We start from the raw sequence: 112,264 nt of genomic DNA, 5'->3' as shown, positions 1-112,264 counted from the left end.
ACAGGCCCATCGAGATGATCACCGGGCCCAGGGCCTCGCCGGCCTCCGTCAGGCGATAGTCCGCGTGTTCTCGGACTACGACGCCGCTCGCAATCAGGTCCCGCAGACGGCGGGCCAGCAGCGCACGCGACATCAGCGGCACGCCGCGATGGATCTCGTTGAAACCTGAGGACCCACTGATCAACTCACGCAGAACCAGCGGGGTCCAGCGCGTTGTCAGGATCTCCGCCGCCTTTGCCACAGGGCAGAACTGACTGTATCCCGTTCGGTCGGTCATGGCGCTTCTCCGCAGCCATTTTCCCAATTATGGCTCCGCCACCGGGTGTTTTCCGGTTCATTTTCTGAACTAGCGGGGTGGGCCTCTGCTTCGCAATGCTGATGTCACGGCCTGCCTTGTCTTGCCGTAACCCATCGCAGCCCAAACCAAGGGGAGCCGATGATGACACTCACATGCGAATCGATCGCCAGTCGAGTCCTTCCACATCAAGCCGCACGGAGTGCGTGTGCGACATACGGCGCCGAGGGTGCCGCTGTCGGGGAGTGCTCGCCCCAAACAGACCCAAAGGAGAATGTCATGAACAATCCCGGATTCCTTGCCAGGACCAGAGCCGCCATATCCCTCACGGCGTTTACGCTGCTGGTGCTCCTGGCCACGCCACTGGCACACGCGGACCCCGATCCGATCACGGCCAAGCCATTGACCGAACGTCACGCCTTTAGCGGCGAAGTCTCGATGCAGATCACGCAGGAGCTCGACGGTTTGCCCAGGAAGACCTTCGACATTGAAGACGCATCGAATGTCAGCGTATTCGAGTTCACCATCCAGCCGGGGGCCGTGTTTCCCTGGCATACCCATCCGGGGACGGTACTCATCATGGTCACGGAAGGTGAATTCGTATTCATGTTCGCGGAGGACTGTGTAAGGCGCGAGCTTGAACCCGGCATGGCCCTGGTCGATCCCGGGGACAGTGTGCACACGGCCTATAATCCCAGCCGGGATGAACCCACGGTGGTCATTGCCACGCTGCTTGGGGTCCCGGGAGAGGGTCCGCTGACGATGCCCGTCGACGCGGACGACAACTCTGCACTGGACGAGAAGTGCGGCATTGAGCGCACGGGCGAAAACCGGCTCCATGGGCACTGAGGAGGTGATGTTCGGCTACCACGGTCGTGAGGGGGCGTCCGTGGTGGTCGCCGACCCGTGTGCTCAAGGCAAGGCGCTCGATCTCAGCCCTTGAACTTCACCAGGCGGCTGACCTGGATGTCGGAGATGAAGACGACACCACTGTGCTGGTTGAAGAAGGGCGTGAACCCTTCGAGGATCGGCTCGACCAGTTCTTCGGGGATCGCCGCGATGATCATGATCAGGACTTCGTCCTCGTTGAACATCAGGTGCCCCGAGTGGAAGCCCTGGCTACCCTTGCCGGAGAGATTGCCGATGATGGTGTAGCCCTTGACGCCCGCCCGATCCAGCAGATCGGTGGCAAACGCCTGGTGTTCGCCTTCGAGAATGATCTCGATCTTCTTCAGTGATTTGAGATTCAGGTCGTTCATGCGCGGTTTTCCTCCACGGCAGGTCGGTCGGCCGCATCTTGTGTGGAACGGGGCGGGGGTTCCTCGCGCCAGTCGCCGTCGACGAATCGGTACAGCCGGTCGGTTTCCGGGTCGAGGATGACGCACAGTACCCAGCCATTCGCAATCAGGCTCCGGACCTTGGGCACGTTTTCAATGGCCCGGCGCGCATGGGAGAGCGGGGCCTCGATCAGGGCCAGCAACCGGATCGGGTCGTGGTAGGGCAGCCCGTCGTAGAGTACGGTCTGGGCGGGCAGGCCGGTGCGCAGGTCCGAGAGGTTGCCGGTCATGACCCCGACGCGACAGGCGACGTTATGGTAGGCCTTGCTGCCGGAGCCGTAGCGTTCGTTGTCGACCGCCGAGAAATAGTGCTCCATGTTGATCCACTGGGCGACGATCAGCGGGCCGGTCAGAATGCTTTCCAGCAGTCGGCCTTTGGGGTCGACGCGATAGTCGTAGGAATGCAGGAACGTGCGGCCCTGCAGGTTGCTCGCCGCGGTCAGGTGTCGCCGGCCGATGATGAAGCCCGCATTGCGTGCCAGACCCCATTCGGGGCGCACCTGGGCCCAGTCGACCGTGTTGCGTCGTGCCCGCCGAGCGGCCGTTATGGTATCGGGGGCGTCCTCGAGATCCGGTTCCAGGGTCTGCAGCCGCTCGCGTGCCGTTCGGCGCGTGGCGGCGCGCAGGCCGTTGCGCAGGCGCTCGAGATAGACCAGGTGGCTGGCCGGCAGCAGGTCGAGGTCATGCAGCCGGATCTCGTCGGATGTGGTGTTGTGCATGGCGGGCAGAAACCAGGCGTCATCGGGGATGTCGATGCCCTGGGTTCGCAGCCGCCGTCGAACCTCGGGCTTGTTGCCCATGTGTGCGAGCACTCGCGCGCTGACGATACCGTGGCTGCCGCCGCAGGCGCCGCAGTCCAGGGCCGATTCGTAGGGGTTGTTGTCCGACTGGCTGCCGTGCCCCGTGAGGATGATGAAACGCGAGAACTGTTCGGTCAGGCCGATGGAGCGGAGCGCCTGAGCGACAAAGTAGGCCTGCTCTTCGAGGGAAAAGCCGATTCGTCCCAGTCGCTCGAGCTGCATATGGGCATAGGAACGGTTGATCCGATAGTCGTTCCGCAAGGTCGCGATGAACTCCGACTCCGCACTCTCGCTCAGGCCGAATTCGCGGGCGAAGACGGTCTGTTCGCTGCTGTTTCCCATTGCCGTCTCGCGCAACTCGCGGATCATGGAGTCGGTGATCGCTTCGCGCTCGATGTCGAACTGCTGATGAATCGCCTGGACGATGATGACCCGCTGCTGGGCGCGAACCACCGAATCCGCCTGTTCACGGGTAAGTTTGTCGACCATCAGGCGGGTCGAGGGCTGGTCCGACTCGATCTTGTTGCGCCATCGGTGGTAGGCCGCCGGCGCGACGGTTTTGCCAATCATGTCGAATCCGAAGAGCAGACCAATGGCCTCGACGGTGAAATACGGCGACAGCACGGAGTGCTTCAGGTCGTGCAGCAGGTATTCCGCCGAGGAGTACAGGTCCAGGTCCAGCTGCTCGGCGCCCGTGGTCACCTCCAGCACGAGGTTTTTCGGCGTGACCACGACCGGGCAGAGGTGATCCTCGCTGCCCTTGCCGAGCGCGATGAAGCTCACTGGTACCCCGAAGAAGCCGGCAATGCCGTAGGTCTGGTAGTCGCCGATGGTCTCGAGTTGACGCCGGACACGTTCGGAACGCACGTCGATGCAAAACAGCAGCTGCGCGAACGGGCGTTTTTCGCGCGGTGCGGGCGGGTCGAGTCGCAGGCCGGACAGAACGCTGCGGCGGTAGGTCGCCTCCATGGCCTCCAGCCAGACCATACCCTCGTGCCGCTCGAACTCGCCCAGCTGTTCCAGCACGGCGGCAAGCGGTCCGCGCTCGAGCCCGTCAAACAGCGCGGGATTCCCGGCGAGCGACGCCAGGGCGTGAAGCGCGCGGGCCTGGTCGCGGCTTTCCGCGCGGCGTTTGGCCGGCAGGTAATGGTCCAGTTGCCGGGCGATCTCGGCCGGCCTGCCACGCGCGATGACGTCTTCGACAAGCTCGGCCTGAGTCGGCAGTACGGCTCCGGTGAACAGTTCGTGGCGCAGGTAGGCCTCGCCGGGCCGCTCGGTCAGGAAGGCCTCGAGCGCCTTGCGGTCACCGGGCAACTTGTGCCGACGGCCATGTTCGCGGATCAGCGACAGCGCGAGCACCAGGCGGATGGCCAGGAAATCAATCAGGTCGGCCGGATGTTCGCGTGCCCAGTGATAGTGGCTTGCCGTCGAGCGCCAGCGGATGAAGCCGGCCCAGCCGTGCAGGCGAGTCAGTTCGTGCACGATCAGATCGGGCCAGGCCTCTTCGGGGATCCCGATCGCGTCCAGGACATGGGCGATGATCGCCTCGGGACTGTCACACTCCGCCAGGATTTTGTGAGTGTGCTTACCGCGCAGGAACAGGCGCGGATGGTGATGGACGACACTCTTCCACGCGGCGAACAGGCCTTGTTCGCGGCCGGGCATCTGCCATGCCGACTGACCTTCGTCGAAGTAGTCCAGGCAGATCCTGATCAGTTGTTCGTCCAGCGTGGCCCCGACACGTGTGCCGAACAGCGAATCGAGCGCCTCGTAGAGCGGCCGCATAGCCGGAAACGCGGCGTGCAGCCGTTTGGCGAGTATCCCGGTATCCGTCGCAGAGGGTGTGTGTTCGCGACCGTTCAGGGCGGCCGCCACGTCGTCGGCATCGGCGAGCGTGCGCGGCGTGATGACCGGATCATGGCATTCGGTCAGCAGCGTGCAGAGCAGGTCGAGCCCGCCGATCGCCCTAAGGGCCGGGTGGCTCTCAAGAGCGGCATCGACGCGCGCCTCGAGGGTGTCGCGGTCCACGCGGCCCTCGCGGAACAATCGCTGGTAGTCGGCTCGGGGCAGGAATCCCCGCCCGTGAAACAGCTCTTCACCGCGCCGGATCGCGTCCGGGAACGGCAAGTCCTCCAGCCCGTGAAGCGGGTTGTGATGGATGAAGGTGCGCATGGGCCAGAAGTTTGGAATCGGCTCGGCCGCCATGTGCACCATCGAGCGGATCTTGAGCTTGCGTCCGAGGGTCAGCTTCACGGGACACCTCCAGTCCACAGCAGTCCGGATACCACCAGCAATGCCACCAGTCCGGCGAAGGCCCATACCGATGTGGCCGGCAGGTCCTTGGCGATGTCACCACTGCGCGGGCCGAACACCGTTCCTTGCAGCAGTCGCGCCCCTGCCCAGCTCCACAGCAGCCAGGTCAGCAGGACCCCGAGGGCAACCCCGGGCGTGGCACCACCCAGCAGCGTCAGCAGAGCGAAGAAGCCGGGGAACAGTGGCAGGGCCATTGCGGAGAGCGTGGCTACCACGATCATGCCCGACAGGCGGGGGAGATCCCGCGCCAGTCCGCCATGCAGTCCGGTATAGGCGGTCTCCAGCCGTCGAACAAGCGCATCGCGTACCAGGAGCATCAGCAACGGGGCGGCTGTCATCGCGAGGGCGAAGCCGATTACGTCCGTTTCAGCCGGCAGCTGCAAGGCGAACAGCCACACCAGGGGCCAAGTGGAGCTGGCCAGCAAGGCCGCCCAGCGCCCGACGTCGCGGATGGTCAACAGGCGAAATGCGTACAAAATCGCACTCAGGGTCGCCCAGACGACAAGCACTCCAGCGAATGGTGCGATATCACCCCACAGGATCAGTGCCACGCCGAACTGCGGCCAGGCCACGAAAAGCGCCACCTGCACGTAGGTGTTGGTGATGCGCGCAGCCAGCGCATTGAACGCCAGGCTCATCGGGAACAGTGGCAGGAAGAATGCCGCGACGAGGATCAGCAGAGCGGACATCTCAACCCCACCTCAGCCAGAGATTCAGGCGCCGGGACAGCGCCAGCAGCGAGACCGTCATGCGAGTGTAGAGCTCGGCGACGTAGAACTCGCGGGAGAACAGCGAGTACAGCGTCAGCCAGGTGCGTCCATGTTCCCTGTCGACCCGCTGGCGGCGCACGTGGGTCAGATAGGCGCCCAGCCACCCGGCCACCATGACCAGCGCCAGCAGCGCGATCAGTACACCGAAGGTGATCTGATCGATGCCTGCCGCGGTATAAAGCGCTTCGCGGAACTCGGCATCCGGATACAGGAAGCCCTCGAAGCTGTGCCCGACAAAGCTGTAGCCGACCACGATCACCGCGAATGACAGGACGATCAGGGCCATCATGCGCAAGGGATTGCCGGTATCCAGCCGGTGCGTGGCGAACAGCACCTGGACGCCCGTGATCCAGCCAAAGAACAGGAGCACGATCGCGCCCTGTTTCTGGAAGAAGTCCGGGGCCACCCAGTAGTGTGCGAGCACCAGGATCACCAGCGGCACGATCAGCATCGCAGCCCCGATCAACAGCCATGGCAGTCGGGCCGGGGCCGACTTGCGTTCGACCAGAAAGTCGTAGAGCGGGTCGTTCGGCACGCCGTCGTGCTTGCGCGCGGCGCCAATTACCTTGCCGGCACCCAGGAACAGCGTGCCCTTGAACAGCCCGTGGGCAATCAGGTGGAAGATCGCCAGCGCGAACGCACCCGCACCGGTCTCCATGATCATGAAGCCCATCTGGCCCACGGTGGAATAGCCCAGCGACTTCTTGATGTCGTTCTGCGCGAGCATCAGCATCGAACCGAGTACCGCCGTGAACAGGCCCACGATGAACAGCAGATGCAGGACCTCGCTGCTGTGGACGAATACCGGCGCGAAGCGATTGATGATGATGCCGCCGGCGTTGACGATACCCGCGTGCATCAATGCCGAAACCGGTGTCGGTCCCTCCATGGAATAGGGCAGCCAGGTGTGCAGCGGGAACTGGGCGGATTTGGCAAAGGCCGCCAGCGCCACCAGGAAGGCCACGGTTCCGGCCACCGGCAGGTCCAGGAACGTACGGGCGTCCGGCGCCGCTTCGATCCGGGCGAACAGGGTGGGGAAGTCCAGCGCCCCGTAGGCCTGGAAGAGCACCATCGCGGCCAGTACCAGCGGCAGGTCACCCAGGCGATAGGTAATGAACGTCCAGAACGCGTAGCGCTGCGCGTTAACGGGTTCGGTGTTGTGCGCCAGCAGGAAATAGAGAAAGACGCCGATCAGATGCCAGGCCACCAGCAGGGTGATCAGATCGCCGGCCATGACCATCAGCAGGATCGAGCCGGTCATCAGATCCAGCAACATGAAAAAGCGCGCGTACCCCGGCTCCTCGATCATGTAGCGGATCGAATAGATGTGGACCACCAGGCTGATGCCGGCGACGACCAGCGCCATGATCGCGCTCAGCGGGTCGATCTGCAGACTGCCCCAGCCGCCGGCCATGACCGTCCATTGCGGACCTGTGTCTCTGGCGATGTAGGCGATCAGCTGGAAAGCGGCCACCAGCACGACGAGCAGGTTGATGCCCACGCTCAGCCGTGCGACCCGTTTGCCGAGTCGGGCACCGAACAGATGGACGAGTAATGCCGAGAGGAAGGGGAGGAGAGGGATCAGCCACTGCGTCTCGATCATTGTCTCGACCTTGGTTGGCGCTGTTGGCTGCCCGTCGGGGTGTTGACTTCGATGTACCGGATAATAGGTAAAGAAATATCCAAAAACACGCCGTCCGGATACAAAACAGGTGGGCCGATTGCAAACTCTGGCCCTTCATCACGGGAGGCGTACGCGGGCCCCGGCGGGCTGTCCGGCGTGAGCCAGTCGCGGACGGGGGCGGCCGCGACCGGTTGCCGGCTCGGGGCTCCTTTACTGGTGCGGGTTGAAGCCCCTGCGGCGCAACAGGGCCTTCTCGAGCTCCACCAGGGTAAAGAGGATCAGGCCGAACGCGAGGATGCGCAGCCACTCTTGCGGTCCGATGGCGGTGGTGCCGAACAGGAGTTGCAGTGGCGGGGCATAGGTAAAGAGGCTCTGGAGCACGACCAGGATCCCGATTGCGATCAGGGCCGGTCGGCTGGCGACGAGGCTTGCATGGCTGAGAGCGGGCGCCAGAAGAGAGCGGCTGGTAAGCATGAAGAACAGCTGCCCCATGACCAGGGTGTTGATGGCCACCGTACGGGCGAACTCGTGTTCGGCCCCCTGCTGCTCCAGCCACAGGAAGTGGCCAAAGGCACCGGCGACCAGCAGGGTGGACACGAAACTGACGCGCCAGAGCAGGAAGCCGGACAAGATAGGCGTATTGGGCGGGCGAGGAGGGCGTTGCATCACGCCCGGCTCGGTCGGTTCGAAGGCCAGCGCCAGGCCGAGGGTAACCGCACTGACCATGTTGACCCACAGGACCTGCACCGGGGTTAGCGGCAAGGTCAGACCCAGCAAAATGGCAGCGACGATCGTAAAGGCCAGTCCCCCGTTGCTGGGCAGCAGGAACATGATCGCCTTTTTCAGGTTGTCATAGACCGTGCGGCCTTCCTCGACCGCATTGGCGATAGAGACGAAGTTGTCGTCGGCCAGCACCATTGCGGAGGCCTCGCGTGCGGCCTCGGTACCCTTCAGCCCCATGGCCACGCCAACATCGGCGCGTTTGAGTGCAGGGGTGTCGTTTACGCCGTCACCGGTCATTGCCACCACGTCGCCGTGGCTCTGAATCGCGCGAACGAGCCGCAGCTTGTGCTCCGGTGTGGTGCGGGCAAATACGTCGACCCGCTGGACCATCGCCTGGAGGTCATCGTCCGAGGTGTCGTCCAGTTCGTGGCCGACCACGACACCGCCTTCGGTGCTGATGCCCAGTTCGTCGGCGATCGCCCGTGCGGTGACGCCGTGATCGCCGGTGATCATCTTCACGCGGATCCCGGCTCTCTGACAGTGAGCCACCGCTTCAATTGCCTCTTCTCGCGGAGGGTCGATGATTCCGCAGACAGCAACCAGGGTGAGGCCTCCGTTCTCGATGTCGCCGAACTCGAGTTCTCGGCAGTGCCTTTCCATGCGTTTGGTAGCGAGAGCGAGCAGGCGCTGACCGCGGGAGGCGACATCATCCATCCACTGCTGCCAGTGTTCGGTGTCCAGCGGCTCATCCTCATCGTCGGTGCGCTGGTGGCTGCACAGCGCCAGTACGCGTTCCGGCGCGCCCTTGAGGAAGAGGAAGGCGTGCCCCTCATGATCGTGGTGCAGGGTGGCCATGAACTTGTAGGATGATTCGAACGGGATCACGTCGTCGCGCACAAATTCCTTGTTCACGAGCTTCGGCTCCAGCCCGCCCTTCATCGCCGCGGTGATCAGGGCGCCTTCGGTCGGGTCGCCTTCCATGGTCCACTGGTCGCCCTTGAGATAGACCTCGGCGTCGTTGCACAGCAGGATGCCGCGCAAGGTCTCGGCCAGCAGGGGATCGGTCTCCGGATCGGCCTCCTGGCCGTCGCGGGTGACCCCGCCGTGCGGCTCGTAGCCCACCCCGCCCAGTTCGTACTCTGCCTGGGTGGTGATGATGCTCTTTACCGTCATCTCGTTACGGGTGAGGGTGCCGGTCTTGTCCGAGCAGATGGTGGTAACCGAGCCCAGGGTCTCGACCGCCGGCAGGCGGCGGATGATCGCGTGACGGGCAGCCATCCGCTGAACCCCGATCGCCAGGGTGATGGTCATGATCGCTGGCAGTCCCTCGGGAATCGCCGCAACGGCAAGGCTGGCTGCAGCGAGAAAGGTCTCTACCAGGTCGTAGTCGCGCACCCAGAAGCCGAATGCAAAGGTGAGTGCCGCCAGCACGCCAATCGCGACTGACAACCAGCGGCCAAACTGGGCGATCTGCTGAAGCAGCGGAGTGGTGACGCTCTCCACTTCGCCAAGCAGGGTGGAGATGCGGCCGATCTCGGTATTGGCGCCCGTGGCCACCACTACGCCGCGCCCCTGGCCGAAGGCGACCAGGGTCCCGGAGTAGGCCATGGACTGACGGTCGCCAAGATCGGCGTCGCTGTCCACGGGGTCGGTCTGTTTGTCGCTGGCGATCGACTCGCCGGTCAGCGTGGCCTCGTCGACCCGCATATTGTGCGCCCCGATCAAGCGCAGATCAGCCGGGACTCGGTCTCCGGCCTGCAGATAGACGATATCGCCGGGGACGAGCTTCTCGGCGGGGATGCTGCGGCGTTGCCCCTCCCGCAGGACTTGCGCCTGGGGCGAGAGCATCCCGCGGATGGCTTCGAGGGCCTTTTCGGCCTTGCCCTCCTGGATGTGGCCGATGGTGGCATTGATCAGCACCACCCCGAGGATTACGCCAGTATCCAGCCAGTGACCAAGGAGCGCTGTGCCAACGGCTGCGGCGATCAGTACGTAGATCAGTATGTTGTGAAACTGCCCCAGAAAGCGCATCAGCGGTCCACGGCGTGGCGGCTGGGGCAGCCGGTTGTACCCGTGTTTTTCCAGCCGCTGGTGGGCGGTTTCGCTATCCAGGCCGTCAGCGTTGGTGCCAAGGGCATCCAGGGTCTGGTCGACGCCCCGGCTGTGCCAGTCGCGGTCTGGTTCGCGATCGCTCATGTGTATCCCTGACGGATGGCGGCTGTGCATTGCTTCCGGTTGTCCTAATCATGCGCCGGGAAAGGCGATGTGTCAGGGCTTGTCGATGAACAGGCGCACTAGCGTGTGCCGAAGCATGGCCAAGTTGTATTTGAACAGATCCGCGGAGGGCGCTGAATCGGTGCGCCGAATGCAAATGCTCGACAGGCCGACTGCGGGCACAGACAATGCCGTCATGATCGACTGGTGGGAGGGCCTTGTGCTGGTGGGGGCAGGGGGCGCGCTGGGAGGGCTGGCGCGCTTCTGGCTGTCGCAGTGGATTGATAACCGCACCGGAGGCCGTTTCCCGTGGGGGACGCTGGTCGTGAACGCCTCGGGCGCGCTGCTGATCGGCGTGACGATCGGGCTGGTGGCGGACCCCTTCGGAGCGCGCTGGCTCTGGTTGTTGCTGGTGGTGGGGGTGCTCGGCAGTTTCACCACGGTCTCCTCGTTCAGCCTTCAGACGGTGGGTATCGCGGAACGCGACGGCTGGCGCCCGGCGATCGCCTACGTCCTGCTCACACTGGGTGGTGGGCTGGCGCTGGTGTATATCGGCCATGCGCTGGGCCGCGTCGCGGGTGGTGCGGCATGACGGGCTACTCGCTGCGCCTGTCCGCGTTCGTCGCCCTGGGGGCCGCGCTGGGCAGCATGGCGCGCTATGGCCTGTCGTGGACCGGGCTGCACCTGATGGGAACCGGGTTTCCCTGGGACACGCTGGCGGTGAATGTGGCCGGCTCCTGGCTGATTGGGCTTTACGCCGTGATCAGTGCCCCGGAGGGTTGCCGGCCCGCCGATCCGGTGAGCCGCCAGTTTGTCCTGGCCGGCTTCTGCGGGGGCTTTACGACGTTTTCGGTGTTCAGCCTGGAGAGCCTGTGGTTGCTGGAGACGGGCGATCCCGGACGTGCGGCGCTGTATGTGTCCGTATCCCTGGTGCTGTGGCTGGCGGGCGTATGGCTGGGTAGCGTGCAGGGGCGTCGCTGGAATGCCGCTGCGTCACGCGGCTGAGGCCGGACGGGCCTGACGGCCCGGCCATGGACGGGGCGCGGCCGCGACCGTAGACTTCCCGGTCGTTTGTGAACGGATTACCGACATGCTGGATATTCGCAGTCTGCGCCAGGACCTGGACGCGACCGTGGCGGCCCTGGCCAGCCGCGGCTTCGAGCTCGACCGCGAGCGCTTCGAGACGCTGGAAGCGCGGCGCAAGGACCTTCAGGTTCGTACCCAGGAACTCCAGAACGAGCGTAATACCCGCTCCAAGGGGATCGGGCAGGCCAAGGCGCGGGGCGAGGATATCGAGCCCCTGAAGGCCGAGGTCGGTCGTCTGGGTGATGAACTCAAGCAGTGCGAGGCCGACCTGCATGGCGTGCAGCAGGAGCTGGACGCGCTGCTGATGCGCATCCCGAACCTGCCGCAGAAGGACGTGCCCGTCGGCAAGGACGAGGAGGCGAACGTCGAGGTGCGCCGCGAGGGCACCCCGCGCGAGTTCGATTTCACCCCCCGCGACCACGTGGACCTGGGCCTGCCCGGCGGCTGGCTGGATTTCGAGGCGGCGGTACGCGTGGCCGGCTCCCGCTTCGTGGTGATGCGCGGCGAGATGGCGCGTCTGCACCGCGCGTTGACCCAGTTCATGCTCGACCTGCACACCCAGCAGCATGGCTACCAGGAAACCTATGTCCCGTACCTGGCGAATCCGGAGTCCCTGGAGGGGACGGGCCAGCTGCCCAAGTTCGATGAGGACCTGTTCTCGGTGGACTGCGACCAGCGTTTCCGGCTGATCCCGACCGCCGAGGTCACGCTGACCAACCTGGTGCGCGAGCAGATCCTCGAGGCCGGCGCGCTCCCGCTGAAGATGACCGCCCACACCCCGTGCTTCCGCTCGGAGGCGGGCAGCTACGGGCGTGACGTGCGCGGCCTGATCCGCCAGCACCAGTTCGAGAAGGTGGAGCTGGTGCAGGTGGTGCATCCGGAACAGTCCGGCGCGGCCCTGGAAGAGCTGCTCGGGCACGCGGAGACGGTGCTGCAGGCACTGGAGCTGCCCTATCGCGTAATGCTGCTGAGTACCGGCGACATGGGCTTTGCGGCCGCGCGCACCTATGACCTGGAGGTCTGGTTGCCGGGCCAGCAGGCCTACCGCGAGATCTCCTCGTGCTCCAATTTCGAGGCCTTCCAAGCGCGGCGTATGCAGGCCCGCTTCCGTCCGGAAGCAGGCAGCAAGCCCGAGCTGGTGCATACCATCAACGGGTCCGGTGTCGCGGTGGGTCGTGCCCTGGTCGCCCTGCTCGAGAATCACCAGCAGGCCGACGGCTCGATCACGGTCCCGGAGCGGCTGCGTCCCTATCTCGGTGGAACCTCGGTCCTGAAACCGCCGTCTGAACAGTAAGTTGATTCAGGCGGGGTGGATGTGAGCCAAATCGGAAAGCCAACTGCGTTCGTCAGTCTGCTGGTGCTGCTGCTTTGCTGGCCGCTGTGGGCGCAGGCCGAGATCGAGGAGGGCTTCGATTTCGACGATTCACCGCGGATCATCGGCCTGCACGCACCGGACTGGTTCGAGCTGAGCTTTCTCGATCTGCCGGAGGACCTGGAACGTGCCGTGGAGCGCGGCAAGCAGGGGCTGGCCGTGTACTACGGGATGGACGACTGCCCGTACTGCGAACAGCTGTTCGAGGTGAATTTCGAGAAAGAGGACATTCGCGCGCAGCTGTCGGACAACTTCGATGTGGTGGCGATCGACGTGCTCGGCGACCGCGAGGTGACCGGGCTGGACGGGGAGGTCAAATTCGAACGCGAATATGCCTCGGAACAGCGGCTTAACTTCACCCCTTCAATTGCTTTCTATGATGCTGACGGCGAACGCATCCACCAGATGCGGGGATACTACCCGCCGTATCGATTCCGCGCGCTGCTCGACTTCGTGACGGAGCGTCACGACCGCGAAATGAGTTTTCGTGATTATCTCGACCGCGCCGACCCTCCGCCCAAGTTCGACACGGACGACATCAACGAGCGCGACTTCTTTGTCAACGAGCCCTATGCGCTGGATCGCAGCAAGATCCCCGCGCAACGGCCCCTGGTGGTGTTCTTCGAGCGCGAGGCCTGCCATGCCTGCGATATCCTGCATACCGAGCCGTTGCAGGAAGACGAGGTGCTGGACCGCATCGCCCTGATGGATGCCGTCCAGCTGGACGCCGAGGACAGTGACACGCCGGTACTGACCCCGGACGGTCAACGAACCAACCCGCGCGACTGGGCGGCGGAACTGGACGTGCACTGGGCGCCGACTCTGATCTTCTTCGACGAGACGGGCGAGGAGATCATCCGCATTGATTCGGTCGTGCACCTGAACCGGCTGCGCAACGTGATGGACTATGTGCTCACGCGCGGCTATGAGGACTATCCGACCTTCGAACGCTGGCGCGCCCAGCAACCATAGCCGTTAGGGAAACGCTGATTCATGTACACACTCGCGTTGGCACCCCCGGTTTTCCGAGAGAAGGCGCGGTGCGCAGCCGGTAGCGGTTCTACCGGCAAGGGCCGCAACGCAGGATCGGGGAACCGGGGGTGCCAACCCCAAGGGGCTCGGCCGCCCGTTTTTGATGACAACGGGCGCGCGCCCGGCGTTGCGGTTCCCTTGTGCAGAATGACTGCACGGCGGTCACCGCGCCTTGTTCGCACGCAAAAGCGACTCGAGCGCGAGCGTGTACATGAATCAGCGTTTCCCTAGGCGGCCGAGGACCGAACTGCATGCATTTCGAACGTGACTTCGTCGTGCGCAATCGCGATGTGCTGGAGGCCATTGTGGCCCGCGCTCATCGTGTCGCGCTGGGGATCTTTGTGCTGACCTTCAGCGGCTACGGGATCGCCGTCTGGCTTTGGTTTCAGGAGCAGATGTGGGCGGCGCTGATCACCGCGACCGTCAGCTACCTGGTGTTTCGCCAGTTCCGCATGCTGGCGCTGGGGATCGCGCGCATGCCGCTGCGAGGGGACCCCCAGGCGCTGGAAGCGACCCGGGCACTGGACAACGCGCTGGAAGAGGACCGGCCGCATCCGGTGCTGGCGGAGCTGGAGGCCCACCTGCGGGCGCTGGATGAGGAGGGATCTCCGGAGGCGTCGTCGCAGGAGGGTGAAGACGGCCGGTCGGGCCGAGACTAGGGAGACGCTGGTTTAATCGCACGTCCGCGTTGGTGCCCCCTGTTTTCCGAGACAAGGCGCGTCGTGTAGCGGGTAGTGGTTCTACCCGCCCGTTTTTGATGAATGCGGGGCGCAACGCAGGATCGGGGAACAGGGGGCACCAACCCCACAAGCTATTGAAAGCAGGGGCTCGGCCGCCCGTTGTTGATCAAAAACGGGCGCGGGAACGGCGTTGCGGCTCCTTTGTGCAGAATGACTGCACGGCAGTCACCGCGCCTTGTTCGCACGCAAAAGCGACTCGAGCGCGGACGTGCGATTCAATCAGCGTCTCCCTAGAGCTCGACGCGTACGCCCAGCTTCTGCCCGATCACGCGGGCCACGGTCTCGTGCAGGTCGTCCCCGTTACGGTCATCCAGCCAGGCATCTTCGTCCTCGTTGTAGCCGAAGTGAGCCGGGCCCTCGGGCGAGGACAGCCAGATCTGCTGCGCAGCCTCCTGGCGGTTCAGGATCATCTGCGCCCCGTCCTCGAATTCGAGGGTCAGGACACCGTCGATCAGGTCGATGTCCAGGTCGTCGAGACCGTCCTGGTCGCTCAGGCGGTTGTAGATCTCGTCGAGGGTCTGTTCGGCGAATACGGCGAAGGAGGGCTGGCTCATGGGTCTCTCGGTTCAGTCAATGCTTGTGGCGCAGGCAGTATAAATGTTGGATGCGCTGAGAAAAGCCAAGTCTGGCTTTGTCCGGGTTTGCAAATGTCTTGCTACGCCCGCCAGGCGGCGAGCGCCAGGCTCAGCCAGCCGAGGATGAAGGCGGTGCCGCCCAGAGGTGCGATGGCTCCCAGTACGCGCGGGGCGCCCAGTGCCAGGGCATACAGGCTGCCGGCAAAGAGCAGGATGCCAAGCACGAAGGCGACGGCGCTGGCGGTGGCCCAGCCGCTGGCCAGGTGCGACCACAGCGCTGCCAGTAGCAACAGGGCGAGGGCATGGATGAAGTGATACTGGACGCCGGTGTCCCAGGTGGCCAGCGCGCGCTCGGACAATCGTTCTTGCAGGGCATGTGCGCCGAAGGCACCGAGCACCACCGCGATGGCGGCGAGCAGGGCCCCGATCACGACTAGGGCGCGGATCATCGGCTCGGTCTCCGTACCTGGCATCAGTGTTTCCCTAGGGCTAGGCGTCGTCGCCCATCTCGCTGTCGTAGTCCTTCCCGGGGATCCAGCCGTGCTCGCGGGCACGCTCGATCGCTGCATCGTGGATGCGCGTGTGGCGCTCGCGAAGCTCGGGCGGGAGGTTGGCGATGCGCAGGTCGTACTTGTCCCACTCGGCGTTGACCTGGTCGTGGAGCTGCTGGATGCGCCCGAGGTCCCACCCCTCGCAGGTCTCGGTCTCCGGCAGGAAGCCGAAGACCCAGGCATCGCGGATAATATTGCCGACCGGCGTCATGCCGCCGTACAAGTCATTGTGGATGCCGATGTAGTGGCGGCGTCCGGAGCGTCTGGCTGTAGTCATGCGCGTAGTGTAGAGGCACGCCGGCCAGGCGCAAAGCACATTCTTTACAGACCGGGGTACTCACGATGCAGCCCGCGGGCGAAAGCCTGAATCGAATACGGATCCGCGTCCTGATGAAGCTGATGGTGCTGGGCGGGGTGGTGATGTTCGCCGGTGTCCTTGCGAGCTACGCCCTGTCCATGCTGGGGGGCGGGGAGACCGAGCGCCGCGTCGTGGAGCTGGATACGATCGCTCCCGGCCAGCTCAAGCGGCTGGACTGGGAGGGGCGGCGCATCCTGGTGCTGCACCGTGACCCGGCCCTCCAACAGGCGCTGGGTGAAGATGACGAGCTGGTCGATCCGCGCGCCCGCCGGGGCCAGCAGCCAGACGGGCTGGAACTGCCGCTGCGCAGTCTGCGGCCGGAGTGGCTGGTCGTGATCGGCGAGAGCACCGATCTCGGCTGCGAGCTGGATCTGGTGCACCCGGACGCGGCGGACGACTGGTCCGGCGGGTTCGTCGATCGCTGCCGTGGGGGCCGCTATGACGCCGCCGGACGGGTGTATGACGGGCAGGACGCCCGGCGCAATCTGCCGATCCCCGAGTACCGTTTCTCCGGAGACGACAGGCTGATTCTGGGTGGTTCGTGACCGGTGAGGCGGGCGTGGGTCCCGCGGGTCGGATTCAGGATTGCGCAGCGGGTGCGTAGACGTCGAAGCGTACGCTCTTGCCCCGGACGCTGCCCTGGGGCGTGTCGGGACCCAGGGCAGGGGCATGCAGGGGCCGCTTGACGACGACCCGCCGCGTGGCCGCCTCGCGCAGACGCTGCAGCGTGGTTTCCGGGTCGGGGTCCGGGGCGCCCTCCATCAGGGCCTGGGTCAGCTGCATGTCCTTCTTGACCGCGGCGCGCTTGGCCCGCTCCGGAAACATGGGATCGAACACGGCGGCGACGGGCGGTGTGCCCAGGGTCGCTGGCGTGGCCAGGCCCGCGTGCAGCGTGATGCGCTCGACAATCGGGGCCAGCGCCTCGTCATGGGCGGCGCGCTGCAGGGCATCCGCCAGCAGCAGGTAGACGACCGGGTGGCGTTCCCAGGCATCCACGCGGAAGCCGTGCGCGGCCAGCAGCAGCGTATCGCGCCCCAGGCCGGCGGTGGCGTCCACCACATGGCTGTCTCGCGGGATGTTGCCCAAGGCCCGGATCAGGCCCTCTCGCTGATGCCCGCTATGGGCCAGACGATACCCCTGACGGCCGGTGGCAAAGTCCAGATGCAGACGCAGTTCGCGTCGACCCTCCTCGCGGATCAGCGACAGCCCGTCCGCGCCGACCTCCAGTACCAGGGGCGCCTCGCCCAGGTGACGATAGCCGTGGCCTTGCAGGTAGTGGTCGATCTCCCGGCCTCGGGCCTCCTGCCCGGGTTCTGCGCGGACTTGAAGGGTCACGGTCAGTAGTGCGGAGGAGGCGGCTCGTTGCCGTCTCCGGGGCCGCCACCCTGGTCCTCGAGTTCCCGCAACCGGTCGCGGAGCCACTGGAGCTGGCGGCGCAGTTCCTGGTTGTCCTGCTGGAGCTCGTGCTGGACGCGGGCCTGCTCTTCCTGGGTGTATTCCTGATGCGCCAGGCGAACTTCCAGCGCCTCGATCCGCGCGATCAGTTCGTGGTCGGTGCGGGATGGGTCAGCTGACGGCATGGCGGGGCTGTCCCTGGGCGAAAGAGCGGATGTTGGCTGCTACCTCCTCGATCACGTGCTGACGGGCACTGCGGGCCGCCCAGGCCGTATGTGGCGTCAGCACAAGGTTCGGGATGTCCGCTGCCAGCAGGGGGTGGTCCGCGGGTGGGGGCTCGGGCTCCAGGACGTCGATGCCGGCACCGCCCAGGTGGCCTGCTCGCAAATGCCGCGCGAGGGCCTCGGGATCGACCAGGCCGCCACGGGCGGTGTTGAGCAGGATCGCCCCCGGAGGCATCTGCCGCAGCGCGTTGTCGTCGATCAGGTGGCGGGTTTCGGGGGACAACGGGCAATGCAGGCTGACCACGTCGCTGGTCGCCAGGAGCTCGGGCAGCGGGATTCGATCCGGGTCATCCGCAGGCGAGGGCACCGCCTTGCGCAGGCTTGCGGCCACCTGAACCTGCATGCCGAAGGCCCGTGCGACGCGTGCCGTGGCCTGGCCCAGTACGCCATGGCCAATGATGCCCAGGCGCATGCCCGCCAGGGTCTGGATCGGGTGATCCAGCAGGCAGAACTGATCGGAGGCGCTCCAGTGGCCGGCGCGAATATCGGCGCGGTAGTCGTCCAGCCGCGTGACCAGCGTCAGCAGCAGGGCAAAGACATGCTGTACCACGGAGTCTGTCGCATAGTCGCGGGCATTGCTGACGGTGATGCCCGCCCGGTTCGCGGCGGCGACATCGATATTGTTGGTGCCGGTGGCCGCGGCACAGACCAGCCGCAGGTTTGCGGCCGTGGCCAGCAGCGACTCGTCGAGCACCACCTTGTTGGTGACCACAACCTCGGCACTGGCGACGCGGGCGGCGATCTCGTCGGGGTCCGTGCGCGGGTGCAGGTCCCACTCGGGAAGGGCCTCGCGCAGGGGGGTGAGGTCCAGGTCGTCGCGATCCACCGTGGACAGGTCGAGAAATACCCCGTGTCGCAGTTCAGTCATGGCGTTTACCAGGTGAAACGGTGTTGCGACGCTTGCGGATAGGACCACTACCGACTGCACGATGCGGCTTGCCGCGGAAAACCTGGGGTACCAACGCGAGCGTGTACATTGATCAGTGTTTCCCAACAAAAGGGCCCCGCATCGCGGGGCCCGAATCGCTTGCCTGTCGGCCTGCGACTGTTAGTTGTCGCCCATGAAGGCGTGGAACAGGTTCAGCAGGTGGAGGAACATCACATAGAGGTTCGCGTACAGCGAGACCGTCATCATGATGTAGTTGGCCTCCGGGTCGTGGATCATGCGGCTGGTGTCGAACAGGATCGCCGCCGACAGCAGCAGCACCACGGCCGCCGAGATGGTCAGCGACAGCGCCGGGATCGCCAGGAAGATGTTCGCGACGATCGCCAGCAGGGCGACGATCAGGCCGACCACCAGGAAGCCACCCAGGAAGCTGAAGTCCTTCTTGGTGGCCAGGGCATAGCCGGACAGCGCGACAAAGGCGACCGCCGTGGCAGTAAAGGCATTGCCGACGATCTGCGGCCCGTTGGGCAGGCCCAGGTACATGCTCAGGATCGGGCCGAGGAAGAAGCCCAGCACGCCGGTGAAGGCGAAGGTCAGCACCAGTCCGAGCGCGGAATTGCGAGCGGCATGGATGGCGAACGGGCCGCCAATCAGGACCGCCAGCAGGACCAGCCAGTGCACCGCCGGGGCGCCCACAGCCATCGCCACGAAGGCCATCACGGCGCTGAATGCCAGCGTCACCGACAGCAGCATGTAGGTCTGGCGGATGACCTTGTTGGTCGAGATGGTCTCGCTGATGGAACCGGTGCTGGACGGATTGCGACTCGAGCGAACGATCTGGTCTCGGGACACGGGTCAACTCCTCTTGGGTTCGTAACCTGCTCAGTGTAGCGATTGACGCCGGTGGGTGCAGCCCTTTTCGCCGTCCGTGGCGTGGGCTTTCGCGATCACTTGATTGGCTCACCCACGCGTTCGGAGATCTCCTTAACCGCGTGGTCGGTGGACTTGAAGATGTTGTCCTTGCCGATAATGTCCTCGAGCCCGGTGCGCTGTATCACCTCCAGGACCTGTGCCTTCACGCCGGCGAAGACCAGGGTGATGCCGCGCGCCTTCAGGCGGTGCACCAGCTGGTGGATCACTTCCTCGCCGGAGGCGTCGATCTCGTTGATGCCCTTGCCCACCACGATCAGATACTTGGCCTGTGGGTGGCGCGCGACCAGGTCCAGTACCGCGTCCTCGAAGTAGGGGACGTTGGCGAAGTACAGCGAGCCGTCGAAGCGCATCAGGCCGACCTTCTCGTTGGTCTCCAGCCCGTAGCGCTGGGCCTCGCGAAGCGTCCCGTCGTCGTAGCGGGCCAGTTCGCATACGCGCGGTTGCATGGTGCGGTACAGGTACAGCACGATGGCCAGACCGGCACCCATCAAGATGCCGTAGTCGAGATTCGGGGCCATCGCCAGGGTGGCGATGAAGGTGACCACCGCGGCCGCCCCGTCATGCTTGTTGGCCACCCAGGCGTGCTTGATTGCCTTGAAGTTAATCAGCCCGACCACGGCCATCATGATGATCGCCGCCAGTACCGATTGCGGCAGGTGGTAGATCAGGGGCGTCAGGAAGAGCAATGCGATCCCGATAAGCACGGCTGTAAATACCGAGGCCAGGCCGGTGCGAGCACCCGAATTGAGGTTGACCGCCGAGCGCGAGAACGAACCGCTGACGGGGTAGCCCTGTGTAAAGCCGCCGGCGATGTTGGCCAGGCCCTGTCCCATCAGCTCCTTGTTCGGGTCCAGACGCTGGCCGGTGCGCGCGGCCATGGCTTTGGCGATCGCAATGGCCTCGGTAAAGCCGACCAGCGCGATCACGAAGGCCGTGGTCAGGAGCGTGGTGATCGTTCCGAAGGTGATCTCTGGTGCGGAGATTGACGGCAGACCCTGGGGTACGTTGCCCACGACAGCGCCGCCACCATTGAGCGAGACCTCATCGCCGTCCACTTGCTCGATCCGCCACGAGGTGCGCTCGGCGCGTTCGCGTTCGGCATCCGTCATGTGGTCATCGGCGATGAAGCGCTCGGGTTCGTCGTCCGTCGCCGGGAGTCGGCGCAACGTTGTGTTGCGCAACTCGTCGCGCAGTGGGGCGAGCTCGGCGCGCAGTTCATCGCGCTGCAGTGCGGCCTGCTCCTGCTCGAAGCGCAGGGCCGGTGCATCGCCACGGGCCGCCTCCTGAATCTCGAGTTCCAGTTCGCGCACGCGGTCATCCAGATTGGCCGCCTGTCCCTGCTTCTCCTCGATCTGCTGGGCGAGTTCGACCAGCTCGCCAGGCGCAATTTGTGCGAGCGTCGTGTCGGCCTTGCGCTCGTACCCGATCAGCCAGGAGACCAGGATGGTGACAACCACCGCGACCAGCACGCCCGGAATCTTCGGGGCGACGCGTTTCATGCCGACCATCAGCGCGATCGCGCCCAGGCCGAAGGCGAGGGTGGGCCAATGGGTGTGCCCCAGCTCCAGCACGACACCCCAAAGACCCAGAAGGAAGTGGCCGGAGGTGTCGATCGGTACCCCCAGCAGCTTGTTGATCTGGGACAGCCCGATGATGATCGCGGCGGCGTTGGTAAAGCCGACGATCACCGGGTGCGAGATGAAGCTGACCAGCGCGCCCAGCTTGAACAGGCCCATGACCAGCTGGATTACGCCCACGATCAGGGCGAGCGCAATCGCCAGCATGATGAATTCGGATGAGCCCTCGGCCGCCAGCGGCACCAGGGCCGATGCCGTGAGCAGGGATACCACTGCCACCGGGCCGGTGGCGAGCTGATTCGAGGAACCCCACAGCGCGGCCACCATCACCGGCAGCAGCGAGGCATAGAGCCCGTACACCGGAGGCAGACCGGCCAGTTGCGCATAGGCCATGGATTGCGGGATCAGGACCAGGGCCACCGAGATCCCCGCAATCAGATCCGCGTTGAGCGTTTCCTTGGTGGGACGCCAGCTCAGGAACGGAAAGATGCGCAGCAGGATCGAATTCATGGCGGTACTCGCTTGGCCTGTTCGTGACGAAGACGACGGCTAGTCGAGCGATCCCGCGCGCCTGGCGCACCCGGGCTGTATGGCTGCCAGGGCCGTCGTCACGTGATTGGCAGCCATCTCTGGCCCGGGGTTGGGCCGGGCGCAGTCAGGGGAGGGAAGATTATAGAAGGTCGGCTTATTTTCTTCTATCAAAGGCATTCAATACGATATATAGCCTTTAGGGTATATATCGCACTCGCTGGAGCGCCCAACCCTGCACAAAAAAGCCCCGGTCACCAGCGGCGACCGGGGCCTTCCAGCGTATGCTTCAGCGTGGCTTACTGCGGGGGTGCCATGCCCGGGCTTCCGCCCTGTTGCATTTCCTGCTGCAGGGTTTCCAGACGCGCGATGATGTCATCGATGTCCGGATTCTCTTCGCGCATCGCGGCCATCAGGTCCTCGCGCAGCGATTCCTGAGCGGAGATGACCTCCTCGTCCTGCGCGACGGCCTGCTGGGCCTCCTGCAGGTTCATCTGCGCCTGCTGGACCTCTTCGGACTGGATTACCTGCTGGCGCTCTTCGGCACTCAGGTCCGGGTCGCGCAGGCGTTCTTCGGCGCCTTCGAGGGTTTCAAGATCCTGGCGGGGCTGGTAACCGGCCTCTTCCATCTTGTCGAGCACCAGGTTCTCAAGCTCTTCGCCCTTGCGCTCCAGATCAGGGTTGTTCTCGATCGCCTGCTGCTGGGTCTCGGCCAGGGTCTGCTGCAGCTGCTGCATTTCCATTTGCGGGTTGGCCCCGCCTTCCTGCTGCCCCTGCTGGCCCATGCCTTCCTGACCCATGCCCTGGGCCATCACCAGCGGACTGGCGAGCGCAAGCGCGGCGGCGGCAATCAAACCGGCGAGAGGCCGGGAACGGTTCGTCATAACAACTCTCCTCGTGAAAGTACGGTGGGAAGCTTAGTGCGTGGCGACTTAACAACAGCTTAACAGGCGCGAGCCGAGGTTTCCGGGGCACCCTGGATTTCGTTGCAGGCTTCTCGTTTTTCGTTTCCCTGGGGCTCCGGGATGCGAAAAAGCGCAATGTCCGGTGCCGGCAGGTGGATCGCCCAGCCAAGATGCGCGGCGATCCAGCGCAGGGTGTCGGGCCCGTAGAAGGCCACGTGGGTAGGGTCGCGGCGATAGTGCCAGCGATGAAAGGCCGCCGCGGGGGGCGGCCAGCCGGTCATGATCGCAATCGTGCCGCCGGGGCGCAGAAGGGTGGCCATCTCGCCAAGGATGGCGATCGGGTCATGCAGGTGCTCGAGAACCTCGGTACAGGTGACGAGATCGAAGCATGCACGGGCTTCGGGACGGTCAGGTGCGAATACGGGGTCATGGGTCTGCATGGAGTAGCCGCGCGCACACAGCATGTCCGCCAGTACCGGATGGGGGCCGCAGCCCCAGTCCACGCCCTGCGCCGGTGGCGGGCAGTGCGCCTCCAGCGGTGCAAGCAGGCGGCCCAGAAACCGCCGATACCCGGGGTCGTCCGGCCGGTTTTCGTGTGTCTGGTAGTACTCGCGCTCGAATGCGAGGGTGGGCCAGTAACGGTGCTTCAGGACAATCAGCGAGCAGCCCCTGCAGCGCTGGTAGTCCCCGGGCGAAGGGTCGCGCACCCCGCGGCTGAAGAACGGGCGCAGAGGTGCGGTACACAGCGGGCAGCGGTCCATGCGCTACCGCCGCAGGAAGCGGAACCAGGACGCGATGTTCAACAGGCTCATCAGGGACTGGGCGACGTAGGTGTAGGCCGCGGCCTTCAGGATGCGCTGGGCATGGGGATAGTCCGGCGGGTGCAGGTAATTGCCCCGGCGCAGCATCGGCAGGGCGCGGCGAAAGCTCGCGTCGAACTCGGTGGGCAGGGTGACGAAGTGCACCAGCGCGGCGATCCCCATCGACAGAATCCCGGCCAGGAAGAACAGGATGCCCGGTGCCGGATGCCGGGCGATCAGCGTGATGATGGGGATCGCGACCATTAGCCAGGCCCCGATCTGCTGTCCGTAGCGAGACAGGCAGACCAGGTTGCTGCGCATGCGCAGGGGCGGGTAGTCCTGAGCGTGCTGCACCGCGTGCCCGACCTCGTGCGCAGCCACCGTGATCGCGGTGAGCGAGCGACCGTCGTGGTTGTCCTCCGACAGCCGCACCGCGCGATCGAAGGGATCGTAGTGGTCGCCATCGCGGGTGGATTCGACGCGCACGTGATGCAGGCCATGGCGATCCAGAAGGTCACGCGCAAGCTCGGCGCCGGTCCCGTCGTAGCGGTCCTCCGGCTGGCTGTACTTCCTCATCGTCTGGCGTACCCACCAGCTCGGTGCCCAGGCCAGAAGCAGCACGAGCGGTGCGAGCAGAATCAGCAGTCGCATGCCTTCATCATGGCGCGACTTCCCCTTCGGGGGAAGTCGTCCGCGTGAATCCGTACACCGGCCCTGTCTCGCTCAGTCCTCGGCCTCGTCGTAATCGCCCTTGTGCTTCGGATTGGGGCGGGCCCGCTGGTCTTTCGAGTAGTCGCGACCGTCGTCGGTGTCTTCACCCTGCTCCTGGCTGAGACGCAGGTGCGCGGGCGGAGCGCTGCCGTCCTTTTCCTGACCGAAGTAGATGGTCTGATGCGGGAACGGGATCTCGATACCGGCGGCGTCGAAGTGCTTCTTCACCAGGCGGTTGAACGCGCGGCCCAGGCCAAACTGCGTACCGGGCAGCGCCTTGATGCGGATGCGCACGTTGACCGAGCTGTCGGCCAGCGCAGTCACGCCGTGTACCTCCATCTCGTCGAGGATGTTCGGACCCTGGTCCGGATCTTCCTTGAGTTCCTCGAAGGCCTCGCGCAGGCGCACGATCACTTCGTCGATGTCCTCGCGATAGGCCACGCCGTACTCGCCCACGTGATAGCCATACTCGCGCATGTAGTTGGAGACGGCATCCACCGACGAGAACGGGATCAGGTGATAGGTGCCGGACAGGTCACGCAGGCCCATGGAACGGATCGTGAGCTTCTCGACCACGCCGGTCATGCCGGCCACCGTGACCACGTCCCCGGTGTTGATGGCTTTCTCCAGCTGGATGAACACCCCGGTGATGATGTCCTGCACCAGCTTTTGTGCGCCGAAGCCAACCGCCAGGCCGAGCACGCCGGCGCCGGCCAGCAGCGGGCCGATATTCACGCCAATCTCGGCCAGCACGATCATGGCGGTCATCACGGCCAGCACGACGGCGACCGCATTGCGGAACAGGGTCAGCAGGGTCTTCTCGCGCGCCCCGGGCTCGCCCTCGCCGGTATTCGGGCTCAGGCGGTGTTCGATCCAGCTGGCGAACACGAGCCAGATGGCCAGGGCACCGATCAGGATCAGGGCGACCGAGATCGCAGTGCCGAGCACGTACATGCCCGTATCGGAGGCAATCCAGGCGCCGAGATTGAACGCGCCCCAGGCATCTGCGATCACTGCCAGCACGATGAGCAGGATCACCAGGCGCATCGTCTTCAGCGCCTTGGGGATGTACGAGTTCAGGCGTGCCTCGAGCATCGGGAACTTCATGCGAGTCTCGTCCGGAACCCGGATCTCGCGGCCGATGATCTGGCTGAGCACGTTGGCGACAAAGACCCCGATGAATGCGGCCAGTACCGTCTGTCCGGTGGCCTTGGCCATGAAGGGCAGGGCATCTTCCGGGCGGGTGATGCTGACGATTGCCAGGGTCAGGAAGTAGATCAGCGCGATCCAGTGCCAGGCGTTCGCCAGGAAGGTCAGCGTCATGCGCGTGAAGGCGAATCCGGCACGATTGGCGACCAGGATCAGGCGGTCATGCACGCGCTGGCGGTTCTGCAGGATGATGACCGCCGCGTAGAGGAAAGCGGTCAGCATGACCAGCAGCCCCAGCGAGCGCCCGGCCTCGCTGGAGAGATGATTGTTGGCCAGCGGCACCAGCAGCAGCAGGCCGTAGCCGATGTACGTGACCAGGCGTGCCAGCCAGGCATTCCAGTAGGCGGCCTCGTCGCCGGCCATGGGCAGCAGCCGCAGGCCCCGGTAGCGCGTGGCGAAGATCAGGCGCAGGGCCGCCTTGGTGACCTCGATCAGCAGGAAGGCGTTGAGGAACAGCGAGTGCCGCGTCAGCATCTCTCCGGACTCGCCGAGCACAAAGAGCGCGAGGCCATAACCCCCGACCCAGGCCAGGATCACGATCAGGAAATCGATCAGTGCGGCCAGGAGTACGGCGGGGAGTGCGCGCAGCAGGTGGTACTGCTCCGGCGAGTTGATCACCCAGCGATCCAGCGCCGCAAACATCGGGCTGCCAAGACGCCGCAGGATCAGGAAGGCGGCGATCGTCAGGACAATCAGGATCGCCAGGTCCAGCACCCCCGCGCCGAATACCACCGGGTCGATCGAGCTCAGCTTGTCGCCAATATCCACGGCGATCTCGTTCAGGGCCCGAATCTCCTGCACTGTGCCTTCGGCCAGCGATTGGGTGAACTGGGCGATCTGGCGCGGGATCGACGTGAGTTCGTCGGTGTCGACCGCCGCCTCATCGTCTGCCGTACTCTCGTCGTCCCCGGTACGTTCGGCCCGCAGTGTCTCGAGCAGGCGTTCGCGTGCCTCTTCGTTCTCCAGTGCCTCGATCAGCGCGTCATGCAGATCACCTCCATCGCCACCCCCCTGGGCCTGAACGGTCCCCAGGGGCATGAGCAGCAACAGCGAGAAGAGGGTGAGGAGGAGGAAGAAGGGGCGACGCAAAAAGCGGCTGGGGGACACGGGCGGACCTCGGGTTTGGACGGGGTTCGCGGGTCGCCAGGAGGACGCCAGTGCGAGCATCCGTGCGACAGCGGAGGAACGTAGTCTAGGGAAACACCAGGGCATTTTCACGCCCGTGGAGCGAGCGCAGGGGCTATTCCAGCAGCATGGGGTCCAGCCAGGCGATGCCCAGCTGGTTCATCTGGCGCTCGATCCAGGCGATCCGCTGGCTGAGGCGCGGGCCGGGGTTGACCGGGTTGTAGCTGCCCGGGCTGGGGAGGATCGCGGCCAGGCGTGCGGACTGGTGGCGGTCCAGTTCGCGCGCGGATACGCCAAAGTAGTGCTGGGCGGCGTGCTCGATCCCGTAGATGCCCGGACCCCACTCGGCCAGGTTCAGGTAGACCTCGAAGATGCGGCGCTTGGGCCAGATGGTTTCCATACCGGCCGTGAATCCGGCCTCCAGCGTTTTGCGGACCCAGGAGCGCTTGTGCCACAGGAACAGGTTTTTGGCCGTTTGCTGGCTGATGGTGCTGGCCCCGCGCAGGCGTTGGCCGTGCAGCATGTGGTCGTCTACCGCCTGGCGCATGGAGCCCCAGTCAAAGCCGCGATGTACCGGAAAGTGCTGGTCTTCCGCTGCGATCACGGCCAGCATCAGGTGACGCGGAAGGTCGTCCAGGCGCTGCCATTCCGGCCGTAGGCGGGATGCGGTCTGCCAGTCCGTGGCGACGACCATGGCCATGCCATAGGGCGGGTTGACCTTGGCGAACAGCACGATCAGGCCGAGCGCGAATGTGACCGCGAGTGTGAGCGTCCCGGCCAGCAGCCAGGTCAGTGCGCGTAGCAGACGGGTAATCGGTCCGCGTCGTCGACGGGCCATCAGTGCCACCCTGCGTGTAAGTGCAGTCCCATATTCATCGAGGTCAAGAATACCGCGACTCGCGGTTCGATCGAGTATCCCGTCAGTGTGGTCTGATACGGTAAAGCCCAGTAACGATGCAGACCCCATCTTGACCGACGGGGAAACTCGTTCCTGGTTGAACTGTTTCCGTCATGCGTGGCCCAACCACGTAAGCCTAAGCCGCCGTTCGGCCTGGCGATACCATCCGATCCACACGAACAAGAAGGAGAGACCCATGGACGTGATGCCCTATCGGTATACCACCCCCAGTGGAGAGGCCGTTTCCTTCGAGTTTCGTTTGCATCCCGAGACCGGGTCCGCCGTGCGTGTCCAGCAGTTGCTGGACCGGCTGGTCGAGACCCTGGATCACGAGATTGCACTGCTGGGCGACACCTGCAATGGAGATGTGCTGCAGGCGCTGGCAATGGCGCTCGCCGTGCGCACCGACATGATCCCGGCACATCCGGAGATGACCCGCGATCTGGCGCGCGACGTGGTAGAACGTGCGTTGGGCTCGCTGCCGGAGGCCGAATATCAATACCTGGGCCCGGTCGGCCATGCCTGACCATTCGTTATCCGGGCGGCGCCCCATCGTCTTTTTCGATGGCGGCTGCCCACTTTGTCGGCGCGAGATCGGCCACTACCGGCGGCTGGACAAGGCCGGTCGCGTGGACTGGCAGGATATCCACGCCGACGCGGCACCCTTGAAGGCGTGGCGCATCGACTGGGATGCGGCGATGCGGCGTATGCATGTGGTCGACGCCCAGGGACAGATCCACAGTGGGGCCTGGGCGTTTGTCGTCGTCTGGCGGCATTTGCCGTACTACCGCTTGCTGGGGCGGGTGCTGTCGCGCGTGCCGCACGTGGTGCGCCTGATGGATCGGGTCTATAACGGGTTTGCGCGTCGACGCTGGCGGTCGCGCTGTGGTGACGGGCTCTGCCGCCCCGATTAGTCCGGCGGCGGTGATGGCTCTGCATGGTGGAGTCGCGCGGTGGTGTAGCGGAGGAAATCGGAACTGTGAAACGGCTGCTGCTTGGGTTGGCCCTGGTAGTGGGGTGTCTGTTTGGCACACCGGTTTGGGCGGACGAACTGGCTGCGGAGCACGTCATTGTTGCTCAGTTGCAGGAGCCCCACCGGATCCTGTTAATGCGGCATGCCGCGGCGCCAGGTATCGGGGACCCTCCGGGTTTCGATCTCGAGGACTGCACAACCCAGCGCAACCTCTCCGAGTTGGGCCGTGACCAGGCGCGCGAGCTTGGTGAACGTCTGCGCGCCGCCGGACTGGCCGAGATCCGCGTATTTGCCGGCCCGTGGTGCCGCAATGCGGATACGGCGCGCCTGCTGGGCTTCGGCGAGCCGGAGATCCTCGATGCGCTGGGCTCGATCTTCCGCACCAATGAACCCGACCAGGAGCGCCGCATGCGTGCCTGGCACCAGCATCTTGCGGAGGCATTTGCGCGCGATGCGGGGCCGGCGGTGTATGTCACGCATCGTGCGAACATCATGGAACTGTCCGGTCGCAGCATCGGCGCGGGCGACATGCTGGTAGTGGAGATCGATGCCGAGGGTGGCGCCCGGCCCGTCGCCAACTGAAAAGGCCGGCTCCGGCTCGGGGCCGCTACATGTACGGCCCGATGATGCGCGCGATCCAGCCGTAGATGCGGTATTTCCAGGGCCGGTTTTCCCAGGCCTCGATCGTCATCCGCTCGGCCTCGGCCTTGTCTTCCTCGATCAGTTCCCGGATCGAGCGGGCGAAGTCTTCGTCATAGATGTTCAGATTGGTTTCGTCGTTCAGGCGGAATGAGCGGTTGTGCAGATTGGCCGAGCCGATGCTGGCCCAGCGGTCGTCCACGCTCATCAGCTTGGAGTGATACATCCGCGGGTGGTATTCGTGCAGCTCGACCCCGGCCTCCAGCATGGGCCTCCAGCGATTCACGGAGGCATGTCGTACGAAACCGTGGTTGATGCTGTCGCCCGGCATGAGCACGCGGATTCGAACGCCGCGGTCGGCCGCGTCGGTCAGCGCATCGAGAAAGTCCGGGTCGGGATAGAAGTACGCCGTCGCAATGGTCACCTGGTCCTCGGCTGCTGCCAGGGCATGCAGGGACATCTTGCGAATGCGATGACGGCCCTCGCGCGGGGCGCTGTTGACGACCTGCGCATCCAGCTCACCTTCGTCCTCGAGTTCCGGGTAATACGCATCGCCCAGCTTCAGTTCGCCTTTGGCATCCAGCCAGGTCTCCATGAATGCCGCCTGCAAGTTGCCCACAACGGGCCCGGTGACACGGAAGTGGTTGTCGCGGTAGGGCTCGTGGTCCTCGGCGGGCACCCAGGTGTCCGCGATGTTCGCGCCGCCGATGAATCCGGTTCTGCCGTCCACCACCAGAATTTTTCGATGCGTACGGTGGTTGAAACGTGACATCTGATACCAGGAGGGCTCGCGCCAGCGCACGACTTCCGCGCCGGCTTCGGTCATGCGGTCGAACTTTTCCTGATCCGCGAGCACGGAGCCCACGTAGTCGATCACCACATGAACCTTGACCCCGCGCTCCGCCGCGCGTGCGAAGGCCTCGGCGAAGCGGGCGGCCTGCTCGCCCCAGAACTCGTATACCTCGAAGGTAACCGTCTGTTCAGCGCCTTCGATGGCCTCGATCTTGGCGTCGTAGATGGCCTCGCCGTCGCGCAGCAGCTCCAGCGCGTTGCCGGAGACAATCGGCTGCTGCAGCGTGAGCCCCATTCCGCGGCGAAATGCACTGTCCGAGGTGCCGTAGTCGATGGCCACCGGGGCCTTCACTCGGTCGGGTTTCGGGAGGAGGTTGAACAGGGCAACGTTTGCCAGCACGAAGGCGAGCGCGACGCCCAGGAGGATACCGACAGGGATGCCGATGATGCGGCGGCGCATGGAAAGTCTCTCGTATCGAGCCCGTCAAGGGGAGGGTGGTTGGCGCCGAATTCGCACCTCAGTCCATGAGTCTACACAATCAGTTCTCGAACAAACCCGGACGAATGTCATGAATCCTTTTCTGGAGGCAGCCCTGGACGAGGCACGAACCGGCTGGGATGAAGGGGGTATCCCGATCGGTTCGGTCATCGAGCACGGCGGGCGCATCGTCGGCCGCGGACACAATCGGCGGGTGCAAAACGGCAGCGCCATCCTGCATGCCGAGATGGATGCCCTGGAGAACGCCGGACGCCAGGCGGCGAGCATCTACCGCGAGTGCACGCTCTACACGACGCTCTCGCCCTGTGCGATGTGCAGCGGGGCGATCGTGCTGTACGGCATCCCGCGTGTGGTGGTCGGGGAAAACGCCACCTTCATGGGAGAGGAGGACTGGCTGCGTTCGCACGGCGTGCAGGTCGATGTGTTGCAGGACGCCGCCTGCCAGGAGCTGATGGCCGCGTTTATCGAACGACACCCGGACCTCTGGCACGAGGATATCGGTTGCGAATAGGGCCGGTTTGACCGGAACACCCTTGCTGGCGGGCGGATCGTGCTTGCCGCACCGGACAAGGCAGCGACATGGGGCGGGCGCCCGGGGAGCGCCTCATGGCGCCCTTCACGGAAAACACCAGTGTTCTGGCATGGTCGCTGCTTGGGTGCCGGGTGCAACGAAAACCGGGAGCACCTCATGATCGACGGCATCGGAATGAATCAGGCGGCGCTGGCGCGGCCGGTCCATTCGGCGCAAAGCCCGAACAACGCCGGGCAGGCTGGCCACCGACCGGCGCAGGCCGGGCAGGCTGGGCAGGCGGCGCACGCACAGCCGGCACAGCAGGCCCAGGCCGCCACGCAAGCGCAGGCGAACGGTCAGGTCAATGGACAGGGCGCGGCCGTCTCGACTTCCCCACATGTGGCCCAGCCGGCGTCCACCACACAGGCCCCGTCGGCACACGAGGCGGCATTCGCGCCCCAGGGCCTTAATGCGACGCCGCCGACGCAGGCCACCGCGATGCCGCTGGCCGGCGGCCAGGTCAACGGGGCCCCGCAGGCCGACGATGCCCCCCAGATGGACGCCGATCCGGACGACGAAGCGGACATGGGCCAGACCTTCATGCCCGACGGCTCGGTGCAGTCCAACTCCAACGAGCACCTCGGATCGCACTTTGACCTGCAGGCGTGATGCCTGGGCGCAGATCTGCGGTCTTGTGGGTCGGCTTCAATGACCGGAAGCGACATTTACTGACCGATGCCCTGCGCCCTCAGGCCGGGAAAACCGGAAGGTCACGTGCTCGCGATGGATCAGGAATTGTCCAGTCGCGTGCATCCACAGTTGTTCGCGCACCGTGGCATCCATCCACTCGAATAGCTCCTGTAGTGCCAGGGCGGTCGTGCCGCGGTCCGGATAACGCAGGCCAAGCCCCTCCCAGTAGTGCCGGGCATCTTCCGCTCGTTTCCAGCCTTCGCGGACGAACCCGGCGGTCAGCAGGGCGCGCAGGGCCCCGTCACCCAGCTTGTCGCGAAGCTCGTTCAGGAGGAGGCCGGGGTCCCCGACGCTCTCGGGGGAGACGTTGAGCGAGGCCGGCAGGAGCTCGACCCAGTCATCGTGCTGGCTAAGCCCCGGGATCAGATCTTCGTCGACCATCTGCTGATAGTCCGGGACGGGGTCAGAGTGGGTTCGCAGGGAGAGCTGGATCAGGGCCGCGGCCTCGTCGACGTAACCGGACAGACTGAAACCGCACAGGAGATGGTCGACGATGTCATGGACAAACACCGAGGTCGGAATGCGATCCCCGCAATAGGGAGTTGCGGCAATCACGTCGGCGCCCAGCCCGGCGACGTCCAGCTTCCAGCCGCGGGCGCCGAAGCCGTCCTGCCAGCTGTCCTCGTAGCGAACCGGAATCGTGACCGCCTGCGCGTTGATAACCGGGATGGACATGGTGGCCTCGCTAGATATCCGATGCTTTCCAATTTACCGACCGGTCAACTATTCTTCAATGTATGGCCGATGCATTCACCCCAACCCGGACACGCGACGCCCTGATCGCCGCCGCACGGTCGCTGATCCTTGGCCGCAGCTACGGCGCCGTCGGCGTGGCCGAGATCTGTGCGCACGCTGGCGTGAAGAAGGGCAGCCTTTATCACTTTTTTCCCGGCAAGGACGCCCTGGTACTGGAGATGCTCGAGACGCTTTATCGCGAGCTCGAACGCGAGGTACTGCGGCCGTCGCTGGAATGCGACCTGCCTCTGCGCGACCGCCTCGGGCGGTTTGTTGATCGCCTGTATCAGTTCGAGATCCGCGCCCAGGGGGAGGTCGGGGAGCTCCCCGGCTGCCCGTTCGGGAACCTGGCGCTGGAGCTGGCGAACTGGAATTCGGCGGTTCGAGAGGCCGTGGCCGCGCACCTGGAGGCTCTGCGCGGCCATTTCCAGCGAGCGATCGAGACCGCCGCGCAGCGCGGTGAACTCCCGCAGGCGTCGGATAGTGCCCGTCTGTCGGAACAGTGGCTGGCGCAGGTCGAGGGTGTGCTGCTGCTGGCCAAGGCGCGGCAGGACGCGGATACGGTCCTGCATCTGTTGCCGGCACTGGAAACCCTGCTGCCGGCCAGGCCCGCCGACGACGAAGAGCGAGGGAACCATTGATCCGTGGTTCCCTGGAGGTATATGACGATGGAATTTCCACTGAGAACACCCGGCAGCGCGCCGGAGGCCTTCGAGCGATCCGGGAAGGTGCTGGGGCTGGTGCCGAATTTGATTCGCGTGATGGCCAGCAGCCCGGCGGCGGCCTCGGCCTACCTGGACCTGACCGAGCGGTTGAGCCAGAGCAGCCTGTCCCCCGAGGAACAGAGCGTTGCGCTACTCACGATCAGTCGGTTCCACGAATGTCATTACTGCATGGCCGCGCACTCCATGACGGGACGGATGGCGGGTCTGCCCGATGCAGTCGTCGACGCGCTGCGGGAGGACCAACCTGTGCCCGACCAGCGGCTCGAGGCCCTGCGCCGGTTCGTGGTGGCGGTACTCGAGCATCGCGGCGCGGTCCCCGATGCCGAACTCGAGGCGTTTCGCCGGGCGGGGTTCGACGAGGCGGCGATCCTGGATGTGATCCTCGCGGTCGCGCTGAAGACCCTCTCGAACTACACCAACCACCTGGCCGCCACGCCACTGGATGACGTGATGCAGGACGAGCACTGGGAGGCGCCTGCGGGTCGCTGAAAGCCCGGTACCGCGGTGTTTCAGTGCGCGCGAGTCAGGCGCGAGAACAGGCGCCGGATACGCCCGGGGCCGTACCCGTGGACGCGCTTGAAGGCCTTGCGAAAGGCCGGCTCCGAGCCATAGCCGACCTGTTCCATCACGCTGGCCACCGATGCCCTCGGATCGCGCAGCAGCCGTTCGGCCAGGACCATGCGCCACTGGGTCAGGTAGTCGATGGGGGCCTGCCCGACCAGCTCGCTGAAACGCGCGGCGAAACTCGTTCGCGACATCGCGGCCTCCTGCGCCAAGCCCTCGACCGTCCAGTTCTCCTCGGGCCGTGCGTGCAGCGCATCGAGGGCACGGCGGATACGGTCGTCCGCGAGGGCCGCGATCAGACACTGTTCTGGATGCTCCTGGTAATGGCAGACGTAGTGGCGCACCGTCATTACGAACAGGGTATCCGCCAGACGATCGAGTACCGGCCGATAGCCGGCGGACTGCTCTGACAGTTCCAGGCGCATCAGATCGGCCAGCCGCGCCAGCCGCTCGCCGCTCTCGGCGTGGCGCACGATCACGCGGTCGGGCAGGGCCGCCAGGATCGGATTCCGGCGCCCGGAATCGAATTCGAAGTGACCGCATAACAGCTGTGTCGAGCCGGGTTCGGGGTCGGACGGGTCCAGCAGATTCAGGTGATTGTCCCGGTCCTCGAATGAAGGCTCGCTCGCCAGCAGGTGCCAGTCGTCGTGGGGCAGGAGCAGCATGTCGCCCGCATCCAGCCACAGTGGCTCGCAGTCCTCCATGTGCAGGTAACAGCCCCCTTCGCTGATCAGGTGAAAGCTCGCATGCCCGGAACCGGTGGTGCTGAGCTGCCACTGGCCGCACAGACGGGGGTTGGTGTCGATCCGTGCGCGCAGGTTGTAGGCCGAGAGGACGGACGACAGCGTGTCCTCGCGCGGCATGATCCGGCTCATGTCCATGAGGGGTTCGCTCCTGTCGAGGAAACGCTGATCAATGTACGGCATCGCAGGCGTCTTGGCTCCGCCCCGGACGATCGGACATAAATGCCGGCGCGACGGTTCTCACGATTGTCCGAAGGGCTGGCTAGGCTTTAAGTCAGTTCAACGGAAGAATCGAGGACGAGGCGATGAACGCTATGGCGTTGCGGGCGGGCATCCGATTCCAGCGGTGGCTGGACATGACGCGCGGAGCGGATTTTCTGGCGCCGCTGCTGATTCGCCTGTATCTCGCGCCGGTGTTCTGGATGGCCGGCACCAACAAGCTCGACGGCTTCCTGCCGAAGGAAAGCGTGGTGATGTGGTTTGGCAACCCGGACTGGGGGCTGGGGATGCCGTTTCCGTACCTGATGGTGCTGCTGGCCGCCTATGCCGAGGTCCTGGGTGCGATCGCCCTGCTGCTGGGTATTGCCGCGCGCTGGTTCTCCATTCCCCTGATGATCACGATGATCGTCGCGGCGGTCACGGCCCATCTGGAGAACGGATGGCAGCGCATCTCCGACCCGATGATGTGCCTGTTCAACTGCTCGGGAGTGGAAGCGGCCCAGGAACGGTTGAGCCGCGCGCGTTCCATCCTGCGGGAGCACGGCAACTGGGACTGGCTGACCGAGTACGGGAGCTTCGCGATCGTGAACAGCGGAATCGAGATGGCCGCGACGTACTTCATCATGCTGCTGATGATCTTCTTCTGGGGCGCCGGCCGCTACCTGAGCATCGATTTCTACATCCGCAGGAGGATGATGGACAGGGGATAGCCAGGAGGATGGAGGACAGGGGATCGCCAATGGAGCTGTGCAAAACAGCAACCATTGGCAAGGCGGGCATTTTGCCCCTAACGTTAAGCGACGAAGGAGTTGCATCATGAAACAAGAACTGTTCTCGAAAAAGACCCTGGCCGGCGTGGTGGGTACCGCCGCGATCGGCCTGGCCATGGGTTCCAGCCCAGCCTTCGCCGCGGTGGATCTGAACCACGGGTATCAGCAGGGATCTTCAGCCCCTCACATGCTGGCCCAGGGTTCCTGTGGTGAAGGCACCTGCGGTGGCGCCGATAGCGAGCCCAAGGACTCCGAAGGTTCCTGTGGCGAGGGTAGCTGTGGCGCCAACGGGGAAGAAAAGGACTCGGAAGGTTCCTGTGGCGAGGGGACCTGTGGCGGCTGAAGCCATCCAGCCCGTACGCCCGGCCCGCGTACGCGGTGCCGGGCTCGGCCTGCGGCGGGCACTACTGGAGCCGCTGGCCGCGGCACCCGAGTCGCTGGAGCGGCTCGGGTTTTTCGAGGCTGCGCCGGAGAACTGGATGCACCTTGGCGGGCGCCTGGGCCGTACTTTCCGCGAATATACCGAGGCCCACCCGTTCGTCTGTCACGGGCTTTCCCTGGACATCGGCGGGCCACGACCCCTGGACATGGACTTTCTGGCCGATCTGCGCCGGTTCCTCGATACGCATGACATCGAGGACTACACCGAACACCTCTCGGCCTGCGGGGACGAAAAGGGTCACCTCTACGACCTGATGCCGATCCCGTTTACCGAAGAAGCCGTGCGGCATGTGGCCCGTCGCGTGCTCCAGGTACAGGAGACGATCGGCCGGCGCATGGCACTGGAGAATGTTTCCTACTACACCCCGGTCGGGGCCCGGATGAGCGAGCTGGAGTTCCTCCGGGCGGTGCTGGACGAAGCCGACTGCGAGCTGTTGCTGGATGTGAACAACATCTACGTGAACAGCATCAACCACGGCTATGACCCGGTCGAGTTCCTCGATGGTCTGCCGCTGGAGCGCGTGCGCTACATCCACATCGCCGGCCACGAGGAAGAAGCGCCGGATCTGCGCGTGGACACACATGGCCAGCCGGTCTGCGGGGACGTATGGGATCTGCTGGGGGCGACCTACGAACGGATCGGCCCGGTGCCGACCTTGCTGGAGCGGGACTTCAACTTCCCGGCGCTGGAGGTCTTGCTGGAGGAAACGGACCGCATCCGCGCACTTCAGGTCACCGCGGCCGGGAAGCGCGCATCCCTGCAGGCCCATGGCTGAACCCGATTTTCAGGAGTTGCAGCAGGTCCTCGCCCGGCACCTGCGCGACCCGGAGCGCCACCCGCCTCCGGAGGGTATCGAGGACCGCCGACTGGCGATCTACCGGCGCCTGTTCATTAATAACGTCCGCAATCTGCTCGGGCGCGGGTTCCCGGTGATCCGGCGCATCCTCGGGGAGGAGGCATGGGCAGCGCTGGTGCGCGATTTCTATCGCGACCATGGCTGTCATACGCCCTATTTCCCGCAGCTCGCGGGGGAGTTCGTGCAGTACCTGGCCGAGGAGCGTGTGCCGCAACCCGACGACTGGCCGTTTCTGGCCGAGCTGGCGCACTACGAACGGGTCGAAACGGAGCTCGTCTACAGCGATGCGCAGCCCTCGGGCGACGTGGATCCGCAGGGCGATCTGCTGACGGGGGTCCCGGTGTTTTCGTCCGCCGCGCGACTGCTGGCTTACGAGTTCCCGGTGCATCGGATAGGGCCGGACCACTGCCCCCAGCAGCCGGGTGATGTGCCCACCTACCTGTTGGCCTATCGTGGCGAGGACGAGCGCGTACGCTTTGCCGAGCTGAACCCGCTGGGAGCACGGCTGTTGTGGCGGGTCTGCGAGGAGCCGGCAGCGGGTGACCAGCAGCTTCGCCGGGTAGCGGAGGATTTTGGCCTCGAGCCCGGTCCCGAGTTATTGGAGAGCGGGCGGCAACTGCTGGAACACTATCGGGGCCTGGGGGCGATCGCAGGTGCGCGACCGCTTGATTAGTGTTTGCTGAGAGAAACATTGATTAATGTACACGCTTGCTGCTTCGTCCCTTTTGCGTGCGAACAAGGCGCAGTGACTGCCATGCAGTCATTCTGCACAAGGGAGCCGCAGCGCCGTGTGCGCGCCCGTTTTGGATAACGGCGGGCGGCCGAGCCCCTGCATTGAATGGCTTGTGGGTTGGCGCCCCAGTTTCCCTGATCCTGCGTTGCACCGCTTGCGGGTAAAACCATTGCCCGTTACACGACGCGCGTTGTCTCGGATAACAGTGGGCACCAACGCGGACGTGCGATCAAATCAGCGTCTCCTTAAAGAGACCAGTAGTCCCTGGCCGCGACCCCCGGGCTGTCCAGTTCCAGTGCGGGCTCGTCCAGGGCGGCGGCTTGTTCGCGAAGGGTCAGGATGTGTTCCTCCCAGTAGCGCGGGGTGTAGAACACCGGGAATCCGTCGACGAACGCGGGATCATCCGCCCGGCGGGCCAGCCAGGCGGCGTGGCGCATGATGCGCAGCGTGCGCAGGGTGCTGATCAGGCCCAGCTCGCGGCGGTCGAAGCGCATGAACGTCTCGTAACCCTCCAGCAGGTCGCGCAGCTGTGATGCCATCTCCGGTGGCTCCCCGGAGAGGAACATCCAAAGATCCTGCATCGCGGGCCCATTGCAGGCGTCGTCGAGGTCGACGAAGTGGGGACCGTCGTCGGTCCACAGGATGTTGCCCGGGTGGGTGTCGCCATGCAGCCGCAGCTGCGGGACGGGGCCCACCGCCTCGGTGTTTCGCTGCATGCGGCTGATCAGGTCCGCGCTGAGGTCGCGATAGACTGACTGCAACTCGGGGGGCAGGTAGCCGGAGGCGAGCACGTCCTGCCGCGCCTGTTCGCCCAGTGCCACCGGCTCCAGCGTGATGCGTTCGTGGAATGAGGCGCTGAGGCCCACTTCGTGGATTCGCGCAATGAACCGCCCGATGCGCTGCAGCGTGTCCGACTGCTCCAGGTCCGGCGTACGCCCGCCGCAGCGCGGATAAACCGCGAAGCGAAAGCCCTGATGATGGTGCAGGGTTGCCCCGTCGTCTGCGACCAGCGGCGCGACGACGGGGACCTCCCGCGCGGCCAGCTCCTGGCTGAATGCATGCTCCTCGAGGATCGCGCGGTCGGTCCAGCGGCCGGGCCGGTAGAACTTGGCAATGACCGGCGTCGCATCCTCGATGCCAATCTGATACACCCGGTTCTCGTAGCTGTTCAGGGCAAGCAGGCGGCCATCGCAGCGCAGGCCGGTGGTTTCCACCGCGTCGAGAATCACGGTGGGTTTGAGGGCATCGTATGGGTGGGGCTGTGTATTCATGCGGCCAATGTACGCACGCGGGCAGCGTCCGGGTCCAGCGTTTTGACGAATGCGTATCGGGAGAGGGCAGGTGAATCGAGCGTACTGGGTGGTGGCGATCCTTGCGGTGGCCGCATTGATCGCGTTCTTCGCGCTCGACTTGGGCCGTTTCCTGGAGTTCGAGCGCCTGCAGGCAGCCCAGGGGGATCTGGAGGACCAGCGTGCGGCCCGGCCGCTGTTGGCGGCGGTGGTGTTCTTCTTCGTTTATGTGGTGGTCGCGGCGCTGTCGTTGCCCGGTATCGTGATCATGACGCTGGCGGGCGGGGCCATCTTCGGGGTGTTCTGGGGTAGTGTGCTGTCGTCCTTTGCCTCCACACTGGGCGCGACGCTGACGTTTCTGGTGGCGCGCACCATCGCTCGCGAGCCCCTGCAGCGCCGATTCGCAGACCGGCTGGAACCCATCAACCGTGGCTTCGAGCGCGAGGGGGCCTACTACCTGTTCGCGCTGCGCCTGACGCCGGCCTTCCCCTTCTTTGTGATCAATGCAGGCATGGGCCTGATGCGCATCAGGACGTGGACGTACTACTGGGTGTCGCAGCTGGGCATGCTCCCGGCGACGATCGTCTTTGCCAATGCCGGTACGCAGATCAGTCGTCTGGACGGGCCCGAGGGGATCTTTTCGCCCGGTCTGATTGCCTCTCTGGTCGCGGTGGGCTTGTTTCCGCTGGTGGCGCGGTGGGTCGTGCGTGCCCTGCATGGTTCGACAGGGGACTCGCAGCCGCGGCGCTGATGTGAACCCTGTCTAAATATGCGCGAAAGCGGATATAATCGCCGAAAACCAATAACGGCCCGAACGGGCGTTCGAAGGCCGGGGTACACGCGACGCGTTCGCAGGCTCTCCAACCGGGGGGCGAAACCCGCTTATTGAGGATGTTTGGATGGATAGGCAATTGAAAGGGCGCTGGACCGTATGGCCAGTGCTGGCCGTTGTGCTGATGGGCCTGGCCCTGATTGCGCAGGCCGGAGAAGAGAAAGAAGAGCCGCGCGACCGACCCATCGAGAAGGTACTGGAGCCGATTCAGCTGACGGACCGCGTCTGGTACTTCTACGGTTCGCTGGAGAACCGCACGCCGGAAAATCTCGGCTTCACCAATAACACGGGCTTCGTCGTCACTGACGACGGCGTCGTGCTGATCGATTCGGGGCCGAGCTACAAGGTCGCCGAACGCATGGCCAGGGCGATCGCCGAGGTCACGGATCAGCCGATCACGCATGTGATCTCGGTGGGTTCGCAGGATCACCGCTGGCTGGGCAATGGCTACTTCCACGAGCAGGGTGCGGAACTGGTCGCGCTGCAGCGCACTGCATCCACGCAGACCGAGCGCGGCGAGGGGCAGATCGAGTCCCTGGCGAATACCGTGGGAGAAGAGGCCATGGAAGGGACCGAGCCAGTCCCGGCCCCGAATCCGATTGACGCGGACGAACACACCCTGACGGTCGGCGGGGTGGACTTCGAACTGATCTATGCCGGGGACGCCCACTTCCCGGGCGATATCATGGTCCACCTGCCAGGCGAGGATGTCGTGTTCACCGGCGACATCGTCTACACCGAACGCATGTTGGGCATCCATCCCTGGAGTAACCCGGTGGAGAAGCTGGAGGCCTTCCGGCACCTGGAGTCCATCGATCCCGAGATCGTCGTACCGGGTCATGGCCGCGCGACGGACATGGCCGAGGCGCGCCAGGACACGGGTGACTACCTGGAACTGCTGGTGCGCGAGGTCGAAGCGGGTATCGAGGACTGGGAGTCCCTGGACGAGGTGGTGGAACGCCTGTCCGATCTCGAAGAGTTCAAGCACCTGCGCCACTACGACGACTGGCATCGACCCAACGTGAACCGGACCTATCTGTTCATCGAAGAGAACATGTAAGGGGCGATCCGGGAATCCCGGCTGCAGGCCGGGAAACCTGCCGCGGCGCGGGGCGTGTGATACGCTTCGCGCCGTTGTCGTTTCCGGCAAGTCCAATTTTTGACACGCGACGTTCGACCCCGCGTATGGGTCGGCGAAGGAGCCTCGCAATGCCCGCAGTAACCCTCCCCGACGGCAGCCGCCGCGAGTTCGATCATCCAGTCACCGTGCTGGATGTGGCCAAGGACATCGGTCCGGGCCTCGCCAAGGCGACCCTGGCCGGCAAGGTGAACGGCCAGCTGGTCGATGCCCGCCACGAGATCGACGCCGACGCCGAACTCGCGATCGTGACCGACCGCGACCCGGAGGGCGTGGAGATCATCCGGCATTCGACCGCGCACCTGATGGCGCAGGCGGTCAAGCAGCTCTTTCCCGAGGCCCAGGTCACCATCGGCCCGACCATCGAGAACGGCTTCTACTACGACTTCGCCTATGACCGCGGCTTCACGCCGGAGGATCTGGAGAAGATCGAGAAGCGCATGAAGGAGCTGGCCAAGCAGGACCTGCCGGTGGAGCGCTCGCTGATGGATCGCGACGAGGCGGTGAAGTACTTCCGCGACATGGGAGAAGAGTACAAGGCCGAAATCATCGCCTCCATCCCGCAGGGCGAGAACATTTCGCTGTACAAGCAGGGCGACTTTGTCGATCTCTGTCGCGGCCCGCATATCCCGTCAACCGGCAAGCTGAAGGCCTTCAAGCTGACCAAGGTGGCCGGTGCCTACTGGCGCGGCGACTCCGACAACGAGATGCTGCAGCGTATCTACGGGACCGCCTGGGCGAACAAGGACCAGCTGAAGGAATACCTGGAACGCCTGAAGGAGGCCGAGCGCCGCGATCACCGCAAGATCGGTCAGGAGCTGGACCTGTTCTCGATCCAGGACGAGGCCGGCGGCGGCCTGGTGTTCTGGCACCCGAAGGGCGCGCGCATCCGCCGCGAGATCGAGAAGTACTGGTACGACATGCACGAGAAGGCGGGTTACGACTTCGTCGTGTCGCCGCACATCGCGAACCTGGAGCTGTGGAAGACCTCCGGCCATGCGGACTTCTACGCCGAGTCCATGTACGAGCCGATGGAGGACGAGCACCAGGCCTTCCAGCTCAAGCCGATGAACTGCCCGTTCCACGTGCTGATGTACAAGGACCGGCTGCATTCCTACCGCGATCTGCCGCTGCGCTGGGCGGAGATGGGCACGGTCTACCGTCGCGAGATGTCCGGCGCGCTGCACGGGCTGATGCGTGTGCGCGGCTTCACCCAGGACGACGCCCATATCTTCTGCCGCGAGGACCAGATCGAGGCCGAGGTGATGGCGGTGATCGACCTGACGCTGGAGGTCCTGCAGACCTTCGGGTTCGAGAAGTTCGATGTGAACCTCTCGACCAAACCGGAAGATGCGGTCGGCTCCGACGAGATCTGGGAGCACGCGACCGCGTCGTTGCGCTCGGCGATCGAGAAGAAGGGGCTGGAATACTCGGTGGACGAGGGCGGTGGCGCCTTCTACGGGCCGAAAATCGACATCAAGATCCACGACGCGATCGGCCGCGAATGGCAGTGCTCCACGGTGCAGCTGGACTTCAACCTGCCCGAGCGCTTCGACATGGAATACGTGGCCGAAGACAACGAGCGTCGGCGCCCGATCATGATCCACCGCGCGCTGCTGGGCTCGGTGGAACGCTTCTTCGGCGTGCTGATCGAGCACTACGCCGGGCACTTCCCGACCTGGCTGGCCCCGGTGCAGGCCGAGGTGCTGACCATCACCGAACGCCAGGACGACTATGCCCGCGAGGTCACCAAGACGCTACGGGACAAGGGATTCCGGGTCGAGTCCGACTTGAGAAACGAGAAGATCGGCTTTAAGATTCGCGAGCACACGCTCAAGCGCGTGCCGTACCTGCTGGTCCTTGGAGACAAGGAAATGGAAAACGGGCAGGTCGCGGTGCGTACACGAAGCGGAGAAGACCTGGGCGTAATGAGCGTCGAGGCCTTCGGCGAGCGCCTCCGGGAGGAGGTCGCCAGTCGCCAACACTGAACCTTGAATTGGAGAGAAGGCTATTAGCGCAGCGAAAACGGTCCGCCTGAACGATCAGATCACGTGCCCGCAAATCCGACTGATCGACGCCGAGGGCGAGAATCGCGGCGTCTGCAGTACTGCAGAGGCCCTGGAAATGGCCCAGGAGAGCGGTCTGGACCTGGTCGAGATCTCACCGAATGCAGAACCGCCCGTAGCCCGGATCATGGACTACGGCAAGTTCAAGTTCGAGCAGGCGAAGAAGGCGCAGGAAGCCAAGAAGAAGCAGAAACAGATCCAGATCAAGGAAGTGAAGTTCCGTCCGGGCACGGACGAGGGCGACTACAACGTCAAGATTCGCAACCTGCGCCGCTTCATCGAGGGCGGCGACAAGGGCAAGGTGACCATCCGCTTCCGCGGTCGCGAAATGCGCCACCAGGAGCTGGGTGGCGAGCTGCTGGACAAGATCGAGCAGGACATGTCCGATATCGCGGTCGTCGAGCAGCGGCCGAAGATGGAAGGACGCCAGATGATCATGGTGCTGACCGGCAAGAAGAAGTAGGCCGGTCAGACAACAAGGATCGCGCAGGTCTCCGCATACCTGCCGGTCCTCCCATAAACGGCCGGCCCGAATCGGGTACGGCCCAAAATGCCGGAGAGAGCAATGCCAAAGATCAAGACCAATCGGGGTGCGGCCAAGCGCTTCGCCCGTACCGGGTCTGGGAAGTTCAAGCGGTTCCAGTCGCACCGCAGCCACATCCTGACCAAGAAATCCACCAAGCGTAAGCGTCAACTGCGCAGTCCGGCCATGGTGCACGAGGCGGATGTCGCCGCCGTGCGCAAAATGCTGCCGTACCGTTGATCTGACCGAGGAAGAAAGACATGCCACGAGTCAAGCGCGGTGTAACCGCTCACGCCCGTCACAAGAAGGTCCTCAAGCAGGCCAAGGGCTACTACGGCGCCCGGAAGAACGTTTTCCGCGTTGCCAACCAGGCCGTCATCAAGGCCGGCCAGTACGCCTACCGTGACCGTCGCCAGAAAAAGCGCCAGTTCCGGTCGCTGTGGATCGTCCGCATCAATGCGGCGGCCCGTCAGTTCGATCTCTCCTACAGCCGCCTGATGGCGGGTCTGAAGAAGGCCGAGATCGAGATCGACCGCAAGAGCCTGGCCGATCTGGCCGTGCACGACCTGACCGCCTTCGGCAAGATCGCCGAACAGGCCAAGGCTGCACTGCCGGCCTGACGAGGTCCTGCAGGATTACCCGCCGGGCGCTGCCTGGCGGGTCCCGGAAAGGGGAGGGTCGACGCCCTCCCTTTTTTGTTTCGGGAACAGGGAACACCGGGACGGCGGGCAACCGCCGCCCCGTCACTTTCGGGGAATGCACGTGGAGCAACTGCAACAGCTCGTCGCCGAGGCCCGCGACCGCATCGAGGCGGCCACTGACCTGAAGGCGCTGGATGATGTCCGGGTGCAGTACCTGGGCAAGAAGGGCTCGATTACCGCTCAGCTGAAGGAGCTCGGCAAGCTGCCGGCGGAGGAGCGTCCGGCCGCCGGCCAGAAGGTCAACGAGGCCAAGACCGAGGTCGCCGGCCTGATCGAGGCCCGCAAGCAGGCCCTGGCGGACAGCGCCCTGGCCGAGCAGCTGGCCAGCGAGCAGGTGGATGTGACCCTGCCAGGGCGCCGCCTGCCCGAGGGCTCGCTGCACCCGATCACCCACACCCTGGAGCGCATCGAGGCATTCTTCGCCGGGCTGGGGTTCCGCGTGGCCCAAGGGCCCGAGGTCGAGGACGACTTCCACAACTTCGAGGCGCTGAACATCCCCGAACATCACCCCGCGCGGGCGATGCACGACACGTTCTACTTCGACGCCCACCGCGTCCTGCGCACCCATACCTCTCCGGTTCAGATCCGGACCATGGAACAGCAGAAGCCGCCGCTGCGCGTCATTGCGCCGGGGCGGGTCTATCGCTGCGACTCCGATCTGACGCACAGCCCGATGTTTCACCAGGTGGAGGGGCTCTGCGTGGACGAGGACATTACCTTCGCGGATCTGCGTGGGGTCTTGAGCGCGTTCCTGCAGAGCTTCTTCGACCGCGACGACCTGGCCACGCGCTTTCGTCCGTCGTATTTCCCGTTCACCGAGCCCTCGGCCGAGGTCGATATCCAGTGCGTGCACTGCGGTGGCGATGGCTGCCGGGTTTGCAGTCATACCGGCTGGCTGGAGGTGATGGGCTGCGGCATGGTGCATCCGAACGTGCTGGGCCATGTGGGCATCGACCCGGAACAGTACACCGGCTTTGCCTTCGGCCTCGGGGTCGAGCGGATGGCGATGCTGCGCCACGGCGTGAATGACCTGCGCCTGTTCTTCGACAACGACATCCGATTCATTCGCCAATTCGGACGGACCGGCTAATGCGCATCAGTATTCAGTGGCTGCGGGACTGGCTGCAGATCGACGAGACCCCCGAGGAGCTGGGCCACCGCCTGACCATGGCGGGGCTGGAGCTGGACGCGATCGAGGCGGCCGCGCCTGCGTTCAGCGGTGTACGTGTGGGGCGGGTGGCGAAGGTGGAGCCGCATCCGGATGCCGATCGCCTGCGCGTCTGTCAGGTCGAGGTGGGCGAGGCCGAACCGCTGACCATCGTCTGCGGCGCGCCCAATGTGCACGAAGGCATGGTGGCACCGGTCGCGGTGGTCGGCGCAGTGCTGCCCGACAACTTCAAGATCAAGAAGTCCAAGCTGCGCGGCGTCGCCTCCGCGGGCATGCTGTGTTCGGCACGCGAACTGGGCCTTGCGGAGGACGCCGAGGGCCTGCTCGCACTGCCCGCGGACCTCAAGATCGGCGCGGATCTGCGCGCGGCACTGGGCCTGGATGATCACATCCTGGAGGTGGACCTGACCCCGAACCGCGCCGACTGTCTCGGGATGCGGGGGATTGCCCGTGAATGCTCGGCGCTGCTCGATCGGCCGCTGAACGAGAACGTGGCCGAGCCGGCCGGGGCGGAACTGGACGCACGTGTTGCGATCCAGGTCGAGGATACCGAGGCCTGCCCGCTGTACGCGGCGCGCGTGCTCGACGGTCTGGATGCGCGTGCGTCCACGCCTTTGTGGATGACCGAGCGCCTGCGGCGGGCCGGGGTGCGTCCGCTCAGCGCAATCGTGGATGTCACGAACTACGTGATGCTGGAACTCGGGCAGCCCCTGCATGCGTTCGACGCGGGCCGTCTGGGTGACACCATCGAGGTGCGCTGGGCGCGCTCCGGCGAGGCGCTGACCCTGCTGGGCGGGGACCAGAAAGTCGAGCTCGCCGAGCAGGACCTGGTAATCGCCTCGGCCACCACTGCGGTGGCGCTGGCGGGGATCATGGGCGGCGCCGACAGCGCCGTGGATGACGACACGACGCGGGTGGTGCTCGAGTGTGCCCACTTTGCCCCGCTGGCACTGGCCGGGCGCGCGCGGGCCCATGGCCTGCACACCGATGCCTCGCATCGCTTTGAACGTGGTGTGGATCCGACCCTGGTCGAGCGGGCCATGGAGCGTGCTACGCGTCTGTTGCTGGAGATCTGTGGCGGGCAGTGCGGGCCGGTGGAGCGTGTCGGCGAGCTGCCGTCGTCTCATTTCGCCCAAGCGATTCGACTGCGCCGGCCCCGCATCGAACGGCTGCTGGGGACGACGTTCGCGGATGAAGAGGTCGAGCGCATCCTGGGCGCCCTGGGTTGCCAGGTCGCTTCCTCGGATGACGGCTGGCAAGTCCGGGCCCCGCGTGCCCGCTTCGACATGGAGCGCGAGGAGGACCTGATCGAAGAGCTGGCGCGGGTGCATGGCTACGACCGGTTGCCGCAGCGCCTGCCGTCCCCGGTGGCGCCGGCCGAGCGGCCACCGGCCTTGCGTGGTCTGCGCGATCAGCTGGCGAGTCAGGGGTTTCACGAGGTCATCAGTTTCAGCTTCATCGATGCCGAGGCCTCGCGGTCTTTCTATCCGACGGTGGAGCCGCTGGGCCTGGCCAACCCGATCTCCAGTGACTTGGCGGTAATGCGCCCCGGCCTGTGGCCCGGTCTGGTCGCCACGGCGGCCTATAACCAGGCGCGCCAGCAGCCGGACCTGCGCCTGTTCGAGCATGGCCTGCGATTTGTGCCGGATGCCTCCGGCCTGCGCCAGGAGCCGCGTCTCGCGGGCCTGCTGGGCGGGCGGGCGCAGCCGGAGCACTGGGAGGCCGCGTCGCGCCGCGTCGACTTCTTTGATGCCAAGGGTGTCGTCGAGGCACTTTGTGCCTCCGTGGAGGCGCCGCTGGGCTTTCGCTCGGAGAAACATCCTGCGCTCCACGACGGGCAGTCCGCGCGGATTATGGCGGGTGATCGCCCCATCGGTTGGGTCGGGCGTCTGCACCCGGCGCTTTGCAGGCAGTTCGATGTCGAGCCGGTGTATCTGTTCGATCTCGATGCGCGGGCGATCCTGCGCGCACCGGTCGCCCAGTTCGCGCCGCTGTCGCCATATCCGTCGATCCGGCGTGATCTTGCCCTGGTGGTGCAGGCGACCGTTCCGGCCGGTGATGTGCTGAACGCGATCGAAGAACTGGGGCTGGAGCTGGTGCAGGATGTCCGGCTGTTTGATGTCTACCAGGGCAAGGGCTTGAATCCGGACGAGAAGAGCCTCGCTTTGGGCTTGATTTTGCGGGCTTTTGATCGCACCCTAGGCGAACAGGACGTGGCAAGCGTCACCGACAAGGTCGTCGAGCATCTGCACGCTCGCTTCCAGGCAACCCTGAGGCAGTGATTCCATGGCAGCAGTGACGAAGGCGGATCTTGCCGCCACGCTGAACGAAGAACTGGGCCTGAACAAGCGCGAGGCCAAGGAATTCGTCGAGATGTTCTTCGAGGAGATGCGCCAGTCGCTGGAAGAGGGCGAGGGCGTGAAGCTCTCCGGCTTCGGCAACTTCATCCTTCGCGACAAGAACCAGCGGCCCGGGCGCAATCCGAAGACCGGCGAGGAAATCCCGGTCTCGGCGCGGCGCGTCGTCACCTTCCGCCCGGGGCAGAAGCTGCGCGAGAGGGTCGAAAGCTATGCTGGAAGCGAGTAACCACCAGGAACTGCCCGCGATCCCGGGCAAGCGCTACTTCACCATTGGCGAGGTCGCCGAGCTGTGTCAGGTGAAACCTCACGTGCTGCGCTACTGGGAACAGGAGTTCCCGATGCTCGAGCCGGTCAAGCGGCGGGGCAATCGGCGCTACTACCAGCGCCAGGACGTGATCCTGATCCGCCAGATTCGGGCCCTGCTGTACGAAGAGGGCTATACGATCAATGGCGCGCGACAGAAGCTGTCTGGCGACGAGGCCAAGGGTGATCGCCAGCAGGCACGCCAGATCATCCAGGATACGATCTCGGAGCTGGAATCGGTGTTGCGTGTATTGCGCGCCTGAGAGGTCTTCTGGTCCGGGTCCTTTCGTGGGGGCAGGGAATCGGATATGATTCGCGGCTTCGGGGCGTAGCGCAGTCTGGTAGCGCATCTGCATGGGGTGCAGAGGGTCGCAGGTTCAAATCCTGCCGTCCCGACCAAGTTCAACGACTTGAAGGATATTCTTCAGGTGAAAAAAGAGGCCGCATCGAGCGGCCTTTTTTGTGTCTGGAGTGAGGGAAGAGACTGGCCTCGTCTGTTACTCCATCGAACGCCGGCGCGCCTCGCGCTGATAGTGCAGCAGGGCGATGTTGAACTGCCGCTCCAGCCACTGGTTCATGCCGGTGACCTGGAAGCCGGCATACACGTATCCGTCGCGCGGGCTGCGACGGCGATTGGCCAGACGCAGGTCGCCGCCCAGGCGTTCGCCAACTTCGGGCAGTAGCAGGTTCTCGAAACGCATCGGGGTCCCGATCTCGATTGTTTCGACCCAGTCTTGTGGTACCTCCACGCACATCCCCTGGGCCGAAAGATCGGCCAGGTCCCCGATACCGGGCTCTTCCCATTCGCGGTACTGCAATTCGACGCGCGGGCGCTCGCTGATCGGGATATGGACGCGAAAGGTCTCGCGTCGCTGGAGATATTCCAGGGTCTCGGGATAGGGGCAGACGTAAAGGGCCCCGGCGTCCTCGCGTTCGATGCGCGAGACGGCGGTGGAGAAGCGTACGGCCACCCCGCGCAGGCTGGCGAATACCCGCATGCCAGTGCCTTCCTGGGCGTGGCGATTCGCTTCGATGGGCGTGAGTTCGTCGAGGAAGAGCTCGCGTGCACCGGAATCAAGGCGAACCAGCGCGGAGTTGTACAGCGGGCCATCGTCGTCGAGGCGGACGTTGACGAGGGTGAGCTTGTGATCCAGATCCTTGAGGATGCCGGCAATCCGCTCCGGCTTGTCGACGGTGTAGTCGGTCTCTTCCATGCGTGGCGTTGTTGTAATTATTGGGCCAAGCCGCACGGTACTGCCGAGCGGTCCGGAATGCCAGCCCCGGGTGTGAGGCGGAGAAGGGCGGAGAGGTGTCGCGCAGAGCGCGCGCGGGTCATGCGCGGGTGATGCGCCGACCGGTACGGCTGCCGGACTGGGTGCGGCCGTAGGGGTCGTAGGTGGGAGCCGGGCCGGGTTCCTCGCCGCGCAGGATCTGGATGGACATCTCCACGCGACGACGGTCGCGATCGATCAGTCGGGCATTCCCCTGGTTGAGGGTATTGCAGCGCTCCACCGAGCGGCGTAGCGCCTGCCAGTGGTCGTCCAGCTCGGCGCCTCCCTCGAGCCGACCGAACAGCCGTGCAAGTCCCTCGGGCGTATACGTTTCGCCGGCGGCCTCGATCGTCTCGCGCTGTCGCCGGCTTTCGGTTTCGAGTTCCTGCAGTAGCGTCTGCTTCTGGGCCACGACTTCGCGCAGGGTCTCGGCGGCCCGTGATTCCACCGCCCGGGTCTCCTGCAGCAGGATGTCCTCCATCTGGTGGCTCAGCCGAATCGAGGCCTCCAGCGAGCGGAGGAAGGCGTGGCGTTGTTCGGGCGACATCGTCGGGTCTCTGTTAGCGCAACAGGCTTTCCAGCTCGATCATGCGATCGGCTAGCTGTTCGTTGTCTACCGGGTACTGACCGTTGGAGATGGCCTCGCGCAGCTCGGCGACTCGCGCCTCGTCGAACGGGGCGTTGCTGGCGGCCCCGGAGGCGGCGTTCATTGCCTGCGCCGCGCCGGTCAGGGTGACAGAGTCATCCTGACGTACGGGTGAGGATGCATTGCCCTGGGCGCCTGCGTCGGGGCGAGAGGTCTCATCGCGGCCCTTCACGCTCGAGCTGTTGCCATCCGGGCGCAGGCCGGGGGAGTTCGGGCCTTTGATATCCATTATTCGGTTTCCTGTTTTTGCAATTCTACTGCAGGGGTTAGCGGCAGCACCGGCTGAAACTGTAGCCCCTTGAGCTGTGAATTTTCGATTCGCTTCACAGTTTGTGGATGGTGACGAGACACACCGCCATTCTACAGGGCAACGCGTACATGTCCGGACTCGAGCACCTCGCCTTCCACGACGCGTCCGGACGAGGTGTTCTTCACGCGGATGCGATCGCCCAGGATGCCATTCTCCAGCGCCTCGCCCTGCATGCGGATCACCACCGAGCCGTTCTCGGCCAGGATGGTGACGCGCTGGCCGCGGCTGACCACCTCGCGCTGGGTGACGTGCTGCTGGCCCAGGATCTGACCGGGCCGGATGTTGCGCCGGGTCTGCAGCCCCACCAGTTCGCCCTTGTTCTCGAAATAGCTCCCCGCATGGCGAGAGGTCTGAATTCGCTTGGTGCGCAGATCGCCGGGGAGGATCGTGTGCTGGCGTCGCAGGCTGCGGCTGGCGACCAGCACCTCGGCGTAGCGCTCGACCGTGACTGGCACATAGATCGACCAGCTGACGGGGGTCTCGCACTGAACCTGTACCGCCGTATTGCCATCGCGTCGCCCGCCGGGCGGGAACCGGGTCTCCAGTGCCTCGCTGCATCGGGCCAGGCGCAGGCGGTTGTCCAGCCGGCCGATCTGAATCTCTACCGCTTCGTCGCCTGGTGTGAGGTTCAACTCCTCCTGGATGAAGCGCTCCGCCGCCAGGCGGATGTTTTCCACTGCCTCGATCTCGGCCTGTGCCGCAATGGAGACCAGGGCCAGAACGACGCCCATGGCGGCCGAAAGCCACCAGGAGCGAATGGAAGGTTTGCGTGCTGACTGGTTCATTGGTCTGGATGCGCGTCGGCTTGTCAGGACTCGAGAGGTTTGCAGAGACGTGCAAGCAGAAAACATGCCAGGCAATCAGGAGCGTACCCTCAAGAGTCACAGCGGCCGGCCGTTATCGGGTCTAGAACGCGTGCAATCGGCATGCGACGGCGGGTTGTGGCATGACAGCGTCGGTCTGCGGGGTGCACACTGGGGCCGGCGAGTCGAGGTGGCTGGCCGCTGGGCGAGGGGGAGAGCAGGACAATGAGTCAATTCATTGACGATGTGAATCAGCGCACCCAGCTGGTGGGGCAGAACCGTATGGAGCTGCTCCTGTTTCATTTGGGGAGCTCGCAGACTTTCGGTATCAACGTATTCAAGGTGCGCGAGGTGATCCCGTCGCCGCCGCTGCGGCAGATTCCCGGATCGCTGAGTGTGGTGCGTGGTGTGGCTACCCTGCGTGGCGGAACCGTCCCCATCATCGATCTGGCGCGCGCGATGGGGCTGCGTACCGCCGTGGGCGAAACGGGCGACCACAAGGTGGTGGTGACCGAGTTCAACCGGTCGGTACAGGGGTTCTGGGTGTCCGCGGTCGACCGGATCGTCAACGTTAACTGGGAAGACGTGAAGTCCCCGCCTCGTGGGACCGGGCGCGAGTCGTTTCTGGTGGCGGTCACCGAGATCGACAACAAGCTGGTCGAGATCATTGACGTCGAACGGGTACTGTCGATCGTCAACCCGTTGCCATCCACGGTATCCGACGCGGTGCGCGCGGAGGCCGAGGAAGAACGCGCCAAGCATGGACAGCGCAAGATTGTGATCGTTGATGACTCCGTGGTCGCGCGCAAGCAGATCGAGGGTGCGATCAAGGGCCTGGGCTGGGAGTACGTGGTCTTCAAGGATGGTCGCGAGGCGCTGGATTTCCTGGAGGAGCAGGCCGAGGCCGGCACCGTGGACGAGGTGGTGGAGCTGGTGATTTCGGATATCGAGATGCCGCGCATGGACGGCTATACCCTCACCGCTCGAATTCGTGCGAACGATCGCCTGAAAGGCCTCCGGGTTCTGCTGCACTCGTCACTGAGTGGGGAGTTCAATACGGATATGGTCAAGCGTGCCGGGGCCGACGCCTTCCTGTCCAAGTTCAACCCCGACGAGCTGGCCGAGGCTGTGCTTGACCAGACCCGCAAGGACTGATGCCGGTGCCTGCGCCGTTTGCGTTAGTCGACCGAGTCGACCCTGGCGGCATGGAAGCGGTAACGGATTGCCGGCCGCATGAACATCAGCGGCCATGGCGCGCCGCATCGATCACCCGTTGGGATGCTGTCGGCGTCCGCGCGGTTGCACGTATACTGCATCCGTCCGGCATGGGGGATCGCGTGTTCCCCAGTCGGGTTTTCCGACACGCTGTCAAGGATTCGTCATCAACGTGCCCGTCCGCCCGTACCGTCGACTTTCAAGGATGACTTCGTGATCGACTCGCGTGACTACGAGGAGTTCTCGCGTTTTCTTTCCGAGTGCTGTGGCCTGGTGCTGGGCGACAGTCGTCAGTATCTCGTGTCGAGCCGACTGTCGCGGCTGCTGGACGAGTTCGGCTACAAGAGTGTGCCGGAGCTGCTGCACGCAATGCGCCAGGCACCCAACCCGCGCCTGCGCACGCGTGTGATCGACGCGATGACCACGAACGAAACCTCCTGGTTTCGCGATGGCTTCCCGTTCGAGATCCTGCGCCATGTACTGCTCCCGGAACGGGCGGAGAAAGGCGCAGGGATCAAGGTCTGGTCGTCCGGCTGCTCCAGCGGACAGGAGGCCTACAGCATCTCGATGGTGGCGTCCGAGTGGGAGGAATCGCGGCCCAAGCGTGTGGTGCCGGTATCGATCCTGGGTACGGATCTCTCGGAGAAGATTCTGGACGATGCCCGGCGCGCGGTGTACGACGGGCTGAGCATCGTCCGTGGCCTGAGCGAGGCGAGGCGCGCCCGCTTCTTCGAGACCGTGGCGGAGGGCCATCGCGTACGCCCGGAGATCCAGCGCCGCTGCCGTTTCCAGAAGCTCAACCTGATCGACAGCTATGCGGCGCTGGGCAAGTTCGACATCGTGTTCTGTCGCAACGTGCTGATCTATTTCTCCGCCGAGACCAAGCGACAGGTTCTTGACGGAATTGCCCGCCAGATGAATCCCGGTGGCTATCTGTTTCTTGGCGCTTCCGAGACAGCGGGTCCTTACACCCAGGCCTTCGAAACCGTTCGCACCGAGTACGGCTCCGTCCTTCGCCTGAAGGGCTGATCGGCCCTTTCCGCCTTTCCATACGGTCGCTCCCGCGATCCGGGCGCCACCCTCGGCGCTGCTCTCCCAACCTCTTTCGGCCCATAGTGGCACACCAATTGCTTTGTCCCTGTCGTACGGGGCGAAGCGGTTTCGTCCCGAGGAACCTGAAGTTCGCCAGTGGCGGACGGGGTACGACGGATGAGTCTCTCTCTCGACAAGGCGATGGGCATTCTCCCGGAGGCGGTGAACGTCCGTGCGAAGCGGATGGAGCTGCTGGCCTCGAATATCGCGAATGCCGATACGCCGAATTACAAAGCGCGCGATATCGACTTTCGCTCGGTGCTGCAGGCGGCGGCCGGCGAGGGCGGCAACATGCCGATGGCGAGCACACATCAGGGCCATATCGGCGCCGGCGGGGCGGGTGGTGCCAACGGGTCGATGGAGACGCTTTATCGCGTGCCGTCGCAGCCGTCTCTGGATGGCAACACGGTGGACCCGCAGCTGGAGCGGGCGGCCTTTGCCGAGAATTCCCTGCAGTACCAGAGCAGCCTCGAGTTCCTGAACCGCCGGGTTTCCGGCATCCGTGATGCTCTGCGGGGCGAGCGCTAATGCGAGCGCCAACGCTGGGAACAGGAGAGTGATGTCGTGAGTGATCTGTTTAATCTGTTCAACACCTCGGCCTCCGCGCTGACCGCGCAGTCGGTGCGGCTGAATACGGTCGCGTCGAATCTGGCCAACGCCAACACCGTGGCGACCAACCCCGACGAGGCCTACCGGGCGAAGCAGGTGCTGTTTCAGACCGTGATGAACCAGGCCGATCCGAACGGCGCCTCCAATGGCGTGCGGGTGGCGGGAATTGATGAGTCGCGCGCGCCGCCACAGGCGCACTACGAACCAAACCATCCGCAGGCCAACGAAGACGGCTACATCTTCCGTCCCGCGATCAGCGTGGTGGAGGAGATGGCCAACATGATGTCGGCCTCGCGCAACTACGAAGCGAACGTCGAGGTGATGGAGACCTCGCGCCAGCTGTTGCAGCGAACGCTGCAGATCGGCCAGGGCTAAACCGGAGCCTCCCATGACTCAGATATCACCCGAAATGCTGGACCGCTTGGGCCTGTCACGTCCCAAGCCGGACGACAAGGAGACGGATCGCCTGGGTCAGGACGATTTCCTGAAGCTGATGACTACCCAGCTGCAGAATCAGGACCCGTTTGAACCGATGGAAAACGGGGAGTTTATCGGTCAGATGGCTCAGTTCTCGACCGTCACGGGGATCGAAGAGCTTTCGAAGTCCTTCGAGAAACTCGCTCAGTCCATGGGCCAGAGCCAGACCCTGCAAGCGGCCTCCCTGGTGGGTAAGGACGTCCTTGTCCCAACCGACTTCAGCGAGTTGGGTGCGGATGGCACGGTGCGCGGCGCCGTGGATCTGGATCAGTCGACCGGGCAGTTGCAGGTCGAGGTGTACAGCCCCACGGGTGAACGCATCCGAAGCATGAATCTGGGTTCGGCCAGTGAGGGGCTGCAGGAATTCACCTGGGACGGTCTGCGCGATGACGGGACGCCTGCGGCCCCGGGCGTATATGAATTCCGGGCGTCGGCCCAGAGCGGTTCCAGTAGTGAATCAGTAGATGTCTTCCTCGACGCCCGCGTCGAGAGCGTTTCGGTAGGCGACGATTCCAGCCTGGGCCTGATGGTCCGTGGCCTGGGCGAGATCAATTTCTCGGATGTCCGGCGCATCAGCAGCTGACGGACTCTAACGGAGGTAGACCAGTATGCCCTTCAATATCGGATTGAGCGGACTGAACTCGGCGCAGGCCGATCTGCAGACCACCGGCAACAACGTCTCGAATGCCGGCACGACCGGTTTCAAGCGCTCGCGCGCCGAGTTCGGTGATGTCTTTGCGCAGAGTTTTGGTGGCGTCAGCCAGACCGCGACTGGGGGTGGTTCGCGTCTCATGGCGGTGACACAGCAGTTCTCGCAGGGACGCACGGAGTTCACCGAGAACGGTCTCGACCTCGCGATTGATGGCGAGGGCTTTTTCGTGATGAACGATGGTGGCAATCGTGTCTATACGCGCGCTGGCGAGTTTCAGGTAAACCGCGACGGCAACCTGGTGAACAACCAGGGTCAGCAGCTGCAGGGCTATCCGCCAATCAACCCGGGCAGCACGGATACTGATTTCAATACCGGACAGCTTGGGGATTTGCGTCTGCAGACAGGGGCCTCCGCGCCGCAGGCTACCAGTGACATTGAGGCTCTGGTCAATCTCCAGTCGGATGCTCCAATCCTGGATCCGGGCGAGTTCGAGTTCGATGATCCGGACAGCTATAACTACTCGACGTCCCTGACGGTGTATGACTCGCTGGGGACGTCCCGCGATGCGCGCATCTACTTCGTGAAGAGCGACGAACGAGAGTGGACGGCCTTCATGAGCGTTGACGGCGAGCCGATCAACGAGGAAGAAGGCTTCGAACTCTCTTTTGACGCCAGTGGCCAGCTGGATGGCAACACGGAATTCCCGTTCTCCACGGAAGATTTTACCAACGGGGCTGAAGGTCTGGACGGGACGATCGACTTTGCCGGGACCACTCAGTTTGGTGGCGACTTTGCGGTGAACGATCTTGGCCAGGACGGGTTCGCTTCGGGCCGGCTGACGGGGGTCGACATCGATTCCAGCGGGGTGGTGTTCGCGCGCTTCACCAACGGCCAATCTTCCGTTCTGGGGCAGGTCGCTCTGGCCAACTTCACCAACCCACAGGGCCTGGAGCAGCTGGGCAACAACAACTGGGCCGAGACCTTTGCGGCCGGTGATCCAGTGTTTGCCTCTCCGGGCACCGGCAACCTGGGCGAGATCCAGGCCGGCGCTCTGGAGGCCTCGAACGTCGATATTGCCCAGGAGCTGGTGAATCTGATCACCGCGCAACGCAACTTCCAGGCGAACGCGCAGACGATCTCCACGGCCGACCAGGTCACCCAGACCATCATCAACATCCGCTAGGTCAGGGACAGGGACACGAGGGCACAGGCATGGATCGATTCCTCTACATCGCGATGTCCGGCGCGAAGGAGACCATGCACGCGCAGTCGGTCAACAACCACAACCTGGCGAATGCCAATACCGACGGCTTTCGCCAGGCACTGGCCAACGCGAACACCGTCCCCGTGCGGGGTCCGGTATTCGATTCGCGCGACTACGCACAGCTGGGCACCGACGGCACGGACTTCTCCAAGGGCCAGATGCAAAGCACCGGTCGCGATCTGGACATCGCGATCGAGGACCAGGGTTTTATCGCGGTGCAGGGCCCGGACGGCGAGGAAGGCTACACCCGGGCGGGTTCCCTGCATGTGGATGCGTTCGGGCTCTTGCGCACCGCACAGGGGCACCAGGTCCTGGGGGATGGCGGCCCGATCGCGATCCCGCCGTCGGAGAAGATCGAGATCGGCACGGACGGCACGATCAGCGTGCGCCCGCAGGGAGTGGGGCCGGAGGCCCTGGCCGCGATCGAGCGTATCCGCCTGGTGAACCCGGACGTGAATGAACTGGAGCGCGGCGATGACGGCCTGTTCCGCATGGCCGACGGCGGCGAGGCGCCGCCGGATGCTGAGGTGCGGGTGGTCTCGGGCATGCTCGAGGGCAGCAACGTGAATACCGTCGAGGCGCTGACCCGGATGATCGAGCTGTCTCGCCACTTCGAGATGCAGGTAAAGATGATGGACAGCGCCAACACGCTGGAACAAAGCAGCAACCGGCTGCTGGGCCTCGGCTGACGCGGCCCCCATTGCAGGACTGACAGGAGAGCACCATGAACCAGGCACTGTGGATTGCCAAGACCGGCCTCGACGCGCAGCACACGCGCATGTCGACGGTCTCGAACAACCTGGCCAACGTGAATACCACCGGCTTCAAGAAGGACCGTGCGGTGTTCGAGGATCTGATCTACCAGACCGTACGCCAGCCGGGCGCCCAGGCCACCCAGGATCAGCAACTGCCCTCGGGGCTGCAGATCGGTACCGGTGTGCGCGCCGTGTCCACCGAGAAGATGTTTACCCAGGGTAACCTGCAGCAGACCGACAACTCGCTGGATGTCGCGATCGAAGGGCGGGGTTTCTTCCAGGTCCTGATGCCCAATGGGGACATTGGTTACACACGGGACGGCAGCTTCCAGCTCAATGCCGATGGCGAGGTGGTGATGTCGAACGGCTATCCGCTGCAGCCGGGCCTGTTCGTGCCGCCAGATACCCAGTCGCTGGCGATCGGCAAGGATGGGACCGTGACCGCGCAGATCCCGGGGCAGGCCGAACCGGTGGAGCTGGGGAACATCCAGCTGGCGGACTTCGTGAATCCGGCGGGTCTGCAGGCGATGGGCGAGAACCTGTTCCAGGAGACTGCGGCCTCCGGCGTCGCCCAGCAGGCCCAGCCCGGGCTGAACGGTACCGGCACCCTGGTACAGGGCTCGCTGGAGACCTCGAACGTGAACATCGCCGAGGAGCTGGTGAACATGATCGAGACCCAGCGCGCCTACGAGGTCAACTCCAAGGCGATCTCCGCGGCCGACCAGTCGCTGCAGTTCGTCAACCAGACGATCGGGTAGCGCGATGAACCGGCTTGAGACAATGATGCGACCGATCCTGGGCCTGGCGGCCGTGGTGGTGCTGTCCGCGTGCGCCGCGACCCAGCCGACGATGCCCGGGGACAACCCGGACTACAACCCCGTGATGCCGCCGCAACCGGTGCCGCAAGCCCAGAACAATGGCGGCATCTACCAGGTCGCGCAGTCTCAGGGCCTGTTCGAGGACTACAAGGCACGCCAGGTGGGCGACATCCTGACCGTGATCCTGGCCGAGAGCACCCAGGCGCAGAAGTCCGCCTCGACCTCTACGCAAAAGGATTCGAACCTGGATCTCGGCAATCTGCAGGCGTTCGGCGGCGAGGCGACCCACCGTGGCCGTCCGTTGTTCGGTGCCAGCAATACCAGCAGCCGTGACTTCGATGGCTCCGGCGACTCGTCGCAGAGTAACCAGCTGGATGGCGAGATCACCGTGACCGTCGCCGAGGTACTGCCGAACGGCAATCTCGTGGTACAGGGCGAGAAGTGGCTGGGCATCAACCAGGGCGAGGAATACGTGCGCTTTCGCGGCATCGTGCGCCCGGTGGACGTGACGACCAACAACACCGTCCTGTCGACGCAGGTGGCCAATGCGCGGGTCTACTACGGCGGCACGGGTGTGCTGGCCGACAGCAACACGCCCGGGTGGATCACCCGCTTCTTCAATAGCCCCTGGTGGCCGTTCTGAGCGGGAGATCCGAGATGCAACGAACAGGGTACAAGTCGCATCGGCGCAGCATGCGCCGCATCGCAGGGCGCGTGCTGCCCGGTCTGATGGTCGCCATGGGGCTACTGCTGGGCGGAATCGCCGGCGCGCAGGCCCAGACAGCGATCCAGCAGCAGGCGGCGATGCAGGAGCGCACCTACACCGAACGGGTCAAGGACGTGGCCAGTGTCTTCGGCGTGCGCGAGAACCAGCTGGTGGGCTATGGCCTGGTCGTGGGGCTGGACGGTACGGGCGACCAGACCACGCAGACCCCGTTCACCATCCAGAGCCTGAACAACATGCTCGGCCAGCTGGGGCTGACCCCCGAGGCCGGCAACCCACAGTTGCGCAATGTCGCGGCCGTCATGGTTACAGCCGACCTGCCCCCGTTCGCCAAGCCCGGTCAGCGCATCGACGTGACCGTCTCCTCGATGGGGAACGCGACCAGCCTGAGGGGCGGGACCCTGCTGATGACGCCGCTGAAGGGCGCGGACGGGCAGACCTATAGCATCGCCCAGGGCAACCTGGTTGTGGGCGGTTTCGGTGCCGAGGGGCAGGACGGGTCACGGATCACCGTGAACGTCCCAAGTGTCGGGCGTATCCCGAATGGCGCGACGGTCGAGCGCGAGGTGCCGACGGCCTTTGCCCAGGGCGATCACGTGACCCTGAACCTGAACCGTCCGGACTTCACAACGGCCAACCGGCTGGTGGAGACCGTCAACGACACGTTTGGGCCTGGCGTGGCACATGCACTGGACGGATCCTCGGTGCGTGTGCGCGCGCCCCAGAACCCGGACCAGCGCGTGGGTTTTGTCGCCGAGCTGGAGAACCTGCCCATCGAGCGAGGTGCGCCCCCGGCACGGGTGATCGTGAACTCGCGCACCGGGACCGTGGTGATCGGCTCCAGCGTGCAGGTGACCCCGGCGGCGGTCTCTCATGGCAGCCTGACCGTCACCATCAGCGAGGCCCCGCAGGTGGTGCAGCCGCTGCCCTTTGCCGAGGGCGAGACCGCGGTGCAGCCGCAGACGGACATTGCCATCCAGCAGGACGACAGCACCATGTTCCTGTTTGACCCCGGCACCTCGCTGGACGAGATCGTGCGCGCGGTGAACAACGTGGGCGCGGCTCCGGGTGATCTGGTGGCCATCCTCGAGGCCCTGCGCGAGGCGGGCGCCCTGCGCGCGGAGCTGGTGGTCATCTGATGATCTCCTCCGGCCACGATCTCTCCATGCAGGCACGCTCGGCGCTGGCCAGCGACCCGAGCGGCCTGCGTGACCTCGGGCGCGCCGCCCAGGGAGGCGGGGACGAGGCGCTGGAGGCGGTCGCACGCGAGTTCGAGGCGATGCTGATCGGCCAGATGCTCAAGCAGATGCGCGAGGCCTCGCTGGGCGACGGACTGTTCGACAACGAGCAGAGCAAGATGTACCTCGAGATGCAGGACCAGGAATTCGCCAAGGCCATGAGTCAGGGGGACGGGATTGGACTGCGCGAGGTACTGATGCAGCAGCTGTCGCAGCAGAGCCAGCCGCAGGACGGGCAGGGTCTGCGGGATCCCGAGCGGCTGGCGTCCCTGGATCTCCCGCAACGCCGGGGTGACCTGAATTTCCGGCGCCTGTCCGACGAACAACGCGAACTCGAGCCCGTCGCGCCCGTGCGTCCTGCACAAAGCGACACGGGGGCTGGAGCCGGTGAGCTCCAACGGCTGGGCGGTGCGCCGAGCCCGCTGGCGATCGACTGGCCGCCACGCGACCCGTCCGAGTTTGTTGCGACACTGGAACCCCTGGCACGGGAAGCGGCTGCCGACCTGGGCGTGGAGCCCGGCATCCTGCTGGCGCAAAGCGCCCTGGAGACCGGCTGGGGACGGCACGTGCCCTCGCGCGAGAACGGCCAGCCAAGCTTCAACCTGTTCGGCATCAAGGCCGACTCCCGCTGGGAGGGGGATCAGGTCGCCGTGGGTACTCTGGAGTACCGTGATGGCGTGGCCCAGCGCGAGCAGGCACGTTTCCGCGCGTACGCCGATCCGGCGGATTCCTTCGCCGACTACGTCGACTTTATCCGCAACAATCCGCGCTATCACCGCGCCCTTCAGGCTGGCGACGATGTCCAGTACATCCGTGAGCTGCAGGCCGCCGGCTACGCGACCGACCCCGCCTATGCGGACAAGGTGCTGCGGGTACGCGATCAGCTGTCGGGCTTTGTGATTCCCGAACCGACTCAAGCATTGGCCGAGCCGGCCGTTACCCGAAACGAGGGGTAGACCATGTCGCAGACACGTAAATCCAGCTGGGCGAGCCTGACCGGGAGGGGCGGGGTATGAGTGTCTCCGGTATTGGGACCTCCGCGCTGCTGGCGTTTCAGCGCGCGATCGGCACGACCAGCAACAACATCGCCAACTCCGCGACCGAGGGCTACAGCCGTCAGCGCACGGAGCTGGGCAACCTGAACCCGCAGTTCCTGGGTGGCTCGTATCAGGGGCAGGGGGTCGGCGTGGATGCCATCCGGCGCATCTCGGATGACTTCGTCAACACCCAGCTGCGCACCAGCATCTCCGAGCAGTCCAACGCCCAGGCGAAGGCGGATCTCGCCGGACGGATCGACAACCTGCTGGCGGACGAGGCCAGTGGCCTGGCGCCGGTCTTGCAGGGGTTCTTTGATGCCGCCTCCGACGTGGCCAATGATCCGACCTCCAATGCTGCACGCACGGTGTTCCTGACCGAGGCCGAGTCGCTGGCCGAGCGCTTCAAAGCCATCGACGGGCGCCTGGAGGAGCAGCGGCGCATCCTGAATGGGCAGATCGAGACCAACGTCAAGGAGATCAACCAGCTCGCCGAATCGCTGGCGGGCCTCAACCGCGAGATCGTTGCCAAGAGCACCCAGGGCACACCGAACGACCTGCTGGACCAGCGCGACCGTGTGCTGAACCAGCTGGCGGAGAAGATCGACGTCACCACGGTCGAGCAGGACGACGGTGCGCTGAATGTGTTCATCGGCAACGGGCAGGCGCTGGTGCTGGGCGGGACCAACCAGTCGCTGGTGGCCGAATCCTTCTCCGGGGACCCGGGCAAGTTAGAGGTCGGTATTCAGTCGGGCAGCGGGGTAGCGAATGTGACTCGCTTCCTGCAGGGCGGTGAGCTCGGGGGGCTGCTGGAGATTCGCGACTCGGTCATCGACCCCGCGCAGAACACCCTGGGTCAGATCGCCACTCAGTTGGGACAGGCCTTCAACGAGCAGAACGCCCAGGGTCTCGATGCCGATGGCCAGATCGGGGGCGACATCTTCGGGATCGGCGAACCCGCAGTATGGGGACGTTCCAGTAACGCCGAGAGTGGTGTCCCGGGCGTTGAGATCGCTGACCCCGACCGGCTGACCACATCCGACTACCGTCTGCGCGTAAACAGCGACGAGGAGTTCGAACTACTGCGGCTGCCGGGCAATCAGGTGGTGGAGATGGAAGACCTCGGCGACGGTCGCTTCCGAGCCGACGGCATGATCATCGACGTAAACGAGCTCGATAATCCCGATGACCCCACGGAGGGCGACAACTGGCTGATCCAGCCGACCCGCAATGGCGCGCGCGACCTCGAAGTCGTCTTGGATGACCCGGCCGGGATCGCCGCAGCTGCAGCTCTCCCAGAGGCGACTGTTGCCGACGGGGATGACTGGAGCGGTACGGTAGATGCCCTCGAAGTTGCCGACGGGTTTGATCCATCCTTGCTGGACAGCGCGGCCACTATCGTTATCGATAGCGATACTGACGAATACGTGGTCGAGGACGCCGATGGCAACGAGATTGGCCGGGGGGCAGTGAATGGTGGGGATGCGGTCACAATTGAGACTGAGCATGGCTGGTCGATCACGCTCAGCGGTGAGCCCGGTCAGGATGACCAATTGACCATCGGGCTCGACCGCGACCGGCCGGGGGATAACCGCAACATGCTCGAGATGGCTGATCTGTCCGAGGCTCGCACAGTCCAGACAGAAGACGGCGAACGTCGTGTACCCGGCTTTGGTGATTCCTACAACAGCCTGATCGCGAATGTCGGCACGCGCACGCGACAGGCCAATGTGGCGCTGGACTCCGCGAATGCCCAGCTGGAGCAGGCCAAGGCCCAGCGCGAGTCGATCTCGGGCGTGAATCTGGATGAAGAGGCCGCCGACCTGATCCGCTACCAGCAGGCCTATCAGGCCGCCGCCCAGGTGATCCAGGTCAGCAATTCGCTGTTCGACAGCCTGCTGGGCGCGTTCCGCCGTTAAACAGCTGGCAATTCGAGGGAAACCCGATGCGTATCTCCACAACCCAGATCTTCCAGAGCGGGATCAACCAGATCCAGGCGGGCCAGGGCGAACTCAACCGCACCTCGCTGCAGCTGGGCTCCGGCAAGCGCATCCTGTCGCCATCGGACGACCCGAGCGGCGCGACCCAGATCAACCAGTTCGAGCGCATCATCAAGGCGACCAAGCAGTTCCAGCGCAACATGGAGAACACCCAGCCGCGCATGCAGCAACAGGAATCACTGCTGCAGCAGGGCACCGATGCCCTGCAACGTGCGCGCGAGCTGGTCGTCACCGGCAACAACGACAGCCAGACGCGTGAGACCCGCGGGTACCTGGCCGACGAGCTGCGCCAGATCCGCGACGGCCTGCTGGATGTTGCCAACACCAAGGATCCCAATGGCGAATACATTTTCGCTGGCACCAAGTCCCAGAATCAGCCCTTCCGGCAGGATGGCGACGGCGAGATCCGTTACGAAGGGGCTTCGGGTGCGGGGAGTGTGCGCGAGGTGGCCGTTTCGGCCGATCGCAAGATCGCGGTGGGCCATGATGGCGCGGCCGTGTTCATGGATATCCCGGAGAACGATGGCCGTGTCGGTGCCGAGGTCGTCGAGAACAATGGGTCGCTGGTGCTGGAGAAAACTGGCGTCACGAGTGTTTCCGACCTGGATGATCGCGAATACAGCATCTCCTTCGACGAGAACGGCGATGGGGGGCTTGTCTACAGCATTACCTATGTCGACGAGGACGGCGATACTGTTTCGCTGGAAGAGGATGTCCCCTATGTATCGGGCGAGTCCATCGAATTCGCCGGCCGCAGCGTGACCATCAGCGGTACGCCCGAGCCGGGTGACGAGGTGCTATCGCGTCCGGCCGAGAATTTCAGTGTGTTCCAGACGCTGGATCGCATTATCGATGCCCTGGAGCGCAGCGGCGACTCCGCCAGTGCGCGGGCGGATCTGGCCAGCGCCAGCAACACCGCACTGGCGGATCTGGATGCCGTGCTTGGTAACTTCAGCGACAAACGTGCCGAGCTTGGGAGCAAGCTGAAGGCCTTCGACCAGCAAAAGGACCTCAACGAGGACCGGCTGCTGGATCTGGAAAGCGCGGTGTCGCAGATCCGTGATCTGGACTATGCCGAGGCGATCAGCCGCTTCAACCAGCAGCAGGTGGCGCTTCAGGCGGCCCAGCAGACCTATACCCAGGTCAACCGGCTCTCCCTGTTCGACTTCATCTAGGCAGAAGCGCCTGCGCACACGCGTGGGTGTCTGTGCGACCATATTGCGATCCCCATGAAGCGTCCCCCAGGGACGGAACCGCGCAATGGCCAAATACAAAGAACCCTCCGCACCGATCCAGTACCGCTCCACGGGGCGGCCCCCGCGCTATCTGATCGTCCTGCTGGTGCTGGCGGTCATCTGGGCGGCGTTCTGGGGCGTGGTGATGCTGCAGTCCGGCGAGCCGAAGCCCGTGACCCTGAGCGAGCAGGAGCAGGTGGAGCTCGAGGCCAAGCTGCAGGCGATCTCTGCACCCGATGCACCGCGCCCCGATCAGGCCCCCAGTGAGCCGATCATCGACCTCGAGGCGGAAGCGGAGCCGCTGATCCCCGAACTCTACGAAGAGACCGACGAGGCGCGGATCGTCCAGTTCAGCGAACGCGAGCTGAATGCCCTGATCGCGCGCGATCCGGACCTGGCCGGCCGGGTGGCGGTCCGCCTGACGCCGGGGCAGGTGAGCACGCGCGTGCGCATCGACGTGCCGGCGGATGTGCCGCTGATGGGCGGGCGTGTGCTGAACGTGCGCTCCGGTGTGCGCTTCGAGACCGAAGGCGAGGAACTGCGAGCTCGGCTCGTCGGTGTGTCCGTCGCCGGCATCCCCCTGCCGGATGCGTGGCTGGGCGGCCTGAAAGACGAGGACCTGCTGGCGCTGGAGCCCTTCCAGCACCTGCGCGCGGGGATCGAGAGCATCGATGTGCGCGAAGGGGAGCTGGCCCTGCATCTCGCACGCTAGCCAGCTCCTGTAGATTGACTACGGGTCGACGCGCAGCGTCTCGCCCCCCAGCGCTTCGACTTTGGCGCGCACGGTGACGGAAACCGTGGACGTCCCGGCCTCCAGTGCAGGCTGGCTGGCGGCTTCGTCCATCGCGCGCATCGCCATCATCGGCTGCGGGCGGTCATAGCCGCTGTCGACGAGCTCGACTTCCACGGGGCGCAGATGGGTAGCCCCCAGGGAACGTGCCATCGCGCGGGCCTGTTCCTTCCAGTCGTGCATGGCGGCCTCCAGCAAGGCCTTGCGGTGCTCCTGCTGTGTCTCGCGGCTGAGCGAGAAGCGGATCTGGCCCACGGTGAGTTCGTCTCCCTGGAGGGCCCCGACCAGCTCGGTCAGGGTCTCGAAGTCGCTACTGACGAGTTCCAGGGTCTGCTGGACCTGCCAGGCTGTGATCTGGCCAGGTTTGTCGCGGTCGTGGATGGCCTGTGTCGTGTAGCTGCGGGTCGACGCCTCGACCGCGTCGTAGTCTTCCGCGCGAGCCAGGGCCTGTTCCATGCGGCGGTTGACCGTGTCTGCGGCGTCCCGTGCGTCCGGGGCACGGGCCTGGGCCTGCATCTGGACCGTCATGCGGTCATGCTCCACCTGCTGCTCGGCATGGCCGGAGAGCATCAGTGTGGTGTTTCCATCGGCGCTGGCCAGGGCCGGGATCAGCAGCAGGGCGCTAAGCCAGAGGCATGCAACAAGGGGACGCAGGGATAGGGTGCGGCTCATGGGATGTTATCCGGTGGGGTCAGGGTTCCATCGTACGTGCGACGCGCACGCCGGCAAAGACATGGCGTTTCTCCGGGGTGAAGAAATTGCGCATGCTCGGGCGTTTCAGCAGCGGATCGCTCCAGTCGCTGCCGCCGCGCAGGACGTAATGCTGGCCGTCAAACCACGGGGCCGAGTATTCGTTGTAGGGGAACGGGCGGAATCCGGGATACGGTGCGAACGGATTTCCGCACCACTCCCATACTCGGCCGGTGCCTCGCAGCGATCCCTCGCGCTGAGCATGTTCCCATTCGTGTTCGTGGGGCAGCCGGGCGCCGGCCCAGCGGGCGAAGGCCTCGGCCTCGAAGCGGGATACGCCCACCACCGGGGCATCGGCGTTGCGCTGTACCGTTCCCTCCGGCAGAACCTGCAGGCCAATGTCGGTCCCGGACCCGCGCCACCCGAGTGGGGCCCGGATGTCGTGGGCGTTGCGCCAGTCCCACCCCTCGCGGCTCCATAGTTCGGGGCGGTGATAGCCGGCCTCCTGCATGAAGGCCTGCCATTCCCCGTTGGTGACAGGGTCGCGCCGGATGGCAAAGGGCGCGAGTTCCTTCCCGTGAACGCCCTTTTCATTGTCGAAGACCTGTACGTCGTCGCTGCCTACGGTGGTGTGCACGGCATCCCATTCGAGCCAGGATTGCGAGGTGATCTCGGGCGCCTGCAGGCGGGGTTCCGAGTGGCCGGGCTCAGGCCCCTGAAGGCGGGCAAACCAGCGCACCTGAGCCAGGGTCTCCAGGTGCATCGCGTGGTGCTGGGCAAGGAACCCCGTCAGGTACTCGTCAGCCATCAGCGGGTGGTCGAGGATCTCGGCGTTACGCGCAAGCCAATCGCGATGCCGGAACTGGAGCTCGCGTCCCCATTGAGTGAGTCGATCGAGCGCGGGGAGGCGTCCACCCCGGCGCCATTTGGGGCTGAGTTCCGGGAAATAGAGGTCATGCCAGTCCCGCGTGCGGGGTGGTGGGTGCCCGAGAATACGTTCGCGCAGCCAGACGGCCTCGATGAAGTGGCAGTGGGCGTAGTGCCAGCCGATCGGGCTAAGGTCCGGGTGATACTGGTTACGCCAGATTTCGGCGGGTGTGCTTTCCAGTGCAGTGTTCAAGCGCTCGTGCTGACGGGCCAGGTCGTCCAGCAAGGACGAAGAAGAGACGAGGCTTGCTGGAGGGTCGAATGCTGGGGTGCTCATATCCGAGTGGAAAGGCTAGAGCGCAAGGAGTTCCGGTGGCTCGTCAGGATCCAGGATCAGGATGTGCCCTGAAGGGACGGGGCGCCAGCGCTCGCGGTCCGTCAGCGGCTCGGAGGCGACGATCACCGAGTCCTCGGGGAAGTCGTCATCGTCGGACGTGTAGTACAGGCTGGGGCAGGGGCTGTTGATCGCATGGCGGCTGGCGACCAGACGGCGCCCGTCGGACAGGAGGACGTTGAGCAGGGCCATTTCGTCGCCGAGCCAGGTTTCCAGTGTTGAAAAGGCCTCGCCCAGGGCGCCTTCCAGTGTGGCGTTCTCGTCATCCGCCAGGAACTGGCGGACCAGGGCAAACAGGTATTCAGAATCCGTGGTGCCCTGGATGCCCGCCTCGATCTCGGGCGTCAGCAGGTTCTCGATCTGGCGGCGGATCTGCGGCCGGAAGCCGCCAATGAGTCCATTGTGGCTGTAGAGCAGCCCGTCGATGGCGAACGGCTGGGCATTGACGGTGTCGCCCCCGAACCCGGGGGTCGCGCTGCGGATGGCGGAGATCCACAGCGGTTCTTCCAGTGTTTCGGCGAGTGCTTGCAGGTTCGGGTCCTGCCACAGGGGGTCGGCACGCCGATAGCAGCGCGCGGTGCCGTCCTCGCTGAACCAGCCAAAGCCGAACCCATCCGCATTGACGCGGGCGTAAACCAGCTCCTGCGGGGCAATCGCCTGCTCGATCAGATTGTGCGGTGGGTCCAGCAGTATCCGCCTGAGTGCCAGTGGCGGGCCGAGATAGGCAAGATGGCGACACATTGGCGCGGACTCGCGGTTGGGAGGTCGGGAGTTTCATGGTAGCGTGCCGGGAACCCCGAAGCACGGATGTGCCCATGAATCCCGAGAGTCCTGCCATGTCGCTCCCGGAGCGCTATACCCGTCATGTGGTGCAGGTGCGCGATCCCCATGCGGAGTTGGTAGCGGACTTTTGCAAGGGCATGCTGGAGGCGCCGCGCTGGCTGCCGCCAAAGTACTTCTACGATGCCCGTGGCTCGCAGCTTTTCGATGCCATTTGCGACACGCCCGAGTATTACCCCACTCGACTTGAATCGGCCCTGCTGGAGTCCCGAGCGACCGAGATCGTCGAGACCTCGGGTGCCCATACGTTGATCGAGCTCGGCAGTGGGACCTCGCGCAAGACCGAGTACCTGATCGCTGCGTTGAACGAGCGCGTCGACGATCCGTATTACGTCGCCAATGATGTCTGTGGAGAGATCCTCGACGAGGCGGCCGAGCGACTGCTGGGACGATTCCCGACGCTCGTGATCGAGGCCCTGTGCGGTGACTATCTCGCCGCGCTTTCGGCTCTGCCGACGCTGACACCTGTCCCAATAGCCCCGCGCCTGTTCACCTTTCTCGGCGGCAGCCTGGGTAATTTCGAGGACGCGGAGGCGATCGCACTGCTGTCGCAGATTCGCGCCGCCATGGGCGCGGAGGATCGGCTCCTGCTCGGGCTGGATCGGGTCAAGGCTATTCCCGTGCTGGAGGCGGCCTACAACGACGCGGCCGGTGTGACGGCGGCGTTCAATCTGAACCTGCTGTCCGTCCTCAATCGCGAGTTGGGAGCCGATTTTGATCCCGATGGTTTCCGCCATCGCGCCCCGTTCGTCGAGGCGCATTCACGTATCGAGATGCACCTGGTCGCCCAGGGTGATCAGACCGTCCAGGTCTCCGAACCCGCGACCACCCTGCAGTTCGCCGATGGCGAGTCCATTCGCACCGAGATCTCGCGCAAGTTTACGCGCCCGATGGTGCAGCAACTGCTGTCCGGCGCCGGACTGGCACAGGTGGCGGAGTGGTCGGCGCCGGATGAGGCCTACAGCCTGTTCCTGCTGGCCCCGGGAGGCGCACAGGCATGAGCCGGAGCCCGCGTCTCGTGCTGGTCCGCCACGCCCAGGCGGGCAACGCAGGGGAGTGGGAAGGTGCCGATCGGGATCGGCCGTTGAGCGAGGCCGGCCAGGTGAGCGCTCGGCGCATGGCCGCCTCGTTGACCGGTTTGTTTTCCGGGCATGTGGAACTGCTAACCAGCCCTTACCTGCGTGCGCGTCAAACGGCGTCACCCATCGCCGAAGGACTGGGCGTCCCGGTGCGCCAGAAGAAATGGCTGGCACCCGGACAGGTGGCCGGCGTGGAACTGGAGGCCCTGGCGGCGCGCCTGCCGGCCGACGGCAGTCTGGTGGTGGTCGGCCATGAGCCGGACCTCTCTTCGCTGGCCGGGCGCCTGATGGGCTGCCCGGCGGGAGCTTCCGGGGTACATATGGGCAAGGGTTCGGTCTGCGCCCTGGGAGGCGGCCTGCCCGGTCCCATGCAATTGCTCTGGCTGTTGCCCCGACGGGTGCTGGAGGGTCTCTCGGGAGAATACGGGTAGATGGCGATGGACGGACAGGGCGAGACTGTCGCGGCGGTCGATCTGGGTTCCAACAGCTTTCACATGATCGTGGCCCGGCGTCATGACGGTGAGGTCCTGAAGATGGACCGGCTGAAGGAAACGGTGCGACTGGCCAGTGGTCTGGATGCCCGCGGTCGCCTGGATGCAACCGTCGAACGCCGCGCACTGGACTGCCTCGAGCGATTCGGCCAGCGACTGCGCCAGCTACGCCAGGGCAGTGTGCGCGTCGTGGGCACCAATACCCTGCGCCAGATGGCCGACAGTCACCGTTTTCTGGCCGCTGCGGAGCGGGCCCTCGGGCATCCAGTGGAGATTATTGCCGGGCGCGAGGAGGCCCGGCTGATCTATCTGGGCGTGGCCCACACGCTCGCGGATGACGAGGGGCGGCGGCTGGTGATGGACATCGGCGGTGGCAGCACCGAATTCATCATTGGCGAGCGCTTCCGGCCCATCCTCGCCGAGAGCCTGGAGATGGGCTGTGTGACCTTCACCCAGAGGCACTTCTCCGATGGCCGCCTGACACCCCGGGCGTTTGCCGCCGCCGAGCTGCATGCCGGCCAGGAGCTGCAGCCGATCGCCTCCATCTATCGCGAGGCCGGGTGGGACCAGGCGCTGGGGGCCTCCGGCACGATCCTGGCACTGGACCGTATTGTGCGCGAGACCGGCATCGACGAGGCACCGGGCATGACACTTGACGCGTTGCGCACCCTGCGCCAACGCATGATCGAGGTTGGGCGTCTGGACAAGCTGGAGCTGCCAGGGCTGGCCGAGGACCGGGTGCCGGTGATTGCGGGCGGGCTGGCGGTGCTGATCGGGGCGTTCGAGGCGCTGGGGATCAAGCGGCTGCATCCTTCCGATGGCGCGTTGCGCGAGGGAGTGATCCACGATCTGCTGGGACGCTTTCGGCACGAGGATGTCCGTGGCCTGACGATTGAAAACCTGCGCCGCCGTTTTGCCGTCGACGAGGCCCAGGCCGCGCGGGTACAGGCCATGGCCGCGCGACTGCTGGGGGCCGTCCGGGCCCGCTGGGGGCTGGACGAGAACGACGGCGAGCGCCTGGACTGGGCGGCTGAGCTGCACGAGGTGGGACTGGCGCTCGCGCACAGCAAGTACCACAAGCACGGCGAATACATCCTCAACTGGGCCGATCTGCCGGGGTTCTCGCAGCCCGAGCAGCACGAGCTGGCGCTGCTGGTGCGCCTGCACCGCCGCGCGTTCAAGCCGAAGCTGCTCAATGACGTACGTCAGGCCCGGGTCGAGCCCCTGCTGCGTCTGGCCAGTCTGCTGCGACTGGCGGTGCTGCTGCATCGCGCGCGTGCGCCGGAGCCCCCGCCGTTGGAGCGGATCGAGGCGCGCGAGCGCGGGCTGGTGCTGGGCTTTGCCGCTGGCTGGCTGGATGCGCATCCGCTCACGCGGGCCGATCTGGAGGAGGAGGCCGGGCAGTGGGCGCGCCACGACCTGGAGCTGGTCGTCAGCTAGCGAGCGTCTTGAGCAACTGTTGCTGTGCCGAATGGGGCGGCTCGTCGGCAACCGGTTGGACCCGCTGATAACTCCCGTCGACCTGCAGGGCCCATGCGCTGGCGGTATCCCGCAGGTAGTTGAACAGACACTCCTCCGCGACACGGTCGCGCATGGCGGTATCGCGGATCGGAAAGGCGACCTCCACCCGTCGGAAGAAATTGCGGGGCATCCAGTCGGCGCTGGACAGATACAGCTCGGGCTCGCCCCCGTTCTCGAAATAGAACACCCGCGAGTGCTCGAGAAACCGGCCGAGCACCGAGCGCACTTCGATGTTCTCGGAGATGCCCGGCACGCCCGGGCGCAGGCTGCAGATGCCGCGCACGATCAGCTGAATCTTCACGCCCGCCTGCGATGCGCGATAAAGCGCCTGGATGATGCCGGTCTCGTTCAGCGAGTTCATGCGTGCGACGATCCGCGCAGGCCGGCCTTCGCGGGCGTTCTCGGCCTCGCGTTCGATCTTCTCGCACATCGCATCGTGCAGACGGAAAGGCGCCTGGATCAGCTCGCGCAGGCGTTCCACCTTGCCAAGGCCCGTGAGCTGCTGAAACACGCGATGGACGTCCTCGGTGACTACTGGATCGGCCGTCAGCAGGCCGTAATCGGTATAGGCCTTGGCGGTGCCCGAGTGGTAGTTGCCCGTGCCCAGGTGGGCGTAGCGCACGAGCTTGTCGCCGTTACGGCGCACCACCAGGGCGAGCTTTGCGTGGGTCTTGTAGCCGACCACGCCATAGGTCACATGCACGCCCGCATCCTGCATGCGGTTGGCCAGCTCGATGTTGTCGGCCTCGTCGAAGCGGGCGCGCAGCTCGATGACCACGGTCACTTCCTTGCCCGATTGCGCGGCCTCGATCAGCGTTTCCACCAGTGGCGACTGGGTGCCCGTGCGATAAAGCGTCTGCTTGATCGCCAGGACGCGCGGGTCGCTGGCGGCCTGGCGCAGGAAATCCACCACCGGCATGAACGACTGGTAGGGGTGGTGCAGCAGCAGGTCCTGCTGGCGGATGGCCGCGAAGATGCTTTCACCGCTGGCATCCGTGCGCGGCAGGGCGGGGATGAACGGGGGAAACTTGAGGTCGGGTCGGTCGACCAGGTCGTACACGGCCATCATCCGGTTCAGGTTGACCAGACCGGTGACCTGGTAGAGGTCGTCTGCCTCCAGATGAAATTCCTGCAGCAGGAACTGCGCGACTTCTTCCGGGCAGTTGTCCGCGACCTCCAGGCGAACGCCCGCGCCGTAGTTGCGCTGGGGTAGTTCGCCTTCCAGCGCGTTCAGCAGGTCGTCGATCTCCTCTTCCTGAACGAACAGATCAGAGTTGCGGGTCAGCCGGAACTGGTAGCAGCCGGTGACCTTCATGCCCTTGAACAGCTCGCCGACATGGGCGTGCAGGATGGACGACAGCAGCACGAAATCGGAATCGCCGCTGGCCACCTCGCGCGGGAGTTTCACCAGACGCGGGAGGGAGCGTGGTGCCTGGACCACCGCGCGCCCGGATTCCCGCCCGAATGCGTCCTTGCCCTTGAGCGTGACGATGAAGTTCAGGCTTTTGTTCAGGATGCGCGGAAACGGGTGCGCGGGGTCGAGCCCGATCGGGCTGAGGACGGGCTGCAGCTGCTCGTGAAAAAACTGGCGTACCCAGGCCTTCTGCTGCTCGCTCCAGTGCGAGCGCCGCACGAAATGGATGCCTTCCTCGGCCAGCGCCGGGATCAGTTCGTCGTTGAGCGCGCGATACTGATTGTCGACCAGGGCGTGGGCCCGGGGCGCGATCAGGCGCAGCTGTTCCGCCGCGGACAGGCCGTCCGGCCCCGGCGCCTGGACGTTCAGGTCGAGCTGCTGGCGCAGCGAGCCCACGCGGACCTCGAAGAACTCGTCGAGGTTGGTGGACGAGATGCTCAGGTAGCGCAACCGCTCCAGCAGGGGAAAGCCCGGGTCGCGTGCCAGTTCCAGCACGCGCCGGTTGAATTCCAGCAGTGACAGCTCGCGGTTGAGGAAGAGCTCGGTATCGGTCACGTCGGCATCCGGCATGCACGACTCGGGGCAAGGGTGGGGCCCCGAGTGTAGGTGTGCATTATGTCAGTTTCGTGACAGGTCCTGTTCTGGATCAGCTGCCGCGGGTCAGCAGGAACTCCATCAGGGCCTTCTGCGCGTGCAGCCGGTTTTCCGCCTCGTCCCAGACCACGCTTTGTGGGCCTTCGAGGACCTCGGTGGAGACCTCTTCCTCGCGGTGCGCGGGCAGGCAGTGCATGAACAGGGCGTCGTCGTTGGCCAGACGCATCAGGTCGGCGTCCACGAAGAACCCGGCAAAGGCCCGGCGGCGGGCGCTCTTTTCCTGCTCCTGCCCCATGCTGGCCCAGACGTCGGTGACGACGAGGTCGGCACCCTCGGCCGCCGCGCGCGCATCGCGGGTCAGTTCGAAATGGTCGCGCGTGGCATCCACGACGTCCTCTTCCGGGTCGTAGCCCTCGGGACAGGCCGCCACCAGATGGAAGTCCAGCAGGTGCGCGGCATACATGTAGCTGTGGCACATGTTGTTGCCGTCGCCAATCCAGGCCACGCGCTTGCCCCGGATGTCGCCCCGGTGTTCGAGATAGGTCTGCAGGTCAGCCAGCAGCTGCGCGGGGTGCTCCCGGTCGGTCAGGCCATTGATCACGGGGACCGAGGAGTGCTGGGCGAACAGTTCGATCTTCTCGTGTTCGTAGGTGCGGATCATCACGCAGTCCACCATGCGCGAGAGCACACGGGCCGTGTCCTCGATCGGCTCGCCGCGGCCCAGCTGGGTGTCGCGCGGGGACAGGAACAGGGCGTTGCCGCCCAGTTGCTGCATGCCGACCTCGAACGAGACACGCGTGCGGGTCGAGGACTTCTCGAAGATCATCCCCAGCGTCTTGCCGCGCAGGATGTCGTCGTGGTGCTCGCCCGCGTGAGTCTGGCGCTTCAGTTCGACGGCACGTTCGAGCAGGGCGCGTGTCTCGTCTGCGGACAGGTCGTGGAACGACAGGTAATGGCGGGGCTTCATGCCTGGGCCTCCCGGGAATCTTCGGATACGAGCAGGGTGTCGACCAGATCGGCCACGGTGCTGGCGATCTGGTCGACCTGGGCGTCGTCCACGATCAGTGGTGGCAGTAGCCGGATCACCCGCTGCGCGGTCACGTTGAGGATCAGCCCTGCGTCGAGGGCGGCCTGAACCAGTGTTCCGGCCGGGCGATCCAGCTCGATGCCGATCATCAGCCCGCGTCCGCGCACGGCGACCACCCCCGGTTTGTCCTCGAGCCGGTCAGCCAGGCGGCGGCGGAGGATCTCGCCTTGTCGCCCCGCTTCCTCGCACAGGCCCTCGTCCTGCATCACGTCCAGCACGGCCAGGGCCGCCCGGCAGACCAGGGGATTGCCACCGAAGGTGGTGCCGTGGGTGCCGGGGGTGAACAGGCCGGATGCGCGTCCGGCTACCAGGTTTGCCCCGATCGGGATGCCGTTGCCCAGGCCTTTTGCGAGTGATATCACATCGGGCGTGATGCCTTCATGCTGGAAGGCGAACCAGTGTCCGGTGCGGCCGATCCCGGCCTGGATCTCGTCCAGCATCAGCAGCCAGTCGTGCTGGTCAGCCAGTTCGCGCAGGCGCCGCAGGTATCCGGGCGGGGGTACGTGGATGCCGCCTTCACCGGTGATGGGTTCGACCAGGATGGCGACCACGTCCGGATCGTTGCTCAGGGCCGCGACGGCCTCGGCATCGCCATGGGGGACGTGCACGAAGCCCTCGACAAGGGGTTCGAATCCGGCATGGATCTTTTCGTTGCCGGTGGCCGACAGCGTCGCGAGCGTGCGCCCGTGGAAGCTGCCGTGCATCACGATGACCTTCGGCTTCGCGATGCCGCGGCGGCGGGCATGCAGCCGGGCCAGCTTGATGGCCGCTTCGTTGGCCTCGGCGCCAGAGTTGCAGAAAAAGGCCTGCTCCATCTGTGCCAGCGCGCACAGGCGTCGCGCGAGCTGTTCCTGCAAGGGGATGCGGAACAGGTTCGATGTATGTACCAGCGTCTGAGCCTGATCGCAGATCGCATGCGCCACTTTCGGGTGGGCGTGTCCAAGGCCGCAGACCGCGATGCCGGACAGGGCATCGAGGTAGCGTTTGCCCTCGGTATCCCAGAGCCAGGCGCCTTCCCCCCGTTCGAAGGCAACCGGCAGCCGGCTGTAGGTATTCTGCAGGACATCACTCATTAGCAAAGCTCTCCCAAATGAAGAAGCCGGCGAGCGAGCCGCCGGCTTCTGCCCAGGGTGCCGCACTGGGGCGGCCCCCAATCGCGTTATCGCGACTTATTTCATCTGCTGGGCGACAAAATCCCAGTTCACCACGCTCCAGAAGTTCTCCAGATACTTCGGGCGCGCATTGCGGTAGTCGATGTAGTAGGCATGTTCCCAGACATCGCAGGTCAGCAGCGGGGTCTTGCCATCACGCATCGGATTGGCCGCGTTGGAGGTGTTGACGATCTCCACCGAGCCGTCGCTATTCTGCACCAGCCAGGTCCAGCCGGAGCCGAAATTGGCGACCGCGGCCTCGTTGAACTTCTCCTTGAAGCCATCAAACGAGCCAAAGGCGCTGTTGATCGCGTCGGCCACCTTGCCGGACGGCTCGCCGCCGGCGTCCGGGCCCATGCAGTTGAAGTAGAAGGTGTGGTTCCAGACCTGGGCGCCGTTGTTGAAGATGCCGCCGGCCGGGGCCTTCTTGATGATGTCCTCCAGCGAGGCATTCTCGAACTCGGAGCCGGGCAGCAGGCCATTCAGCTTGGTCACGTAGGTCGCGTGGTGCTTGTCGTGATGGTATTCCAGCGTCTCGGCGGAGATGTGCGGCTCCAGCGCGTTCTTGGCATAGGGCAGATCGGGCAGTTCGTAGGCCATGAAAGACTCCTTGTAAGAAAACATGCGAGACTGCGGCTGGCCGACCATTGGTGGCCGCGCCAGTAAACTCGTCAACGATAGTCACGTTGCTCGGGTGATGCAATTTCCGATGATGCGGCTTGGTTATCGTTCAGCCAACGTTTGCGGAAGTGTGAAGGAGCCACGGCATGTCCGCGCACGATGCCGATCGACAATCGGACGGCGCCCCCTCGTCGGTGGGTGCGAACCCCTCGCGCAGTGCCTACGCCTGGCGCGGGCGCATCGGGCTTTTCCTGGGCCCGCTCCTGATGCTTGCGTTCCTGGTTTTTCCAGCGCCAGAAGGCGTTGCACGCGAGGCATGGTGGGTGCTCGGGTTGACCCTTTTTATGGCGACCTGGTGGATTACCGAGGCCTTGCCACTACCCGTAACGGCGTTGCTGCCGATTGCCCTTTTGCCGCTGCTCGGCGTGATGCCGATGGACGCGGCCACCGCGCCCTACGCCAATCCCATCATCTTTCTGTTCATGGGCGGTTTTGCGATCGCGCTGGCGGTACAGCGCTGGGGACTCCACCAGCGGATTGCGCTCGCGATCGTCAGCCGGGCGGGGGATCGCCTGCATCGCCTGGTCGGGGCCTTCATGCTGGCCACGGCGGGGCTGTCGATGTGGGTCAGCAACACAGCCACTGCTGCGCTGATGTTGCCGATCGCCCTGTCCGTTCTGGCGCTGATGGATCGTGATACGCACATCGCGGGTAACGGCCTCGGCGCCGATTCGCGCCGCCCCGCACTGGCGCTCCTGCTGGGGATCGCCTTTGCCGCCAATATCGGGGGCATGGCGACGATCATCGGCTCTCCGCCGAACGCGCTGACCGCCGCCTATCTGGGCGACCGGCATGGCATCGAGATCGGTTTTGTGCAGTGGATGATGCTGGGCCTGCCCCTGGCCACCGCGTTGCTGCTGCTGGCCTGGTGGTTGCTGACGCGCTGGGTCTTCCCGGTTCATCGAGTACGCCTGCAGGGGTTGCAGGCGATGATGGACCAGCAGCGCGCCGAGGTCGGGGTCTGGTCGCGGGCCGAATACCGGGTCGCCGGCGTCTTCCTGCTGGTAGCGCTGGCGTGGCTGTCGCGCCCCTTTCTGGAAGGCCTCCTGCCGATTCACCTGACGGATGCCGGGATTGCCATCCTGGGGGCCGGGCTGCTGTTCCTGCTGCCCTCGGGCGCAGCAGACCAGCGCCGGCTGCTGGCCTGGGACAATACGCGCGAGCTCCCCTGGGGGGTGCTGCTGCTGGTCGGCGGTGGTCTCAGCCTGGGTTCGGCCATCGAGGCGAGCGGCCTGGCGGAGCTGGCCGCCGAGGGCCTGGGCGCCGCCCAGGCATGGCCGCTGCTGCTGATCATTGCCGGGGCCGTGGTGGTGACCATGTTGCTGTCGCATGTGACCAGCAACACGGCCACCGCTGCCACGCTGCTGCCGCTGGTGGCTGCGCTGGCGATGCGCATGGATATTCCCGTCGTGCTCCTCGCGATCCCCGTGGCCTTTGCCGCCTCCGTGGCCTTCATGTTGCCGGTCGCGACCCCGCCCAACGCGATCGTGTTCGCCAGCAACCGGCTGCGGGTGATCGACATGATCCGTGGCGGGGCGCTGCTCTCCCTGGTGGCAATTGCCATGATTACGCTTGCGGTCTACGCCCTGGCGGAGGCCATCCTGATGCAGGGCTAGGCCTGTCTCCCAGCCTTTCCGGCTTCCTGTGATCTCCCTCAAGTTTTATGCTTCGCCGCCGCTATCGACGGTGAACTGCCGCAGCAAGGATGCCGCTGGCCCGCAAAGCCTTATTGGGGAGAGTCTTCAACATGTTCGATAACATCCGAATCGGGGTCCGGCTGATGGTCGGGATTATCACGGTGGTGCTGCTGGCCGTGATCCTGACACTCGTAGTCGTGATGAACAGCCTGGGCACCATGGCCGATCGTGCCGAACAGCGCGAGCTGACCGATCTGGCCGCGCAGCTTGTCGGTCGTCTGGACCAGGAAGCCGCGCGCGCGACCGCGATGGCAGAGACCGTGGCGAAAATCCCCGACGTGCAAGAGGCGATGGCGACGGGCGATCGCGAGCGTCTGGCCGAGATGACCGTTCCCAGCTTTGAATCGCTGAACGAGCACTACGGGGTGGACCAGTATCAGTTCCATACCCCCCCGGCCACTTCATTCCTGCGCGTCCACTCCCCCGACAACCACGGCGATGACCTGTCCGACTTCCGGCAGACCGTGGTCGACACGAACGACAAGCGCAACGCGATCTCGGGGCTGGAAGAAGGCGTGGCGGGTCTCGGGATCCGCGGGGTGGTACCCATCGAGCACAACGGCGACCACGTCGGCTCCGTGGAATTCGGCCTGTCGTTTGGTGACAGCTTCTTTGAAGAGTTCACCCAAGAAACGGATTCGCCGGTTGCCCTCTACCTGCGTGATGGTCGGTCGTTCAACCGCTTTGGCGGTACGATCAGTGGCGAGTCCACCTTCAGCGATGCCGAGATGCGCGAGGTCATGGAGGGCGAGGAGCTGGTGCGAAACGTGACCTATGAAGGCACCCCGATGGCCGTGGTCGCGCGTCCCGTTACGGATTTCTCCGGTGACGTGGTCGGCGTGCTGGAGGTCATGGTGGACCGCAGCGCGTATGTCGCGATGGCGCGCAACGCGACCGGCACGGTGGTGGCGGTTGGCGTGGTTGCCGTGGCGCTTGGTGCCCTCCTGGCCTGGCTCCTGACCCGAAGCATCGTTCGTCCCCTGAATCGCACGGTGGCCCGGCTGAACGATATCGCGGGAGGCGAGGGCGATCTGACCCGTTCGCTGGAGGTCTCTGGCAAGAACGAACTCGGAGAGCTGGCGGAGGCGTTCAACAACTTCGTCAAGAAGATCCGCGGCCTCGTATCCACGGTCGCGGCCGGGGGCGATCAGGTTGCCGCAGCAGCGAACGAGCTGTCCGCGACCAGCGAAGAGACCAACGAGCAGGTGCGGCGACAGAAGTCGGAGATCGATCAGGTCGCCACGGCCATGAACGAGATGACGGCAACGGTGCAGGAGGTGGCCCGCAATGCAGCGGATGCCGCCGCCGCGGCACAGAACACCGACCAGGACGCCAACGAGGGTCAGCAGGTGGTGCAGCGTACCGTGGCTGCGATCAACGCGCTGTCGCAGCAGGTGGATGGCGCCGCCGAGGTGGTCAGCCGCCTGTCGCAGGACGCAGAGGAGATCAACAAGGTCCTGGAAGTCATCGGCGATATCGCCGACCAGACCAACCTACTGGCGCTGAATGCGGCGATCGAGGCGGCGCGTGCGGGCGAACAGGGCCGCGGTTTCGCGGTGGTTGCCGACGAGGTCCGTACCCTGGCCAGCCGCACGCAGGACTCGACCCACGAGATCCAGCAGATGATCGAGCGGGTGCAAAGCGGTACCCGCGAGGCGGTGCAGGCGATGGAAGATGGCCGTTCCAAGGCGCACCAGAGCGTGGAGCAGGTCAATCTCGCGGGCGAATCGCTGACCGCGATCACGCAGTCGGTCACGCGCATCAGCGACATGAACACGCAGATCGCCAGTGCCGCCGAGGAGCAGTCGACGGTGGCCGAGGAGATCAACCGCAACGTGGCCAATGTCACTGAGGTGCTGGATCAGACCGCGGCCGGATCGGAACAGATCCGCAATGCCTCCGAGGAGCTGTCCAAGCTGGCCTCCGAGCAGCAGCAGCGGGTGGGTCAGTTCAAGGTATAAGCCCCGAGCCAGTTGATGCCAAGCCCGGGACCGGAGACGGTCCCGGGCTTTTTTGTGGCCGGCTTACTGGCTCTCGGTGGGCGGAAACAGGCGCTCGCCGTTCTCCCGGGCGATCATGCGCTGGACGTTCGCGGGTAGCTGCTCGAGCCAGGCCCGGGTGCTGTCCTTCAGCACCGTGAAGTGCTCCCAGCGGGCCAGGCTGAAGGTGTCGTTGCCGATCAGGAAACGATCCGGATAGTCGAGGAACAGTTCGAACCAGTCGGCGTCGATGATGCCGCCGGGATTGATGCGCGGGTTGCGCATGGAGACATCCATGACCATGTTCGGATGCCGCTCCAGGTAGTCACGAACCAGTGGCGGGTAGGCATAGGAACCGGCGTGCGCCCAGAGGATGCGTACCTCGGGCTGGACGGCGTAGGCATGGTCGATCACGGCAGGGTCGCCATGGATCACGATCCACAGATCCCGCTCGACTGCCAGTGCCAGCAGGTCCTCGAAGCCGCGGGCAAATCGGTCATCGGCCTGTATGTGCAGCTCCCCGATCCCGCGCCACTGGACCTGGCTTCGGTCGAGTATGGTCTCGACCTGTTCCCGCAGGCCGTCCTCGTGCATCCAGTCCATCTTGCGCCCCAGGCGCTGGGAGATCTCGAGAAACGGGACGATGCGCGCATCCACCTCCGGTTCCAGCGCTTCGATCAGTTTCGAGCGCGGGGACATGATGATCGCGGACTGGATTGAATTTTCTTGCAGCGTGCGCGCGACGGCCTCCGGCGGGAAGTGTTCCATCTGCCGGTCGCGGTAGTGCAGGTGGGCATCGAACAGGGGTTCAAGTGCCTGGGCAGAGGCTCCGCCAAGCAGTGAGCCGAGCAGCAGGGTCGCAGCCGGAAGAATGAACAGACGGGGCAGTCTTCGAGGGCGGTTCAGGGCAGCCATCCAGCGGGTTCCTCGGGTACGGGAACCCCAATCTTATACCGTGCTGTGCCGACAGTCCCCGAGTCGGTGGCCTGTGGCGGTTAGGCGCGGGAGTCCCCGGACACCGCGGCATCTCCGGAGCTACCGTCCGGGCGGTTCGGGTCAAAGCGCTCGCGCAGGTATTCGCCGATCGCATCCGACTCGTACAGCCAGCGTACCTGGCCGTCCGGTTCCTCGATGCGCAGGCAGGGCACCTGCAGCTTGCCGCCCTCGGTCTGCAGCTCCTCGCGGTGAGGGCCGGCCGCCTGGGCATTGCGCAACTCGATGTCGAGCGACAGCCGCTGCATGGTACGGCGGGCCCGGATGCAGAACGGGCAGGCCGGGAAATGGTAAAGCGCGAGGTGGCGCGTCTGTTCGTCAACGCGGGCCTGGTCGGCGGGGTCGCGTTCGATGCCGCGCGGGCGCGACAGGCGCTCGCCAATCAGCATGAACGGCGTGAGGATCAGGCGTACGCCGCGGAAAAACCATCGGATCAGAAATCGCATGCGCGAAAGGATGCCACAAGCCCCCTGGTGGGTGACAGAGCCCGCATCGGGCGTGGCACGTCACGGCTGGCCGAAGTCGAACTCCCAGGGGTCTTCCGCCGGGGCGTCCAGCAGGGACGGACGCAGGCGGATCACGGTGTAGCCTGCGGCCTCCAGGTCATCCAGCCGGTCCGGTGCGGCCGTGGCCACCTCGACATGCTCGGGGAAGGCATCGGGCTCGAGATCGCGCCAGCCGGCGAAGGTCCCGCAGACCACGACGTTGACGCCGTCATCCATCACCAGTGACTCGATCTCGGCGTGGAGCGAGCCCTGTGCCGCTGCCTCGGCGCGGGTGAGGGTGAACTGCTCGGCGCCGTGTGTGACAACCGCGATCGGGAGGTCCGGAGCGCGCTGGCGCAGCACCCGGATATTGGCGTGGATCTCGGGCAGCAGGGCACTCAGGGCCGCGCGGTCGTTTTCGACAATCTCGAATGCGACGCCATCGGGGAGTTCGGTCTTCTCGAGCAGTGCCTCGACCTTGGAAGAGGGGACGGCCTCTTCCGGCTCATCCGCAGCGGCCAGACTGCCAACGGCCGTGGGCAGTGTCAGGCTGCAAAGGACAAACAACGTCGAGATGAAACGCGGCATCGGGTACCAGGGGTCAGGGCATGGGTGTGCTGAACCCTATTTTGGGCCTGATTGCCGGGTCGGTGTCTACTCGGCCCGGGTTTGTCGCTTTCCTAGTGGCGATCCCCCGTGGCCTCGGCCGCCATCTGGTCGTAGCTGGTGTGGCGGACGTTCTTGCCCTTCACGAAGTACACCACGTACTCGCAGATGTTCCGCGCTCGGTCGCCGATCCGCTCCAGCGATCGGGTCGCCCACACGATGTCCATCAGACGCGGCACGGCATCGGGGGAGGCGGTCATCTGTTTCATCAGCTTGTGCGTGATGGCCTCGTAGAGGCTGTCGATCTGGATGTCCTGCTGTGCGACCCGCACCGCCTGCTCGGTGTCCATGCGCGCGAACGCATCGAGCACGCCGCGCGTCATCTCGCGCACGAGCTGGCCCATCTTCGCGATCTCGTCCATCGGTGCCTCGCGGCGATCGGAGTCCAGCAGTTGCAAGCCCATGCGGCCCACACGCTCGGCCTCGTCGCCCATTCGCTCCAGGTCGGTGATGGTCTTGATCACCGCGATCACCAGACGCAGGTCGGAGGCCGTGGGCTGGCGACGGGCGAGGATGTGGGTGCATTCCTCGTCGATCTCGACCTCGAGCGCGTTGACCTTGTAGTCGGAGGTCATCACGGTCTCCGCCAGCGCGGTGTCGCCCTCGACCATCGCGGTCACCGCATCGCCGAGCTGCTGCTCGACCAGGCCGCCCATGGTCATCACCTTCTTGATGATGTCCTCCAGCTCGGCATTGAACTGCTGGGAGATGTGCTGCTTGAAAAAGCTCTTGTCCATGATCCGGACTCCTGATCCGAAATGGCCTAACCGAAGCGGCCGGTGATGTAGTCCTCGGTCTGCTTCTTGGCAGGCGAGGTGAACAGGGTGTCGGTGTCGGCGTATTCGATCAGCTCGCCCATGTACATGAAGGCGGTGTAGTCGGACACGCGTGCGGCCTGCTGCATGTTGTGGGTGACGATGACCAGCGTGTAATCCTTCTTCAGCTCGATCATCAACTCCTCGATCTTCAGCGTGGCCAGCGGGTCCAGCGCGGAGCAGGGCTCGTCCAGCAGCAGGACCTCGGGGTCGATCGCGATCGCGCGGGCGATCACCAGACGCTGCTGCTGACCGCCGGACAGGCCAAAGGCGTTCTCGTGCAGGCGATCCTTGACCTCGTCCCACAGCGCGGCACGCTTGAGCGACTTTTCCACCACCTCGTCCAGGCGTCGGCGATTCTTGACACCCTGCAGCCGCAGGCCGTAGGCCACGTTCTCGTAGATGGACTTCGGGAACGGGTTGGGCTTCTGGAACACCATGCCGACGCGACGGCGCAGCTCCGGCACGTCCACGGCCTTTTCGTAGATGTCGTCGCCGTCGAGCCGGATCGTGCCTTCGATGCGGGCGGCATCGATCAGGTCGTTCATGCGGTTGAAACAGCGCAGGAACGTGGACTTGCCGCAGCCGGACGGGCCGATGAATGCCGTGATCCGGTTCTTCGGGATCTGGATGTCAATGCCCTTCAGGGCCTGATCCTCACCATAGAACAGCTTCAGGTCCTCGGCGGTCAGGCAGATCTCCTCACTGGAGAGCCGCAGGCCGCGGTCGGGTCGGTCGCCTTGCGTCACGTTGACGGCGTGGGTAGCGGTGTCACTCATCTCGGGTACTCCATGGGAAACAGGGTTCGACGCATCCCGTCCTCGCGACGGTTCGGAAAAGCACCGTCATCGCGAGCGCCGCAGGCGCGTGGCGATCTCCGTGGGTCGGCCCCGACGCGACCCCGGGCAGGCGTCGGGGTGGCGGCGGGAGGTTGCCGCGGCCCCTTCGGGGCCTCGCAATGACGGTGTTTGCGGGAGGCGTTGTGCATCGGGCAACTCAATCGCTGTCGGCGCGGTATTTCTCGCGCAGGTAGTTGCGGATCGAGATCGCGATCAGGTTGAGCACGATGATCAGCATTACCAGCACCAGGGCGGTGGCGTAGACCAGCGGGCGGCCGGCCTCGACGTTCGGGCTCTGGAAGCCGACGTCGAAGATATGGAAGCCCAGGTGCATGAACGCGCGGTCCAGGTGCAGATAGGGGAAGTTGCCATCCAGCGGCAGGGTCGGCGCCAGCTTGACCACGCCGACCAGCATCAGCGGCGCCACCTCGCCCGCGGCACGCGCCACGGCCAGGATCAGCCCGGTCATCATCGCCGGGGCCGACAGCGGCACGATCAGGCGCCACAGGGTCTCGGCCTTGGTCGCGCCCAGTGCCAGCGAGCCGTGGCGGATGCTGGCGCCGATCCGGGTCAGGCCTTCCTCGGTGGAGACGATCACCACCGGCAGCGTCAGTAGCGCGAGTGTGAGCGAGGCCCAGATGATCGCGGGCGAGCCGAAGGTCGGCGAGGGGAGGGCATCGCGGAAGAAGATCTGGTCGATGTTGCCGCCAATCAGGTACACGAAGAAGCCGAGCCCGAACACCCCGAACACGATCGACGGGACCCCGGCGAGGTTGTTCACCGAGATACGGATGGTGCGCACCAGTGGGCCCTGCTTCGCGTACTCGCGCAGGTAGATCGCAGCGAGCACGCCGAACGGGGTCACCACGATGGACATCAGGATGACCATCAGCACGGTGCCGAAGATCGCCGGCAGGATGCCGCCCTCGGTGTTCGCCTCGCGCGGGTAGCCGGTCATGAAGTCCCAGAAGGCGACGACATAGTGGCGTAGCTTGGCCGGCACGCTCATGTCGTTCGGCCACCAGGCGTTCACGATGCGCGAAAGCGGGATCGTCGCGTGCTGCCCGTCGGCGGTCTCCAGCACGATCGCAAAGCGGCCCAGTTCGTCACGCAGGGCGTTGCGCTCGGCCTCCAGTTCGGCGTAGCGGGCGTCCAGCTCCGCGCGCTCGGCGTCCAGCTCCTCCTGGCGCTGGCCGCGCTCCTCCAGCGACAGCTCTTCGGCACGCTCCACGCCGCGCTGGGCGATGCGCAGGCGCTCGAGCTCGAAGTTCACCCGGCCGATCTCGATACGCTCGATGCGCTCGATCTGTTGAACCAGCTCGCGGGTCTGCGGCATGCGTTCCTCGAACGCGGTTCGCGCCTCGCCACCCTCGGCGACCGTTTCGCCGTCTTCCTGGTATTCGCGGATGTAGCCGTAGAAATCGCCCCACTGCAGACGCTCCAGCACCACCACGTCGCGCGGGCGTTCCCATTCGGACATGAAGTCGTCCAGGTACCACTGGAAGTCGCGGCTGTCGAGGTCACGGTTGCCACGCTTGATCAGGTGGCGGACCACGATGTCCTGGCCTTCCGGCACGGTGAATCCAGCGTCGCGCATGGCCTGGGCGGTCATGGTCTCCGAGCGTTGCAGCTCACCCATGACGCGCCGGGGTTCGGAGTCCTGCTCTGTCTGGTATTCGAACTCGATGACCTCCGAGGGCCAGAAGAAGGACAGGCCGTTCACGGCGATCATCAGGATCAGGCCGAAGACCATCACCAGCGAGGCAGCGACCGCTCCGGCATTCAGCCAGATCCACGGGGTGCCGGATTTGAACCAACGATTCATCGGGTATGCCTCAAAGGGAGCTGTATTTCTGGCGCAGGCGCTGGCGCACGATCTCGGCGACCGTGTTTACCGCAAAGGTCAGCGCGAACAGGACCAGGGCGGCCAGGAACAGGATGCGGAAGTGGGTGCTGCCGACGGCGGCCTCCGGCATCTCCACCGCGATGTTCGCGGAGAGCGTGCGCATGCCCTCGAAAATGTTGAAGTTGACCACCGGGGAGTTGCCGGTCGCCATCAGCACGATCATGGTCTCGCCCACCGCGCGGCCGAAGCCGATCATCACCGCGGAGAAGATCCCGGGGCTGGCGGTCAGCAGCACCACGCGCACCACGGTCTGCCACGGGGTCGCGCCCAGGGCCAGCGAGCCCTGGGTCAGGTGCCTGGGCACGTTGAACACCGCATCCTCGGAGATCGAGTAGATGGTCGGGATCACGGCGAAGCCCATCGCGATGCCGATCACGAGCGCGTTGCGCTGGTCGTAGGTGATGCCCTGATCGGTCAGCCACTGGCGGGCATCGTCACCGAACATCCAGACCTCGATCAGCGGGCTCATGGAGACCGAGAACCAGCCGATGACCAGGATCACCGGGATCAGGATCGCGGCCTCCCAGCCGGCGGGCACGAGATTGCGCAGATTCTCCGGCAGCACACGGGTCCACAGGAACGCGGCGACCAGCATGCCCAGCGGTATCAGGATCAGGATGCTGACGACAGCCGGCAGATTGGCCTCGATGAACGGGGCCAGCCACAGCCCGGCGAGGAAGCCGAGGATGACCGTCGGCAGCGCCTCCATCAGCTCGATCGAGGGTTTGGTGATGCTGCGCATGCGCCGCGACATGAAGTAGGCGCTATAGATCGCCCCCATGATCGCCAGCGGGGTGGCGAACAGCATCGCGTAGAACGCGGCCTTGATGGTACCGATGGTCAGGGGCACCAGCGAGAATTTCGGCTCGAACTCGTCGGTTGCCGAGGACGACTGCCAGACGTAGTCACCCCCGGAGCGGCCCTCGTACCAGACCTTTTGCCACAGTACGTGGAAAGAGACCTCCGGGTGCGGGTTGGACAGGTCCTGCAGGTGCCAGGTCTCGTCGTCGTCGATGCCGATCAGCAGGCGGTTGCGCGGGTCGACATACACCCGGTGCAGCGGCTGGTCGGTGATCTGGCGTTCGATCAGGGTCCGTTGAGAGGTGGAGTAGTGGATCTTGACCTCGCCCTGATCGTCGGCGGTCAGGAAGCCCTTGCGGATGTACTCCGGCTGGGTGTTGCGAATCAGGCCGGCATGCGACGGGAAATCGCGTACGCGGGTGATGCGATTCACGTTGTCGTCGTCGCGCACCAGCATGTACTGGGCGACCGTGCCGTCGGAGCCCCCGACGATGATGGAGACCGTGCCGAGCAGATACTCCAGCGAGGTCACCTCGGCATCATCGCCGCGGATCACGCGCTTGCTGTCGACCAGGCTGGCGCGCGAGGGGTTGTTGATGTCGAAGAAGTGCAGCTGCCCCTGATCGTCGCCGACCAGCATGTGGCGGCCGGTGATATCCAGCAGGATGCGGGTCGGTGTGGCGCCATCCGGGAGCGAGGGCAGGTCGTAGGCGGAGCGTCGGACCTCGGTCTCGCCGGTCATCATCGAGGTGCGTTTCTCGAAGCGCACCAGCTTGAGATCGCCATTCTCCGTCGCAGCGGCGACGCGGATGCCGCTGGAGCCGCGCTGTATGCCGACCACCGAGATCGCGCGGCCGTCGTCGTCCACGTCCAGCAGTGCGGAGTCTTCGTCCCCCAGGGGGTACACCAGGCTCGGGTCGTACAGACGGCCTTCGGGACTGAAACGCTCGTTGTATTCGTACTCGATGGCCAGTACCTGCCCGTTGTCCAGGCCCGCGGCCACCAGGCGCGTGCGCGGCTCGGCGGCGCTGAAGCTGGTGACCTGCACATCCTCCGGGATCGGTAGCGACTCTTCTTTCACGATGTCGCCGCTGTAGGGGCGGAAGAAGAGGGCGCGTCGGTCTTCGGTCAGGCGAACCGCCATCTCGCGATGACGGTTCACTGCCAGATGGATGGTCTGCGTGTCGGCGCCGCCTGGAGCCGCGTATTCCGTGCGCGGCTCCAGGGTCGCGCCCTGGAACATGGGCAGTGTCTCGCTGGCGAGATACACGAACATCAGGGTCAGTGCACCAACCACGGCCACACCGAAAAAGCCGATGGTGTAACGGGCGGTGCGGTCCTTGGTGCGGCGCCAGCGCTGGAAGCGGCCGAGCGTCGAGGTGGCGGAGAGGCTGGACATTCAGGGTCCCCTGATGCGGCGGGTGTAGGGTGCAACTGGCCGGCATGCTACGGCCGCTTCATGACAGAAACGTGACAGCCATGTGACGGACCGTTGAACGCTGTATTGCGGGTCGAGCGGGCGGGCACAAAAAAGCCGGGCCCCGCGAGGGACCCGGTTCGGGCCATCCGGAGATGGCCGGCGCGAGGCCTGGGTTATTCCAGACCGAGGTTCTTGCGCTCGCGTTCGGCCACCGCGGCCGGCAGCGGGATGAACCCGTCACGCACCACGACTTCCTGGCCTTCCTTCGACAGCACCATCTTCAGGAACTCGGCCGCGCGCGGGGTCAGGCCGTCTTCCGGGTGCTTGTTGACCATCACGTAGAGGAAGCGGGCCAGCGGGTAGTCGCCGGAGGAGGCGTTGTCCGCGTTCGGCTCGTAGTACTCGCCCTCGTTCTCGCCCAGCGGGACGGCGCGAACACCGGAGGTCATGTAGCCGATGCCGGAGTAGCCAATGCCGTTCAGCGACTCGGAGACACCCTGGACCACCGAGGCGGAACCGGGCTGTTCATTGACCGAATCCTTGAAGTCACCGTCGCACAGGGCGTGCTGGCGGAAGAAGCCATAGGTGCCGGAGACCGCGTTACGGCTGTAGAGCGTGATGTCGCGGTTTTCCCAGGAACCGTCGAGGCCGACCTGGCCCCAGCGCGTAATATCCTCGGCCCCACCGCAGCGGCGGGTGGAGGAGAAGATCGCATCGGTCTGTTCGAGGGTCAGGCCCTCGATCGGGTTGTCGCGGTTCACGTACACGGCGATGGTGTCGATCGCGACCGGGACGGCGGTCATTTCGTAGCCGTGGCGCTCTTCGAACTCGGCATGCTCGCTGTCACGCGGCATGCGCGACATCGGGCCGAAGTCGGCGGTGCCCTCGGTCAGGGCCGGCGGCGCGGTGGAGGTGCCGGCACCCTGGATCTGGACGTTGACGTTCGGGTAGAAGTTCTGGAACTCCTCGGCCCACAGCGTCATCAGGTTGTTCAGGGTGTCGGAGCCGATGCTCGACAGGTTGCCGGAAATCCCGGAGACCGCCTCGTAGGCCGGGATGTCGGCATCGACTTCGGCGGAGGCGGTAAACGGCGTAACGGCCATTGCGGTGGCGGTGGCCAGGGCCAGAATGCTGCGCTTCAACAACATGGGAATCTCCCCTTGAATGGAATTCTTGCAAGGTCACTTCAAGCGACCTTGGAGGGGGATTATGCGGAGCCGCGTTGACGCTCCTGTGACGGGGACATGACAGCCGTGTGACATCGCAGGGCGTTAGTTTTTGGCGGGCTCGGTGGGCTTGGTGCGGGTGATCGAGAGGGGGAACAGGCAGGTGAAGCGCGTGCCGCGACCGAGCTGGCTGTCGATCTCCAGGTGGCCGCCGTGTCGCGCGAGCACATGTTTGACGATGGCCAGTCCGAGCCCGGTTCCGCCGCGGCGCTGGTCGCGGCCGGCGTCCACGCGGTAGAAGCGTTCGGTCAGGCGGTGAAGGTGGTGGCGGGCGATCCCCGGTCCCTCGTCGATTACGCTGAGGCGCGCGCCGTCCGGGTCGGATTTCCAGCGGACCTCGATGCGGGTCCCGGCCGGGGTGTACTTGATCGCATTGAAGATGAGATTGGCGAAGGCCGAGCGCAATTCGTTCTCGGCCCCCTGTAACTGGAGCCAGTGCTGTGCGTGGATCTCGATGCGGTGGCGCTGGTCGCCGGAGAGCAGTTCCGCCTCGCCTTTCAGCGTGTCCAGCATGGCCCCGACGTCGACCCATTGTGGCGGGCCCTGCGGGCTGCCGGTCTCCAGGCGGGAGAGGGTCAGCAGGTCGTCGACCAGCAGCTTCATGCGTTCGGACTGCTCGCGCAGCAGCTGGACCGAGCGCGCCTTGTCCGGCTGGTCCGCCAGTTCGTCTTCCAGCGTTTCCACAACTCCGTACAGTACGGTCAACGGCGTGCGCAGCTCGTGCGAGACATTCGCAATGAAGTCGCGCCGCATCACTTCCAACCGGTGCAGGTGCGTGGTGTCCCGCGCCAGGAGCAGGAATTGCGCATCGCCATAGGGCACCAGGCGGAATTCCAGCTGCTGGTCGTCGTAGATCGGGGAGGGCGTGGTCACGCTGCCCGGCGTGGTGCGCGCGCTCTCCATGAACGTGATGAATGCCGGATAGCGCAGCAGGTGGGTAATGCGCTGGCCCTCATCCTCCGGCCAGTTCAGTCCCAGCAGCTGCGTGGCCATTTCGTTCAGCCACTCGATGCGCAGATCGTCATTCAGGACCACGACTGCATCCGGCATCGCCCGTGCCGAGTCGCGGTAGCGCTCGAGGTACTGGCGCAGCCGATGGACGCGATGTTCGTGGCGCCGGCGTCGGCGGTAGAGATGGTCGAAGGCCAGCCCCCAAAGCCCGCGCACATCCGGTGGTTCGCTGCGGCCGCCCTGACGCAGCCAGCGTTCCAGCAACAACAGGTGAGAGAGGTTCCAGAACAGCGCCGCCCCCAGCAGGAACGCGATCGTGGCCCAGAACTGCCCCATGCTCCAGCCGAGCAGCGCGATCGGGACACCGACCAGCAGGGTTCCCGCGATGACACCGGGCCAGGGGTTGCGTGATTGCATCGGACGACCGAGTGGGGTGATTGGAGCTCGCGGCGCCGGCCGCGGTCAGGGAGTCTGGGAGAAACGGTACCCCGATCCGCGTACGGTTTGCACGAGGTGGTCATGCCCGGTCAGCGCCAGCGCCTTGCGCAGGCGCCGGATATGCACGTCCACGGTGCGTTCCTCGACGTACACATTGGTGCCCCAGACCTGGTCCAGCAACTGGCCGCGGGTGAACACGCGGTCCTGGTGGGTCATGAAGAAGTGCAGGAGGTTGTATTCGGTCGGGCCCATCGACAGGGCCTCGCCGTTGCCGCTCACGCGGTGCGAGACCGGGTCCAGACGCAGACCCTCGACTTCCACCGGCTCTTCGCTGGTGATCGGCGCGGTACGCCGTAGCACGGCCTTTATACGGGCAACCAGTTCGCGTGGCGAGAACGGTTTGGTCACGTAGTCGTCGGCACCCACATCCAGCCCGCGCACGCGGTCTTCTTCTTCGCCGCGGGCCGTCAGCATGATGATCGGGATGTCCTTGGTGAGCGGGCTGGCCTTTAGCGTGCGCGCCCAATCGAGGCCGCTCGTGTCCGGCAGCATCCAGTCGAGCAGGATCAGATCGGGGGGATCTTCCAGCAGCAGGGCCTTGGCAGTGCGCACATCGCCCGCCTCGCGCACCGCGTATCCGGCCTTGTGCAACGGCAGCTGGAGCATTTCGCGGATTGCGGTGTCATCCTCGACCAGCAGTATCTTTACAGCCATGACCCATTCCCGAGTTCAGGATGCCCTGCATTAGATAACAGAGATGTTACAGCCGTGTGACGGTGAGGGAACGGGAATGGCCGGATGCAGGCCGGGCGTTGCGGCTGAGAGCCTATCCGACCTTGAGGGCCCGGTTCTGGGCATGCAGTTCGAACCGCTCGCTGCCTTCCAGTAGCACCATCCGGCTCGCATGCCGCGACTGCTGGAGCTGCCGGCGGATGGCGGATTCATGTCCGGGCTTCAGGTGTGTGATGGCGATCCGTGGCTGGTGATGGAGCGCCTCCAGGTCGTCCGCAAGACGATGCGGGGTGTAATGCTTGGCCAGCTCGGCCATGCCGTCCATTTCGTCCGGCAGCCCGGACTCGATCATCAACAAGTCCAGATAGGGCAGGGTATTCAAGGCATCCCACAGGGCCCCGGAAGACGAGGTGTCTCCGGTGAACGCGAAGCCCATGCCGTCGTTGTGCATCACGCCGTACCCCACGGCGGGCACCGTATGCAGCGCAGGCAGGATATGAATCTCGCGCGATCCGATCATTACCTGCTGCCCCGGCTGAATCGCCTGAAACTGCAGCAGGGGCCGCTCGGGAGAGGGGAGACAGGTGAAGTCTGGCCAGATCACCCAGTTGAACACATGCTTGCGCAGGGCCCGCAGGGTGGCCGGTAGCGCATGGATCTGGATGGGGGGCGCGTCCGGTGAATACACCATGTCCGCGAGCATCGGCAGAAATCCGATGTGGTCGAGGTGCGAATGGGTCAGAAATACGTGACGGACCTTTTGTAATTCGCCCAGAGTCAGGTCACCGACCCCACTGCCGGCGTCGATCAGGATATCTTCGTCGATCAGAATCGAAGTCGTGCGACGGTTGGGGCCGATGCCGCCACTAGCGCCCAATATGCGGACAGAGAGACTCATTCCGGATCGGACTGCAACTGAAAGTTGTGAATGTCTCGGCAGACCATGCGGCAGAGACGCCTCCTTGAAGAGACGGTAGCTACGACGGATTTCCGACGTACTTCTAACATACATTAAGACTAGATCAGGTCTAAGCGTGTCTGACGTGACCTGCACCACGAAAATGGCACGTGTGGTCGGACAACGGCTGAAAAAGGTGCTAGGCATCGCGTTTTCCACCCGGTTCCGGGCCCGTGCTGGCACCCGGGATGGGCGAGGAACGCCGCTTGGTCAGCCTGGGCAAGGGCGACGGGCAGGGATTACGCGACTGTCTCTTCCCGCGCTCGTCGGGAGTTGCTAGAATGCGCGCCTTGATTGGGGCGGTAGCTCAGCTGGGAGAGCGTCGCGTTCGCAATGCGAAGGTCGGGAGTTCGATCCTCCTCCGCTCCACCAATACATCAGAGAAAAGGCCTGCAGACGCAGGCCTTTTTTCGTTTCAGCTTCCGGTTTGGCGGGCGCTCGAAGGGTGGCTGGACTGCACCAGCTCGATCACTCGCTTGGGGGGCACGGGGGGCGTGGTCAGGTAGCCCTGCCAGGCATCGCAGCCCTGCGAGGCGAGAAAGCTCCGCTGGGCCTCGGTCTCCACGCCTTCCGCCAGCACGTCCAGCCCCAGGTTGTGGGCCATGCTGATGATCGCCATGGTCAGTTCCACGTCGTTGCGGTCCTCCGGCAGGTCGCGCACGAACGTCTGGTCGATCTTCAGGATGTCGATCGCGAACTCCTTCAGGTAGGCAAGCGACGAATATCCAGTGCCGAAGTCGTCGATCGCCAGCAATACGCCAAGGGATTTCAGTTGTTCCAGTGTGCCGCGGGTGGCCTCGGCCTGGTGCATTAGGGTGCTCTCGGTAATCTCGAGGGTCAGACGGCGCGGTTCCAGGCCCGTGTCGCGCAGTACCTGACGAATCCGGCGCGGCAGGCCGGGCGCGGCGATCTGGTGTCCGGACAGGTTGACCGAGACCTCGAGCGGAGAGTGTCCGGAGCGGTCCCACTCGATCACCTGGCGGCAGGCCTGCTCCAGCACGAAGTCGCCGACCGCCCCGATCAGGCCGGTCTCTTCCGCGACCGGGATGAACACGTTCGGAGAGATCAGGCCTTCTTCCGGGTCGCGCCAGCGCACCAGGGCCTCGACCCCCGTGATGCGGCCGGTGGCCATCCGTACCTGTGGCTGATAGAAGACCTCGAGCTCGTCCTGCGCCAGGGCCCGGCGGAGGCGGTTCTCGATCTCCAGGCGGCGGCTCGCCGCCTCGGTCATCGAATGGCTGTAGAAGCGGAACGTATTGCGGCCGGCATCCTTCGCCTCGTACATCGCCGCATCCGCCTGAGTGATCAGCTCTCCGGCATCCCTGGCATGGTCGGGGAAAAGCGAGATGCCGATGCTCGCGCCCACCTGCAGGTCGCGCCAGCCCCCGACCGCGAAGGACTCCGCGATCAGCTCCAGCAGTTCGCGGGCGCGTGCCTCGACATCGGGCCGGTCGCGGATGTCATCGAGCACCACGATGAATTCGTCCCCGCCGATGCGTGCCACGGTCTGGGCCCGGAAGCGCTCTTTCAGGCGCTCTCCGAGGATTTGCAACAGCTCGTCCCCGACCGCGTGGCCCAGGCTGTCGTTGATGGTCTTGAAGCGGTCGAGATCCATGAACAGCACTGCTATTCGGTCCTTCTGGTGCCGGGCCTCGGCCATGGCGCTGTCCAGCCGCTGGTGCAGCAATACGCGGTTGGGCAGCCCGGTCAGCGGGTCGTGGCCGGCCTGATAGGCCAGGCGCGCCTCGTGCGCGCGCAGGCGCGATTCCGCCTCGCGCCGTTGGTCAACTTCCAGGGCCAGCTGGGCGTTCAGCCGGCGGTAATGCACCACGGCCAGCGTCGAAAGCAGCAGCAGGGCCAGCAGAAACCCCAGCGGGATCTCCGGGCGGGCCTCCAGGAGCGCGCGGAGATCCAGCACTAGCGTCGGTTCGTAGGGCGGCAGGCCCAGCGTCTCGAACAACTGGTGCACCGGGGTGTAGGACAGGGGGGCCGACCAGCCGTGGTAGCCGCCTGCGCTGGCCGCGAGGTGATCGGCCGGCAGGCGCAGCAGGGCGATGGTGACCGCCTCCGCGATTGCATCGGGGGTGTGGTCCAGACGCGAGAAGGGCCATTCCGGGTACAGCCGGGTCGTGTGGGCCAGCGGGAATTCGGCGGTTTCGCGCGGCTGCAGTACTCGAAGGGCATCCGAGGGGATCTCGCCCGCTTCTATCAGCGATTCCAGCAGCCCGGTACGGACCATCCCGGCGTCGGCCTCGCCGGCAAGCAGGGCGTCGATCACCAGGCGGTGCGGCATCCCGGTGAAGGTGAGCGATTCGAGATCCTCGAACGGGTCGATCCCGGCGCGATGCAGTTCGAAATGGCCGGCCTGCCACCCCCCCAGCGAGTCCTGGTCTACGGCGAGCAGGCGCTGGCCACGCAGGTCGGGCAGGGTCTGCAGGTCTTCGCGCCCGGCGGGTACCAGGACCACGCCGCCGAACTGGCGGACCGGTTGGCCCTGCTCGCTCCCGATGAGGGTGGCCAGCCGGGTAATGCCCTGCTGCGCCTCCAGCCGCACGTAGTGTCCGGTGTTGGTCAGTACGAAGTCCAGCTCCCCCGATTCGACGGCGCGATTGAGGTCAGCGTAGTCGAGCGCACGGATCCGGAACGCGGCGTCGGAGATGCTTTCGCTCAGATAGTCGGCCGTGGGTTGCCAGCGCGCCTCGGTGGCCTCGAGGTCTTCGAAGGCGAGGACCCCGATCGTATGCACGTCGGGCGTATCGGTGATGGCCAGGGCGGGCGCAACAGCGGTCAGCAGCGCCAGCAGCGAGGAGAGCAGGGGTCGTGGCCAGAACATGGCAAGAGCCTACTCGATCTGGGGGAATGCCGCATGGGGGCGGGCGAGTGCGGTGCAAGGGGAGGGACCCCGCCGCCACGGGTCGGCGGCAGGGCGCACGGGCGGACTACCAGCTCTTGTAGGGCAGGAATTTTCCGTTCCAGGTGATCTTGACGCGGTCGCCCTTCGGGTCTTCGACCTTGTCGATATCCATGGTGAAGTCGATCGCGCTCATGATGCCATCGCCGAACTTCTCGTGGATCAGCGCCTTCATGGTGTCGCCGTAGACATTGATCGCCTCATAGAAACGGTAGATCACCGGGTCCGTCGGGATCGTCTTGTCCCAGTGCTTGTGCGGGAAGGCCTGCAGTGCCTGGGCGACCTCCGGCCCGAGGCCGAGGAAGCTCGAGAGCTTTTCGGCCTGGTCCGCCTCGAGGTGATTCATGCCGTAGCAGGCAGAGGTCACGTAGACCTCGTGCAGCCCGGTGGCTTCGGCGATCGCGGCCCAGGTGGTGTCGCGGTTCTCCTTGGCCTCGAGGATGGTGGTGGTCATGGCGGTCTTGCTGAGACTCATCGGGTAAGTCCTCTTGGTCGTGTTAGTGGATAAGGGTGTTCAAACGGCCCGGATCGCGGCCCGTTCCTGTGGCGTGGCGGATTCCGAGGGCTTCGCCGGATTGACATGGCGCGGCTTGTGGCGCGGATCGAGCCCCTGGGCGGCTTCCTGCTGGGCCTCCAGGGACATGTCCTTCGCGCGGTGTACGAGGAAGTCCACCAGGTGATTGCGGATCTTGTAGTAGTGCTCGTGCTGGTGGAGCGTGGCGCGCTCGCGGGGACGCGGGATGTCGATCTTCACCGACTCCGCGACCTTGGCGTGCGGGCCGTTGGTCATCAGCAGCACGCGGTCGGCCAGCAGGATGGCCTCGTCGACGTCATGCGTGATCATGAATACCGTCTGGTGGGTCTCCTGCCAGATCTTCAGCAGCTCCTCCTGGATTACGCCGCGGGTCAGGGCATCCAGCGCCCCGAACGGCTCGTCCATCAGCAGCAGCTTCGGCTCGATCGCAAAGGCGCGGGCGATGCCGACGCGCTGGCGCATGCCGCCGGAGAGCTGTGACGGCTTGCGGTCCATCGCGTGGTCCAGCCCGACCATCTTCAGATACTTCTCGGCATGTTCCAGACGCTTCTGCTTGCTCCAGTTGGGCCAGCGGGCGCGCACCGCGAACATTACGTTGTCGCGCGCCGATAGCCAGGGCAGCAGGCTGTGGTTCTGGAAGATCACGCCCTGATCGAGGCTCGGCCCCTTGATCTCCTTGTTGTCCATGATCACGTTGCCGTCGGTGGGCGAGGCCAGGCCGGCGAGCACGTTCAGGATGGTGGATTTGCCGCAGCCGGAGTGGCCGATCAGGCAGACGAACTCGCCTTTCTGGATCCCCAGATCCACCCCCTCGAAGACCGTCATCAGGTCGTCCGAGTCGGGCTGCGGGAAGCGTTGGCTCAGATTCTCGATTTCGAGGAAGCCCTTGCTCATGGTTGTACTCCTGGTTGGGCTGCGCCGACGCTAGTCGGCGTAGCGCACGAGTTTGGTGGCCTGGGCGAGGCTGAGATCCAGCAGGAAGCCGATGATGCCGATCATCACGATCGCGAAGATCACGCTGGCCAGGTCGAGGTTGTTCCACTGGTTCCAGATGTAGTAGCCAATGCCGGTGCCGCCCACGAGCATCTCGGCGGCCACAATCACGAGCCAGGCGATGCCGATGGAGATGCGCATCCCGGTCAGGATGGTCGGGGCAGCGGCGGGCAGGATTACGGTGAACGCCGTGCGCACCTTGGACAGCTCGTGGGTCTTGGCCACGTTCAGCCAGTCATTGCGCACCGATGCGACGCCGTAGGCCGTGTTCACCAGCATGGGCCAGATCGAACAGATGAAGATCACGAAGATCGCCGAGATGTTCGAGTCACGGATCACGAACAGGGCCAGCGGCATCCAGGCCAGGGGCGATATGGGCTTGAGCACCTGGATGAACGGGTCAAAGGCCTTGTTCAACAGCGGCGACATGCCGATCACGAAGCCGAACGGAACGGCGATCAGTGCGGCCAGGAAGAAGCCCAGCAGGACGCGGTAGATCGAGTACCCCAGCTGGATGCCGATGCCCTTGTCGTTCGGGCCGGCATCGTAGAAGGGGTTGCTCAGCTCGGAAACGGCGTGGCTGATCACCTCGGACGGTGCGGGGATGCCGCTGGAGCCGCGTTGCCCGCCGCCCCCGGTCAGCATTTCGTACTCGCTGAGTTCTTCCTCCTGGATCATCAGGACCTCCGGGGCGGTGGCCAACTGCCACACGCCCAGGAAGAACAGCAGGATCACAACCGAAAGTACTCCGGCTCGAAAGTTGAGATTGCTCAACATGGCTTAGCTCCTGCGCATTTCGAAGCTTTCGAGATAGCCTTCCGGGTCGGTGTAGTCGAACACCTTCCCCATGATCTCGAAGTTCTTGTAAGTGTCGCTCGGCGGTTCGTAGCCCAGCTCTTTCATCACCTCGGCACACTCGCTGGCGAGGAAGACATCCTCGGCGAGCCGGTTGTAGTCGAAGTCGCGACTCACATAGCCCCAGCGCTTCATCTGCGTGAGGATCCAGGTGGCCATCGAATGCCAGGGGAACGGGTCGAAGTCGATCCGGTGCGGGTCGTCCTGCACGTTGCCCAGGCCGTCGGCGTAGCGGCCGGTCAGGACCTGGCGCACCACCGGCTCCGGCTGGTTCAGATAGGCACGGGGCGAAATGACCTTGGCGATCTCGGCCCGGTTCTCGATGTCGGACGAGTACTGGGTGGCATCGATCAGCGAGCGGAACAGTGCCCCGAAGGTGTTCGGGTGTTCCTCGGCCCAGGCCGCGGAGCAGGCGAAGGCGCAGCAGGGATGACCGTCCCAAATCTCTTTGGTCAGCATGTGAATGAAGCCGATCTCGTCCCAGACCGCGCGCTGGTTGAACGGGTCGGGGGCCAAGTAGCCATCGATGTTCTCGGCGCGCAGGTTGGCGACCATCTCCGGCGGCGGGATCACGCGAATGCTGATGTCCTGATCCGGGTCCAGGCCGTGTTCCGCGACCAGGTAGCGCAGCAGGAAGTTGTGCATCGAATACTCGAACGGTACCGCGAAGCGGAAGCCCTTCCAGTCCTTGGGATCGCGCTTGTCTTTGTGCTTGTTGTGCAGCGTGATTGCCTGGCCGTTGATGTTCTCGATCGCCGGCATGATGAAGTGCTCGCGGCTGGAGGAACTGGTGCCCATCGTCAGCGAGAGCGGCATCGGCGAGAGCATGTGCGAGGCGTCGTATTCGCCCGAGAGAGACATGTCGCGCGCGACCGCCCAGCCCGCCGTGTTGATCACGTCGACATCCAGGCCATAGCGCTCGTAGAATCCCATCGGGTGGGCCATGATGATCGGCGTGGCGCAGGTGATCGGCACGAAGCCGATGCGCAGCTTGGTCTTCTCCAGCGGCCCGCCGTCCTTGATCGCGGCCTTCACCTTGTCCAGCGGCATGACCGAACCCAGCGCCGCGGCCAGGGTGCCGCCACCCAGCATCTGCAGGAAACGCCGACGATTGATCTCGTTGTGGCCGAACATGCCGCGCACTACCGCGCTCTCGACCGCACGGTCGATCAGGGCCTCTTCGTCCAGCGTGTCCTGGGCCTTGTGCTCCGCATGGTGCGGCTCGGTCGTGGCGAATTCGCCGTTGTCCATTCGGCGTTCGAGGTTGGGGTCGGCCGTGTCGAAGCAGCTGCACTGACCTGGGCCGTGGTGGCCGTGGCGGCAGGCGCTGTCGTGGCGCAGGTCCGAATTGGCGTCAAACGGGTCGCTTAGGCTCTTGGTCGGCATGGCGATGTTCTCCTGGGTGGACGGATTCAAAACGGGGCGGTTGCGCCGCCCATGCCCAAGGGGTTGCAGAAGCCATGCCAAGAAGGGAAATGACGATTTGTGGGGAGGCGGCGGGGAGGTGTCTGGCGACACTTGGTCGACACTCTGGACAGAGTGGACAAAGTGTCCCTATTAAACGGCTTGATCGCTTCTAAGTGACTTCTATGCCGAGTTTTTTTAGGCGGTAGCGTAGCTGGCGCGGGGTCAGCCCCAGGCCGAGTGCGGCCCGCGTCTTGTTGCCGCTGGATTCCTCGATGGCGCGCAGCAGACGCTCGGCCTCGGATGCATGGACACGCTGGTAGGGACGCACCACGCTGGTGCGCTGTGCGTCATCGTTGGGCGCCAGGGGTGCGGGATTGACCGCTGGCGGGGCAGCCGCCTCGGCGGGGGTTCGAGTGGGCTCGTGGGGGCTGATGCGCGATTCCTCGTGCAGGATCTCGTCGATCAGTGCCGTCGTGATGCGGCCGTCGCTGGAGAGCAGAACGGCGCGTTCCAGCACGTTCTCCAGTTGACGGATGTTGCCCGGCCAGTCGAAGGCCTCAAGCCGTTCCAGCACGCGTTCGTCCAGCACCACGTTCCAGCCGTGCAGGTGGGTGAAACGGTCAAGGAAGTGTCGTGTCAGCAGTCGGATGTCGCTGGCACGGTCGCGCAGGGCGGGCATGTGGAGCGGGATCACGTTCAGACGGTAGAACAGGTCGAGCCGGAATTCGCCCGCGTTGACGGCCGCCTGCAGGTTCTTGTGGGTGGCGGCCACGATGCGCACGTCCACCGGGATGTCACGATTGCCCCCGATCGGCTGGACCACGCGCTCCTGCAGGACGCGCAGGATCTTCGACTGCAACGCCTCCGGCATGTCGCCGATCTCGTCGAGGAACAGCGTGCCGCCGTCGGCCAGGGCGATTTTCCCGGTCTTGGCGCTGCTGGCACCGGTGAATGCCCCCTTTTCGTGGCCGAACAGCTCCGACTCCAGCAGGTCGGCCGGGATGGCCGCGCAGTTAAGCGATATGAAGGGGCGGGCGTTGCGCTGGCTGATCCGGTGGATCATGCGCGCGACCTTTTCCTTCCCGGTCCCCGAGTCTCCGGTGATCAGGACCGTCGCCTGGGTATCCGCAATGCGGTGCACCTGCTTGAGTACATGCTTGAGCGCGGGGCTCTCGCCGAGGATGCCGTACTGCCCGCCCTGGGTATCCAGCGCGCTTTTGAGGTAGCGGTTTTCCGATACCAGTTCGGCGGTGCGCTCGGCGATCAGCTGATTAATGCGCAGGACCTGGCCGATCATGCTGGCGATCACGCGCAGGACGTTCAGGTCGTCCTGGAACTGGCGCGAGCGTCGGCGCAGGCGGTGCACGCCGAGTACACCGATCGCGTGTTCGTCTTGCACGATGGGTACGGCGATATAGGCGACCGTCTCCTGCGGCAGGGTGGCGCGGTCGATTGCGCGGGCCAGGTACTCCGGCTCGTTGTCGATATCCTGGATCAGCGCGATCTGGCTGGTCTTCATCACGCGCCCGGTCACACCCTCGCCGAGGCTGTAGCGGCCCCGTTCGCGCTCGGCATCGGTCAGCCCGTAGGCATGGCGGATACGGAGCTTGCCGGTGTCCGGGTCCGGCAGCAGTACGCGGCCCCGGTTCAGCCCCAGCAATTGCGACATCATCCCGAGGATGCGGTAGATCGCGGCGTCGGGATCGCCCGAACGGCCCATCAGCTTGGCCACCTCCAGCAACAGGGTGATCTCCTGTTCGCGGGTGGCCAGGTCGGGTGCAGCCGGTTCGGAAAGCGAGTGCAGTGCCATGGGTGGGTATATGCAGAAAGCCTGCCAGCCCGTATTTCCTGTCATAAGGCGGGCTGGCAGGCGGTTTTGTGGTCCGTTGTGGTGCCGTCTGCCTCGCCGCGGGGCGTGTATTGCACCGCGGCGAGGCTTGCGACTTGCTAAATCTAGCTCTCGGCGTGGTAGCTGCTGCGCTTGATCAGGCGCACGCAGATCGCGTCGAGCATGTAGCCGATGATGCCGATCACCAGCACGAAGGCTGCGAGCTTGTCGTACTCCAGCGTGTCGCGGGCATCGTTGATCGCATAGCCCAGCCCGGAGGTGACACCGAGGTACTCGGCGGGAACCAGCACGATCCAGGCCACACCTACCGCCAGGCGGATGCCGGCAAACACATCCTGGGCGATCGCGGGCATCACGATGTAGCGCAGGGTGTGGATCGGGTTGGCCCCGAGGTTGGAGCCCACCTTCAGCCACATCGGGTCGATGCGCTGGACGCCATGGGCCGTGGCATAGGTGATCGGCCAAATCGCGGCGATCGCGATCAGGAAGATGATCGCCCCGTCCCAGGTGGCGAAGGCCAGCACCGCAATCGGCATCCAGGCCAGCGGCGAGATCATGCGCAGGAACTGGAATGGCACATGGGTGATCTGCTTCAGCGTCAGGAAGTAGCCGATCATCACGCCCATCGGCACGCCGATCGCGATGGCATAGAACAGGCCCCAGCCCACGCGGTACAGGCTGGACTCGATCGGTTTCCAGACGTTGCCGGAGCTGACCAGGTCCCAGAACGCCGTGAGAGTCGGGCCGGGGGCAAAGCTGGCGAACGCCATCGTGTCCTCGTTATTGGCGATCAGCCAGCCGCCCCACCACCACAGGGCGAAAAGCCCGGCGATGCCCACCGCCGGGTATTGCACCCGGCGCCGGACCTGATCCGCCAGCCGCAGGAACGGGATCATCCGTTCCAGGGCCGGGTTCAGCTCGTTCATCGTGGCTTCGCGGTTCATAGCGCGATCACCTCCTCGCGCTCGAACGGCGAATCGAGGTTTACGCCGGGCGCGCCGTGCCAGGCGGTGTGCTTCTCCATTGCCTTCTTGACGAACTCGTAGTTCACCAGGTCCTCGGTCACGAAGTCGGGATCCAGGTCCTGGAGGAAGGTGGTGTCGCCACCGACCAGCGTCTCGTTCATCGCGCTGACCAGATACTTGGTCGCGGACGGATAGGGCCAGGGCGAGAAGTCGATGCGACCGTTGCCCCAGTCGGCGTTGCGGATCGCGCCGCTGTCGGTGTAGGTGGAGTCGTTGGTGTAGTTGGTCATGGCCCGCTCGACGACACCGGCTGGCATTGGCAGGTAGCCCTTGCCGTCACGCGAGAGCAGGGTGGCGACCGCCTTCTTGTCCTCCTGGATGGTGCCCTGGGCGCGGACCACGGCGTTCATGACCTTCTGCGTCCATTCCGGCTCGCGGTTGGTCAGGCGTTCGTTCATGCAGATCACGCAACAGGGGTGATTCTTCCAGATGTCGCCGGTAAAGCGCAGCAGGTTGCCGTGGGCCAGCATCTCGCCTGCCGCGTTGAAGGGCTCGGCCACGATAAAGGCATCGATAGAGCGCGCGGCCAGGGCCGGCGGCATATCCGGCGGCGGCATCAGCATCAGGTTGACCTCGTGCGACTCCAGCGCCGCCCCCTGGTCGCGGATCACCGGGGTCAGACCGGCGTCGCGCAGGGCCATCTGCATCACCACGTTGTGCATCGAGTACCAGTAGGGCACGGCAACGCTCTTGCCGCCGAGGTCCGAGAAGTCATTGACCTCTACGTGGCGCCCGGTGACCACGGCCGATCCGTTGATATGGGCCCAGGACATGATCTTGACCGGGAAATCGTTCTGATAGCGCATCCACAGGGGGATGGGCTTCAAAAGATGCACGAGGTTGAAGCGGTTGGCCGCGAAGGACTCGATCAGCGGCGACCAGCCCCGGATCAGCGTCGGATCGGCGACCTCCAGGCCCTCGTCCTCGAAATAGCCCTCGGAGTGGGCCACCAGCAGCGCGGCGGCATCGGTGATCGGGATGTAGCCGATCCGCACCACGCCGTCGAAGTCACGGGTGATCCCTTCGGGCTCTTCCAGGCCATCCGGCTCGGCGCCGAACAGCGACCCCGGCAGGGCGAGACCGGTGCCGGCCAGGCCGCCGACGGCGGCGGTGCGCAGGAAGTTGCGCCGCGAGAAATTGGTCGACAGCAGTTGGTCGAGCTCGCGGTCGATATCGTGGTGGTGGTCGCAGTTGCACATGACGGTGGTTCCTTTTTTGGCGATGACGGGGACGACGGGTATCGGTTGGTTGCGGGTATTCAGGCCGCGCGGATTCGCGCCTGACGACGGCTGGATTCGCTTTCGGATTCAGCGCGGGGTTGCACCCCGGAGCCGCCCGGGTGGCGAGTGGCGCCGAAGAACTCCATGAGCTCGCTCTTGAGATCCACGAACTGATGGCTGGCTCGATCACGGGGGTAGGGGAGTTCCACCTTGAGCTCGGCGGTGATCGTGCCGGGGTTGGAGCCCATGACCAGCACGCGGTCGGCCATTGCGACGGCCTCGTCGATGTCGTGGGTGACAAACACCACCGAGATGCCGCGTTCACGTGCCAGGCGCGTGACCTCGTCCTGCAGGGCAACACGGGTGAAGGCGTCCAGTGCGGAGAACGGCTCGTCCAGCAGCAGCAGTTCCGGGTCCGTCGCCAGGCTGCGGGCCAGCGCGACGCGCTGTTGCTGCCCCCCTGAGAGCGACTGCACGTTGACCTCGGCCTTGTCCGCCAGGCCCACCGTGTCCAGGAGCTGATCGATGCGCTCCTTCAGACCTTTCCGGCGACCCTGGAAAATCAGCCCCAGAGAGGCGTTCTTGCGCACGGTCATCCAGGGGTACAGCGAAGGCTTCTGAAACATCATGTTCCAGCGCGGGCTGGGCTTGATGACCTGCTGGCCGTTGATGCGCACGCAGCCGTCGCTGGGCAGCAGCAGCCCGGCGAGCATATGCAGCAGGGTGGATTTGCCACAGCCACTCTGGCCGATCAGGGCGACGGTCTCGCCCGGCGCGACGGTGACCTCGATGTCCTTCAGGGTCGGATCTTCCTGACCCGGATAGTGGTGGGTGATGTAGTCGATGGAGATGGCGGCGCCCATGGCATTTCCCTCGTAAGCCTGCGTTCATGTGCCGCCCGGTGGACGGCGCGTTCACAGGTGTCCTTACAAGGGGCGTGCCAAACCTCGCGGTGTGATCGCCCGAGGATTCCCGGGCCCTCTGATAAACGGCGACGTGGAGCCGTTCCGCAGGTCTTGAATCACGGCGGGGGTGGGGCATCTGTGGGTGTCGAACGGCCCGGGGCGTCCGGCGTGTCGCGGACAAAGACGACAAAGTGTCCGGCTTGGGCGACAAAGCGGACAAATCGTCTGGCCCGGATGGTTGGTCAATTTGTCGTGTTCAGGTGGAAATCGCTTCATGAAGCCGTTTTTCGGTGGTTGGCACAGCTTCTGCACTGCGATGGTCGACCCGGCGCGATCCGGGATGGTCACCACAGCCGGTGGCCCTGACCGCCAACCATCGAGAGGAGCTACACCATGTCCACTGCCGAAGCCACCACCACCCTGTCCATGAACGCGCTGGAGCCGATCGACCAGAACGGTCTCAACGATCTGGCTGCCAAGGGCAAGGCCAATCCGGAAAGCATCGTCACTCTGAAGGCCACCACGGTCTGCGAGGGCAAGTTCCGCAACCTGACCTACGTGCGCGATCTGGATGCGCATGTGATCGACGAGCCGCCGCACCTGCTGGGTGACGACACCGCCCCCAACCCCTCCGAGGCGGTACTGGCCAGCCTGGGCGCCTGTCTTTCGGTCGGCATGCACGCCAACGCAATCGACCGCGGCATCACGCTGACCAAGCTGGAACTGACGCTGGAGGGCGACATCAACGTGACCGCCGTGTGGGGTGTGGGCGATACCGACGTCAACAAGCGCCTCGGCTTCACCGATATCCGCGTGAAGGCGCACCTGGAGGGAGATGCCAGCGAGGAGCAACTGAAAGAGCTGGTGGCCCATGCCGACTTCTGGTCGCCCGTGGCCAACACCATGCGCAACCCGGTTGGTGTCAGCGTCGAGCTGGCCTGAACCACCTGCCATCCCGAACGGGAGAGAGAACCCATGTTGCAGACCCGTACTGACGAACAGACGGGGGTGTCGCCGGCCGCAGGGCCGGCGGACGCCGATGCCCCGCTGAAGGCGCTGGTGGAACGCGAACTCGCGCCGCTAACCGCCCGCATCGATCGCGAGGGCGTCTACCCCGAGAATTTCCTGCGCGAGGCGGGTCGCCTCGGCGCATTCAATCGCCACCTGGCCAGCCAGAACGCGACCGGTACGACGGACATTGCCGGCGCGATCCGCGCGACCGAGGTGATTTCGGCCGAGTGTATGACCACAGGCTTTGTGGCCTGGTGCCAGAACGCCTGCGCCTGGTACGCGGAGAACAGTGACTCCGACGTGCTCAAGCGCGAGGCCCTGCCGAAGCTCGCCAATGCCGAGGCGCTGGGCGCGACCGCTCTGTCCAATCCTATGAAGTGGTTCGCCAACATCGAGGAGTTGAAGCTGAATGCCGAGCGCGTCGATGGCGGCTATATCGTCTCCGGCGCGCTGCCCTGGGTGTCCAACCTGGGCGAGGACCATTATTTCGGCGCGATCTTCCGTACCACTGATGCCAACCCGCGTCCGTTGATGGCGCTGATCAACTGTGCCGATCCCGGTTTCAGCCTGACGGCCTGCCCCGAGTTCACCGCGCTGGAGGGCTCGCGCACCTTCGGTTGCCACTTCGACCGGGTGTTCGTGCCGGATGCCCATATCCTTGCGGACCCTCTGCCGGAGTACATCCGCCGCATTCGCCCCGGTTTTGTGCTGCTGCAGATGGGCATGGGGCTGGGCCTGATCGATGGCTGCATCGAGACCATGCGCGAGTCCAACGAGACCCTCGCGCACGTGAATGGCTATCTGGATGACCAGGTCGGCGAGCTGGAGGAGGCCCTGGCGGATGCCCGCAGTGCCTGTTACGCGCTGTCGGAGACACCGTTCGATGACTCCGAGCGCTTCTTTGCCGATGTGCTGCAGATGCGACTGACGGGCTCCGAGCTGTCGCTGCGCGCCTCGCAGTCGGCCCTGCTGCACTGCGGTGCGCGGGGCTACAAGGCGGACGCGGCGGCCCAGCGCAAGCTGCGCGAGTCGTACTTCGTCGCGATTGTGACGCCCGCGATCAAGCACCTGCGCAAGGAGCTTGCACGGATCCACGCCCACTGAACCGGTGCCCCTCGAACCCGCGCAGCCCCGGTGAAGCCGGGACCGCGCCCCGAATGCAAGGAATCCCCATGTTGGAAACCACCACCCGACTGGACCCCGAGACCGCCGTGGAACGGCTGAAGCAGGCGATCGAAGCCCAGGGACTGAAGCTGGTCTCGCACATCAACGGCCAGGCCAATGCGGCAAAGATCGGGGTCGAGGTCCCTACCGACCAGATCCTCGAGGTCTTTCACCCGAGCTACGCGGTGCGCGTGTGGCAGGCCTGCAAGGGCGCCGGAATCGATATCCCGCTGCGCATCCATGTATCGGATGAGGGCGATGCCCTGTGCATACGCACGCGCTCGGCGCGGGAGGTATTCAAGCCCTGGGCGAGCCCTGAGCTCGACACCATCGGTGCGGAGCTGGATCCGAAGCTGCAGGCGATTCTGGACACTCTGGAGGCCGCGTGATGACTACCGAAACCGACGACTACAAGCGCTATATCTGCAAGGTCTGCGGCTATATCTACGACGAGGCGAAGGGTGATCCCGACTCCGGCCTCGCGCCGGGCACCCGCTTCGAGGACATCCCCGAGGACTGGTACTGCCCGGACTGCAACGTGACCAAGGCGGACTTCAGTCCCTTCGAGCCGCGGGCCGAGTCCACCGACGCGGTCTCCGCCGCAAGCGCCTGGAGTGGCCCGCGCGGCGACGATCCCGACGCGGTCGTGATCGTGGGTGCCGGCATGGCCGGCTGGGCCCTGGCCGAGCGCCTGCGGGAGCAGGACCCGCGCCGCACCATCCGCATGATTACCGCGGACAGTGGCGACTATTACACCAAGCCGCGGCTGTCGAACGCGTTTGGCCGCGAGACCGCGCTCGACGAACTGGTCGAGGAGGGCGGGCAGCAGCGCGCGGGGCGTCTGGGTGTGGAGCTGATGCCGTTTCTGCGCGTGCTGGGCATCGATCGCGACCGCCAGCGTGTGATCACGGCCCGGGGAGGTATCCCCTATGGCCAGCTGGTGCTGGCCACCGGTGCCCGGCCGCGCCGCATCGAGTTTCCGGGGGACGCGCCGGCCCCGCTGGCCGTGAACACCCTGGATGACTACTGTCTGCTGCGCGAGGCACTGGAAGCGCCGGGAAAGAGCCCGGCCGAGACGCCGGTGGCCATCATTGGGGCGGGTCTGGTGGGCTGCGAGCTGGCCGATGACCTGGCCAGGGGAGGTTTCCCGGTCACGCTGATCGAATGCGCCACACAACCACTCGCGGGGCTGTTGCCGTTGCCCATGAGCCGGGACCTCGCCGCAGCCCTGGAGAAGAGTGGTGTCGATTTGCGGCTGGATGCCAATATCGTTGGCCTGAACAAGGGAGGGCCGGGGACGACCATCGAGCTGCAGGACGGCGAACCGGTCCAGGCGGCGGTGGTGCTGTCCGCACTGGGGCTTGAGGGTCAGAACGACATCGCCCGGGCGGCTGGTCTGGACTGCGGCCTCGGGGTCCGCGTGAATGCACAACTGGCGACCTCCGATGCGGCGATCTTTGCCCTCGGCGACGGCTGCGAGTTTGCCGGCCGGTTGCGCCCGTACGTGGAGACGCTGCGCGACCAGGCGGCGGTGCTGGCTCGAACCCTCGGTGGCGACGTGACGGAGTATGTGCCCGGACCCGGTACGGTCCAGGTGAAGACCACAAGCCTGCCCCTGAATGTCTGTCCGCCGCGCGACGTCGCTCGAGGCGCTTGGGTCGAGACTGAATCCACTCCCTCCGGTCGCCAGCTGGAGTTCCATGCCGACGGTGTGCTGGCCGGGTTCGCGGTGTCAGGGTCCCTGGCGCGGCGCGCGGCCGACCTGGAGGCCCGGTTGGGACAACCCGTGGGTGCCGAGCGGCCGCGCATGGCCAGCTAACAGGTGAGATGGCCGTTGGCGGCAAGGCCCCGGCCGGCGTGGAAGAACCGAGTGCTGTACGGGGTGTTCGTTATACTGGGGCGCTGATGCATTTACGCGATGGCCGTTCCATCGTCGGCAGGAGAGAACGCCTTGGCCAGTTTTACGATCACCTTGCATGCCCGCGCGGCGGACGAGCCCGAAATTCAGCGCGTGTCCGTGACTGCGGGCGAGGACGAAGAGCTGCCGGAGTACGGCCAGGTCTGGGTATGGGACATCCTCTACGCCCAGCAGCTGTTTGCCCTAGGCGAGACGCAGACGGCTCAGCAGCTGAAGGAGGCCCTGGAGCTGTGGGCCGTGAATATGTCCAGCAAGGTATTCCAGCCGCATGGCCACATCCTGGCGAAGGGCTACCTGGACCTGTCGGAAGACCTGAAGCTGATCAGCGGTGACGAGGAACGCCCGGTCGCGGCTGACGGTGATCGCGAGATCGTCGTGACCGTGACCGGTCAGGCCGGCCAGCTGCCGGATGTCGCGGTCAGCCCGGAGGCGCTCGAGGCCGAGGAGCGCAAGAACCTCGTGCTGGGCCTGGGGCAGTTTTTCAATTTCGACAACCCGATGTTTGCGCGCGAGCTGCCGATCCATGTGCTCGCGATGCGCAAGTATCACGCCGACGTCCATGAGCCGCACACCCGCGAGGCCCTCGACGAGGCCCCGTTCTATGCCATCCAGAAGGCGATGGAATACTTCCAGGCAGCCAACCAGGGCACGGTGCAATAGGACGTACTGACTGCTAGGGTCGGGTCATGCGTACCGTTTACACCGCTGCCGACCCGGTGATGGCCGGGTTCATCGAGAATCTCCTGAAGGAGGCCGGCATCCCCGCTTATGTCGCCCAGGCCGGGCTTTATGGCGCCGCCGGCGAGATCCCGCCGACCGAGTGCTGGGGGCGGGTGATGGTGGTGCACGAGGCCCAGGCCGAGCAGGCCCGCGAGCTGATCGTGGAGTACCTGGAAGGCGAGCCGGAGCACGACGGGAAGGAATGGAAGTGCTCGCGTTGCGGCGAGCGGATCGAGCCGCAGTTCACCCAGTGCTGGAACTGCGGGCGCGAGCGGCGCTGATTCTCCACCACTAGTCCGCTACGCAGGGCGTCTTTCTAGCGAATCCCGTTACCCGAGCCGTACTGGGCCCGTACCCGCTGGATGTAGGTCTGGGTTTCGGGGAAGGGCGGTACGCCGCCATGACGCTCCACCGCCCCGGGGCCCGCGTTGTAAGCGGCCAGAGCCAGGTCCAGATCCCCGTCGAAACGCTGCAGCATCTCGGCCAGGTAGCGCGTGCCGCCATGGATGTTCTGGGCTGGGTCGAAGCGGTCGGTCACGCCCAGGTCGGCGGCGGTGGCCGGCATCAGCTGCATCAGGCCGTGCGCACCCACCCGCGAGACGGCCTCGGGGTCGAAGCAGGACTCGACGTGAATCACGGACTGTACCAGGGCCGGGTCGACACCGTTGTGACCCGCGGCGGCGCGGATCAGCTCGGCGAACTCGCCACCGCCGCTGGCCAGGGCCTGGCGGGCCCGTTCGCCGCAGCGCGCCCGGGCTGTCGGGCGGCCGTAGGTGGCGATCAGGTTCATGTTGGCGTTTTGGCTCCGCTGGTTGGTGACCAGACGCTGGCCGTCCGGGCCCTCGAACACGAAGATCTCGCTGGGCGACCAGCTACCCCCTGAAGCCGTTCCGCTCTGGCTGGCAGAGGTGCCGGGACGCTGGGGCGAAGGCACGGTCTCGTACTCGATGCCCTCGGGGCGCTGGTCCGTAATCACGCGGGCACCCGTGGCGTCGTAGTAGGTGTAAAGGTCGGCCTGGGCGGGCAAGGCGAGGACGCCGGCGGCCAGCAGCAACGCCGGCAGTCCGCCCGCGAAACGCTTACCATATGCACGATTGCGCAACCGAATCCCCCCCTTGTCGCCCACGTCCGAATGAACGCTCCCCAGACGACCGATCCCATTATGGCGCCGGAAACTGCGCAACTGGAAGGGCTGCTGCGCGAGGCCCTGGCGGGAACCGCGCTGGAACCGCCGCTGGTGGAGGTGCTGGAACGGGTGGATTCCACCAATGCACGACTGCTCGACCCCGCGCAGATGCATGCCGGCCCCAGGGTGTGTTTGGCGCGCGAGCAGCTGGCTGGGCGGGGGCGACGAGGCCGGGCCTGGGTGGCGCCCCCGGATGCCGGCCTGGCCCTCTCGCTCTCCTGGCCGATTGCCGCCAACCAGCCGGTGCCTGCGGCCTATCCGGTCGGGGTGGGGATCGGGGTCATCCGCGCGCTGGAGGCGCTCGGTGTGGAAGGCCCGGGTCTCAAGTGGCCGAACGACCTGGTGGTAGGCGCTGCGAAGCTGGGCGGTATCCTGGTCGAGCAGCGGCTTCCCCGGCCGGGTCGGCCCGGGCGCCTGGTGGTGGGGGTCGGGCTCAATCGCCGGGGTTCCGGAGCGCTCGGCCTGGATCGCGAGGTGACCGACCTGGAAGCCCTGTCAGACGGGCAGGGGCCCGACTGGCTGGCGCTGGCGGCCGAGGTGACAGGCTGGCAGATGCGCCTGCATTCGCTGCTGATGGCACAGGGGCTGGCGGCGCTGGCGGACGATCTCGACCGCCTCGATGTGCTGGCCGGACGCCCCATCCAGGTACCGGATACGGGCCTGTCGGGCATTGCCCGGGGCATTTGCCTGGATTCGGGGCGTCTGCGCGTCGAGGATGAGGCGGGCGTCCTGCATCATCTCGACGCAGGAGAAGTATCCATCCGGAGGGCTGGGCATGCCTGACTGCGCGCTGATCGACATCGGCAGTACCCGAATCAAGTGGCAGCGCCGCGACGCGGCCGGTCATGTGCTGGACGAGGGCACAAGCCTCGCGATTGATGATTGTGCTCAGGCGCTGAAAGACGCTGGTCTGGCGATCTGGGCCGCCCGTGTCGGCAGCCCGGAGCGCCAGGCGGCGCTGGAAGACGCGGTGGGGGCGGCGGTACCCATCCACTGGGTGGGAACGCACGGGGGCGGGCGCTATGGCGTGCGCAGTGATTATGCCGAAGGCCAGCTGGGTGTGGATCGCTTCTGTGCACTGGTGGCGGCCCGGGCGGAAGGGCCGGGGCCCTGCGTGCTGGTGGATGCGGGAACCGCGATTACGGTCGACCTGCTGGATACCGAGGGTCGGCATCGGGGCGGGTACTTGCTGCCGGGGCGACAGCTGGGCTGGGATTCGCTGCAGGCCCGGCTGGCCGACCGCGTCGCTCCGCGCGATCCGGGTGGCTGGCCCGCGACCCTCGACTCGACACCGGGGCTTGGTAGCGAACAGGGCCTGGAGCGCGGACTGACGCTGGGTCTCTCCGGCGCGGTCGATCGCCTGATCGTCGAGGCCCGCACCCACCTGGGCAATGACACCGTCTGCTGGCTACACGGTGGGGATGCATCCTGGCTTGCCGGGCAGCTCACCGAATTCGTCACTCTGCGCGAGAACCTCGTGCTGGAAGGCCTGTGGCAGATTGCACGCGCGGAGGGGGGCTCGTGATGCGCTGGTTCGTCGTGCTGTTGCTGCTGGCGAATCTTGCCCTGTTTGGCTGGAGTTGGCAGCAGGGGCACTGGAACGGCGACCCTTACGCCGACGTGCCCCCACCGGAGCGGGGTACGCAGATGCTCGACGAGGGCGATGTGCGGATTCACCCGCTCGACGGGGGCGACTAGGTCAGTCGTCCAGTCCCGGGATGCCGGCGCGCAGGGCCTGGAAGCCGATGGCCACGTCGTCGGGATCGGCGCCGGGTTCGATGTGCAGCCGCGCGCGAACCTTCTCCGGATCGATGTGGGATTCTTCTACGATCTCTTCCGGCAGACGGTGCAGCCACCAGGCCAGTGCAGCCTGACTGCGCGTCTCTGACCACGGTTCAAGGTCCGATCCGACACGCTCGGCGTGCGCCTCCAGCTCCTCGTCAAAGAACGGTTTCAGGCGGTCCAGCGCGGCGACCGGATCGGGCAGATCGGGCTTCTCGCCCTCCAGCGCCTCGATCGCGCGGGCCAATTCGAGGCGGGCGATCTCCGGCCAGATCTGTGCGGGCAGGTATCCCTCCATCGCCGGGCGCCCGTCGGCGGTGATGCCGTGCAGGAAGCCGGCCTCTGTGCCCAGGTACCGGTCCAGGGCCTGCATGGCCTCGCGCGCCCAGTCGAGGGTGTCCTCGTCCTCCATGACCCGGGCCATGTTGGCCAGGGCGGCAATCGCCTGGCCGGAGCTGTCCGCATAGGTGTTGCGGTCCACCCGCGGGGGATCGGTCTCCAGCCGTTCTTCCGGGTCGAGCTGGTAGTAGTCGCGATCCGCATACTGGCTATTGCCGAAGCGCGACTGAGCCTCGTCCCAGAGCTGGTCGCGCAGATAGTCGCGAATACCGCGGGCGAATTCGGCGTGATGTTCCTTGCCGAAGCGCTCGTAGGCCTCGGCATACAGCCAGAGGAACGCGGCGTTCTGGTCCAGTCGTTTGGAGGTTTCGAGGGCCAGGACCGGATCGCGTTGATCCCAGTCGTGGAAAAAGAAGAATCCTCCCTCCACTCCGTCGTACAGGTCGGCGGCGATCTGGTCGAGCATGGCGGGCATGCGGTCTTCCCAGTCCGCCTCGTCGAGCAGGAAGCGATAGGTCCAGGGCTGCGGGCGTTTGCTCAGCGTGCCGAAGGCCGCGCTCCCGCTCAGGCGGTGGCCGGAGCGGTCGTAGACCTCGTCGAGCATCTCGCGGAAGCGGTCGAGGTCATTGATCGCGGCGTCGTCCGGCGTGATCTCGCGGCCGGTGACCGAGAACATGTCCCGCTGGGCCTCCAGGATGCCCTGCAGGTCGCGCGGATTCACATGCCCGGTAAAGCGGGTCAGCATCTCGTCCTCGTGGTTCACGATCACCACAAACGGCAGACCCCGACCACCGTAGCGGCGGAACAGGTCGGCGCGCTCGTCGAGGTCGACCAGGACCGGGATGTAGTGCTGATCGATGGTGTCGACGACGTCGGGGTTCTCCAGCGACTCGTCCTGGAAGTCGCGGCACCAGGTGCACCACTGCCCGTGAAAGTAGAAGAAGATCGGCCGTTCGAGCTCCTTCGACTCCTCGAACAGTTCGCTGTCCCAGGACTGCCAGTCGATCTGGGAGCCTTCCGGGTAGTCATCCACCTCGAAACCGTTGTCGGGCCCGTTATCCGGGGCCTCGGCGGGTCCGGCCGCGCCTTGAGCACCAACAATGCCCGCAAGGCCCAGCAGAACAAGGCCCAGGACGGGACTGGTCCACCCGCCGATGGTGGCGACTGCAAAAAAATTGTGCTCGTCCATGGCGCACCTGGAGATTTGGGCTGCTTACTACGGTAGACCACAATCAAGGGGTTGCCGTTCCTCGGGAGACATCCGCCTCGGTGGTAGCATGGCCGTGGATCAAGCCACGGGGGGATCGAGATGCGCCTTTGCAGGGGAGGGACGGCCGCGACGAGGGGAGACCCGAGATGGCGAGGGTGACGCTTCTGCTGCCCGGATTGTTTCGGCGTGCCGAGGCGGCCTTGCCGAAGGACGG

The 112,264-nt window shown here is 65.2% G+C and carries 113 protein-coding genes and 2 tRNA genes (2 of these 115 only partly in view); 59 read left to right on the top strand and 56 right to left on the bottom strand.

The window, feature by feature from the left end:
* Window positions 1–277, bottom strand: partial view of a helix-turn-helix domain-containing protein gene (locus F466_RS0105475; RefSeq protein WP_018993623.1) — the 5' portion only. It extends 449 nt beyond the left edge of the window; 277 of the gene's 726 nt are visible here — the first part of the coding sequence; it begins with the start codon at window positions 275–277; the stop codon falls past the left edge of the window.
* A 297-nt stretch (window positions 278–574) separates the two neighbouring features.
* On the opposite strand from F466_RS0105475, the gene F466_RS0105470 reads away from it, so the two are divergent.
* Complete coding sequence (locus F466_RS0105470) at window positions 575–1,144, top strand: cupin domain-containing protein (RefSeq protein ID WP_018864172.1); 570 nt, start codon at window positions 575–577, stop codon at window positions 1,142–1,144.
* An 83-nt stretch (window positions 1,145–1,227) separates the two neighbouring features.
* Here F466_RS0105470 and F466_RS0105465 read toward each other — a convergent pair whose 3' ends face one another.
* From F466_RS0105465 to F466_RS0105445, 5 genes are all read right to left on the bottom strand, one after another.
* Complete coding sequence (locus tag F466_RS0105465; RefSeq protein ID WP_018174440.1) at window positions 1,228–1,554, bottom strand: P-II family nitrogen regulator; 327 nt, start codon at window positions 1,552–1,554, stop codon at window positions 1,228–1,230.
* A complete protein-coding gene (locus tag F466_RS0105460; protein ID WP_018993621.1) occupies window positions 1,551–4,685 on the bottom strand; it encodes a DUF2309 domain-containing protein in 3,135 nt (1,044 codons plus the stop codon). The genes F466_RS0105465 and F466_RS0105460 overlap by 4 nt, the downstream gene beginning before the upstream one ends.
* Entirely contained in the window at window positions 4,682–5,434 is a 753-nt protein-coding gene (locus F466_RS0105455) for a hypothetical protein (RefSeq protein ID WP_018993620.1), read from the bottom strand. Before F466_RS0105455 ends, F466_RS0105460 begins: the two co-directional genes overlap by 4 nt.
* Window position 5,435: 1 nt before the next feature.
* Window positions 5,436–7,118 (bottom strand): NADH-quinone oxidoreductase subunit L, encoded by a 1,683-nt coding sequence (locus F466_RS0105450; protein WP_018993619.1) that lies wholly within the window; start codon window positions 7,116–7,118, stop codon window positions 5,436–5,438.
* Between the two features lie 231 nt (window positions 7,119–7,349).
* Window positions 7,350–10,058 (bottom strand): cation-transporting P-type ATPase, encoded by a 2,709-nt coding sequence (locus tag F466_RS0105445; protein ID WP_018993618.1) that lies wholly within the window; start codon window positions 10,056–10,058, stop codon window positions 7,350–7,352.
* Window positions 10,059–10,233: 175 nt separating this feature from the next.
* Here F466_RS0105445 and F466_RS0105440 point away from each other — a divergent pair, with 175 nt between their 5' ends.
* The 5 genes from F466_RS0105440 (at window position 10,234) to F466_RS0105420 (ending at window position 14,225) form a co-directional block, all read left to right on the top strand.
* Entirely contained in the window at window positions 10,234–10,668 is a 435-nt protein-coding gene (locus F466_RS0105440) for a CrcB family protein (protein WP_018993617.1), read from the top strand.
* Complete coding sequence (gene crcB, locus F466_RS0105435; RefSeq protein ID WP_018138819.1) at window positions 10,665–11,081, top strand: fluoride efflux transporter CrcB; 417 nt, start codon at window positions 10,665–10,667, stop codon at window positions 11,079–11,081. The genes F466_RS0105440 and crcB overlap by 4 nt, the downstream gene beginning before the upstream one ends.
* An 85-nt stretch (window positions 11,082–11,166) precedes the next feature.
* On the top strand, window positions 11,167–12,456 hold the full coding sequence (serS, locus tag F466_RS0105430; protein WP_018649352.1) for a serine--tRNA ligase: 1,290 nt from the start codon (window positions 11,167–11,169) through the stop codon (window positions 12,454–12,456).
* A gap of 21 nt (window positions 12,457–12,477) precedes the next feature.
* Entirely contained in the window at window positions 12,478–13,506 is a 1,029-nt protein-coding gene (locus tag F466_RS0105425) for a thioredoxin fold domain-containing protein (protein WP_018174444.1), read from the top strand.
* A 311-nt stretch (window positions 13,507–13,817) separates the two neighbouring features.
* Window positions 13,818–14,225 (top strand): hypothetical protein, encoded by a 408-nt coding sequence (locus F466_RS0105420; RefSeq protein WP_018139189.1) that lies wholly within the window; start codon window positions 13,818–13,820, stop codon window positions 14,223–14,225.
* A gap of 311 nt (window positions 14,226–14,536) precedes the next feature.
* On the opposite strand, the gene cyaY is transcribed toward F466_RS0105420, so the two are convergent.
* From cyaY to F466_RS0105405, 3 genes are all read right to left on the bottom strand, one after another.
* Complete coding sequence (cyaY, locus tag F466_RS0105415) at window positions 14,537–14,860, bottom strand: iron donor protein CyaY (RefSeq protein WP_012982299.1); 324 nt, start codon at window positions 14,858–14,860, stop codon at window positions 14,537–14,539.
* Window positions 14,861–14,961: 101 nt separating this feature from the next.
* On the bottom strand, window positions 14,962–15,354 hold the full coding sequence (locus tag F466_RS0105410) for a DUF423 domain-containing protein (RefSeq protein WP_018993615.1): 393 nt from the start codon (window positions 15,352–15,354) through the stop codon (window positions 14,962–14,964).
* Between the two features lie 16 nt (window positions 15,355–15,370).
* Window positions 15,371–15,643, bottom strand: a complete 273-nt coding sequence (locus F466_RS0105405) for a hypothetical protein (RefSeq protein ID WP_018139187.1) — start codon at window positions 15,641–15,643, stop codon at window positions 15,371–15,373.
* 131 nt (window positions 15,644–15,774) lie between these two features.
* Here F466_RS0105405 and F466_RS0105400 point away from each other — a divergent pair, with 131 nt between their 5' ends.
* The gene (locus tag F466_RS0105400; protein ID WP_018993614.1) at window positions 15,775–16,335 is read left to right on the top strand and encodes a hypothetical protein; all 561 of its coding nucleotides are present in this window, start codon (window positions 15,775–15,777) and stop codon (window positions 16,333–16,335) included.
* Between the two features lie 34 nt (window positions 16,336–16,369).
* Here F466_RS0105400 and F466_RS0105395 read toward each other — a convergent pair whose 3' ends face one another.
* From F466_RS0105395 to mtgA, 10 genes are all read right to left on the bottom strand, one after another.
* The gene (locus tag F466_RS0105395) at window positions 16,370–17,125 is read right to left on the bottom strand and encodes a class I SAM-dependent methyltransferase (protein WP_018993613.1); all 756 of its coding nucleotides are present in this window, start codon (window positions 17,123–17,125) and stop codon (window positions 16,370–16,372) included.
* 2 nt (window positions 17,126–17,127) lie between these two features.
* The gene (locus F466_RS13365) at window positions 17,128–17,370 is read right to left on the bottom strand and encodes a SlyX family protein (protein ID WP_081622241.1); all 243 of its coding nucleotides are present in this window, start codon (window positions 17,368–17,370) and stop codon (window positions 17,128–17,130) included.
* Window positions 17,357–18,337: a D-2-hydroxyacid dehydrogenase gene (locus tag F466_RS0105385; RefSeq protein WP_018993612.1), complete on the bottom strand. Its 981-nt coding sequence runs from the start codon at window positions 18,335–18,337 to the stop codon at window positions 17,357–17,359. Before F466_RS0105385 ends, F466_RS13365 begins: the two co-directional genes overlap by 14 nt.
* Before the next feature lie 180 nt (window positions 18,338–18,517).
* Window positions 18,518–19,207 (bottom strand): Bax inhibitor-1/YccA family protein, encoded by a 690-nt coding sequence (locus tag F466_RS0105380; protein WP_018139182.1) that lies wholly within the window; start codon window positions 19,205–19,207, stop codon window positions 18,518–18,520.
* Window positions 19,208–19,302: 95 nt separating this feature from the next.
* Window positions 19,303–21,375, bottom strand: a complete 2,073-nt coding sequence (locus tag F466_RS0105375; protein WP_018649354.1) for a SulP family inorganic anion transporter — start codon at window positions 21,373–21,375, stop codon at window positions 19,303–19,305.
* 317 nt (window positions 21,376–21,692) lie between these two features.
* Window positions 21,693–22,277, bottom strand: a complete 585-nt coding sequence (locus F466_RS0105370; protein WP_018139180.1) for a hypothetical protein — start codon at window positions 22,275–22,277, stop codon at window positions 21,693–21,695.
* A 59-nt stretch (window positions 22,278–22,336) separates the two neighbouring features.
* Window positions 22,337–23,059, bottom strand: a complete 723-nt coding sequence (locus tag F466_RS0105365; RefSeq protein WP_018993611.1) for a class I SAM-dependent methyltransferase — start codon at window positions 23,057–23,059, stop codon at window positions 22,337–22,339.
* A 3-nt stretch (window positions 23,060–23,062) separates the two neighbouring features.
* Window positions 23,063–23,749 (bottom strand): zinc metallopeptidase, encoded by a 687-nt coding sequence (locus F466_RS0105360; RefSeq protein WP_018139178.1) that lies wholly within the window; start codon window positions 23,747–23,749, stop codon window positions 23,063–23,065.
* Window positions 23,750–23,821: 72 nt separating this feature from the next.
* Entirely contained in the window at window positions 23,822–26,125 is a 2,304-nt protein-coding gene (locus F466_RS0105355; protein WP_018993610.1) for a mechanosensitive ion channel domain-containing protein, read from the bottom strand.
* A gap of 133 nt (window positions 26,126–26,258) precedes the next feature.
* Entirely contained in the window at window positions 26,259–26,981 is a 723-nt protein-coding gene (mtgA, locus tag F466_RS0105350; protein ID WP_018139176.1) for a monofunctional biosynthetic peptidoglycan transglycosylase, read from the bottom strand.
* 256 nt (window positions 26,982–27,237) lie between these two features.
* Here mtgA and F466_RS0105345 point away from each other — a divergent pair, with 256 nt between their 5' ends.
* Genes F466_RS0105345 through F466_RS0105335 form a run of 3 tightly spaced genes read left to right on the top strand, consistent with a single transcriptional unit; the run spans window position 27,238 to window position 28,596 of the window.
* Window positions 27,238–27,567 (top strand): hypothetical protein, encoded by a 330-nt coding sequence (locus F466_RS0105345; protein WP_018139175.1) that lies wholly within the window; start codon window positions 27,238–27,240, stop codon window positions 27,565–27,567.
* Window positions 27,560–27,955, top strand: a complete 396-nt coding sequence (locus F466_RS0105340; protein ID WP_018174454.1) for a thiol-disulfide oxidoreductase DCC family protein — start codon at window positions 27,560–27,562, stop codon at window positions 27,953–27,955. The genes F466_RS0105345 and F466_RS0105340 overlap by 8 nt, the downstream gene beginning before the upstream one ends.
* Window positions 27,956–27,978: 23 nt before the next feature.
* Window positions 27,979–28,596, top strand: a complete 618-nt coding sequence (locus F466_RS0105335; protein ID WP_026296418.1) for a histidine phosphatase family protein — start codon at window positions 27,979–27,981, stop codon at window positions 28,594–28,596.
* A gap of 25 nt (window positions 28,597–28,621) precedes the next feature.
* Here the strand turns inward: F466_RS0105335 and F466_RS0105330 are convergent, their stop codons facing one another.
* Window positions 28,622–29,905: a phosphatidylserine/phosphatidylglycerophosphate/cardiolipin synthase family protein gene (locus F466_RS0105330; RefSeq protein WP_018993608.1), complete on the bottom strand. Its 1,284-nt coding sequence runs from the start codon at window positions 29,903–29,905 to the stop codon at window positions 28,622–28,624.
* A 109-nt stretch (window positions 29,906–30,014) separates the two neighbouring features.
* Here F466_RS0105330 and F466_RS0105325 point away from each other — a divergent pair, with 109 nt between their 5' ends.
* Window positions 30,015–30,455 carry a nucleoside deaminase gene (locus F466_RS0105325; protein ID WP_018139171.1) on the top strand — a complete coding sequence of 147 codons (441 nt, stop codon included), beginning with the start codon at window positions 30,015–30,017 and terminating at the stop codon, window positions 30,453–30,455.
* Window positions 30,456–30,632: 177 nt separating this feature from the next.
* Window positions 30,633–31,124: a hypothetical protein gene (locus F466_RS0105320; RefSeq protein ID WP_026296417.1), complete on the top strand. Its 492-nt coding sequence runs from the start codon at window positions 30,633–30,635 to the stop codon at window positions 31,122–31,124.
* 36 nt (window positions 31,125–31,160) lie between these two features.
* Here F466_RS0105320 and F466_RS0105315 read toward each other — a convergent pair whose 3' ends face one another.
* Window positions 31,161–31,880 (bottom strand): hypothetical protein, encoded by a 720-nt coding sequence (locus tag F466_RS0105315; protein WP_018139169.1) that lies wholly within the window; start codon window positions 31,878–31,880, stop codon window positions 31,161–31,163.
* A gap of 62 nt (window positions 31,881–31,942) precedes the next feature.
* Between F466_RS0105315 and F466_RS0105310 the strand changes: the two genes are divergently transcribed.
* Both F466_RS0105310 and F466_RS0105305 read left to right on the top strand, forming a co-directional pair.
* Complete coding sequence (locus F466_RS0105310; protein WP_018139168.1) at window positions 31,943–32,581, top strand: TetR/AcrR family transcriptional regulator; 639 nt, start codon at window positions 31,943–31,945, stop codon at window positions 32,579–32,581.
* A 21-nt stretch (window positions 32,582–32,602) separates the two neighbouring features.
* Window positions 32,603–33,154 (top strand): carboxymuconolactone decarboxylase family protein, encoded by a 552-nt coding sequence (locus tag F466_RS0105305; RefSeq protein WP_018139167.1) that lies wholly within the window; start codon window positions 32,603–32,605, stop codon window positions 33,152–33,154.
* Window positions 33,155–33,174: 20 nt separating this feature from the next.
* On the opposite strand, the gene F466_RS0105300 is transcribed toward F466_RS0105305, so the two are convergent.
* On the bottom strand, window positions 33,175–34,110 hold the full coding sequence (locus F466_RS0105300) for an AraC family transcriptional regulator (protein WP_018139166.1): 936 nt from the start codon (window positions 34,108–34,110) through the stop codon (window positions 33,175–33,177).
* A gap of 176 nt (window positions 34,111–34,286) precedes the next feature.
* On the opposite strand from F466_RS0105300, the gene F466_RS0105295 reads away from it, so the two are divergent.
* The 4 genes from F466_RS0105295 to F466_RS0105280 all read left to right on the top strand — a co-directional run bounded on the left by F466_RS0105295 (window position 34,287) and on the right by F466_RS0105280 (window position 36,932).
* Window positions 34,287–34,901: a DoxX family protein gene (locus F466_RS0105295; protein ID WP_018993606.1), complete on the top strand. Its 615-nt coding sequence runs from the start codon at window positions 34,287–34,289 to the stop codon at window positions 34,899–34,901.
* A 106-nt stretch (window positions 34,902–35,007) separates the two neighbouring features.
* Window positions 35,008–35,304 carry a hypothetical protein gene (locus F466_RS0105290; RefSeq protein ID WP_018139164.1) on the top strand — a complete coding sequence of 99 codons (297 nt, stop codon included), beginning with the start codon at window positions 35,008–35,010 and terminating at the stop codon, window positions 35,302–35,304.
* Entirely contained in the window at window positions 35,294–36,178 is an 885-nt protein-coding gene (locus F466_RS0105285; protein ID WP_018993605.1) for a DUF692 domain-containing protein, read from the top strand. Before F466_RS0105290 ends, F466_RS0105285 begins: the two co-directional genes overlap by 11 nt.
* Window positions 36,171–36,932 (top strand): DUF2063 domain-containing protein, encoded by a 762-nt coding sequence (locus F466_RS0105280; RefSeq protein WP_018993604.1) that lies wholly within the window; start codon window positions 36,171–36,173, stop codon window positions 36,930–36,932. Before F466_RS0105285 ends, F466_RS0105280 begins: the two co-directional genes overlap by 8 nt.
* Before the next feature lie 305 nt (window positions 36,933–37,237).
* Here F466_RS0105280 and F466_RS0105275 read toward each other — a convergent pair whose 3' ends face one another.
* A complete protein-coding gene (locus F466_RS0105275) occupies window positions 37,238–38,263 on the bottom strand; it encodes a serine/threonine protein kinase (RefSeq protein ID WP_018993603.1) in 1,026 nt (341 codons plus the stop codon).
* Window positions 38,264–38,351: 88 nt separating this feature from the next.
* Between F466_RS0105275 and F466_RS0105270 the strand changes: the two genes are divergently transcribed.
* From F466_RS0105270 to F466_RS0105220, 11 genes are all read left to right on the top strand, one after another.
* Window positions 38,352–39,032 carry a TVP38/TMEM64 family protein gene (locus F466_RS0105270; RefSeq protein WP_018174466.1) on the top strand — a complete coding sequence of 227 codons (681 nt, stop codon included), beginning with the start codon at window positions 38,352–38,354 and terminating at the stop codon, window positions 39,030–39,032.
* A 148-nt stretch (window positions 39,033–39,180) separates the two neighbouring features.
* The gene (locus F466_RS0105265) at window positions 39,181–40,173 is read left to right on the top strand and encodes an MBL fold metallo-hydrolase (RefSeq protein WP_038056849.1); all 993 of its coding nucleotides are present in this window, start codon (window positions 39,181–39,183) and stop codon (window positions 40,171–40,173) included.
* Window positions 40,174–40,322: 149 nt separating this feature from the next.
* Complete coding sequence (gene thrS, locus F466_RS0105260) at window positions 40,323–42,239, top strand: threonine--tRNA ligase (protein WP_018139158.1); 1,917 nt, start codon at window positions 40,323–40,325, stop codon at window positions 42,237–42,239.
* A 7-nt stretch (window positions 42,240–42,246) separates the two neighbouring features.
* The gene (gene infC, locus F466_RS0105255) at window positions 42,247–42,780 is read left to right on the top strand and encodes a translation initiation factor IF-3 (protein ID WP_081601214.1); all 534 of its coding nucleotides are present in this window, start codon (window positions 42,247–42,249) and stop codon (window positions 42,778–42,780) included.
* Window positions 42,781–42,882: 102 nt separating this feature from the next.
* Entirely contained in the window at window positions 42,883–43,080 is a 198-nt protein-coding gene (rpmI, locus tag F466_RS0105250) for a 50S ribosomal protein L35 (RefSeq protein WP_018139157.1), read from the top strand.
* 20 nt (window positions 43,081–43,100) lie between these two features.
* Entirely contained in the window at window positions 43,101–43,460 is a 360-nt protein-coding gene (rplT, locus tag F466_RS0105245) for a 50S ribosomal protein L20 (protein WP_018139156.1), read from the top strand.
* Window positions 43,461–43,602: 142 nt separating this feature from the next.
* Entirely contained in the window at window positions 43,603–44,631 is a 1,029-nt protein-coding gene (pheS, locus tag F466_RS0105240; protein ID WP_038056937.1) for a phenylalanine--tRNA ligase subunit alpha, read from the top strand.
* Window positions 44,631–46,991, top strand: a complete 2,361-nt coding sequence (gene pheT / locus F466_RS0105235) for a phenylalanine--tRNA ligase subunit beta (RefSeq protein ID WP_018993600.1) — start codon at window positions 44,631–44,633, stop codon at window positions 46,989–46,991. The genes pheS and pheT overlap by 1 nt, the downstream gene beginning before the upstream one ends.
* A gap of 4 nt (window positions 46,992–46,995) precedes the next feature.
* Window positions 46,996–47,295, top strand: coding sequence for an integration host factor subunit alpha (locus F466_RS0105230; RefSeq protein ID WP_018139153.1), 300 nt, complete (start codon window positions 46,996–46,998; stop codon window positions 47,293–47,295).
* Complete coding sequence (locus tag F466_RS0105225; RefSeq protein WP_012982329.1) at window positions 47,279–47,635, top strand: MerR family transcriptional regulator; 357 nt, start codon at window positions 47,279–47,281, stop codon at window positions 47,633–47,635. Before F466_RS0105230 ends, F466_RS0105225 begins: the two co-directional genes overlap by 17 nt.
* A gap of 59 nt (window positions 47,636–47,694) precedes the next feature.
* Window positions 47,695–47,771: transfer RNA gene (locus F466_RS0105220), tRNA-Pro, on the top strand.
* Between the two features lie 98 nt (window positions 47,772–47,869).
* On the opposite strand, the gene F466_RS0105215 is transcribed toward F466_RS0105220, so the two are convergent.
* From F466_RS0105215 to flgA, 4 genes are all read right to left on the bottom strand, one after another.
* Entirely contained in the window at window positions 47,870–48,586 is a 717-nt protein-coding gene (locus F466_RS0105215) for a flagellar brake protein (protein ID WP_018139152.1), read from the bottom strand.
* Between the two features lie 118 nt (window positions 48,587–48,704).
* Entirely contained in the window at window positions 48,705–49,190 is a 486-nt protein-coding gene (locus tag F466_RS0105210; RefSeq protein WP_018139151.1) for a flagella synthesis protein FlgN, read from the bottom strand.
* Between the two features lie 13 nt (window positions 49,191–49,203).
* Window positions 49,204–49,518: a flagellar biosynthesis anti-sigma factor FlgM gene (gene flgM, locus F466_RS0105205; RefSeq protein ID WP_018139150.1), complete on the bottom strand. Its 315-nt coding sequence runs from the start codon at window positions 49,516–49,518 to the stop codon at window positions 49,204–49,206.
* Window positions 49,519–49,649: 131 nt separating this feature from the next.
* Entirely contained in the window at window positions 49,650–50,384 is a 735-nt protein-coding gene (gene flgA, locus F466_RS0105200; protein WP_018139149.1) for a flagellar basal body P-ring formation chaperone FlgA, read from the bottom strand.
* 243 nt (window positions 50,385–50,627) lie between these two features.
* Between flgA and F466_RS0105195 the strand changes: the two genes are divergently transcribed.
* From F466_RS0105195 to F466_RS0105130, 14 genes are all read left to right on the top strand, one after another.
* Entirely contained in the window at window positions 50,628–51,557 is a 930-nt protein-coding gene (locus F466_RS0105195; RefSeq protein WP_018139148.1) for a chemotaxis protein, read from the top strand.
* 273 nt (window positions 51,558–51,830) lie between these two features.
* Window positions 51,831–52,646: a protein-glutamate O-methyltransferase CheR gene (locus F466_RS0105190; protein ID WP_018139147.1), complete on the top strand. Its 816-nt coding sequence runs from the start codon at window positions 51,831–51,833 to the stop codon at window positions 52,644–52,646.
* Between the two features lie 180 nt (window positions 52,647–52,826).
* Window positions 52,827–53,237 carry a flagellar basal body rod protein FlgB gene (gene flgB / locus F466_RS0105185; RefSeq protein WP_012982336.1) on the top strand — a complete coding sequence of 137 codons (411 nt, stop codon included), beginning with the start codon at window positions 52,827–52,829 and terminating at the stop codon, window positions 53,235–53,237.
* Window positions 53,238–53,273: 36 nt separating this feature from the next.
* On the top strand, window positions 53,274–53,693 hold the full coding sequence (gene flgC / locus F466_RS0105180; protein WP_018139146.1) for a flagellar basal body rod protein FlgC: 420 nt from the start codon (window positions 53,274–53,276) through the stop codon (window positions 53,691–53,693).
* Window positions 53,694–53,706: 13 nt separating this feature from the next.
* Window positions 53,707–54,378, top strand: coding sequence for a flagellar hook assembly protein FlgD (locus F466_RS0105175; protein WP_026296416.1), 672 nt, complete (start codon window positions 53,707–53,709; stop codon window positions 54,376–54,378).
* Between the two features lie 25 nt (window positions 54,379–54,403).
* A complete protein-coding gene (flgE, locus tag F466_RS0105170; RefSeq protein WP_018139144.1) occupies window positions 54,404–55,630 on the top strand; it encodes a flagellar hook protein FlgE in 1,227 nt (408 codons plus the stop codon).
* Window positions 55,631–55,659: 29 nt separating this feature from the next.
* The gene (flgF, locus tag F466_RS0105165; RefSeq protein WP_018139143.1) at window positions 55,660–56,400 is read left to right on the top strand and encodes a flagellar basal-body rod protein FlgF; all 741 of its coding nucleotides are present in this window, start codon (window positions 55,660–55,662) and stop codon (window positions 56,398–56,400) included.
* Between the two features lie 35 nt (window positions 56,401–56,435).
* Complete coding sequence (gene flgG / locus F466_RS0105160) at window positions 56,436–57,224, top strand: flagellar basal-body rod protein FlgG (RefSeq protein WP_018139142.1); 789 nt, start codon at window positions 56,436–56,438, stop codon at window positions 57,222–57,224.
* Between the two features lie 4 nt (window positions 57,225–57,228).
* The gene (gene flgH, locus F466_RS0105155; protein ID WP_026296415.1) at window positions 57,229–57,927 is read left to right on the top strand and encodes a flagellar basal body L-ring protein FlgH; all 699 of its coding nucleotides are present in this window, start codon (window positions 57,229–57,231) and stop codon (window positions 57,925–57,927) included.
* Window positions 57,928–58,013: 86 nt separating this feature from the next.
* The gene (locus tag F466_RS0105150) at window positions 58,014–59,147 is read left to right on the top strand and encodes a flagellar basal body P-ring protein FlgI (protein WP_369699445.1); all 1,134 of its coding nucleotides are present in this window, start codon (window positions 58,014–58,016) and stop codon (window positions 59,145–59,147) included.
* Complete coding sequence (flgJ, locus tag F466_RS0105145) at window positions 59,147–60,202, top strand: flagellar assembly peptidoglycan hydrolase FlgJ (protein WP_018993597.1); 1,056 nt, start codon at window positions 59,147–59,149, stop codon at window positions 60,200–60,202. Before F466_RS0105150 ends, flgJ begins: the two co-directional genes overlap by 1 nt.
* A 56-nt stretch (window positions 60,203–60,258) precedes the next feature.
* Window positions 60,259–62,199: a flagellar hook-associated protein FlgK gene (gene flgK, locus F466_RS0105140; RefSeq protein WP_018993596.1), complete on the top strand. Its 1,941-nt coding sequence runs from the start codon at window positions 60,259–60,261 to the stop codon at window positions 62,197–62,199.
* A 26-nt stretch (window positions 62,200–62,225) separates the two neighbouring features.
* Window positions 62,226–63,455, top strand: coding sequence for a flagellar hook-associated protein FlgL (gene flgL, locus F466_RS0105135; RefSeq protein WP_018993595.1), 1,230 nt, complete (start codon window positions 62,226–62,228; stop codon window positions 63,453–63,455).
* A gap of 85 nt (window positions 63,456–63,540) precedes the next feature.
* On the top strand, window positions 63,541–64,227 hold the full coding sequence (locus tag F466_RS0105130) for a hypothetical protein (RefSeq protein WP_018174476.1): 687 nt from the start codon (window positions 63,541–63,543) through the stop codon (window positions 64,225–64,227).
* Window positions 64,228–64,245: 18 nt separating this feature from the next.
* Here the strand turns inward: F466_RS0105130 and F466_RS0105125 are convergent, their stop codons facing one another.
* The 3 genes from F466_RS0105125 to egtC form a co-directional block, all read right to left on the bottom strand.
* Window positions 64,246–64,977: an SIMPL domain-containing protein gene (locus tag F466_RS0105125; protein ID WP_018993594.1), complete on the bottom strand. Its 732-nt coding sequence runs from the start codon at window positions 64,975–64,977 to the stop codon at window positions 64,246–64,248.
* Window positions 64,978–64,996: 19 nt separating this feature from the next.
* Window positions 64,997–66,148 carry an SUMF1/EgtB/PvdO family nonheme iron enzyme gene (locus F466_RS0105120; RefSeq protein WP_018993593.1) on the bottom strand — a complete coding sequence of 384 codons (1,152 nt, stop codon included), beginning with the start codon at window positions 66,146–66,148 and terminating at the stop codon, window positions 64,997–64,999.
* A 66-nt stretch (window positions 66,149–66,214) separates the two neighbouring features.
* Complete coding sequence (egtC, locus tag F466_RS0105115; RefSeq protein ID WP_018139133.1) at window positions 66,215–66,997, bottom strand: ergothioneine biosynthesis protein EgtC; 783 nt, start codon at window positions 66,995–66,997, stop codon at window positions 66,215–66,217.
* Window positions 66,998–67,071: 74 nt separating this feature from the next.
* Here egtC and egtD point away from each other — a divergent pair, with 74 nt between their 5' ends.
* Genes egtD through F466_RS0105100 form a run of 3 tightly spaced genes read left to right on the top strand, consistent with a single transcriptional unit; the run spans window position 67,072 to window position 70,106 of the window.
* Window positions 67,072–68,097 (top strand): L-histidine N(alpha)-methyltransferase, encoded by a 1,026-nt coding sequence (egtD, locus tag F466_RS0105110; RefSeq protein ID WP_018649361.1) that lies wholly within the window; start codon window positions 67,072–67,074, stop codon window positions 68,095–68,097.
* 17 nt (window positions 68,098–68,114) lie between these two features.
* Entirely contained in the window at window positions 68,115–68,606 is a 492-nt protein-coding gene (locus F466_RS0105105; RefSeq protein ID WP_018993592.1) for a histidine phosphatase family protein, read from the top strand.
* Window positions 68,607–70,106 (top strand): exopolyphosphatase, encoded by a 1,500-nt coding sequence (locus tag F466_RS0105100; protein WP_018993591.1) that lies wholly within the window; start codon window positions 68,607–68,609, stop codon window positions 70,104–70,106.
* On the opposite strand, the gene ppk1 is transcribed toward F466_RS0105100, so the two are convergent.
* The 4 genes from ppk1 to F466_RS0105080 all read right to left on the bottom strand — a co-directional run bounded on the left by ppk1 (window position 70,099) and on the right by F466_RS0105080 (window position 75,033).
* Complete coding sequence (ppk1, locus tag F466_RS0105095; RefSeq protein ID WP_018174483.1) at window positions 70,099–72,171, bottom strand: polyphosphate kinase 1; 2,073 nt, start codon at window positions 72,169–72,171, stop codon at window positions 70,099–70,101. The genes F466_RS0105100 and ppk1 overlap by 8 nt on opposite strands.
* Window positions 72,172–72,247: 76 nt before the next feature.
* On the bottom strand, window positions 72,248–73,162 hold the full coding sequence (gene argF, locus F466_RS0105090) for an ornithine carbamoyltransferase (protein WP_018174484.1): 915 nt from the start codon (window positions 73,160–73,162) through the stop codon (window positions 72,248–72,250).
* Window positions 73,159–74,355 (bottom strand): acetylornithine transaminase, encoded by a 1,197-nt coding sequence (locus F466_RS0105085; RefSeq protein WP_018139127.1) that lies wholly within the window; start codon window positions 74,353–74,355, stop codon window positions 73,159–73,161. The genes argF and F466_RS0105085 overlap by 4 nt, the downstream gene beginning before the upstream one ends.
* Before the next feature lie 96 nt (window positions 74,356–74,451).
* Entirely contained in the window at window positions 74,452–75,033 is a 582-nt protein-coding gene (locus F466_RS0105080) for a superoxide dismutase (protein WP_018174486.1), read from the bottom strand.
* Window positions 75,034–75,200: 167 nt separating this feature from the next.
* On the opposite strand from F466_RS0105080, the gene F466_RS0105075 reads away from it, so the two are divergent.
* Window positions 75,201–76,730, top strand: a complete 1,530-nt coding sequence (locus F466_RS0105075) for a DASS family sodium-coupled anion symporter (RefSeq protein ID WP_018993589.1) — start codon at window positions 75,201–75,203, stop codon at window positions 76,728–76,730.
* A gap of 131 nt (window positions 76,731–76,861) precedes the next feature.
* Window positions 76,862–78,772: a methyl-accepting chemotaxis protein gene (locus F466_RS0105070; protein WP_018139124.1), complete on the top strand. Its 1,911-nt coding sequence runs from the start codon at window positions 76,862–76,864 to the stop codon at window positions 78,770–78,772.
* Between the two features lie 63 nt (window positions 78,773–78,835).
* Here the strand turns inward: F466_RS0105070 and F466_RS0105065 are convergent, their stop codons facing one another.
* The 11 genes from F466_RS0105065 to F466_RS0105015 form a co-directional block, all read right to left on the bottom strand.
* Entirely contained in the window at window positions 78,836–79,705 is an 870-nt protein-coding gene (locus F466_RS0105065) for an amidohydrolase family protein (RefSeq protein WP_018993588.1), read from the bottom strand.
* An 80-nt stretch (window positions 79,706–79,785) separates the two neighbouring features.
* Window positions 79,786–80,229: a glutathione S-transferase N-terminal domain-containing protein gene (locus F466_RS0105060; protein ID WP_018139122.1), complete on the bottom strand. Its 444-nt coding sequence runs from the start codon at window positions 80,227–80,229 to the stop codon at window positions 79,786–79,788.
* 60 nt (window positions 80,230–80,289) lie between these two features.
* Window positions 80,290–80,856: a DsrE family protein gene (locus F466_RS0105055; protein WP_018993587.1), complete on the bottom strand. Its 567-nt coding sequence runs from the start codon at window positions 80,854–80,856 to the stop codon at window positions 80,290–80,292.
* A 92-nt stretch (window positions 80,857–80,948) separates the two neighbouring features.
* Complete coding sequence (gene phoU, locus F466_RS0105050) at window positions 80,949–81,671, bottom strand: phosphate signaling complex protein PhoU (protein ID WP_012982363.1); 723 nt, start codon at window positions 81,669–81,671, stop codon at window positions 80,949–80,951.
* Window positions 81,672–81,697: 26 nt separating this feature from the next.
* Entirely contained in the window at window positions 81,698–82,528 is an 831-nt protein-coding gene (gene pstB, locus F466_RS0105045) for a phosphate ABC transporter ATP-binding protein PstB (protein ID WP_018139120.1), read from the bottom strand.
* A 217-nt stretch (window positions 82,529–82,745) separates the two neighbouring features.
* Window positions 82,746–84,413, bottom strand: coding sequence for a phosphate ABC transporter permease PstA (pstA, locus tag F466_RS0105040; protein ID WP_018993586.1), 1,668 nt, complete (start codon window positions 84,411–84,413; stop codon window positions 82,746–82,748).
* Between the two features lie 10 nt (window positions 84,414–84,423).
* Window positions 84,424–86,694: an ABC transporter permease subunit gene (locus tag F466_RS0105035; RefSeq protein WP_018993585.1), complete on the bottom strand. Its 2,271-nt coding sequence runs from the start codon at window positions 86,692–86,694 to the stop codon at window positions 84,424–84,426.
* Window positions 86,695–86,888: 194 nt separating this feature from the next.
* On the bottom strand, window positions 86,889–87,863 hold the full coding sequence (locus F466_RS0105030; RefSeq protein ID WP_018993584.1) for a PstS family phosphate ABC transporter substrate-binding protein: 975 nt from the start codon (window positions 87,861–87,863) through the stop codon (window positions 86,889–86,891).
* A gap of 123 nt (window positions 87,864–87,986) precedes the next feature.
* Window positions 87,987–89,309: a phosphate regulon sensor histidine kinase PhoR gene (gene phoR, locus F466_RS0105025; RefSeq protein WP_018993583.1), complete on the bottom strand. Its 1,323-nt coding sequence runs from the start codon at window positions 89,307–89,309 to the stop codon at window positions 87,987–87,989.
* A gap of 45 nt (window positions 89,310–89,354) precedes the next feature.
* Window positions 89,355–90,044 carry a phosphate regulon transcriptional regulator PhoB gene (gene phoB / locus F466_RS0105020; RefSeq protein WP_018139115.1) on the bottom strand — a complete coding sequence of 230 codons (690 nt, stop codon included), beginning with the start codon at window positions 90,042–90,044 and terminating at the stop codon, window positions 89,355–89,357.
* A gap of 112 nt (window positions 90,045–90,156) precedes the next feature.
* Complete coding sequence (locus tag F466_RS0105015; RefSeq protein ID WP_038050398.1) at window positions 90,157–90,960, bottom strand: MBL fold metallo-hydrolase; 804 nt, start codon at window positions 90,958–90,960, stop codon at window positions 90,157–90,159.
* Between the two features lie 356 nt (window positions 90,961–91,316).
* On the opposite strand from F466_RS0105015, the gene F466_RS0105010 reads away from it, so the two are divergent.
* Window positions 91,317–91,392: transfer RNA gene (locus F466_RS0105010), tRNA-Ala, on the top strand.
* A 43-nt stretch (window positions 91,393–91,435) separates the two neighbouring features.
* On the opposite strand, the gene F466_RS0105005 is transcribed toward F466_RS0105010, so the two are convergent.
* The 9 genes from F466_RS0105005 to F466_RS0104965 form a co-directional block, all read right to left on the bottom strand.
* Window positions 91,436–93,853 (bottom strand): bifunctional diguanylate cyclase/phosphodiesterase, encoded by a 2,418-nt coding sequence (locus F466_RS0105005; RefSeq protein WP_018993582.1) that lies wholly within the window; start codon window positions 93,851–93,853, stop codon window positions 91,436–91,438.
* A gap of 106 nt (window positions 93,854–93,959) precedes the next feature.
* Window positions 93,960–94,406, bottom strand: coding sequence for a cyanase (gene cynS / locus F466_RS0105000; protein ID WP_018174495.1), 447 nt, complete (start codon window positions 94,404–94,406; stop codon window positions 93,960–93,962).
* A gap of 39 nt (window positions 94,407–94,445) precedes the next feature.
* Window positions 94,446–95,360 carry an ABC transporter ATP-binding protein gene (locus tag F466_RS0104995; RefSeq protein WP_018993581.1) on the bottom strand — a complete coding sequence of 305 codons (915 nt, stop codon included), beginning with the start codon at window positions 95,358–95,360 and terminating at the stop codon, window positions 94,446–94,448.
* Between the two features lie 30 nt (window positions 95,361–95,390).
* Complete coding sequence (gene ntrB, locus F466_RS0104990) at window positions 95,391–96,236, bottom strand: nitrate ABC transporter permease (RefSeq protein ID WP_018139110.1); 846 nt, start codon at window positions 96,234–96,236, stop codon at window positions 95,391–95,393.
* 3 nt (window positions 96,237–96,239) lie between these two features.
* Window positions 96,240–97,700 carry an ABC transporter substrate-binding protein gene (locus F466_RS0104985; RefSeq protein ID WP_018174497.1) on the bottom strand — a complete coding sequence of 487 codons (1,461 nt, stop codon included), beginning with the start codon at window positions 97,698–97,700 and terminating at the stop codon, window positions 96,240–96,242.
* Window positions 97,701–97,890: 190 nt separating this feature from the next.
* Complete coding sequence (locus F466_RS0104980) at window positions 97,891–99,531, bottom strand: sigma-54-dependent Fis family transcriptional regulator (protein ID WP_018139108.1); 1,641 nt, start codon at window positions 99,529–99,531, stop codon at window positions 97,891–97,893.
* Window positions 99,532–99,674: 143 nt separating this feature from the next.
* Window positions 99,675–100,514, bottom strand: coding sequence for an ABC transporter permease (locus tag F466_RS0104975; protein ID WP_018139107.1), 840 nt, complete (start codon window positions 100,512–100,514; stop codon window positions 99,675–99,677).
* On the bottom strand, window positions 100,511–101,794 hold the full coding sequence (locus F466_RS0104970) for an ABC transporter substrate-binding protein (RefSeq protein ID WP_018139106.1): 1,284 nt from the start codon (window positions 101,792–101,794) through the stop codon (window positions 100,511–100,513). The genes F466_RS0104975 and F466_RS0104970 overlap by 4 nt, the downstream gene beginning before the upstream one ends.
* 59 nt (window positions 101,795–101,853) lie before the next feature.
* Window positions 101,854–102,678, bottom strand: a complete 825-nt coding sequence (locus tag F466_RS0104965; RefSeq protein WP_018139105.1) for an ABC transporter ATP-binding protein — start codon at window positions 102,676–102,678, stop codon at window positions 101,854–101,856.
* A 435-nt stretch (window positions 102,679–103,113) separates the two neighbouring features.
* On the opposite strand from F466_RS0104965, the gene F466_RS0104960 reads away from it, so the two are divergent.
* The 6 genes from F466_RS0104960 to F466_RS0104935 all read left to right on the top strand — a co-directional run bounded on the left by F466_RS0104960 (window position 103,114) and on the right by F466_RS0104935 (window position 107,814).
* Window positions 103,114–103,662, top strand: a complete 549-nt coding sequence (locus F466_RS0104960; RefSeq protein WP_012982379.1) for an OsmC family protein — start codon at window positions 103,114–103,116, stop codon at window positions 103,660–103,662.
* A 33-nt stretch (window positions 103,663–103,695) separates the two neighbouring features.
* On the top strand, window positions 103,696–104,835 hold the full coding sequence (locus F466_RS0104955) for an acyl-CoA dehydrogenase family protein (protein WP_018139104.1): 1,140 nt from the start codon (window positions 103,696–103,698) through the stop codon (window positions 104,833–104,835).
* 68 nt (window positions 104,836–104,903) lie between these two features.
* Entirely contained in the window at window positions 104,904–105,284 is a 381-nt protein-coding gene (locus F466_RS0104950; protein WP_018993580.1) for a DUF302 domain-containing protein, read from the top strand.
* Complete coding sequence (locus F466_RS0104945) at window positions 105,284–106,714, top strand: FAD-dependent oxidoreductase (RefSeq protein ID WP_018993579.1); 1,431 nt, start codon at window positions 105,284–105,286, stop codon at window positions 106,712–106,714. The genes F466_RS0104950 and F466_RS0104945 overlap by 1 nt, the downstream gene beginning before the upstream one ends.
* Window positions 106,715–106,846: 132 nt before the next feature.
* On the top strand, window positions 106,847–107,473 hold the full coding sequence (locus tag F466_RS0104940) for a hypothetical protein (protein ID WP_018174501.1): 627 nt from the start codon (window positions 106,847–106,849) through the stop codon (window positions 107,471–107,473).
* Between the two features lie 26 nt (window positions 107,474–107,499).
* Window positions 107,500–107,814 (top strand): DUF2007 domain-containing protein, encoded by a 315-nt coding sequence (locus F466_RS0104935; RefSeq protein WP_018139100.1) that lies wholly within the window; start codon window positions 107,500–107,502, stop codon window positions 107,812–107,814.
* A 35-nt stretch (window positions 107,815–107,849) separates the two neighbouring features.
* Here the strand turns inward: F466_RS0104935 and F466_RS0104930 are convergent, their stop codons facing one another.
* Window positions 107,850–108,635, bottom strand: coding sequence for a lytic transglycosylase domain-containing protein (locus F466_RS0104930; RefSeq protein WP_018139099.1), 786 nt, complete (start codon window positions 108,633–108,635; stop codon window positions 107,850–107,852).
* 60 nt (window positions 108,636–108,695) lie between these two features.
* Here F466_RS0104930 and F466_RS0104925 point away from each other — a divergent pair, with 60 nt between their 5' ends.
* Genes F466_RS0104925 through F466_RS13710 form a run of 3 tightly spaced genes read left to right on the top strand, consistent with a single transcriptional unit; the run spans window position 108,696 to window position 110,417 of the window.
* Window positions 108,696–109,502 (top strand): biotin--[acetyl-CoA-carboxylase] ligase, encoded by an 807-nt coding sequence (locus F466_RS0104925; protein WP_018993578.1) that lies wholly within the window; start codon window positions 108,696–108,698, stop codon window positions 109,500–109,502.
* Window positions 109,495–110,244: a type III pantothenate kinase gene (locus F466_RS0104920; protein WP_018993577.1), complete on the top strand. Its 750-nt coding sequence runs from the start codon at window positions 109,495–109,497 to the stop codon at window positions 110,242–110,244. The genes F466_RS0104925 and F466_RS0104920 overlap by 8 nt, the downstream gene beginning before the upstream one ends.
* Window positions 110,244–110,417: a hypothetical protein gene (locus tag F466_RS13710; protein ID WP_018649377.1), complete on the top strand. Its 174-nt coding sequence runs from the start codon at window positions 110,244–110,246 to the stop codon at window positions 110,415–110,417. Before F466_RS0104920 ends, F466_RS13710 begins: the two co-directional genes overlap by 1 nt.
* A gap of 1 nt (window position 110,418) precedes the next feature.
* Here F466_RS13710 and F466_RS0104910 read toward each other — a convergent pair whose 3' ends face one another.
* Window positions 110,419–112,029: a DUF255 domain-containing protein gene (locus F466_RS0104910; RefSeq protein WP_018993576.1), complete on the bottom strand. Its 1,611-nt coding sequence runs from the start codon at window positions 112,027–112,029 to the stop codon at window positions 110,419–110,421.
* A gap of 167 nt (window positions 112,030–112,196) precedes the next feature.
* On the opposite strand from F466_RS0104910, the gene F466_RS0104905 reads away from it, so the two are divergent.
* A protein-coding gene (locus F466_RS0104905; RefSeq protein WP_018993575.1) for a hypothetical protein crosses the window boundary here: on the top strand, window positions 112,197–112,264 show its 5' end (the start). Its footprint extends 880 nt past the window's final position; 68 of the gene's 948 nt are visible here — the first part of the coding sequence; it begins with the start codon at window positions 112,197–112,199; its stop codon lies beyond the right edge, outside the window.

It is taken from the genome of Thioalkalivibrio sp. ALgr1, from assembly GCF_000378285.1.
In the GTDB taxonomy this organism is placed as follows: Bacteria; Pseudomonadota; Gammaproteobacteria; order Ectothiorhodospirales; family Ectothiorhodospiraceae; genus Thioalkalivibrio.
The sequence above is the reverse complement of the archived record's forward strand: the minus strand, read 5'-3'. Positions and strand labels throughout refer to the sequence as shown.

Bases quoted from the DNA above. Each gene is read 5' to 3' on its own strand.
- F466_RS0105470 (WP_018864172.1), top strand. From the start codon at position 575: ATGAACAATCCCGGATTCCTTGCCAGGACCAGAGCCGCCATATCCCTC.
- F466_RS0105465 (WP_018174440.1), bottom strand. From the start codon at position 1,554: ATGAACGACCTGAATCTCAAATCACTGAAGAAGATCGAGATCATTCTC.
- F466_RS0105455 (WP_018993620.1), bottom strand. From the start codon at position 5,434: ATGTCCGCTCTGCTGATCCTCGTCGCGGCATTCTTCCTGCCACTGTTC.
- F466_RS0105450 (WP_018993619.1), bottom strand. From the start codon at position 7,118: ATGATCGAGACGCAGTGGCTGATCCCTCTCCTCCCCTTCCTCTCGGCA.
- F466_RS0105445 (WP_018993618.1), bottom strand. From the start codon at position 10,058: ATGAGCGATCGCGAACCAGACCGCGACTGGCACAGCCGGGGCGTCGAC.
- F466_RS0105440 (WP_018993617.1), top strand. From the start codon at position 10,234: ATGCTCGACAGGCCGACTGCGGGCACAGACAATGCCGTCATGATCGAC.
- crcB (WP_018138819.1), top strand. From the start codon at position 10,665: ATGACGGGCTACTCGCTGCGCCTGTCCGCGTTCGTCGCCCTGGGGGCC.
- serS (WP_018649352.1), top strand. From the start codon at position 11,167: ATGCTGGATATTCGCAGTCTGCGCCAGGACCTGGACGCGACCGTGGCG.
- F466_RS0105420 (WP_018139189.1), top strand. From the start codon at position 13,818: ATGCATTTCGAACGTGACTTCGTCGTGCGCAATCGCGATGTGCTGGAG.
- cyaY (WP_012982299.1), bottom strand. From the start codon at position 14,860: ATGAGCCAGCCCTCCTTCGCCGTATTCGCCGAACAGACCCTCGACGAG.
- F466_RS0105410 (WP_018993615.1), bottom strand. From the start codon at position 15,354: ATGCCAGGTACGGAGACCGAGCCGATGATCCGCGCCCTAGTCGTGATC.
- F466_RS0105405 (WP_018139187.1), bottom strand. From the start codon at position 15,643: ATGACGCCGGTCGGCAATATTATCCGCGATGCCTGGGTCTTCGGCTTC.
- F466_RS0105400 (WP_018993614.1), top strand. From the start codon at position 15,775: ATGCAGCCCGCGGGCGAAAGCCTGAATCGAATACGGATCCGCGTCCTG.
- F466_RS13365 (WP_081622241.1), bottom strand. From the start codon at position 17,370: ATGCCGTCAGCTGACCCATCCCGCACCGACCACGAACTGATCGCGCGG.
- F466_RS0105385 (WP_018993612.1), bottom strand. From the start codon at position 18,337: ATGACTGAACTGCGACACGGGGTATTTCTCGACCTGTCCACGGTGGAT.
- F466_RS0105375 (WP_018649354.1), bottom strand. From the start codon at position 21,375: ATGAATTCGATCCTGCTGCGCATCTTTCCGTTCCTGAGCTGGCGTCCC.
- F466_RS0105370 (WP_018139180.1), bottom strand. From the start codon at position 22,277: ATGACGAACCGTTCCCGGCCTCTCGCCGGTTTGATTGCCGCCGCCGCG.
- F466_RS0105365 (WP_018993611.1), bottom strand. From the start codon at position 23,059: ATGGACCGCTGCCCGCTGTGTACCGCACCTCTGCGCCCGTTCTTCAGC.
- F466_RS0105360 (WP_018139178.1), bottom strand. From the start codon at position 23,749: ATGCGACTGCTGATTCTGCTCGCACCGCTCGTGCTGCTTCTGGCCTGG.
- mtgA (WP_018139176.1), bottom strand. From the start codon at position 26,981: ATGGCCCGTCGACGACGCGGACCGATTACCCGTCTGCTACGCGCACTG.
- F466_RS0105345 (WP_018139175.1), top strand. From the start codon at position 27,238: ATGGACGTGATGCCCTATCGGTATACCACCCCCAGTGGAGAGGCCGTT.
- F466_RS0105340 (WP_018174454.1), top strand. From the start codon at position 27,560: ATGCCTGACCATTCGTTATCCGGGCGGCGCCCCATCGTCTTTTTCGAT.
- F466_RS0105335 (WP_026296418.1), top strand. From the start codon at position 27,979: ATGGTGGAGTCGCGCGGTGGTGTAGCGGAGGAAATCGGAACTGTGAAA.
- F466_RS0105330 (WP_018993608.1), bottom strand. From the start codon at position 29,905: ATGCGCCGCCGCATCATCGGCATCCCTGTCGGTATCCTCCTGGGCGTC.
- F466_RS0105325 (WP_018139171.1), top strand. From the start codon at position 30,015: ATGAATCCTTTTCTGGAGGCAGCCCTGGACGAGGCACGAACCGGCTGG.
- F466_RS0105320 (WP_026296417.1), top strand. From the start codon at position 30,633: ATGATCGACGGCATCGGAATGAATCAGGCGGCGCTGGCGCGGCCGGTC.
- F466_RS0105315 (WP_018139169.1), bottom strand. From the start codon at position 31,880: ATGTCCATCCCGGTTATCAACGCGCAGGCGGTCACGATTCCGGTTCGC.
- F466_RS0105310 (WP_018139168.1), top strand. From the start codon at position 31,943: ATGGCCGATGCATTCACCCCAACCCGGACACGCGACGCCCTGATCGCC.
- F466_RS0105305 (WP_018139167.1), top strand. From the start codon at position 32,603: ATGACGATGGAATTTCCACTGAGAACACCCGGCAGCGCGCCGGAGGCC.
- F466_RS0105300 (WP_018139166.1), bottom strand. From the start codon at position 34,110: ATGGACATGAGCCGGATCATGCCGCGCGAGGACACGCTGTCGTCCGTC.
- F466_RS0105295 (WP_018993606.1), top strand. From the start codon at position 34,287: ATGGCGTTGCGGGCGGGCATCCGATTCCAGCGGTGGCTGGACATGACG.
- F466_RS0105290 (WP_018139164.1), top strand. From the start codon at position 35,008: ATGAAACAAGAACTGTTCTCGAAAAAGACCCTGGCCGGCGTGGTGGGT.
- F466_RS0105280 (WP_018993604.1), top strand. From the start codon at position 36,171: ATGGCTGAACCCGATTTTCAGGAGTTGCAGCAGGTCCTCGCCCGGCAC.
- F466_RS0105275 (WP_018993603.1), bottom strand. From the start codon at position 38,263: ATGAATACACAGCCCCACCCATACGATGCCCTCAAACCCACCGTGATT.
- F466_RS0105265 (WP_038056849.1), top strand. From the start codon at position 39,181: ATGGATAGGCAATTGAAAGGGCGCTGGACCGTATGGCCAGTGCTGGCC.
- thrS (WP_018139158.1), top strand. From the start codon at position 40,323: ATGCCCGCAGTAACCCTCCCCGACGGCAGCCGCCGCGAGTTCGATCAT.
- rpmI (WP_018139157.1), top strand. From the start codon at position 42,883: ATGCCAAAGATCAAGACCAATCGGGGTGCGGCCAAGCGCTTCGCCCGT.
- rplT (WP_018139156.1), top strand. From the start codon at position 43,101: ATGCCACGAGTCAAGCGCGGTGTAACCGCTCACGCCCGTCACAAGAAG.
- pheT (WP_018993600.1), top strand. From the start codon at position 44,631: ATGCGCATCAGTATTCAGTGGCTGCGGGACTGGCTGCAGATCGACGAG.
- F466_RS0105230 (WP_018139153.1), top strand. From the start codon at position 46,996: ATGGCAGCAGTGACGAAGGCGGATCTTGCCGCCACGCTGAACGAAGAA.
- F466_RS0105225 (WP_012982329.1), top strand. From the start codon at position 47,279: ATGCTGGAAGCGAGTAACCACCAGGAACTGCCCGCGATCCCGGGCAAG.
- F466_RS0105215 (WP_018139152.1), bottom strand. From the start codon at position 48,586: ATGGAAGAGACCGACTACACCGTCGACAAGCCGGAGCGGATTGCCGGC.
- F466_RS0105210 (WP_018139151.1), bottom strand. From the start codon at position 49,190: ATGTCGCCCGAACAACGCCACGCCTTCCTCCGCTCGCTGGAGGCCTCG.
- flgM (WP_018139150.1), bottom strand. From the start codon at position 49,518: ATGGATATCAAAGGCCCGAACTCCCCCGGCCTGCGCCCGGATGGCAAC.
- flgA (WP_018139149.1), bottom strand. From the start codon at position 50,384: ATGAACCAGTCAGCACGCAAACCTTCCATTCGCTCCTGGTGGCTTTCG.
- F466_RS0105195 (WP_018139148.1), top strand. From the start codon at position 50,628: ATGAGTCAATTCATTGACGATGTGAATCAGCGCACCCAGCTGGTGGGG.
- flgB (WP_012982336.1), top strand. From the start codon at position 52,827: ATGAGTCTCTCTCTCGACAAGGCGATGGGCATTCTCCCGGAGGCGGTG.
- F466_RS0105175 (WP_026296416.1), top strand. From the start codon at position 53,707: ATGACTCAGATATCACCCGAAATGCTGGACCGCTTGGGCCTGTCACGT.
- flgE (WP_018139144.1), top strand. From the start codon at position 54,404: ATGCCCTTCAATATCGGATTGAGCGGACTGAACTCGGCGCAGGCCGAT.
- flgF (WP_018139143.1), top strand. From the start codon at position 55,660: ATGGATCGATTCCTCTACATCGCGATGTCCGGCGCGAAGGAGACCATG.
- flgG (WP_018139142.1), top strand. From the start codon at position 56,436: ATGAACCAGGCACTGTGGATTGCCAAGACCGGCCTCGACGCGCAGCAC.
- flgH (WP_026296415.1), top strand. From the start codon at position 57,229: ATGAACCGGCTTGAGACAATGATGCGACCGATCCTGGGCCTGGCGGCC.
- F466_RS0105150 (WP_369699445.1), top strand. From the start codon at position 58,014: ATGGTCGCCATGGGGCTACTGCTGGGCGGAATCGCCGGCGCGCAGGCC.
- flgJ (WP_018993597.1), top strand. From the start codon at position 59,147: ATGATCTCCTCCGGCCACGATCTCTCCATGCAGGCACGCTCGGCGCTG.
- flgK (WP_018993596.1), top strand. From the start codon at position 60,259: ATGAGTGTCTCCGGTATTGGGACCTCCGCGCTGCTGGCGTTTCAGCGC.
- flgL (WP_018993595.1), top strand. From the start codon at position 62,226: ATGCGTATCTCCACAACCCAGATCTTCCAGAGCGGGATCAACCAGATC.
- F466_RS0105130 (WP_018174476.1), top strand. From the start codon at position 63,541: ATGGCCAAATACAAAGAACCCTCCGCACCGATCCAGTACCGCTCCACG.
- F466_RS0105125 (WP_018993594.1), bottom strand. From the start codon at position 64,977: ATGAGCCGCACCCTATCCCTGCGTCCCCTTGTTGCATGCCTCTGGCTT.
- egtC (WP_018139133.1), bottom strand. From the start codon at position 66,997: ATGTGTCGCCATCTTGCCTATCTCGGCCCGCCACTGGCACTCAGGCGG.
- egtD (WP_018649361.1), top strand. From the start codon at position 67,072: ATGAATCCCGAGAGTCCTGCCATGTCGCTCCCGGAGCGCTATACCCGT.
- F466_RS0105100 (WP_018993591.1), top strand. From the start codon at position 68,607: ATGGCGATGGACGGACAGGGCGAGACTGTCGCGGCGGTCGATCTGGGT.
- ppk1 (WP_018174483.1), bottom strand. From the start codon at position 72,171: ATGCCGGATGCCGACGTGACCGATACCGAGCTCTTCCTCAACCGCGAG.
- argF (WP_018174484.1), bottom strand. From the start codon at position 73,162: ATGAAGCCCCGCCATTACCTGTCGTTCCACGACCTGTCCGCAGACGAG.
- F466_RS0105085 (WP_018139127.1), bottom strand. From the start codon at position 74,355: ATGAGTGATGTCCTGCAGAATACCTACAGCCGGCTGCCGGTTGCCTTC.
- F466_RS0105080 (WP_018174486.1), bottom strand. From the start codon at position 75,033: ATGGCCTACGAACTGCCCGATCTGCCCTATGCCAAGAACGCGCTGGAG.
- F466_RS0105075 (WP_018993589.1), top strand. From the start codon at position 75,201: ATGTCCGCGCACGATGCCGATCGACAATCGGACGGCGCCCCCTCGTCG.
- F466_RS0105070 (WP_018139124.1), top strand. From the start codon at position 76,862: ATGTTCGATAACATCCGAATCGGGGTCCGGCTGATGGTCGGGATTATC.
- F466_RS0105065 (WP_018993588.1), bottom strand. From the start codon at position 79,705: ATGGCTGCCCTGAACCGCCCTCGAAGACTGCCCCGTCTGTTCATTCTT.
- F466_RS0105060 (WP_018139122.1), bottom strand. From the start codon at position 80,229: ATGCGATTTCTGATCCGATGGTTTTTCCGCGGCGTACGCCTGATCCTC.
- F466_RS0105055 (WP_018993587.1), bottom strand. From the start codon at position 80,856: ATGCCGCGTTTCATCTCGACGTTGTTTGTCCTTTGCAGCCTGACACTG.
- phoU (WP_012982363.1), bottom strand. From the start codon at position 81,671: ATGGACAAGAGCTTTTTCAAGCAGCACATCTCCCAGCAGTTCAATGCC.
- pstB (WP_018139120.1), bottom strand. From the start codon at position 82,528: ATGAGTGACACCGCTACCCACGCCGTCAACGTGACGCAAGGCGACCGA.
- pstA (WP_018993586.1), bottom strand. From the start codon at position 84,413: ATGAATCGTTGGTTCAAATCCGGCACCCCGTGGATCTGGCTGAATGCC.
- F466_RS0105035 (WP_018993585.1), bottom strand. From the start codon at position 86,694: ATGTCCAGCCTCTCCGCCACCTCGACGCTCGGCCGCTTCCAGCGCTGG.
- F466_RS0105030 (WP_018993584.1), bottom strand. From the start codon at position 87,863: ATGTTGTTGAAGCGCAGCATTCTGGCCCTGGCCACCGCCACCGCAATG.
- phoR (WP_018993583.1), bottom strand. From the start codon at position 89,309: ATGCAATCACGCAACCCCTGGCCCGGTGTCATCGCGGGAACCCTGCTG.
- phoB (WP_018139115.1), bottom strand. From the start codon at position 90,044: ATGGCTGTAAAGATACTGCTGGTCGAGGATGACACCGCAATCCGCGAA.
- F466_RS0105015 (WP_038050398.1), bottom strand. From the start codon at position 90,960: ATGAGTCTCTCTGTCCGCATATTGGGCGCTAGTGGCGGCATCGGCCCC.
- F466_RS0105005 (WP_018993582.1), bottom strand. From the start codon at position 93,853: ATGTTCTGGCCACGACCCCTGCTCTCCTCGCTGCTGGCGCTGCTGACC.
- cynS (WP_018174495.1), bottom strand. From the start codon at position 94,406: ATGAGTCTCAGCAAGACCGCCATGACCACCACCATCCTCGAGGCCAAG.
- F466_RS0104995 (WP_018993581.1), bottom strand. From the start codon at position 95,360: ATGAGCAAGGGCTTCCTCGAAATCGAGAATCTGAGCCAACGCTTCCCG.
- ntrB (WP_018139110.1), bottom strand. From the start codon at position 96,236: ATGTTGAGCAATCTCAACTTTCGAGCCGGAGTACTTTCGGTTGTGATC.
- F466_RS0104985 (WP_018174497.1), bottom strand. From the start codon at position 97,700: ATGCCGACCAAGAGCCTAAGCGACCCGTTTGACGCCAATTCGGACCTG.
- F466_RS0104980 (WP_018139108.1), bottom strand. From the start codon at position 99,531: ATGGCACTGCACTCGCTTTCCGAACCGGCTGCACCCGACCTGGCCACC.
- F466_RS0104975 (WP_018139107.1), bottom strand. From the start codon at position 100,514: ATGAACCGCGAAGCCACGATGAACGAGCTGAACCCGGCCCTGGAACGG.
- F466_RS0104970 (WP_018139106.1), bottom strand. From the start codon at position 101,794: ATGTGCAACTGCGACCACCACCACGATATCGACCGCGAGCTCGACCAA.
- F466_RS0104965 (WP_018139105.1), bottom strand. From the start codon at position 102,678: ATGGGCGCCGCCATCTCCATCGACTACATCACCCACCACTATCCGGGT.
- F466_RS0104960 (WP_012982379.1), top strand. From the start codon at position 103,114: ATGTCCACTGCCGAAGCCACCACCACCCTGTCCATGAACGCGCTGGAG.
- F466_RS0104955 (WP_018139104.1), top strand. From the start codon at position 103,696: ATGTTGCAGACCCGTACTGACGAACAGACGGGGGTGTCGCCGGCCGCA.
- F466_RS0104950 (WP_018993580.1), top strand. From the start codon at position 104,904: ATGTTGGAAACCACCACCCGACTGGACCCCGAGACCGCCGTGGAACGG.
- F466_RS0104945 (WP_018993579.1), top strand. From the start codon at position 105,284: ATGACTACCGAAACCGACGACTACAAGCGCTATATCTGCAAGGTCTGC.
- F466_RS0104935 (WP_018139100.1), top strand. From the start codon at position 107,500: ATGCGTACCGTTTACACCGCTGCCGACCCGGTGATGGCCGGGTTCATC.
- F466_RS0104925 (WP_018993578.1), top strand. From the start codon at position 108,696: ATGGCGCCGGAAACTGCGCAACTGGAAGGGCTGCTGCGCGAGGCCCTG.
- F466_RS0104920 (WP_018993577.1), top strand. From the start codon at position 109,495: ATGCCTGACTGCGCGCTGATCGACATCGGCAGTACCCGAATCAAGTGG.
- F466_RS13710 (WP_018649377.1), top strand. From the start codon at position 110,244: ATGCGCTGGTTCGTCGTGCTGTTGCTGCTGGCGAATCTTGCCCTGTTT.
- F466_RS0104910 (WP_018993576.1), bottom strand. From the start codon at position 112,029: ATGGACGAGCACAATTTTTTTGCAGTCGCCACCATCGGCGGGTGGACC.